The organism is Streptomyces sp. NPDC037203 (genome assembly GCF_055605065.1).
This window is the reverse complement of sequence record NZ_JBVJUC010000006.1, coordinates 120,005-231,922: the sequence shown is the minus strand read 5'-3', so window position 1 is coordinate 231,922 and position 111,918 is coordinate 120,005. Positions and strand designations below refer to the sequence as shown.

Genomic DNA, 111,918 nt, shown 5'->3' with positions numbered 1-111,918 from the left:
TACGAGCCGTCCCCGTGCCCTTCTCCGCGTCCAGCGCGTAGACGCAGCGGTCCTTGCTGCACGCGTACACCACCCCGTCCCTGACCACCGGGGAACCGGTGATCTCGCCGCCGGTGGCCAGCTTCCAGCGCAGCCGGCCGTCGTCGGCCTTGAGGGTGTAGAGCAGGTGGTCGGTGGAGCCGAAGTGGATCCGGCCCTCCGCGACCGCCGGGGCGCCCACCACGTCCCCGCCGGCCTGGAAGCGCCACTTCGGGGTGCCGGTGACCGCGTCCAGGGTGTACAGGCCCTTGCCGCTGCCGACGTGGACGTGCCCGGCGGCCACCAGGACCGGCTCGACGGAGGACCTGGCCTCGGTCGCGATGCGCCAGCGGTCGCGGCCGTCGGTGGCGTCGAGGGCGTAGACCGTGCCGAGGTAGTCGGCGAGGTAGACACCGCCGCCGGTGACGGCCGGGCCCGGCGCGAAGGCGGGCGGGCTCAGGAAGACCGCCGGGGCCTCGAAGTGCCAGCGCACCATGCCGCTGACCGCCTCGACGGCGAGCACCCGGCTGCCGGCGCAGAGGTAGATGTAGCCGTCCGGGGCCGGGGTGATCCGGACCGGGACGCCGCCGCAGGAGGCCGCGTCGCCGATGGGGTACGCCCAGCGCTCCTCGCCGGTGCGGGCGTCCAGCGCGCGCAGCCGGGCGTCCTGCCAGACGTAGACCGTGCCCTCGTGGACGAGCGGGCCCGCCTCGGGGGTCTCGAAGTCGGTCTGGCAGCCGCTGATCTCCCACAGCCGCTGTCCGTTCGACGCCTCCCACGCCTGGACGCCGCCGCCGCGGGTGCCGGTGACGACGGTGCCGCGGTCGGCCTGGAGGGAGTACACCCAGGCGTCCGTGGACAGCCGCCACAGATCGGTGCCCTCGCGGGCGTCCAGCGCGAACAGGGTGGGGCCGTCGGAGGCGTGCACCCGCCCGTCCGCGACGGCCATGGACCAGGCCACGTCCCGCGTCTTGAAGCGGCGCCGGCCGGTGCCCACGTCCAGGGCGTGCACCTCGAAGGAGGTGACGTAGACCAGGTCGCCGTCGACCGAGGGGGTGCCCCAGACGTCGTTCGACATGCGGAAACGCCAGGGGCGCCAGCCGCTCGCCGTCTCCGGGGGGCCGGGCGGCGCGGCGGCCACGCCGGGGTCGGGACCGGCCACTCCGGGGCGCGGGCGGGACCAGTTGGCGACCAGTCCGGCCTCCGGCGAAGGCGCCTTGACGGCGGCGGCGCGGGCGTCGGCGACGCGGGGTCCGGGGCCGATCGGGACGGGGGCGCCGGCGAGGCGGACGGGTCCGGTGTCGGGGGCGGCGGTGGCCGCGAAGGAGGCCGACGGGACCGGAGGGTCGTAGGCCGGGGGCGGCGGGATGGCCGGGCCCGCGGTGGGGCGGGGCCCCGGTCCGGTGGGGCGCGGGCCCGGACCGGTCGCCGCCGGGGCGGGCCTGGGGGCGGGGCGCCCGCCGCGGCGGGCCTCGATCAGGGCGACGGCCTTCTCGGGCAGCCAGGCGGAGGCGGTGCCGCTGTCGTCGGAGCCGGAGCCGAACAGGTGCGGCGCGAGCTGGGCCTGGAGATCGGCCGGGGACGGGCGGGCGGCGGCCTCCATCTGCATGCAGAGCTCGATGAGCGGGCGCAGTTCGTCCGGCAGGCCGGTGAGGTCGGGGCCCTCGCGCAGCAGCATGAAGACGGTCTCGACGGGGTTGGCGCCGTGGAAGGGCGGGTGCCCGGTGGCCGCGAAGACCAGCATGGAGCCGAGCGAGAAGACATCGCTGGCGCCGGTGACGCTGCGGGAGTCCTTGGCCTGCTCGGGGGACATGTAGGCGGGGGTGCCGACGGCGACGTTCGTCATCGTCAGACGGGTGTTCGAGACGCCGGAGGCGATGCCGAAGTCGATCACACGCGGACCGTCCTCGACCACCAGCACGTTGGACGGCTTGAGGTCGCGGTGGACCAGGCCGGCGCCGTGGATGGACTGGAGGGCCTCGGCGACGCCCGCGGCGAGCCAGCGCACGGCCTGCGCGGGCAGCGGCCCGCACTCGTTCACTATCTCCTCCAGGGAGGGCGCGGGCACGTAGGCGGTGGCCAGCCACGGCACGGCGGCCCGCGGGTCGGCGTCGACCACGGCGGCCGTGTAGAAGCCGGAGACCGCGCGGGCCGCCTCCACCTCGCGGGTGAAGCGGACGCGGAAGAGTTGGTCCTCGGCCAGTTCCGTGCGCACCGTCTTGATCGCCACGCGCCGGCCGGACGCCGAGCGCGCGAGATAGACCAGCCCCATGCCGCCGGCGCCCAGCCGGCCCAGCACCTCGAACGGCCCGATCCGCCGCGGATCGTGCTGTGTCAGCTGATCCACTTGCCTGCCACCTCCCCGTGCTGGCCGCGCCAGCCCTTGTGTACGCGACCGAAGTGCAGCGTCTCACCACCGCACCGCCATGGCGGCACGCACCCCGATTCTTCCTGGCCGGGCGGCCGGTTGCGAACCCGAGGACAAATCGGGATGTCCTACCGCTCCAGTAGGGCGAACGACGCCCCTTGATTGTCGGTGACGACGGCCACCCGTCCGTACGACGCCTCGAACGGGGTCGCCTGCACACGCCCGCCGAGCCGCTGCACGGTGCCGAGCGCCTCGTCGAGGGCGGCGACGCGGAAGTGGGCGAGGATGTGCGGGGGCATCTCGGCGGGGAAGACGTCGGTGACGTCGGCGCGGCCGAAGTCGGGGTCGGCGCCGGGGGCGAACAGGGCGTGGTGGAACAGGCCGCCGTAGAAGGTGTTCGCGCCGGTGGTGTCGCGGGTGTACAGCTCGGCCCAGGCGAAGGTGCCGGGTTCGTGCCGCCGCCCGAAACCGGGGTGCCGGCGCGCCTGCCAGAGCCCGAACACGGCGCCCTCGGGGTCGGCGGCGAGGGCGGCCCGGCCGAGTTCCGCGACCGGGTACGGCGGCAGGATCAGCTGTCCGCCGGCCGCGGTGATCCTCCGGCCGAGCGCCTGGATGTCCGGCGTCGCGAAGTACACGGTCCAGACGGTGGGCATCCGTCCGTCCGCCTTCCGTCCGAGCTGCGCCACCGGCCGCCCGTCCAGCCGGGCCCACACCGATCCCGCCTCCCCCTCCTGGAAGCTCCACCCGAAAAGCTCCCCGTAGAACCGCCTCCCCCCTTCGAGATCGGGCAGCTGCGCGTCCAGCCAGCAGGGGGTGCCTTCGGGGTAGGGAGCGGGAGCTGGCGTGGCTGTCTCTTCGCCGCCGGGCCGGGCGCCGGAGCCTTCCCGTGCCCAGGAGACATCCTCTCCGTCCGCCGCGGGGACGCCGCTGCGACCCCCGTGCGGGTCTTCGTTCGTGGATGCCCTGTTTTCGGCCATGTCGCCAAAGTAACCGCGCGGCGCGCAGCCCGCAGACCAGGCACAGCAGGCTCGATGAGCCCGCGCACCCCATTTGCAGTCGGCCGAATCGCGCTCCCACCCCCCCTCGGTAAGCTGACGGCATGACAGGACAAGTGCGTACCGTCGACGGCCGCGTGGCCGGCCGGCGTGGGCAGGCGACCCGGCAGAAGCTGCTCGACTGCCTCAGCGAGATGCTCAGCTCCTCCCCGTACCGGGACGTCAAGGTCATCGATGTCGCCCGGAAGGCGGGCACTTCGCCCGCGACCTTCTACCAGTACTTCCCGGACGTCGAGGGCGCCGTCCTGGAGATCGCCGAGCAAATGGCGGCCGAGGGCGCCGGGTTGACCGAGCTGCTCGAAGGGCGCTCCTGGGCCGGCAAGTCCGGCTGGCAGACCTCGCAGGAACTCGTCGACGGCTTCCTGGACTTCTGGAAGAAGCACGACGCGATCCTGCGCGTGGTCGATCTCGGTGCCGCCGAAGGGGACAAACGGTTCTACAAGATCCGCATGAAGATCCTGAACTCGGTGAACAGCTCCCTCGCCGACTCGATCGCGGAACTCCAGTCCAAGGGCCGGGTGGACAAGGACGTGAACCCCGCCGCTGTGGCCGGCTCCCTCGTCGCCATGCTCGCCGCGGTCGCCGCCCATCAGAAGGGCTTCTCCTCCTGGGGCGTCAAACAGGCCGAAATCAAGCCCAACCTGGCCCTGTTGATCCACCTGGGCGTCACGGGGCGCAAACCGTCGAAGTAGCGCGCACAGGGATCGCCGGGTCCCCCGAAGCAGCCAAGTCCTGTCTGGCAGGCGGTGGTTCACCGAGGTGAGCCGCCGCCTGCCGCGCTGCCGGGGGCATCAGGCCACTCACGCCGGAAGCGGCCGGTCCCGTACGACGTGCTTCATCACCAGCGTCGACGTCAGCCGCTGCACCCCCGGCAGCGTCGCGAGCCGCTCGTCGTAGAGCCGCTGGAACGCCGCGAGGTCGGCCGTGGCCACCCGCAGGAGGTAGTCCGGCTCCCCGAACAGCCGCTGCGCGTCCAGCACATGGTCCAGCTCGCCGACCGCCCGCTCGAACTCGGCCACCGTGTCCCGGTCCTCCTGCCGCATGGACACGAAGACCAGCGCCTCGAAGTTCAGCCCGAGCGCCGTCGCGTCCACCACCGCCCGGTAGCCCTGGATCGCCCCGGAGCGCTCCAGCTCGCGCAGCCGCCGGTGGCACGGCGAGACGCTGAGCCGCACCCGCGCGGCCAGCTCGGTCACGGTCAGCCGCCCGTCCTGCTGGAGCTCGGCAAGGATTTTCCGGTCCACGTCATCCATGGAGTAGATCTTTGCGCAGGACCACGGATCATGCGCAAACTTCGGGAACACCTTCGGGCTGATCGCGCCTAATGTCCCCTTCATGGACTCGGGACTGCTCTTTTCCTTCCTCGTCGTCGACCTGCTGCTGGTGTGTGTGCCGGGCGCCGACTGGGCGTACGTCATCGCGACGGCACTGCGCGGCGACCGGGTCCCGCGCGCGGTGGCGGGCCTGGTCTGCGGATACGCCCTGCACACGGCCCTGGCGACGGCCGGCCTCGCGGTGCTGGTCGCGGGCTCGCCCCGGCTGCTGACGGCGCTGACCGTGGTGGGCGCCGGCTATCTGCTCCGGCTGGGCTGGGGCGTCCTGCGCCGCCCGGCCACCCCGGCAGCCGGCGAGGTCGGTGCGGGGACCGCCGCGGCGGCCGGGGGGCGTCCCTTCCTGCGCGGAGCCACGATCAGCGGCCTGAACCCCAAGGGTCTGCTGCTCTACCTCTCCGTCCTCCCCCAGTTCCTCACCCTGCGCGGTGCCCATCTGCCCGTGCCCGCGCAGACCGCGGCCCTCGGCCTGCTCCACATGGCGTGCTGCGCGGCCGTCTACCTCACCGTGGGCGTCCTCGCCCGCGCCCTGCTCGCCGCCCGCCCGGCCGCCGCCCGCGCGGTGACCCGCACCTCGGGCGCGGCCATGCTCGGCATCGGCGCGTTCCTGCTGGTGGAGCGGCTGGCGACCCTCTAGGGGCACGCCCGCGCCCCGCCTCATTCCTCGTCCCGCAGCCGCCGCCAGATCCGGGTGCGGTGCAGGACGTAGAACGCGCCGGCGAGCACGCACACCTGGAGGCCGATCGCGAGCAGCCAGAAGACCGCGCGGCTCTCCAGCTCGTCCGTCAGGAAGGCGAAGTTCATGCCGAAGAAGCCGGTCAGGAAGGACAGCGGCAGGAAGATCACGGACACGATGGCCAGCCGGTTGATCACGTTGTTCTGCTCGCCGGCGACGAGGGAGGAGTAGCTGCCGAAGGCCCGGCGCGTGGCTTCCTGGAGGGTCTCGATGTCGGTCAGGACGGTGCGGGCCACATGCTGGTACTCGCGGGCGAGCCGCTGCCGTTCCTCCGGGAAGTCCGGGCTCATCATCCGGCGGGTGATCACCTCGTCCACCACCTGGAGGTAGGGCAGCAGCGTGTGGTGCAGCAGGGCGGAGCGGCGGCGCAGCCGGGACAGCCGGTAGACCTGCTCGGGGCGCCGCTGCTGGAACATGTCGTCCTCCAGCTCCTCCACCTCCAGCAGCGCGGCCACCGCGGCCCGGCGGAAGGTGGCCAGGGCGGAGTGGAGCACCAGGAAGAGGAGGGCCACGGCGTCGGCGGGCCGTTCCCGCCGTGCGTGCGCGGTGATCTCCGGCGCGAGGAACGCGGGGCCCCGGTGCGCGGTGACCAGGTAGCGGTCGCCGGCCACGGCGTGGGCGTGGACGATGCGCTCGCCCTGGACGACGGGGACGACCAGGCCGACCATGTCGCCGAGGAAGTCGGCGCGGGCGGGCTCGCCGGAGCGTCCGAACCAGTCCAGGTCCGCGTCACCGAGCCCGAGCAGCCGGGCCAGCGGCTCGCCCTCCTCACCCGCGCCCTCCTCCCCCACGCCCTCCTCCCCTTCACCTTCTTCCCCCGTCTCCGGCAGCTCCACGTCCACCAGGAGGTAGCGGGTGGCGGCGAGCCTGCGGCGGGCCTCCGCCAGGTCGGTGCGCACGGTGGTGCCCTGCGGCATGGCCACCACCGTGACGATCATCGCCCTCGCCCTCGCTCCCGTCAGTCCCCGCTCCGGTCAGCCCGCGCTCCCAGCCTGGGCGGATCCCGGCACCCGCGCATCCGGATGCCCTCTCGTGCGCCACCGGGCGGCCCGAACGGGTGAGAGGGGGTGGCGGGGCGGGGGCGGACCGGCCGGCGCGGGCCTGGATACTCGGCCCCATGGCACAGAACGATCTCCACGCCCTGCTCCGGACCCAGCGCGTCTGGTCTCCCGAGGTGACCCGGCTGCCGCCGTTCGACCCCGAGACGGCCCCGCCGACCCCGTTGCCGCTGTTCACGAGCTGGTTCGGGGAGGTGGTGGACGCCGGCCAGCCGGAGCCGCACACGATGACGCTGGCCACGGTGGACGAGGAGGGGCGGCCGGACGCCCGGATCGTGATGCTGCACGGCGCCGACCCCGGCGGCTGGTCCTTCGCCACCCACGCCACGAGCCGCAAGGGCCGGGCGCTCGACGCCCATCCGTACGCCGCCCTGACCTTCTACTGGCCGGTGCTGGGCCGCCAGGTGCGGGTGCGCGGGCCGGTCGCGGCGGCGCCGCCGGAGGAGAGCCAGGCGGATCTGCACGCGCGCTCCACGGGTGCCCTCGCGGCGGCGCTGACCGGGCACCAGAGCGAGGAGCTGGCCGCGCTGGACGAGCTGCGCCGGGCCTCGGAAGCCGCCTGGGCCGAGGCCCGCGAGAACCCCTCCCTGCCCGCCCCCACCTGGACCCTCTACCGGCTGCGCCCCGACACGGTCGAGTTCTTCCAGGGCGCCCCCGACCGCGCCCACGTCCGGCTGGAGTACCGCAGCACGGGGTTCGGGTGGAGCAGGGGGCTGCTGTGGCCGTGAGGCGTGCGGGGCATCAGTCCCCGAAGGCCCACACCGCGAAGTCCGCGACCTCCCGGTAACCGAGCCGCTGGTAAAGGGCGTTGCTGGTGGGGTTCGCCAGGTCCGCGAAGAGGAGCACCTCGTCCGCCCCGGCGGCCCGCGCGGCCCGGCTCACCTCGGCGGTGACCGCTCCGGCGTATCCGCGTCCCCGCCATCGCGCCGGGGTGTACACCGGCGCGATCCGCACCTGCCCCGCGATCTCCTTGGTCGACCCGGCCATGGCGAGGGGCGTGCCGTCGGCGGCTTCCCACAGGGTGACGCCGCCGTAGGAGATACGGGCGTCCGCCCACGCCTCCGCGTCCCGCACGGCGCCTTCGCCCACCGCCTGGCCGAACTCCCCGAACCAGCAAGCCAGCAGCGCCCGGTCGGCCGGTCCGGCGACCCTCGCGCGGCCGTCCGGAGCGGGCCGCGGCGGCGTCAACCGGCCGAGGCGGTAGAGGCGTTGGCGGCGGCGCACGGTCGCCTCCCGGCCGGTCCGCCGCCGCCAGGCCGCCGCGAACAGCGCCGCCGTCTCCTGCTCGGCGGCCACATCCGTCAACCCCCGTCCCCGCGCCGCCAGTTGACCGGCGAGCGCCTCGGCCCCCGGTGCCGTGACGGCCGTGAGGGAGAGGCCGAACGGCGGTGTGTGGAGCATGGCCGCGGTGACACGGCCGTCGGCCGCCGCGAGGGTGCCGAACAGGGGCACGTCGGGGCCGTAGTAGTGCAGCCCGTGCCCGCGGAGGGTGTCGGTCACCGTCAGCGGCACGGTGTGCGCCGCCGGGCGGGACCGCAGGAAGCCGCCCGCGCGGGCGAGGAAGTCGTCGAGGTCGTCGGTCAACTGCCAGGACTCGGGGCTCATGGGCTCATGGTCGGGCCCGACTCACGCTCGGCGAAACCGGTTTACCGCCCGCCACCGCCGCCCGCGCTCCCGCCGGGGGGTCACTGCCGCCCCCTCGGCTCACCATCCGCGTACACACCCGGCACATCCGTGATCAATCCGGAACCAATTCCGGTCTTGACCGAGACCCATCAAGCGGGTGGATGATTACGCTCCCGCTCATGGCCGTCTCCCGCCCCGCCCCCGCGCCCATCTCGCCGACCCCCGCCGAGCACCCGGTGTACATCATCGGCGCAGGTCCGGGCGGCCTCGCCGCCGCGTACGCGCTGCGGGCGCGCGGCATACGGGCGGTGGTGCTGGAGAAGTCCGACGCGGTCGGCGCGTCCTGGCGGCGCCACTACGACCGGCTCCGTCTGCACACCACCCGCCGGCTGTCCGCCCTGCCCGGCCTGAAGATCCCGCGCCGGTTCGGCCGCTGGGTCGCGCGCGACGACCTGGTGCGCTACCTGGAGAAGTACGCCGAACACCACGGGCTGGAGATCGTCACCGGCGTCGAGGTGCACCGCGTCGAGCCCGCCCCGGACGGCGCCGGCTGGCTGCTGCGCGCGTCCGGCGGCCGTGAGCTGACCGGCAGCGCCGTGGTCGTCGCCACCGGCTACAACCACACCCCGCGCATCCCCGACTGGCCGGGGCGGGAGTCGTACGACGGCGAGTTGCTGCACGCCGGCGCGTACCGCGACGCCGGGCCGTACGCCGGACGGGACGTGCTGGTGGTGGGGGCCGGCAACACCGGTGCCGAGATAGCCGTGGACCTGGTGGAGGGCGGGGCCGCGCGGATCCGCCTCGCGGTGCGCACCGTCCCGCACATCGTGCGCCGCTCCACCCTGGGCTGGCCCGCGCAGTACACGGGCGTGCTGGTACGGCGGCTGCCGGTGCGCCTCGTGGACCTGCTCTCCCGGCAGCAGGCCAGGCTGTTCCTGCCCGACCTGTCCGCCCAGGGGCTCCCCCGGCCCCGCACCGGCCTGTACAGCAGGGTGAGGCAGGGTGCGATCCCGGTGCAGGACGTGGGTCTGCTGGACGCGGTGCGGCGCGGGAAGGTGGAGGTCGTGGCGGCCGTGGAGTCGTTCGAGGCGGGGAAGGTGGTCCTGGCGGACGGCTCCCGGATCGAACCGGACGCGGTGATCGCGGCGACGGGATACGCGCGGGGACTCGAAGGGCTGGTCGGGCACCTGGACGTCCTCGGCGCGGACGGAAAACCCGTCGTACGGGGCGGCCGGACCCCGAAGTCGGCTCCCGGCCTCTACTTCACCGGGTACACCAACCCGATCAGCGGGATGCTGCGGGAACTGGCACGGGACGCGGGGCGGATCGCGAAGGCGGTGTCGGCCCGTGTAGGGCACCGCCGGTAGCACCGCGCGGCCCCGGCGGATCAGCCGGTGGTGAGGACCGGCTCGGGTGCGCGCACCCTGCGGATCACCAGGGACATCAGCGCCGCCGCCGCGCACAGCGTGCCCGAGGCGTACCAGACGAGGTCGTAGGAGCCGAAGACGTCGCGGGCGAGGCCGGCGAGGTAGGCGATGAGGGCGGCGCCGATCTGGTGGGAGGCGAGCACCCAGCCGAAGACGATCGCGCTGTCCTCGCCGAACTGCTCACGGCACAGGGCGAGGGTGGGCGGGACGGTGGCCACCCAGTCGAGGCCGTAGAAGACGATGAAGAACAGCATCGGCGGGTGGACCGAGGGCGCCAGCAGCATCGGCAGGAAGATCAGGGACAGGCCGCGCAGTGCGTAGTAGAGCGCCAGCAGGCGGCGGGATTCGAAGCGGTCGGTGAACCAGCCGGAGGCGATCGTGCCGACGACGTCGAACACCCCGACCACCGCGAGCAGCGAGGCCGCGGTCGTCACCGGCATGCCGTGGTCGTGCTCGGCGGGCACGAAGTGGGTCTGGACCAGGCCGTTGGTGGTGGCGCCGCAGATCGCGAAGGTGCCGGCGAGGAGCCAGAAGGTGCCGGTGCGCACGGCGGTGGCCAGGACCGCGAGGGTGCGCCGGGCGGCGCCCGTCGCCGGGGGCGGCTTCGGCAGGAACTCCGCGGACCCGTACGGGTTCTGCCCTACGTCCGCCGGGTGGTCGTGCAGGAGCAGCCAGACGAAGGGGACCACGGCCAGGGCGGCGAGGGCGACGGTCACGGCGGCGGGCCGCCAGCCGTGGTGTTCGACCATCCAGGACAGCAGCGGCAGGAAGACCAGCTGGCCGGAGGCGGACGCGGCGGTCAGGATGCCGGTGACCAGACCGCGCCGGGCGGTGAACCAGCGGTTGGTGACCGTCGCCGCGAAGGCCAGCGCCATCGCGCCGCTGCCGAGCCCGACCATCAGCCCCCAGCACAGCCACAGTTGCCACGCCGCCGTCATCCACACGGTCAGCCCGGAGCCGGCCGCGATCACGGCCAGCGCCACCGCGACCACCCGCCGGATGCCGAAGCGGTCCATCAGCGCGGCGGCGAACGGCGCGGTCACGCCGTAGAGCGCGAGGTTGAGGGAGACGGCCGCGCCGATCGTCCCGTGCGACCAGCCGAACTCCTGGTGCAGCGGGTCGATCAGCAGGCCGGGCAGGGAACGGAAGGCGGCCGCGCCGGTGATCGTGACGAAGGTGACGGCCGCGACGAACCAGGCGCGGTGCGGGCGGATACGGGGGCGCGGGCCGGGCGGGGCGGCGGTCCGGGCGGGGGCGGGGTTTGTCTGAGTCACGTCGTCCAGCGTCCGGGTTTCTTTCCCGTGCATCGAGTGGCCCGAAGGACAGCATTCGCTAGGATCGGGCCATGCGTATCGATCGTGCCGACGGGGTGGCGGACACCGCGGGGGAGTTCCGCCCGCACCGGGTCGCCGTCCTCGCCCTCGACGGGCTGCTCCCCTTCGAACTGGGCATCCCGCACCGTGTGTTCGGCCGCCCGAAGGACGCGCACGGCCGCCCCCTGTACGAGGTCCTCACCTGCTCGGTGCGGCCGCCGGGCCCGGTGGAGACGGACGCCGACTTCGCCATCCACGTACCGCACGGCCCGGAGGCGCTGGCCAGCGCCGACACGGTGATCGTCCCGGCGTCGTACGAGCTGGGCCCGGTCTTCGAGGAGGGCCGGCTGACCGGGGAACTGGCCGCCGCACTGGCCCTGGTCCGGCCCGGCACCCGGCTCGCCTCCATCTGCACCGGCGTGTACGTCCTCGCCGCCGCCGGACGCCTGGACGGCCGCCCGGCGACCACGCACTGGGCCGAGGCGGACCACTTCCAGCGGCTGTTCCCGCAGGTCGAGGTGGACGCGGACGTGCTGTTCATCGACGACGGGGACGTGCTGACCTCCGCCGGGGTGGCCGCCGGGATCGACCTGTGCCTGCACATGGTCCGCCGCGACTTCGGCACGGCGGTCGCCAACGACGTGGCCCGGCGGATGGTCGTCCCGCCGCACCGCGACGGCGGACAGGCCCAGTACATAGAGCGCCCGGTGCCCGACCCACAGCTCGCCACCACCAGCGGCGCCCGCGCGTGGGCGCTGGAGCGGCTGCACGAGCCGATCCAGCTGCGCGACCTGGCCGAGCAGGAGGCCATGTCCGTACGCACCTTCACCCGCCGCTTCCGCGAGGAGGCCGGCGTCAGCCCCGGCCAGTGGCTCACCCGCCAACGCATCGACCGTGCCCGCCAGCTGCTGGAGACCACCGACCTCTCCGTGGACCAGGTGGCCCAATCCTCCGGCTTCGGCACGGCCCAGTCGATGCGCCAGCACATGCAACAGGCACTGGGGGTGACCCCGACGGCCTACCGCCGGACATTCCGGTCCCTTTCCGCGCCCGCGTGAGCGCGCCTGCCTCCACCGAGTCGATGGTCGAGCGGTCGACCGCCATCGACCGGGCCGACTACGCCGCCGGAGACCGATCTCGCCCACGAACCCTTGGTGAAGATCGCCGTCGACGGTGAATGATTCCACCACCGCGCGCACTTGATCCGATCACCGGTTACCGCGTGTGCGGGCGGGACCGGAATCCGGGAAAGTTGTCCACAGGCTGTGGAGAGAGTGGCGGTTCTCTGGTTCAACGCATCGCGCACACAGCCCGGTTGGCGGCGCGGGCACCCCCTGCGCCGCATGCCCGCGCCGCCCTCCGGTGCGATCCGCTTCCGGTGAGGACCCTTGGCCGCCGCCCGGCCCTCGCCGTCCCCTCGCGGCGGATCGACGCACACCAGCGTGTTCAGCCGGGCACGGATCGTCAATGCCGGGGCGCTGGTTCAGGACACGCGGCCGATTCACGACGCCCGCGCACGGAGGCATCCCCCGGCGCACCGCGACACCCCGAGTCAGACCGCTTCGAAGGCGAAATCCTCGTACGTGGACGGACCACCGCCGTACGCCACCGCCGCGTTCCCCTCGCGGCGCGCGCCGCCGTCCACCTCACACCAGATGCTCTTGCCGGCGCCCTCGCGACTCCAGCCCCAGCGGTCGGCGAGGCAGTCGACCAGGGCCAGGCCCCGGCCACCGGTGGCGTCACTGCCGACGCAGCGCGGCACGGGGGCGCGGGAGCAGGTGTCGGTCACCTCCACCCGCACCGTGGGCGAGGGGGCGGCCGCGGCCCGCGTGCCCGGCAGGGAGAGCCGCAGGACCGCAGGGCGGCCGGTGTGCACCACGGCGTTGGTCACCAGTTCGGAGACGAGCAGGACCAGCGTCTCGGCCACCGGCTCGTCGGCCGCTATACCCAGCCCGTCGAGCCGCGAACGGGCCCACTTCCTCGCGCGCCCCACCTCCGCGGGGTCGGGCCGGATCTCCAGCTGCACTTGAAGCACCTGCACCGCTCACACCATCCGAACCGGCAGAACCGCGACCCCGCGCCACCGAACCGCCCCGGCGCGAGCCGTGGCGACGATCACGAGGGCCACGATCGTGGCCATTTCCTGCATGGTCTGGACAACAGCCAGAGCAAGGGTCACGGAACGTGATCTCCTTGCCTCACAGCATGGTTGACGTACAGTCACCCCAACAAGCGCTTCGGGCATATTCCCTCGCGAAGGAGTACGCGTAGGGCATACTGTGCGACGCTTGCGCCGGGGAGTCGAACAGACGGGGGCGTCAGCCCGGTCCGCCCGGCGAGCAGCGGCGCGCACCGCATGTCCCGGCGCCGCCCCAGGGGCACCGCCGGCACCGCCCGCGCTCGCAGCCACTCGCATCCCACACAAGGTACCGGAGCGCCGCCCGACTCCGAGCCGTGACGAGCCTCGCGAAGGACACAACCCGATATCGACGCTCTGTGATTCCAGGACGCCACGATCCGCGACATCTTGGGCCATGGCTTCCGACCGGCACCGGTGGCCGGCCCCGGTCACATACGGCTCAGCGACGCCGTCGCGTACAGCACGTCCCTGATCGCCTCCCGGTCGCCGAGTTGGCCCGCCGCCGCTTCCTCCGGAAGGAGGTGACCGGCGGCCAGGTGGCAGAACTCGGTTGCGTCCAGGGCGACATGGGCGACCTCCAGCTCGGTGGAGGTCGTGGCGGACGGGGAGTCGAGGGGGATCAGCCAGTTGCCGCCGGAGGGGCCCTCGATCTCCAGGCGGAGGGTGCGGCCGGGAGAACCGGCGGCGGTCAGGTGGCGGGCGGAGCGGGGCGGGGTGGACAGCCCGGACCGGCGGCGGGCGGCCAGGGCGCCCGGAAGGAGGCGGACGGCCAGCTCGATCATCTTGTCGAGGTGGCGCGAGGCCGGTGGGCGGTAGGGATAGTCGACCGCGTCCGCGATGTCCTCCGCGTGCACCCAGCAGCCGAACGCGCGGTCCAGCATCGCGTCGTGCAGCGGGAGTTCGAAGCCGCCGTAGGGGACGGCGAACCCGTCCGCGGCGCCGCCGGTGAAGGACACCGTCCGCACCAGGGCGTGCGTCTGCTCGCGCCAGGGCGCGTGGACCGCGCGGGTCGGCGGGAACGGGGTGGACCGCCAGCAGGCTTCCGTGCGGGCCGCCGGGCCGATCGCCCCGGTCGCGTTCCCGAGCGGATCGTCCAGGCCGAGCGCCGCCGCGATCAGGCCGTCCACGGCCAGCAGATGCGCGATCACCCCGGCGACGGTCGTACGGCGGCTCGTCTGGACGTCGCCCTCGAACCACCGCAGCCGCACCGGGGCGTGCCACTCCGCGTCCCCGAAGTCCTGGAGCAGCGCGTCCAGGCGGGCGGTCTCCGCGTCGTACGGCGCGGCCCAGTCCGGGACCGGGATGCGCGGCGGCCGGCGGTCCAGGCAGGCGTCGAGGACGCGGGTGCGCAGCGCCGGGTCCAGGTCGAGGGTCTCGGGCTGGTGCAGCAGGCCGACCGCCTCGCGCAGCCGGCGGGCCTCGTCGGCGCAGCCGCCGCAGCCGCCCAGGTGGTGCTCCACCGCCTCCGTCTCCGCCGCCGAACACGCGGCCAGCGCCCACGCGCCGAGCAGCGACTTCAGCACGTCGTGCGGCAGGTCGAGCGGCACGGACGTCTCCTCGCCCCGGCCGGCCGGCTCGGGCAGCGGATCTCCGCCGTCCTCCACCGGGACGCGGGGCGCCGGTATCCGCCGCTCACGGGGTTCGCCGTACTCCGCCCGGAACTCCTCCGCCCCGCTCATGCCGCGCCTCCGTAGCCCGGCGGGGTCCCGGCGTCGTGGGCGGTGGACAGCAGTTGCAGGCCGAGCCGGAGCCGGCGGCGGGCCTCGTCCTCGGTGACGCCCAGGTCGGCGGCCGTCTGGCGGTAGTCGCGGCGCTGGAAGTACGCCAGTTCGAGCGCGCGGCGCAGCGGCACCGGCATGGAGTGCACGATGTAGTCGGCGCGGGCGGCCACGGAGGCGCGGCGCACCTTGCTCTCCAGGTCCTCCTCGCCGCACAGCACACTCTCGATGCCGTCCCGGTCCCGCTCCTCCCGGTCCCGCAGGCGCTGGACGGCCACCCGGTGCGTCACCGCCGCGATCCAGGTGCGCAGCGGGCCCTGCTTCGGGTCGTACGTCTCGGGGTGCTCCCAGATGTGCGCGAAGACCTCGCGGGTGACGGCGTCGGCGGCCTTCTCCTCGCCGAGGACGCGGTGGGCCAGGCTGTGCACCAGGGAGGCGAACCGGTCGTACGCCTCGCCCAGGGCGGCCGCCTCACCGCGGGCGAGCCGCTGCTGCATCTTGCGGTCCCAGCGCGGTGGCGCGTCCTGCTTGGCCATGGGGTCCCCTCCCCTCGCCCGTCGTCCGGCCCGCCGGTGTCCGTGCGACCGTTGTCCCGAATGTAGTCGGCGGGGCCGACAGGGCACCTCTCTTTGTGTCAAAGCGCGACGCGGCAGCGCCGCAGGTGATAGTGCCCTCTTCACACTTTCCCCACAGACGCTACGTGTATATCTGATCGAAGCGGATCGATAGTGACTGAAACAAGCCCCTAAAAGATCATGTGCGGTTTGCCGCATCGAGTTTCAGGGAAACGCGGCTGGGCAGCCGCGCGGAATGAAACGTAGGAACGGCTTCCGGTTCCGGGCGGTTCCGGGAGAACCCGCGAGCGGAGGGGCTGGGCCGTGGCATTCAATGTGACCGGCGTCGAAAGAAACGACTGGGCCGTGCTCCAAGTGCGCGGCGAGCTGGACCTCATGACCTCGCCGGTCCTGCGCCAGCACGTGCACGACGTCGTGGCCGAGGGCCACCACAGCCTCGTCGTGGACCTCTCCGACGTCTTCTTCTGCGACTCCAGCGGCGTCGGCGTGCTCATCGCCGCCCGCCGGCTGATCCGCTCCTGCCAGGGGCAGCTGCGGCTGATCCTGCCCGACCGGGGCGCCGACGACGGCTCGCACGTCAACCGGGTACTGGGCGCGCTCGGCGTGCGCCGCCTCTTCGACTGCCACCCGGATCTCGACACCGCCACCACAGAGGAAGCGGGCCCCCTGTCGGCCTGAGCCGGGCACGCGCCGTACTTTGCGACAAGACGACACTCTTGTCGCGGAATTCCCCCGGTCTTGGCACAACCATCGGTTTTCCGTCACTTTGCCGTCACCCAGGCCGTACGCTCCGTGCGAGTAACGCGAGATCCGCGGCAGCCGCGAGATCGCCCCCCACGCACAGGTAAAGGCGGCCCGAACAGACATGGTCAGCACCGAGTACGAGCGCAGGATCGCCGCCCGGTTCGCCACCTTCGACCAGGACGGCAACGGATTCATCGCCCGCGAGGACTTCAACTCGGTGGCCAAGGCGCTGCTCGCCGAGTTCGCCGTGGCCGCGCGCTCCGACAAGGGACAGGCGCTGTACGCCGGCGCCGAGGCGTTCTGGCAGGGCATGGCCGGGATCGCGGACCGCGACGGCGATCAGCGCATCACCCGCGAGGAGTTCGTCGGCGGCGCGGTCAAGCGGCTGCGCGACACCCCCGACCGGTTCGCCGAGATCGCCCGCCCCTTCCTGCACGCGGCGCTGGCCGTCGCGGACGCCGACGGCGACGGCCGGGTCACCGTCGGGGACGCCACGCGGCTGCTGCGGGTGTGCCAGGTGCCCCGCGAGATCGCCGGGACCGTCGCCGCGGCCCTGGACGCCGACGGGGACGGGGAGATCGACGAGCGGGATGTCGTACCCGCGTTCGCGCGCTACTTCACCATCGCCGAGCGGTGAGACACCGGGCGGCCAGGGCAAGCGGTCAGGCGAAGACCACCGTGCGGCGCCCGTTCAGCAGGATCCGGCGCTCCGCGTGCCACTTCACCGCGCGCGCGAGCGCCTGGCACTCCACGTCCCGGCCGATCGCCACCAGCTGGTCCGGGGTCACGTCGTGCCCGACCCGCTCGACCTCCTGCTCGATGATCGGCCCCTCGTCCAGGTCGGCCGTCACGTAGTGCGCCGTGGCGCCGATCAGCTTGACGCCGCGGGCGTGCGCCTGGTGGTACGGCTTGGCGCCCTTGAAGCTCGGCAGGAAGGAGTGGTGGATGTTGATGATCCGGCCGCTGAGCTGCTTGCACAGGTCGTCCGAGAGCACCTGCATGTAGCGCGCGAGCACCACCAGCTCGACCCGCTCCTCGCGGACGAGGTCGAGCAGCTTGCCCTCGCTCTCCGCCTTGGTGTCCTTGGTGACCGGAATGTGGTGGAACGGGACGTTGTAGGAGCCGACCAGCTCAGCGAACTCCGTGTGGTTGGACACCACGCCGGCGATCTCCACCGGCAGCGCGCCGATCCGGGCCCGGAACAGCAGGTCGTTCAGGCAGTGCCCGAACTTGCTGACCATCAGCAGGACGCGCATCTTCGCGTCGGCCCGGTTGATCTGCCAGTCCATGCGGAAGGAATCGCCGATCGCGGCGAAGCTGGCGCGCAGCTTGTCCACGGTGACCGGCTCCTCCGCCGTGAAGTGGACACGCATGAAGAACAGACCCGTGTCGTGGTCGCCGAACTGCTGGCTGTCCTCGATGTTGCAGCCGGTCATGAAGAGGTAACTGGACACGGCGTGCACGATCCCCTTCTTGTCCGGGCAGGACAGGGTGAGGACGTACTGGTCGGCCGGGGCGGCGGCGGGCGTGGACTGCTCGTTCATGCAACTCAGGGTCCCATACGCGGCCCCGGTGACGGGCCGCCGTCCGCTACGCGGACCGGGTCAGGATGCGCAGCACTTCCAGGCTCCTGGGCGGCGTGTCCGGCTCCTCGCCGTCGCTGGCCGCCATCCGCACATGCGCGTCCCGCGCCGCGCGCACGGCCTCCGGCCAGCCCGGATGGTCGACGTAGGCGGAGACCGGAGCGTCCGGACCGACCTGGTGCATGATCCGCAGCACCCGCAGCACCGCGGTGTCGACGAGCGCCGCCTCCTGCGAGTCGCGGAAGATGGTGCCGACGTATTTCTCCGCGGACCAGTTGTCCAGCCAGGTGTCCTCCACCAGCCGGTACACGGCGTCGGTGACGTCGCCGTAGCCGTCGACGCCGGCCAGCCAGACGTCCCGCTGGAAGACGGGGTCGGAAAGCATGTGCAGAGCCGACCGCACCTGTGTGCGCCAGCGCCACCACGGCATGTCGTTCAGAGGCATGCCGCCCATGGTGGAGGAGCGACGGCCGCGACGGGAAGAGTTCTCCGAACCTTGCACGGTCACCGATCGTACGTTCATCGGTCCGCGCGCCGCACCGGCCCCCGCAATTCACCCATGCGTCACCTTCCGTCGGCCGTGGATCACTCGCGGGTTCGCGGTGTGAGGGAATCGTGCGGGACCATGACCGGCAGGCCCCGCACCACCAGCACGTCCCCCCTTCCCTCCGCCGCCCGCCCCGGCAGGGCGCGTGCCCTGTCCCTGGGCGCGCTGGCCGTGTGCGCCGCGCTCACCGCCGGCTGCGGGGTCCTCCCGTCCGTCACGGGCTCCGCGGACACCGTCAAGGTCATGACCTGGGCCCCGCAGGACACCGACGCCACCAACAAGCCGGGCATGCCCGCGATGGCCCTCGCCTACGCCAAGTGGATCAACTCCCGAGGCGGCATCGGCGGCCACAAGCTCCAGGTCCTGACCTGCAACGACCACAACGACAGCGTGGACGCCGCCGGCTGCGCCCGGCGCGCGGCCGACGAGGGCGTGGTCGCCGTCGTCGGTTCCTACAGCCAGTTCGGCGACTCCTTCCTCGCCCCGCTGGAGAGCGCCGGCATCCCCTACATCGGGGGCTACGGCGTCACCACCGACGAGTTCACCGGGATGATGTCCTACCCGGTCAACGGCGGCCAGCCCGCGCTGCTCGCCGGTCTCGGCAGGGCGCTCGCGGCGAGCTGCGGCCCGGTCTCGCTGGTCCGCCCCGACAGCATCGCGGGCGACGAGCTGCCCGCCGTGCTCGACTCCGGGCTGAAGGCGGGCGGGCACCCCGCGGCGCGGGACCAGCTCGTGGCGGAGGACCTCACCGAGTACGGCACGCCGTCCGGCAGGGCGCTGCGGTACGCGGCCGGCGACGCGCCGAGGAAGGGGTGCGTGGTGCCCGCGCTCGGCGACCGCACGGACACCTTCATGGACTCCTTCCGGCGCGAGCGCGCGGACTACCCGGCGGTGCGGCTCGGCACGGTGCTGGGCAGCGTCGACCAGACGATGATCAACGCGACCGGCGGCGCGTCCGGGCCGTACGAGGGGGCCTACGTCACCGGCTGGTACCCGCCCGCGAGCGACGCCCGCTGGACGCGGATGAAGCAGGTGATCAGCGAAGAGGCGTTCGGCGACAACCGCATCGACCCCGCGGACGCCGGGGTGCAGACCACCTGGATCGCCTACACCGTGCTGAAGGCCGTCCTGGAGAAGATCGGCGGCGGCACGGTGAGCGCCGACTCCGTGCGCAAGACGCTGGACGGCGGCCTCGCGGTCTCCACCGGGGGTCTCACCCCCACGCTGCGCTGGCCCTACGAGGGCAGGCTGGCCTCGGTCGGCTTCCCGCGGATGGTGAACGCCGACGTCACCCTCCAGGTGGTGCGGGACGGCGAGCTGGTCGCGCCCCGCGAGGGCATCGGCGGGATCGACGGCACCACCGACATGACCGGCACCCTGGAGAACGCGGACGTGGAGTAGGGCCCCGCGTCCGCGTCCTCACGGGCCGGGACCGTCAGAGCTGGGTGGGCTGGCGCTGGGTCAGGCCGTACTTGGCGGCGATGGCGTTCCACAGCTCCGCCGCCTTGGCCTTCTGCTGGCTCGCGGTGCCGCTCTCGCGGTTGCCGGCCTGCGCCTCCCCGGTGCCCTTGGCGTGCCCCTTGTGGCAGGTCTTCCTGCCGCCGGCCTTGATCTGGTCGGCCCACGCCGCGTAGTGGTTGTCGGCCGCGGCCGAGGCCTGCCACGCCTTGGTCAGGGCGGCCGTCAGAGCCGCGTTGTCCGGCAGCCTGCCCACGTTCAGCTTGCCGAGCCGGGTGACCAGCTGGCTGCGCTGCCCGGCCGCGCTGCGCAGATTGGTGGCGGCGCCGTCGAGGCTCGCGCACTGCTTGACGTCGGCCACCGACTTGATCACCGTGGCGCGGCTGCTGCCGCTGTCGGCGAGCAGCTTGTCCAGCTCGACCGCCTGGGCGCGCGCCGGATCGGCGGCGGGCCCGGAGCTCTGCGGGGCCGCGGAGGTGGCGGCCACCGTCTTGTTGCCGTCCGTGCTGCCCGAGGAGCCGCCGCTCTTGCTGAGCAGCGCGCCCGCGCCCACGCCGAGCACCACGATGCCGACGCCGACGGCCGCGATCATGGGCACCTTCGACGGACGGCGCCGGGGCCGCTCGTCCTCGCCGTCGTCGTGGCGGGTGTACGGGGACGGAGGGCCGTCGTACGAGGGCTGGTAGGCGCCCGGCTGCTCGACGCGCGGGAACTGCGCGGTGGAGCCGGCCGGGGCCTCGGGGCCGGCCGGACCGCCCCGGAAGAGGTTGTCGAACTCGGCGGGCGGCTGCCGGTCCCCGCCCTGCCCCTGCGCCGGGTTCTGGTTCTGGGCCTGGTACGGCGGGATGTACTGCGTGGCCTCGGTGTCGGGCGAGGCGGGCGGGGGCGGGGTCCGGCGGTCGGCCCCGAGGTAGCGGGTCTCCTCGCCGGGCGACTCGGGCGGCAGCGCCCCGGCGGTCACCGGCGGTATGTACTGGGTGGCGCCCTCGTCGGCGGGGGCGGCGGAGACCGGCGGCAGATAGTGGGTGGCGTCGTCCGCGGCCGGGGGCAGCGGGGCGGCCTGGCCGGGGGCCGGGTACTGCGGCTGCTGGGGCTGGTGACCCTGGTGCTGCTGGGGCTGGTGGCCCTGCTGCTGGTACGGGTCCCGTGCGCCGTAGCCCTGCGGCTGACCGCCGTACGACGCCTGCTGCTGTCCCCCGTACGACGGGGCCGGGGCGCCCTCCGGGGGCAGCGGGCCGGCGCCGGCCGGGGGCTGGTGGCCGCCCTGGTCGCCCCACTGCGGGGCGGGCGCCGGGGGCCAGCCCTGGTCCTGCGCTCCGTGCTGCGGCGCCTGCTGTCCGGGCCCCCAGGACCCGCCCCAGGCCTGGCCGCCGGCGGGCGTGGCGGTCATGCCCGGCAGCAGGGGCTCTCCTCCGTCGGAGGGCAGCACGATGCCTTCGTGCGCGGGCTGCGCCGAGTGCTCCTCGCCCTGTCCACTCTGCGTCACCGGGACTCCTACCAATGGGGGACCTTGTGAATCGTCGGGCCACGCTACCGGGTCCCCGGAGCCCCTTGCCACGCACCTCGGCCCGCGGCCCGCCCGCCCCCGGCGGCAGTAACACAACGGCCCCGCGCAACGCTGTACATGGCACCGATCGCCCCACCGGGTGGTGTTCGCCACATGTTCACGTGTGCGCGGGGCCGGTGTTCACGCGGCCTGCTGGAGATCCAGACGCGCCCCGAACTCCCGTACCACCGCCTCGTCCCGGAACGGTTCGAGCCGTTGCTGGAGGTCCTCCAGATACTCCGCGCCCCGGTTGGAGCGCAGCGTCTCCAGCAGTTCCACCGCCTTCATGCCGGTGGCGCAGGCTTGTTCGACCTCGCGCTGCTGCACCTGGGCGGTGGCGAGCAGCACATAGCCGATCGCGCGCCGCCGGGCGCGGGACTCGGGGTGCCCGGCGAGGGACTGCTCGGCATAGCGCGCGGACTGCTCGGGCTGGCCGAGATCGCGGTGGCAGTGCGCCAACTCGTCGGCCAGGTAGGCCCCGTCGAAGTGCCGGATCCACACCGGGTCGTCCCCGGAGTCCTCGTCGCACTGCTCCATCGCGGAGACCGCCCGCGCGGTCGCGGCGCCCGCCGCGCGCGCGTCGCCGAGCAGTGCGTGCCCGCGCGCCTCGGCCGCGTGGAACATCGCCTCCACGCGGGGGGTCGCATGGCCGCGTGCGCCCTCCTGCGCGGCGCGCGCCAACTGCGCGATCTCGCGCGGGTTCCCGAGCTGTGCGGCGAGATGGCTCATGGACGCGGCCAGGACATATCCGCCGTAGCCGCGGTCCCCGGCGGCCTGGGCGAGGCGCAGCGACTGGATGTAGTAGCGCTGGGCCAGACCGGGTTGGCCGGTGTCCACGGCCATGTATCCGGCCAGCTCCGTCAACCGGGCCACGGCGGCGAAGAGTTCCCGCCCGGTCGACTCGCGGTACGAGCCCGCGAGCAGTCCGGAGACGACGCTGTTGAGGTAGTGCACCAGGACCGGGCGCACATGGCCGCTGCCGAACTGGTGGTCCAGATCGGTGAGCGCCTGGGTCATGGACCGCACGGCCGCCACGTCGGACTGGCCCACGCGCGGGCCCGCCTGCCGGGCCACCTGGGCGTCGGGCGCGGAGATCAGCCAGTCGCGGCTGGGCTCGACCAGCGCGGACGCGGCGACCGAGGAGCCGGAGAGGAAGTCCCGGCGCCCCACGTCGCTGCGCCACAGTTCGCAGACCTGCTCGATGGCCCCCAGTACCGTCGGCGAGAACTGGAGACCGACCCCGGAGGCGAGGTTCTTGCCGTTGGCCATGCCGATCTCGTCGATCGTGACCGTGCGCCCCAGCTTGCGGCCGAGGGCCTCCGCGATGATCGCCGGGGCCCGGCCCCGCGGCTGCTGGCCGCGCAGCCAGCGGGCCACGGACGTCTTGTCGTAGCGCAGATCGAGGCCGTGTTCGGCGCCGCACATGTTGACCCGCCGGGCAAGGCCGGCGTTGGAGCACCCCGCTTCCTGGATGAGTGCCTGCAGCCTTTCGTTCGGCTGCCTCGCGACGAGCGGCCGTGCGGCCATGTACCTACCCCCTGCGAACCCCTGGAGCGTGACCTTTCGGGAAGATCAGTGCCCAGCTGACATACCGTCAATGCGTGACATGTGCGGTTTGCCGGGTACCGGCGGATGCCAACCCCCCTCCTGGTTACCCAACTCACTCCCCGCCTCCTCCCGCGCGCCCCCACCGGTGCGCCCATGCGCCCCACGCGGGCCGTCGATGCTCCTCCCCCGGCGGGGCAAGGGCCGTAACTCCCGGTGGGTGCGGGAGTTGAGTGGAGCGTGGAAGAGACGATCGCGGCCACCGAAGACAGTCAGATTGCCGGGCAGATTCCGCAGCAGCGCGGGGAATCACCGCAGGAAACCGCCGTGCGCTACGCCGAGGAGCGGCACTGGGACGTGTTTCCGGGGACCTGGCTGGAAACCGTCCGCGGCATGCCGCGCTGCTCGTGCGGCGAGGGCTCCTGCCCCGCGCCGGGTGCGCATCCCGCGCGCCCCGACTGGGCGACCCAGGCGACGGGGAGCGCGACGGTGGTACGGCGGCTGTGGCAGAAGCAGCCGACGGCGGCGGTGCTGCTGCCGACGGGGCGCACGTTCGACGCGCTGTCCGTCCCGGAGACCGCGGGGTTCCTGGCGCTGGCCCGCCTGGAGCGGATGACGCTCACGCTCGGGCCGGTCGCGCTCTCTCCCGACCGGCGCATGCAGTTCTTCGTGCTGCCGGGGGGTTCGCTCAAGGTGCCGGAGCTGGTGCGGAAACTGGGCTGGGTGCCGGCGTCGCTGGACCTGGTGGCGCTGGGCGAGGGGGCGTACGTGGCGGCGCCGCCCACGCGGTTCGGGGGGCGGGGGGCGGTGCAGTGGGCGCGGCGGCCGACGCCGGCGAACCGGTGGCTGCCGGATGTGGAGGAGTTGATCTCGGCCCTCGCGTATGCCTGCGGCAGGGATCGGTAGCGGCTCGCCTCCTCGTCCGCCGGGTCGCGGACCGGTCGCGGACGCGGGTGCGTCGTGGTTGTCCGCGCGGTTCCCCGCGCCCCTTCGGGAGCGCGTCGATGCCGCCGTAGGCTTCCTCGCATGACCAATACCGCAGTGTGTATACGGGGGCTCTGGAAGCGGTTCGGGGAGCAGGTGGCCGTCGGAGGGATCGACCTGGAGCTGCCCGCGGGGAAGTTCATCGGGCTGGTGGGGCCGAACGGGGCGGGGAAGACGACGACCCTGTCCATGGTGACCGGGCTGCTGCGGCCGGACGAGGGCACCGTGGAGGTCGTCGGGCACGACGTGTGGCGGGACCCGGTGGCCGTGAAGACGCGGATCGGGGTGCTGCCCGAGGGACTGCGGCTGTTCGAACGGCTGTCGGGGCGGGAACTCCTCGGCTACAGCGGGCGGTTGCGCGGGCTGCCGGGGGACGAGGTGGACAAGCGGGCCACCCAGCTGCTGGACGTGCTCGACCTGGCCGGCTCCCAGCACAAGCTGGTCGTCGACTACTCGACCGGCATGCGCAAGAAGATCGGGCTCGCCGCGGCCCTGCTGCACAACCCCGAAGTGCTGTTCCTGGACGAGCCGTTCGAGGGTGTGGACCCGGTGTCCGCGCAGACCATCCGGGGCGTCCTGGAGCGGTACACGGCGTCCGGGGCGACGGTCGTCTTCTCCTCCCATGTCATGGAGCTGGTCGAGTCGCTGTGCGACTGGGTCGCGGTGATGGCCGCCGGCCGCATCCGGGCCGCGGGACCGCTCGCCGAGGTGCGCGGCGGACATCCCACGCTCCAGGACGCGTTCCTGGAGCTGGTGGGGGCGAACGGCCGCGACGCCGGCTCCGATCTGGACTGGCTGGGCGGCGGGGCGGCCCGATGACGAATCTCACCGGCACCGTCGTCCGTCTGAAGCTGTCGCTGCTGCGGGGCGGGCTGCGGCAGTCGCGGGGGCGGCGGGACGCGTTCATCGTCTCCAGCGTCCTCGCGCTGCTGTTCGCGCTCGCGCAGCTGCCGGGCATGGTGCTGCTCAGCCGGCAGCCGCACGGCGAGGTGGTCTCCGTGACCGCCACGGCCCTTCTGGCGCTGGGCTGGGCCTTCCTGCCGCTGTTCTTCCCGACCGGCGACGAGACGCTTGATCCGACCCGCCTGGTGATGCTGCCGTTGCGGCCCCTGCCGCTGATGCGCGCGCTGCTGGTGTCCTCCCTGGTCGGCGTCGGGCCGCTGGTCACCCTGCTGTTGCTGCTGGGCTGCGTGCTGGTGCCGGCGCGGGGCGCGGCGGGCTGGCTCACCGCGGTCGTCGCCCTCGCGCTCGCGCTGCTGGTGTGCGTGGCGCTCGCACGGACGGTGGCCGCCGCCAACGTACGGCTGCTCACCAGCCGCAAGGGCCGCGATCTGGCCGTGCTCAGCGGACTGGTGATCGCGATCGGCACCCAGCTGTTCAACTTCGGTGTGCGGCGCCTCAGTTCGGGCGGGCTCGGGCAGCTGCGGCCGGTCGCGGACGTGCTGTCCTGGGTCCCGCCCGCGTCGGCGGTGGCGGCGGTGCACTCGGCGAGCGAGGGGGCGTACGGCAGCGCGCTCGCCCGGCTCGCCCTCACGGCGGCCGCCTTGGCGGCGCTGCTCGTCGTCTGGGCGCGGAGCATGACCAAGCTGATGACCATGCCGGACGGGTCCACGCTCCAGGCGGCCGGTACCGGACGCGCGGAGCGCCGGCGCACGGGCGGGCTCGCGCGGCTGCTGCCGGCCGGGCGCACCGGCGCGGTCATGGAGCGCACCCTGCGCTACATGTGGCGGGATCCGAAGACCAAGGCCGGCTGGGTGACCTCGCTGGCGGTCGGGCTGCTCATCCCGGTGTTCTACGCGCTCCAGCACATCGGGTCGGTGTACTTCGGGTGCTTCGCCGCCGGGCTGCTCGGCCTCCAGATGTACAACCAGTTCGGGCAGGACACCTCCGCGTTCTGGATGGTGGCCCTGACCATCTCCTCGCCGCGCGACGCATACGAGGAGCTGCGCGGCCGGGTCCTCGCGCTGCTGCTGATCACCCTCCCCTACGCCACGCTCGTCACGGTGCTGACCGTCGCCCTGATGGACGCCTGGACCAGGCTGCCGCAGGTCCTCGGGCTGTCCCTGGCGCTGCTCGGGGCGATGCTGGCGGCCGGGGCGTGGGCGTCGGCGCGGTACCCGTACTCCGTCCCGCAGGAGGCCATGAAGAACGTCAGCCCCGGACAGGCCGGCCTCGCCTGGGCCGGCCTCTTCGGCGGGATGCTCGCCGCCGCCGTCCTGTGCGCCCCCTTCATCGCGCTCACCGTCTGGGTGGGCCGGGGCGCGGGCGGCACCGGCGCCGCCTGGCTGCTGCTGCCCGTCGGGGCCGGGTACGGCGCCGGGCTCGCGCTGCTCGGGCTGCGCCTCGCGGCCCCGCGGGCGGCGGGACGGCTGCCGGAGATCCTGGCGGCGGTCAGCAAGGGGTGAGCTGCGGATGTACGCGTGAGGACGACCCCCTCACTGCGAACAGGGGTTCGAAAATACTGCCCCTGCGGACAACACCCCTCATTCGAGTGACACCGCGTCAGGAATGATCGCCGTCCCGGAGGGGATCTTTCTGGCAGGAGGCGGACCGCTCGGGGAAAAACGGTCCGAGGGGAACTGACCCTGAGAGCTCGGGGCTCCGGGTCAGCACAGGGGAGGACAGGCCCCGGCGCCGCATGGCGCCGGGGCCCTCCGCCGTCTCAGGGGCCCGCTGTCCTTCCGGGGCCCGGCGCCATCCGGCGCTCAGCGCTTGGCGACGAACACATGGGAGGCGACGTCGGCCGCCAGCTCGGCCGCCTCGCCGCCGCTGCCGACCAGCACCCCACCCGGCGACTCGGTCACGCTCACCACGGATCCGGGCTGCACACCGGCCCGGCGCAGGGTGTACATCAGCTGCGCGTCCATCTGGATGGGCTCGCCGATGCGGCGTACGACGACCGTCTTGCCGTCGCTGCCCGCGTCCAGGTCGGCGAGCGAGACCATGCCCTCGTCCAGGAACGGATCGGCGCCGTCCTTCTCGCCCAGTTCCTCCAGGCCGGGGATCGGATTGCCGTACGGCGATTCGGTCGGGTGCCGCAGCAGCTCCAGGACGCGGCGCTCGACGGCCTCGCTCATCACGTGCTCCCAGCGGCAGGCCTCCGCGTGCACCTGCTCCCACTCCAGGCCGATCACGTCGACCAGCAGGCACTCGGCGAGGCGGTGCTTGCGCATCACACGGGTGGCGAGCCTGCGACCCTCGTCGGTCAGCTCCAGATGGCGGTCACTGGCCACCGAGACCAGTCCGTCGCGCTCCATCCGCGCCACCGTCTGGCTCACCGTCGGCCCGCTCTGGTCCAGCCGCTCCGCGATCCGGGCGCGCATGGGGACGACGCCTTCCTCCTCCAGTTCGAGGATGGTGCGGAGATACATCTCCGTGGTGTCGATCAGTCCGGACATACGTGCCCCTCGATTACCTCTGCCGGCACCCGGCGCCTGCGCCGGCCTCCACTCAATTCTGCCGGATGCCACCGACAACCGGGCGTCAGCGGGGGGAACGGGGCGGGTTCCACAAGCGCGGGCGGGTCCGGGCGCCGGAACGGGCGGCGGCCGTATTGACACCGCACTGGTCCGGACCGCACCGTGATCCGCGACACAGACGCTGCGAAGGGGCACCGCATGAGCGACGGCACGCCTGCCGACCTGTTCTTCGACGCCGCCATCAACCTGCTGCGACGGCTCGGGGAGGAGGAGGCGGAGGCGATCGAGTCCGCCGGCACCCTCCTCGCCGACACCGTCGAAAGAGGCGGCCGCCTGTTCGCCTTCGGCGCCGGTCACTCCTCGCTCGCCGCCCAGGACGTCGTCTACCGGGCCGGCGGCCTCGCCCTGATGAACCTGCTCGCCGTCCCCGGCGTGGTGGGCGTGGACGTCATCCCCGCCACCCTCGGCTCCGCGCTCGAACGCGTCGACGGGCTGGCGAGCGCCGTCCTCGGCACCTCGCCGCTGCGCTCCGGCGACGCCCTGGTGATCATCTCCCTGTCGGGGCGCAACGCGCTGCCCGTGGAGATGGCCCAGCGCGCCCGCGCCCTCGGCATCACGGTGATCGGCGTGACCTCGGTGGCGTACGCGGCGCAGACCACGTCCCGGCACTCCTCCGGCACCTTCCTGAAGGACCACTGCGACCTGGTCCTCGACTCGAAGATCGCGGTCGGCGACGCGGAGCTCACCCTCGACACCATCCCGGCGCCCTTCGCCCCCGCCTCCACCGTGGTCACCACGGCGCTGATGCAGGCCGTCCTGGCCACCACCGCCGCCGCCCTCGCCGACCGCGGCATCGAGCCCCCGCTGCTGCGCTCGGGCAACGTGGACGGCGGCCACGACTGGAACACCCGCGTGATGGACGAGTACGGCGACCGGATCTTCTACCGCCGCTGAGCGTCCCCGGCCGGGGCCGCCCCGCCGAGGTCCAGCGCCGCCGCTATCCGCAGCGCCACGTCCTCGGCGTACGACGCGTCGGAGCGCTCGAAGGGGGTGCGGGCGGCGCCGCGCAGGAAGGTCACCACGCCGAGGGTGCGGCCCCGGCTGCGCAGCACCGCGCACAGGGCGTGCACCGCGTCGCCGGGCCACTGCCGGCGCAGCGCCCACTCACGGGCCAGCTCGGGCGGCACCGACCCGGCCTCCGCGCGCACGCATCCGGTGCGCTCCACGCAGCTCAGCGCCGGATGCCCCGGCTCGTAGCGCACGGGCAGCCCGGCGGCCCCGGTGAGCACGCTCGGACCCGGCGCTCCGGCGGGCGTGGCGGCGAGCCGTACCAGCCGTACCGCACCCGCCGGTCCCGCGCCCGGATCGCGCGGGGCGCTCGCGAGCCGGTCGATCAGGGCGTGGTCGGCGAAGCCGGCGAGGGCGTAGTCGAGGTGGACGGTGGCCGCCTCCAGCGGGTCCTCGCACTCGGCGGCGGCGCGTGCCGCGCGGTGCAGCTGCTTGGTGCGGAAGCGCAGCAGCGCGGCCTCCTGCTCACCCCGCTTGGCCTCGGTGACGTCCGTGAACAGCCAGCCGACCCCGAGCGGCACGGGCTCCTCGGCGAGCGGCGAGGAAAGCGGCAGGAAGGCGTTGCGCCAGCAGCGGCGCCGCTCGCCCTCGGCGGCGGTGCGCAGCGTCACCCACACCTCGGCGGGCGCGGGCGGCGCGCCCTCGGCGAGCACATGGGTCAGCGCGGCCTCCAGCTCCTCCACGCCCTGCGCGAGCAGGTCGCCGAGCGGACGCCCCAGCGCGGACGCGCGCCCGGCGCCGAGGGCCTTCGCGGCGTGCGTGTTGACGACGGCGGGGCGCAGGTCGGCGTCGACGAGGACGACGCCCCAGTCGGCGTCCTGGAACAGCGCCTCGCTCAGCGCGATGGACCGCTCCAGGTCGATCTGCGCGTGCACCTCGCTGAAGGCGCAGTAGACCCCGGCGGGCTCCCCGCCGGGCCCCCGTACGGCGGCGGACTGGGTACGCACGAGGACCCGGCCGCCGTCCTTGGTGAGCAGCGCGAACTCGTGCACCTGCCGTCCGTGGGCGCGCATCGCCGAGAGCAGCCGGGCCTGCACCTCGTCGGCGTCGGCGGTGCGCACGGCCCAGCCGGCGAACCCGCGCCGCCCGACCGCCTCCGCCGCGCTCCAGCCGAGGATCCGCTCGGCCTCGCGGTTCCAGTGGGTGACGACGCCGTCCGCGTCGAGGGCGCACAGCGCCGCGTCCATGCCGTCGAGCAGCGCGGCCAGCAGATCCGCGCCGCCGCACTCCCCCGATGCGCCGGGCTCGTCGGGCCCCAGCTCATCGGTGGTCCCACTCCGCCGGGAAGCACTCACCTGGACCCCCTGCACGCTGCGTCGGCGCACGTAAGGCGCCCGTTCCGCTCACTGCCCTCATTCAACTCGAACGTGACGCAGCCCACATCCTGTTCCGTCAAGATGGAGGGATTCAATCCCCGCGTTCCGTGACCAGAAGTCGCAGGTCGACCCATTCGTCCCGCTCTCCGTCCAGCACGTAGCGCTCGACCTCCGCGAAGCCCCGCCGCAGGGCGAACCGCAGTCCGTCCTCGTTCGCCGCCAGCACACAGGTCTCCACGACGCCCGCCCCCAGCGAGCGGGCCCGGTCCAGCGCGTTCCCGTAGATCACCGTCCCGAACCCCCGGCGCCGGAACTCGGGCAGCACCCGCGCGATCACGGTCGCCACCCCCTCCTCGCCCACCGGCGGCCGCACGGTCGAGCAGCCCACGAGGACGTCACCGGCGTACGCGTTGTCCAGCAGGTACCGCTCTCTGCGCACCCGCGCCTGCGCCGGTGACATCGCGGCGGGCGGCACCACGGCGTTGTGCACGAGCCGCCACTGCTCCAGCATGGCGTCGCTTACGACCGGGGCCGTCCGGAGTGCGGGCGCACCGGGGAGGCCGGGCAGGTCAGGAAGATCGGGAAGAGGAGTCACAGCGACCAGTCCTACCACCGATGCGGCTCGTCCATTCGGGCGAGCCGGCGGCGGTCCGGGGGCGTTCCGGGCGCTCCGGCCGAAGACGCGGAAAAAACAGTTGAGCCCGCCCCGGCCGGTTCCTACGCTGTAGGCACACGGAAGGGAGGTGGTTCGGCGAATGTATGCATACCGGACGCGTGAGGTGGCTGCGGGCTAGCGGCTCGTCACCACGCTCAGTGCGGTGCCGGACCGGCACGTGAAAGATACGTGCAGCCGGCCCAATCCCAAGCAGTCACCCGACCCGCGGGCTGCCGGTACGTCCGGCCGGCTCCTCCCCGGAGGAACCCAGCCCGCGGGTCGTCTGCGTTCTCCCGGAGGGCCTCAGGGGCTGAGGCGCTCGACCTGCCAGCCGCCGTCCGGGCGCGCGGTGTAGCGCAGTCGGTCGTGCAGGCGGTTCTCCCGGCCCTGCCAGAACTCGACGGTCTGCGGTACGACGCGGAAGCCGCCCCAGTGCGGCGGCACCGGCACCCGTTCGCCCTCGGGATAGCGGGCCGCCAACGCGGCGTACGCGGCGTCCAGTTCGGCGCGCGAGGCGATCACCGTGGACTGGGCGCTGGCCCAGGCGCCCAGCTGGGAGCCGTGCGGCCGGGTGCGGAAGTAGGCCGCGGTCTCGTCCCGCCCGGTGCGCCGGACCCCGCCCGTGACGATGACCTGCCGGGCCAGCGGATGCCAGGGGAAGAGGAGCGAGACGTGCGGGTTCACCGTCAGGTCCCGGCCCTTGCGGGAGTCGTAGTTCGTGTAGAAGACGAAGCCCTCGGTGTCGAACTGCTTCATCAGCACGGTGCGTGAGCTGGGCCGCCCCTCGGCGTCCGCCGTGGCGACGACCATGGCGTTCGGCTCGTAGAGCGTGCCGTGGAGGGCCGCTCGGGCCGCATCCTCGAACCAGCGTGCGAACTGGTCCATGGGGTGCGTGGCGAGGTCCTGTTCGGCGAGTCCGTCGGCCCGGTACTGCTTGCGCATCGCGGCGGGGTCGAGGACGGGATCCAGGAGTGGTTCGCGGTCGGTCACGCGGTCATCTTGCCGTATCTAATGGGCCTGGCCCCCTCTGTCGTCAAGTCTCTCCCCGCGCGAGATACGGGGTTATCGTGCTGGTGCCAGGCCCGTTCGAAACCCGCGCCGCCCAGCCGAGGAGCCGCCTGATGTCCGACTTCGTACCCGGACTCGAGGGAGTCGTAGCGTTCGAGACGGAGATCGCCGAACCGGACAAGGAGGGCGGTGCCCTGCGCTACCGGGGCGTCGACATCGAGGACCTGGTCGGCCATGTCTCCTTCGGCAATGTGTGGGGCCTGCTGGTCGACGGCTCCTTCAACCCCGGCCTGCCGCCCGCCGAGCCCTTCCCCATCCCGGTCCACTCCGGCGACATCCGCGTGGACGTGCAGTCCGCGCTCGCGATGCTCGCCCCCGTCTGGGGACTGAAGCCGCTGCTCGACATCGATGTGCGGCAGGCGCGCGAGGACCTGGCGCGGGCCGCCGTCATGGCCCTGTCGTACGTCGCCCAGTCCGCGCGCGGGCAGGGCCTGGCGATGGTGCCGCAGCGGGAGATCGACAAGGCCGGGTCGGTCGTGGAGCGGTTCATGATCCGCTGGCGCGGGGAGCCGGACCCCCGGCATGTCGCCGCGGTCGACGCGTACTGGACGTCGGCCGCGGAGCACGGCATGAACGCGTCCACGTTCACCGCGCGGGTCATCGCCTCCACCGGCGCGGATGTCGCCGCCGCCCTCTCCGGCGCCGTCGGCGCGATGTCCGGCCCGCTGCACGGGGGCGCGCCCTCGCGGGTGCTCGGGATGATCGAGGAGATCGAGCGCACCGGGGACGCGGAGGGATATGTGAAGCGGGCCCTGGACCGGGGCGAGCGGCTCATGGGGTTCGGGCACCGGGTGTACCGGGCCGAGGACCCGCGGGCGCGGGTGCTGCGGCGCACGGCGCGGGAGTTGGCGGCGCCGAGGTTCGAGGTGGCGGAGGCGCTGGAGAAGGCGGCGCTGGAGGAGCTGCACAACCGCAGGCCGGACCGGGTGCTGGCCACGAACGTGGAGTTCTGGGCGGCGATCATGCTGGACTTCGCGGAGGTGCCGGCGCACATGTTCACGTCCATGTTCACGTGCGCGCGTACGGCGGGCTGGTCGGCGCACATCCTCGAACAGAAGCGGACGGGGCGCTTGGTGCGGCCGAGTGCGCGGTACGTGGGGCCGGGGCCGCGGCGGCCGCAGGACATCGAGGGGTACGCGGACATCGCCCGGTAGCGGGGGCGGAGCGGCCCGGCCGCGCGGGCGGCCGCGGGACCGCCGTGCCGGGGGGGGGGGGGGGGGGGGGGGGGGGGGGGGGGGGGGGGGGGGGGAGGGGGGGGGGGGGGGGGGGGGAAAGGGGGGGGGGGGGGGGGGGAAGGACCCACACCCCCCCCCCCCCCCCCGCCCCGTGGGGGATGCCGTCTAGGCCGGGGTCAGGAGACTCCCGTGATGGCGCTCCGCCACCAGCGGGTGGGCCCGCAGCTTGCCCTTCAGCTCGTTGTAGCCGTACTCGGCGAACAGGGGGTTGGTCGGATCGGTGGTGACGCCGGGGGCCCGGGTGGCGTGCGGGAAGGGGAGCGGGGCGACCTTTCCGTCCAGGCGGGGGTTGTAGAAGAACGGGATCGAGAAGCGTTCCGTCGCTCCGGGCGGGCTGACCACGCGGTGGTTGGTGGCGAGGAGGTAGCCGTTGGTGGCGACCTCCAGGAGTTCGCCGAGGTTGACGACGAAGGCGTCCTCGAGCGGCGGCACGTCGTGGAAGCGGCCGTCCTCGCGCTGGACCTGGAGGCCGCCCACGGAGTCCTGGAGGAGCAGGGTGAGGAAGCCGTAGTCCTTGTGCGCGCCGACGCCCTGGTCCGCGCCGTCGCCCGCGCTGCCGGGGTAGCGGACCAGCTTGAGGTGCGGATGGGCCTGGTCGCCGAAGATCGGGTCGTAGAAGTCGGCGGGAGCGCCGATGGCGGTCAGCAGCTCGTGCAGCAGGCGCTGGGCGACCGCGCTGAGCCGGTCGATCCAGGCGAGGGCCGCGGTGCGCAGCTCGGGCAGGGCGGCCGGCCACTGGTTGGGGCCCTGGAGCCACCAGTACGGCGGTTCGCCGGGGCCGGGCACCCGCGCGGGGCGCTCGGCGCCGATGTCGAGCTGGTCGCGCCAGTCGCGGGCGCCGCCGGTGCGCTCGTCGCCGGTGCGTGTGTAGCCGCGGAAATGCGGGGAGTTGACGTTGTCCAGCGCCAGCCGGTCGGCCTCCGGGAGCTCGAAGAAGGCGCGCATGGCGCTGATCAGCGCGTCGGTCTCGGCCCTGGTCACGCCGTGCCCGACCAGTTGGAAGAAGCCGACGTCGTGCGCGGCGCCGTGCAACTGGGCGTGGAGCAGGGCCCGGCTGCGGGGGCCGCGGTCGGCGGCGGAGAGGTCGATGACGGGCAGCTGGTCGTACGACGCGGTCGTCGCGGTGTGCGAGGTCATGGTGTGTCCGCAGGGTGTACGGGGCACGGGCGGCCGCAGGGGTACGCGGCCCCCTGGATGCCGGAAAAGTGAGAGAACGCGGGACGCGGAGCGCGCCGGGGGCTGGATCAGGCGGCGTGGCGCCGACAGCCCATGCTCGTGACGCGCACGTAGTCCACGTGGCGGCGTCGGACGAGCATCGGAAGCATGCGCCCAGAGTACTGCGCGTACCGCGATAGGGATGTGGCGCGGCTCACTCCGCCACCGCGGCCGGGCCGCCGGCGGGTGCGCGGCCCGCGCGGCCGGGCCGGGCGGCTCAGCCGAGCGCGGTCTCCACCAGGGCCGCCCACTGGGCCACGACGCGTTCGCGGCGGGCCGTGTCGTCGGTGAGGACGTTGGCGAGGCCGAGGCCGCGGGCCATGTCGAGGAGGCCCTGGACGGTCTCGCGGACGCCGGGCCGGGACTCGTCGGCGCGCAGCAGGTCGACGGCGATGTGATGCGTCTCGCGGCCGACGCGGGCCTCCAACTCGGTGACCCGGCCGCGCAGTTGCTCCTCGTTGGAGGCGGCCACCCACAGCTGGAGGGCGGCCCGGAAGAGGGGACCGGTGTAGAGGTCGACCAGGGCGGTGACGACGGCCCGGCGATCGCCCTGCGCGCCGTGCGGGAACAGCTCGCGCAGCGCGCTGGAGCGCTCCTCGGCGACGTACTCGACGGCCGCGGTGAACAGGTCCTCGCGGGTCGGGAAGTGGTGCTGGGCGGCGCCCCGCGAGACGCCGGCGCGTTCGGCGACGACGGCCACCGTGGAGCCCGCCCAGCCGTGTTCGGCGAGACAGAAGACGGCGGCCTCCAGCAGCCGCTGCCGGGTGGCCCGGCTGCGGTCCTGCTTGGGCCGCCGGTCGCGGTCCGCCCGTGGCCCGCGGGCGCGGTCCGCCGTCGTACTCATCTGGTCACACCGTCCATGCCGGATCCCGTTTCTCCAGGAAGGCCGTCATCCCCTCCCGTGCCTGGTCGGAGGCGAACAGGCGGGCCGAGAGCGCGGTCAGGGCGGCCGCGTCCCGGTCGAATGTTTCCAGCACCCTAGCCGTGAGCAGCCGTTTCGTCTCCGCCAGGGCCTCGGGAGCGGAGCGGCGCAGCCCGTCGAGGACGGGCGCGAGGGCCTCGTCCACGTCCTCGGCGGCGGCCGTGAGCAGCCCGGTGCGCACGGCCTCGGCGGGGCCGAACCGCTCGCCGGTGAGGTAGTAGCGGGCCAGGGCGCGCGGGTCGGTGCGCGGCAGCAGCGGCAGCGAGATCACCGCGGGGGCCACCCCGATGCGCACCTCGGTGAAGGCGAAGGTGGCCGCCGCGCCGGAGAAGGCCAGGTCGCAGGCGGCGAGCAGGCCGAGGCCGCCCGCGCGGACGTGCCCGGTGACCCGGCCCAGCACCGGCTTGGGCAGCTCGACGAGTCGGCGCAGCAGGGCGACCAGCGCGTCCGGGTGCGGCGGTTCGCGCAGGTCCGCGCCGGCCGAGAAGGTGGTGCCGGTGTGGGTGAGGACGACGGCCCGTACGTCCGGGTCCGCGCCGCACTCGGCCAGCGCGTCGGCGAGGGCGGCGACCAGGCTCGCGGACAGCGCGTTGCGGGTGCCGGTGGCGTCCAGGCTGAGGGTCTCGACGCCGCGAGTGCGCGCGCGCCCGATGGTCGTGGTCATATGCGCTCCCTGGACTGGTGGCGCCGCGGGATCGTCCCGGCGGCGGGGCGTGGCCCGGCACGGCTGCGCGGACGGGCGGTCTCGACGGGCGGGACACGTGCGTACTCACTGCGGAACACGGTTGCTCCAAGCGGCGCGGCTCAGTACGACTTGGGCAGGCCCAGGCTCTGGTGGGAGACGTAGTTGAGGATCATCTCCCGGCTCACCGGGGCGATACGGGCCACGCGCGCGGCCGTGATCAGCGAGGCGAGCCCGTACTCGCGGGTGAGGCCGTTGCCGCCGAGGGTGTGCACGGCCTGGTCGACGGCCCTCACGCAGGCCTCCCCGGCCGCGTACTTGGCCATGTTGGCGGCCTCGCCCGCGCCGATGTCGTCGCCCGCGTCGTAGAGGTGGGCCGCCTTCTGCATCATCAGCCGGGCCAGCTCCAGGTCGATGTGGGCCTGTGCGAGGGGGTGGGCTATCGCCTGGTGGGCGCCGATGGGTGTCTTCCAGACCGTGCGGTCGCGGGCGTACTCGATGGCCCGGCCGAGCGCGTACCGGCCCATCCCGATGGCGAACGCGGCCGTCATGACGCGCTCCGGGTTGAGGCCCGCGAACAGTTGGAGCAGCCCGGCGTCCTCGTCGCCGACGAGTGCGTCGGCGGGCAGCCGTACGTCGTCCAGGACCAGCTCGAACTGCTTCTCGGCGGCCTTGAGTTCCATGTCGATCGGCCGCTTCTGGAAGCCGGGCGCGTCCGTCGGCACGATGAAGAGGCAGGGCTTGAGGCGGCCGGTGCGGGCGTCCTCGGTGCGGCCGACGATCAGCACCGCGTCGGCCATGTCCACGCCGGAGATGAACACCTTGCGGCCGGTGAGCAGCCAGTCGGCGCCGTCGCGGCGGGCGGTGGTGGTGATGCGGTGGCTGTTGGAGCCGGCGTCGGGTTCGGTGATGCCGAAGGCCATGAGCCTGGTGCCGTCGGCGAGGCCGGGGAGCCAGGCCCGTTTCTGCGCGTCGGTGCCGAAGCGAGCGATCACGGTGCCGCAGATGGCGGGGGACACGACGAGCATCAGGAGCGGGGAGCCGGCGGCTCCCAACTCCTCCAGGACGATGGACAGTTCGCTGATGCCGCCGCCTCCGCCGCCGTATGCCTCCGGCAGGTTGACGCCGAGATAGCCCAGCTTCCCGGCCTCCGACCAGAGTTCGGTGAGGGGTTTGCCCTCGGCGAGGGTGCGGGTGAGGTAGTCGCGGCCGTAGCGGGCTCCGAGGGCGCCGACGGCCGAGCGCAGGGCCTTGTGTTCTTCGGATTCGACGAGGGTGGTCATGCGATTCCTCCGGGTGCGGGTTGTGTGTGGTTGCTCGCGCTCACGCGGCGGTGGCCGCCGCCCTTCGATACGGCCCCCCGCCCCTCAGTCCGGCCGCACCACTGCCAGCAGCAGGCCGGGCTCCACCTGTTGTCCCGGCTTGGCGTGCAGCGCGGTCAGGGTTCCCGCGGCGGGGGCCGAGATCCGGTGCTGCATCTTCATCGCCTCCAGCCAGATCAGGGGCTGCCCGGCGGTGACCGCCGCGCCCTCTGCCAGGCCCTCGGCGACCCGTACGACCGTGCCGGGCATCGGCGCCACCAGGGAGCCCTCAGCGAGCTGGGCGGCGGGATCGGGAAAGCGGGGCAGCGCGACGAGCCGCTCGGCGTTGACATACACCTCGTCGCCGTACCGCGCCACCGCGAACGAACGCCGTACGCCGTCCACTTCGAGGACGATCGTGTCCGCGTCGGCGCGTACGACCCGCACCCCGTCGGCGTCGGGGCCCCGCCGCGTGTGCCGGTACCGCGCCTCGGCCTCCTCCCCCGCCACCGCGTACCGCTTGACCTGGTCCTGCGACGGCACGTTGCGCCAGCCGCCGAAGCGGGAGCGGCCGTGGGAGTCGGCGAGGGCGGCGGCGAGCGGGGCGAGGGGGTCGGCGGCGGGTGCCGTGAGGGCCGGGAGGTGGCGGTCGTAGAACCCGGTGTCCATGCGGGCGGAGGTGAACTCCTCGTGGCGCAGGGAGCGGACGAGCAGGTCGCGGTTGGTGGCGGGGCCGTGGATCACCGCCGATTCCAGGGCGCCCGCGAGCCGGCGGATCGCCTCCGTCCGGGTCGGGGCGTGGGCGACGAGCTTGGCGAGCATCGGGTCGTAGTGGACGCCGATGGGGTCGCCGTCGGTGTACCCGGTGTCGAGGCGGACGCCGGGCGGGACGGCGAGCCGGTGCAGGGTGCCGGTCTGCGGGGCCCAGTCGCGGGCGGGGTCCTCGGCGTACAGGCGGACCTCGACCGCGTGGCCGCGCGGGGCCGGCGGGTCCGGCTCCAGGGCGTGGCCCTCGGCGACGCGGATCTGCTCGGCGACGAGGTCGAGCCCGAACACTGCTTCCGTCACAGGGTGTTCGACCTGGAGGCGGGTGTTCATCTCCAGGAAGTGCGCGCGGCCCCCGGCGACCAGGAACTCGACGGTGCCCGCGCCGACGTAGGAGACGGCCCGCGCGGCCCGTACCGCCAGCGTCCGCAGCTCCCGTGCCAGGCGCTCGGGCAGGCCGGGCGCCGGGGCCTCCTCGATCACCTTCTGGTGGCGGCGCTGGAGGGAGCAGTCGCGGGTGCCGAGCGGCCAGACGGTGCCGTGGGTGTCGGCGAGGATCTGCACTTCGACGTGGCGGCCGTTCTCGATATACGGCTCCACGAACACCTCGCCGTCCCCGAAGGCGCTCGCGGCCTCGGCGCGCGCCCCTTCCAGGGCGTCCCGGAGCTCGTCCAGGCGGCGTACGATCCGCATCCCGCGCCCTCCGCCGCCCGCCGCCGCCTTCACCAGCACCGGCAGGTCCCCCTCGGTGACCTCCTCCAGGGGTTCCAGGCCCAGCAGCCGCTTGGCGCGCGTCTTGGAGGCCATGGCCTCGATGGCCTCGGGGGACGGCCCGATCCAGGTCAGCCCGGCGTCCACGACCGCGCGGGCGAAGTCCGGGTTCTCGGAGAGGAAGCCGTAACCGGGGTGCACGGCGTCCGCGCCGGCGGCGAGGGCGGCCCGCACGATCAGGTCGCCGCGCAGATAGGTGTCGGCGGGCGCCGCGCCCGGCAGTCGTACCGCCGCGTCCGCCCGGCGGGTGTGCAGCGCCTGCGCGTCGGCGTCCGAGTACACGGCGACCGTACGAATGCCCAGGTCGGCGCAGGTGCGGAAGATGCGGCAGGCGATCTCGCCGCGGTTGGCGACCAGCAGTGTCTGGATCATGGACCTCACATCCGGAAGACGCCGAAGCCGCCGCGCGCGCCCTCGTAGGGGGCGGTGTGGATCGCGGAGAGGCACAGGCCGAGGACGGTGCGGGTGTCGCGCGGGTCGATGACGCCGTCGTCGTACAGCCGCCCGGACAGGAACATCGGCAGCGACTCGGACTCGATCTGCTGCTCCACCATGGCGCGCAGGGCGGCGTCCGCGTCCTCGTCGTAGGGCTGTCCCTTGGCCGCCGCCGACTGCCGGGCGACGATCGACAGCACGCCCGCGAGCTGCTGCGGGCCCATGACCGCGGATTTCGCGCTGGGCCAGGCGAACAGGAAGCGCGGGTCGTAGGCGCGGCCGCACATCCCGTAGTGGCCGGCCCCGTAGGAGGCGCCCATGAGGACGGACAGGTGCGGCACGCGGGAGTTGGACACCGCATTGATCATCATCGCGCCGTGTTTGATGATCCCGCCCTGCTCGTACTCCCGGCCGACCATGTAGCCGGTGGTGTTGTGCAGGAAGACCAGCGGGATGTCGCGCTGGTTGGCGAGCTGGATGAACTGGGCGGCCTTCTGCGACTCGGCGCTGAACAGCACGCCCTGCGCGTTGGCGAGGATGCCGACGGGGTAGCCGTGCAGCGCCGCCCAGCCGGTCACCAGGCTGGTGCCGTACATCGGTTTGAACTCGTCGAAGTCGGAGCCGTCCACGATCCGGGCGACGACCTCGCGCGGATCGAAAGGGATCTTGAGGTCGCCGGGAACGATGCCGAGCAGCTCCTCCGGGTCGTGCTCGGGCGGCTTCGCCGGTCCCGGATCGGGGTGCGCCTTGCGGTGGTTGAGCCGCGCGACCACGCGCCGCGCCTGCCGCAGGGCGTCCCGCTCGTCCACGGCGAAGTAGTCGGCGAGCCCGGAGACGCGGGCGTGCATCTCGGCACCGCCCAGGGACTCGTCGTCGCTCTCCTCACCGGTGGCCATCTTCACCAGCGGCGGGCCGCCGAGGAACACCTTCGCCCGCTCCTTGACCATGATCACGTGGTCGGACATGCCGGGTATGTAGGCGCCGCCGGCCGTGGAGTTGCCGAAGACGACGGCCACGGTCGGAATGCCGGCGGCCGAAAGCCGGGTGAGATCACGGAAGATGGCGCCGCCGGGGATGAAGATCTCCTTCTGCGAGGGCAGATCGGCGCCGCCCGACTCCACCAGGCTGATGCAGGGCAGCCGGTTGGCGAGCGCGATGTCGTTGGCGCGCAGGGCCTTCTTCAGGCTCCAGGGATTGCTGGCACCGCCGCGCACGGTCGGGTCGTTGGCGGTGATCAGGCACTCCACGCCCGCGACCACGCCGATGCCGGTGACGAGCGAGGCGCCGACGGCGTACTCGCTGCCCCAGGCGGCCAGCGGGGACAGCTCCAGGAACGGGGTGTCCGGGTCGAGAAGCAGCTCGATGCGCTCGCGGGCGAGCAACTTGCCGCGCTCGCGGTGCCGTTGGACGTACTTCTCGCCACCGCCCGCGAGCGCCTTGGCGTGCTCGTCCGCCAGTTCCGCGAGTTTGCCGAGCATGGCCTCGCGGTGGGCGGTGTAGTCGGGGTGGTGGGTGTCCAGGGCCGTGTCGAGGACGGTCACAGCAGGGCCTCCGGGATGTCCAGGTGGCGGGAGCGCAGCCATTCGCCGAGGGCCTTGGCCTGCGGATCGAAGCGGTGCCGGGAGGCGACGCCGGCGCCGAGGATGCCGGTGACGACGAAGTTCAGGGCGCGCAGTGCGGGCAGGACGTGGCGGGTGACGGGCAGGTCGCGGCTCTCGGGGATCAGCTCCCGGAACCGGTCGGCGGTCAGCTCGTGCGCGAGCCACCGCCACGCCTCGTCGGTACGGGCCCACACCCCCACGTTGGCGTTCCAGCCCTTGTCCCCGCTGCGGGCTCCGGCGACCAGGCCGAGGGGGGCGCGGCGGGTGGCCCCCGGCGGGAGCGGTTCGGGCAGGTCGGAGGGTGGTGCCTTCGCCAGGGGCCGGGTCTGCGGGGGCGGGGGCACCCGTACGGGGCTCCCGTCGGGGAGTACGGCCGTGTGGGCCACGCCCTCCTGGGGCACGTACGCGTCCTCGAAGATCCCGTAGGGTTCGCCCCTGCCGGGCGGGGCGAGCACATGGAAGCCGGGGTAGCTGGCGAGCGCCAGCTCGATGGCCGCCCCGCTGAGCGCCCGCCCCACCACCCGCTGGTCCGGGTCCCGTACGACGAGACGCAGCAGGGCGCTGGCGGTCTCCTCGGTGGCGGCGTCCGGACGGTCGGTGCGGACGAGCTCCCAACCGACGTGGGCAGGGGGCGCCTTCGCCAGTTCCGGCGCCAACTGCTCCTTGACGAGTGCCGCCTTTTCCTCGACATCGAGCCCGGTGAGCACGAAGACGACCTCGTTGCGGAAGCCCCCGAGCTTGCTGAGCCCCACCTTCAGGGCCGGCGGGGGCGCCTCCCCGCGCACCCCTTCGATCCGCACCCGGTCGGGGCCGTCCTGGCTGAGCCGGGCGCTGTCGAGCCGGGCGGTGACATCGGGCCCGGCGTACCGGGCGCCCCCGGTCTCGTACAGCAGCTGCGCGGTGACGGTGCCGACGTCCACGAACCCGCCGGTGCCGGGGTGCTTGGTGATGACGCTGCTGCCGTCGGCGTGGATCTCGGCGAGCGGGAAACCGGGCCGCCGTACGTCGCCCTCCCGGAAGAACGCGTAGTTCCCGCCGGTGGCCTGCGTCCCGCACTCCAGCACGTGCCCGGCGACGACGGCCCCGGCGAGCTTGTCGAACTCCCCCTGCGTCCAGCCGAAATGGGCGGCCGCGGGCCCGGTGACGAGGGCCGCGTCGGTCACCCGCCCGGTGACGACGATGTCCGCGCCGGCCCGCAGGCACGCGGCGATGCCGAACCCGCCGAGGTAGGCGTGGGCGGCGAGGGTGCCGGGGTGGTCGGCGGTCAGGTCGTCGCCCTCGACATGGGCGACGCGCAGGGGTATGCCGAGCCGGCGGCCCAACTCGGTTATGTGCGCGGCCAGTCCGGCGGGGTCGAGTCCGCCCGCGTTGGTGACGATCCGCACCCCGCGCTCCCGGACCAGTCCGAGGCACTCCTCCAGCTGGCGCGGGAAGGTGCGGGCGTATCCGGCGCCGGGGTCCTTCAGCCGGTCGCGGGCGAGGATCAGCATGGTGAGTTCGGCGAGGTAGTCGCCGGTGAGGACGTCGAGTTCGCCGCCGGTGAGCATCTCGCGCAGGGCGTCGAAGCGGTCGCCGTAGAAGCCGGAGAAGTTGCCTATGCGCAGGGGGGTCACCGGTCGGACCCCTCCGCCGGACCGGCCATCCCCTCCGCCGGACCGGCCATCCCCTCCGCCGGGCCGGCCGCGGGCTTCGGCTTCCGGCCGCTTCCCGGTGGGCCCGCGAACGCCTGGGCGATGTCCAGCCAGCGGTCCGCGTCCGGGCCCTCGGCGGTCAGAGCGAGGTCGTCGCGGTGGGCGCGCTGGGTGACGAGGAGGCAGAAGTCCAGGGCCGGTCCGGTGACGCGTTGCGGGGCGTCTTCGGGGCCGTAGTCCCACACCGTGCCGCCGGGGGCGGTGAGCAGGACGCGGAACTGCTGGGCGGGCGGGGTCAGTCCGTGGACCGTGTAGGCGAAGTCCCGTGTGCGGAGGCCGAGTCGGGCGATGTGGGCGAGGCGGTCCGTCGGGGCGGGGGTGACGCCGAGCGCGTCGGCGACGTCCAGGCCGTGCGCCCACGTCTCCATCAGGCGGGCGGTGGCCATGGAGGCGACGGCCATGGGCGGCCCGAACCAGGGGAAACGGGCGCCGGGTCCGGCCGCGCGCAGGGCCAGGTCGAGGGCGTCGCGCCCGGACCGCCAGGCCGCGAGGAGTTCCGCGGGCGGCAGCCCGGCGCCCTCCCCGGCGCCCTCGTCCACGAAGGAGTCGCCCTGAGCGCGGGCCTTGCCGACCAGCGCGCGGAACGCGTCCGGATCGGTGGCGGCGGCCAGCGCCGCGCGGTCGGTCCAGGCGAGGTGGGCGATCTGGTGGGCGACGGTCCAGCCGGGCGCGGGGGTGGCGAGCGCCCACTGATCGGGCGTCAACCGGGCGACGAGCCGGTCCAGTTCGTCGCTCTCGGCACGCAGGTCGTCGATGACGGGCGTCGGGTCGGCCATGGGGGGAGCATGGCAGCGGGGCCGGAAACAATCAAGCGTGCTTGCATGATTTATTGCGCCGACCTTGCCCGGCCGGAGCCAGGCTCGCGGACAGGGTCGGGGGCGGGGGTGGCCGGGGTTTTCGGGGTGGGCCGAGGGTGCGCGGGTCGGGGGCGCGTCCGGGTTCACGCGTCCGGGTTCAGCCCAGGAGTGAGGCGAGCGTCCCGGTGAAGGAGTCCGCCGAGTACTCGGCGTGCGCGCGGATCCGGTCGGCCACGGCGGCCGCTCCCCCGCCCTCCACCAGCCGGACGATCCGCTCGGTCCGCCGCTCGTGCCCCTCGGGGCTGTCGGCGACGGCCGGGAGGTAGAAGTCGGCCGCGTCGTACGCCATGTGCAGCACGTGCTTCTTCACGTCGGCGAGGGTCAGGTAGTCACGGTCGGTCGTCGGCACCGGTTCGGGCCTGCCGACGCAGACCACCGGGGTGCCGGCGCCCCAGGCGTTGACGCACAGGTGGTAGGTGTCGGTGATGACGAGGCGGTAGCGGGGCAGGACGCCGAGCAGATCGCCGACGGTGGGGGCGCCGGGGCGGACCGGGAGGTGGCCGACCCGCTGCGGGACGTCCCCCTCGAACCAGGGGAGCCACTCCAGGGGCGCCCCCAGCCGCTCCGCGAGCCCCTGGCAGTAACCGGGCAGCCAGTCGGGGATCTTCGTCCGGGCGCCGAGGAACACCCCGATCGCGCCGCCCTCCGGGAGGTCCTGGGACCAGGGGGTGACCGGGAGGAAGTCGAGGTCGCCGGGGCGGTTCAGCAGGGCCGCGTCGGAACCGAAGTGGTCGGTCGTACGGTCCCCGCGCAGATGCCCGAGCTTGGCCGCCGACAGCGGATCGCGCACCCAGATCCGGCGGCTGCGCGTCATCAGCCGCGTGAACAGGGGCCCGTACTCCTTGTCGTCGTAGTCCGACTGCGTGTTGTGCAGGATCGTGCCGCCGTAGCCGAGGGTGCGGTCGAGCAGGTCGTCGGGCTGGTCGGCGAGCAGCAGGGTCCGGTTGAGCAGGGCACGGGCGGCGCCCCGGTCCTTCACGAGCCCGTAGTCGAGGAGCCGGTTGGAGGCGTCCTGGGTGAGGTAGTGCCGGGCGTGCAGGAAGTCGCCCCAGAAGACGACGGCGTCGTACTCGCGCAGGCTGTCCGCCTCGTCGATCAACGACCGGAACCGGAAGGGCAGTTCCGCCCCGCGCACGCCCTCCCGCAGACCCCGCAGCGGCACGGTCTGCGGCAGGTGCAGCGTGTACCAGCTCGCCTCGAAGCCGCCCCCCATCCGCCGCCGCATCGCCTCGAAGGCCAGGTCGACGGTCAGCATCCCGGTGTTGCGGTAGCCGATGTTGGGCGCGGTGATGACGGCGACACGTGCCATGCGTTCCTGATCCCCTGCCTGTTGCCGACGCCTCGTCCGGCGCCATGGACCCCTTCCCGTCAACGTACACAGCGCCACCGCCCGCGGCCCGGTCCACCCCCGCCCATTCGGCCAGCCCGCCACCGGGGCATCCGGGCGCCGCGCGCCCCGGGGGGCCCTACGCGTCCAGCACCGGCTTTCCGGCCCGGCCCACCTGCGAGCGCACCGCGCCGATGCTCGCCGCGATGACCAGGGCGATCGCGACGACCTCCGGGGCGGAGAGGGACTGGCCGAGGATGAACAAGCCGGCGGTGGCGGCGAGGGCCGGTTCCAGGCTCATCAGGATGGCGAAGGTGGCGGCGGGCAGCTTGCGCAGGGCCAGGAGTTCGAGGGTGTAGGGCAGCACCGAGGAGAGCACGGCCACCGCCGCGCCCAGGCCGAGCGTGGTGGGGACGAGGAGACGGTCGCCGGAGGCGGCGATGCCGAGCGGCAGCACGAGCAGCGCCGCGACCGCCATGGCCAGCGCCAGCCCGTCCGCCTGCGGGAAGCGCCGGCCGGTGCGCGCACTGAAGACGATGTACGCCGCCCACATCGCGCCCGCGCCCAGCGCGAAGCCCACCCCCGCCGGGTCCACCCCGCTGAAGCCCCCGCCGCCGAGCAGGAACACGCCGCCCAGCGCGAGCGCCGCCCACACGACGTTGACCAGACGGCGGGAGGAGACGACCGAGAGGGCGAGCGGTCCGAGCACCTCCAGGGTGACGGCGGGGCCGAGCGGGATACGGGCCACCGCCTCGTAGAACAGGCTGTTCATGGCGCCCAGGGCGAGACCGAAGGCGATCACCGTGCCCCAGTCGGCGCGCGAGTGGCCGCGCAGCCGGGGCCGGCAGAACAGCAGCAGCACCACCGCGGCCGCGACGAGCCGGAGCGTCACCACGCCCAGCGCGCCCGCCCTCGGCATCAGCGTCACCGCGAGGGCCCCGCCGAACTGCACCGACACCCCGCCGGCCAGCACCAGCCCCACCGGTCCGAGCGAGCCGGGACGGCGGCCCGCGGTGCCCGGCGGACCGGGCGTCGTCGCGGACGGCCCGGAGGTGGCGCTGACGGTGTTGACGGTACTCACGGCGGTCCCGGTGCTCGGCTCAGGTCATGTACAGCTGCCTGTACTACCCGGTCCAGGGTAATAGACCACGTCAGGAGTGTGAACCTCTTATGGCACTGTCCTGGATGCTGAGATGCACCCCTTCCGCATCGCGGGCGCCGCAGCCGCCGCCTCCCTCAGCGGCGCGCCATGTACAGGTCGAACGCCTTGTGCAGCAGGCGGTTCAGCGGGAAGTCCCACTCGCCCGCGTACTCCACCGCCCCGCCGCCCGCACCCACCTTGAAGCGCAGCAGGCCGAGGAGGTGGTCGGACTCCTCCAGGGTGTCGGTGATGCCCCGGAAGTCGTAGACATGGGCGCCCAGCTCATGGGCGTCGCACATCATCCGCCACTGCATCGCGTTGTTGGGCTGCACCTCCCGTCTGCGGCTGGTGGAGGCGCCGTACGAGTACCAGACATGGCTACCGACGATCAGCATCGTGGCCGCGGCGAGCACCTCGCCGTCGTGCTGGGCGAGGTACAGCCGCATCCGGTCCGGGTCCTCGGCGGTCAGCGCCGTCCACATCCGCTGGAAGTACGGCAGCGGGCGCGGGATGAAACGGTCCCGCTCCGCCGTCTCCGCGTACAGCTCGTAGAAGGCCGGCAGATCCTCGTAGTCCCCCCGTACGACCTTCACCCCCGCCTTCTCGGCCTTCTTGATGTTGCGCCGCCACTGCTGGTTGAGCCCGCGCTGGATGTCCTCCAACGACCGCCCGGCATACGGCACCTGGCAGACGTACCGGGGCTGCCCCGCGGCGAAGCCGTCCTCGCCGCCGGGCTCGGCCTGCCGCCAGCCCATGCGGCGCAGCCGCTCGGCGAGGGCGAGCGCCCCCGGCTCCTCGGAGGTCGGCGGCGCGTCCCGCAGCCGGTGCGCGTCCGGATCGGCGATGGCGGCCTTGACCGCCTCGGGGCTCCACCGCCGCACCACCACGGGCGGCCCCATCCTCACCGAGAAGGCACCCAGCCGCTTGAGGTGGGCCAGCATCGGGTCCAGCCAGCGCTCCAGGTCGGGCGCGCCCCAGTCGATGACCGGGCCCTCCGGCAGGTACGCCAGGTACCGCTTCACCCTGGGCAGCGGCCGCAGCAGCACCAGCCCGGCCCCGACGAGCCGCCCGTCCGCCTCGAACCACCCCAGGCTCTGCGCCCGCCAGTCCGGCTTCACATCCCCCCAGGACGGCAGCTGGAGGTGGCTGACCGAGGGACGGCCCGCCACGAAGGCGAGGTGTTCGGCCCGGCTGACCGGACGGACGGCGAGGCTCATACGCGTGGCTCCTTCACGGCTCGCTGATCACTCACCCCATGGAAGCAGCGCCCTGCGCGGTCGGCCCGTCAATGCCCTCCCTCCTGCTCGTGTCCCGGTCCGGCGCCCCTGCTCGTGTCCCTGTCCAGCGCCTCGGCCAGCACCTCCGCCAGGTGCCGTCCCCGCACTGCGCCCAGTTGCTCCAGCTGGGTGCGGCAGGAGTAGCCGTCGGCCAGGATCACGGTGTCCGGGGCCGCCTCGCGTATCGAGGGCAGCAACCGCTCCTCCGCACAGGCCCTGGACACCTCGAAGTGGCCTTTCTCGAAGCCGAAGTTGCCGGCCAGGCCGCAGCAGCCGCCGGAGAGTTCCCCGGTGAGGCCGGCCGACTCGCGCAGCCGGCGGTCCGGGGCGTCGCCGAGGACCGCGTGCTGATGGCAGTGGGTCTGACCGGCGACCGGCCGGTCCACGGCGGGCGGGGTCCACCGCGGGGCGTGCCGATCCAGGGCCTCGGCGAAGGTGAGCACGGCGGCGGCGAGCCGGGCCGCGCGCGGGTCGTCGTGCAGGAGTTCCGGCAGGTCGGTGCGGAGGGCGGCCGCGCAGCTCGGTTCCAGCACGACGACCGGGACGCCCGCGCGCAGCACCGGCTCCATCAGGTCGAGCGTGCGGCGCAGCACCGCACGGGCGCGGTCGAGCTGGCCCGTGGAGACGTAGGTCAGGCCGCAGCAGACACGGGCACGGCGAGCCGGGAGGAGGGAAAGAGCGGCCGGGACCGGGGGGTTGGGGGCCGGGGTGTTGGGGGCCGGAGCCGGGGGGTTGGCGGCCGGGGCCAGGGGGTCGGGGGCCGGGGGCCGGCGCGGCAGCCGGGTCGGCGGGAGGGTCACCCGGAGTCCGGCGGCCTCCAGGACGCGGACGGCCGCACGGCCGACCGAGGGGGACAGGTGCTCGGTGAAGGTGTCCGGCCAGAGGACGACCAGGTCCCCGGCGCCCCGCGCCCGCGCGGGCCCCCTGCGCCGCCACCAGCCGGTGAAGGTCCTCGGGGCGAGCCGGGGCAGCCGCCGCTCCGGCGCGATCCCGGCCAGGCGTTTCGCCACGGCGGCCAGGGGCGGGACGGCGGCGAGCATGTTGAGCAGCGGAGCCGTACGGGTACGGGCGGTCCAGCGCAGCCACTCGGGCAGGCGGCCCATGCTGCGGTGGGCGGCGGGGCGGCGGCGGTCCGCGTAGTGGTGGTGCAGGAACTCCGCCTTGTAGGTGGCCATGTCGACGCCGACCGGGCAGTCGGTGCGGCAGCCCTTGCAGGCGAGGCAGAGGTCGAGGGCGTCACGGACCTCGGTGGAGCGCCAGCCGTCGGTGATCAGCTCCCCCGCCAGCATCTCGTGCAGCAGCCGGGCCCGGCCGCGGGTGGAGTGCTCCTCCTCGCCGGTCGCCCGGAAGGACGGGCACATCACGGCGGGGCCGGCCGCCGAGGCCGTACGGCACTTGGCCACGCCGACGCAGCGGCGGACGGCCGCGCGGAAGTCGCCGCCGTCGGCCGGGTAGCCGAAGGCCACGTCCACCGGCCCGGCGGGCAGCACGGAGAAGCGGAGGTTGCCGTCGAGCGGGGCGGGGCGGACCAGCATGCCGGGGTTGAGCAGGTCGTCCGGGTCCCACAGGGCCTTGGCGCGCTCGAACAGCCGGACCGTCTCGGCGCCGTACATCCGGGGCAGCAGTTCCGCGCGGGCCTGCCCGTCACCGTGCTCCCCGGACAGCGAGCCGCCGTGGGCCACCACGAGGTCGGCCAGTTCCTCCGAGAAGCGCCGGAAGCGGCCGATGCCGGGCCCGGTGAGCAGGTCGAAGTCGATGCGGACGTGAATGCAGCCGTCGCCGAAGTGGCCGTACGGAGCGCCACGCAGGCCGTGGGAGGAGAGCAGGGCGCGGAAGTCGCGCAGATAGGCACCGAGCCGGGCGGGCGGCACCGCGCAGTCCTCCCAGCCGGGCCATGCCTCGGAGCCGTCCGGCATCCGTGTCGCCGTACCGCTCGCGTCCTCGCGGATGCGCCACAGGGTCCGCTGGGCGGCGGGCTCGGTCACCACGAGGGCGTCCACGACATCGGCGGCCCGGACGATCTCCTCCGCGCGCGCACGGGCCTCTGCCCGCGACCCGCCGCCCGTCTCCACGAACAGCCAGGCGCCGCCCTCGGGCAGTCCGGTCCCCGCGGGCACCAGGTCGGCGGCCATGCCCTCCACCGTCAGCGGGCCGTACGGCAGGAGGCCGGCGGCGGCCTCGGCGGCGGCGCTCTCGTCGCCGTACCCCAGCACCGCCAGCGCGCGGGCGGGTGGGGCCTCGACCAGGCGCACCACCGCCTCGGTGAGGATGCCGAGGGTGCCCTCGGAGCCGCAGAAGGAGCGGGCCACGTCGGCGCCCCGCTCCGGCAGCAGCGCGTCCAGCGCGTATCCGGAGATGCGGCGGGGCAGGTCCGGGAAGCCGGTGCGCAGCCGGGCGGTCTCGCTCTCCGCCAGTTCCCGCAGCCCCTCGGGCGCGCCGGCCCACCCCGGCCCGAGCCGCAGCCGCCGGCCGCGCGCGGTGAGCACCTCCAGCTCCGCGGTGTTGTCGGCGGTCGTCCCCCAGGCCACCGAGTGGGCGCCGCAGGAGTTGTTGCCGATCATCCCGCCCAGGGTGCAGCGGCTGTGCGTGGACGGGTCGGGGCCGAAGCGCAGGCCGTGCGGGGCGGCGGCGCGCTGGAGGGTGTCGAGGACCAGGCCGGGCTGCACGACGGCCGTGCGCGTGCCGGGGTCCAGCTCCACCAGGCGGTCCATGTGACGGGTGAAATCCAGTACGACCCCTGTCCCTGTGGCCTGCCCGGCGATCGACGTACCACCGCCGCGGGCGACCACCGGCACGCCGCGTGCCCGGCACACCTCCAGCGCCGCCGCCACGTCCTCGGCGTCCCGCGGGGCGACGACTCCCGCGGGGACGCGCCGGTAGTTGGAGGCGTCCATGGTCATGAGCGCGCGGGCGGTGGCGTCGAAGCGGACCTCACCGCGGAGGCGTGCGCGCAGGTCGGCTTCGAGAGCGGAGAGGGCCGAGGGGGACAAGGGTGCCGAGGATGCTTGAGGGGTCGGGGGGTCCGAGGGAGCCGGGGAGTCCGTGGGGGCCGAGGGGTTCGTCCCCTCCGTGTGATCCGTCATGCGTTCAGAATGCATCCGATCACCGACCGTCACCGAAAGTTATCCACAGCCCCGCCTCGATCGTCGTACAAGCCCACACCTGATCGTCGTACGACATGACAAGCCAATTCTCCTGCCATGCTTGTCTCATCCGACGGACACGGTTCCGTCCCGTTTCGCCCACCCGATACGCTCCGAGTCGTGGCCGACATCCAGATTCCCGCTGACATCAAGCCCGCCGACGGACGTTTCGGCGCGGGCCCCTCCAAGGTGCGGACCGAGGCGCTCGACGCCCTCGCCGCCACCGGAAGCTCCCTGCTCGGTACCTCCCACCGCCAGGCGCCCGTCAAGAACCTGGTCGGTAAGGTCCGCGAGGGGATCTCCGAGCTGTTCTCCCTCCCCGAGGGCTACGAGGTCGTCCTCGGCAACGGCGGCTCCACCGCCTTCTGGGACATCGCCACCCACGGGCTGATCGAGAACAAGTCCCAGCACCTCAACTTCGGCGAGTTCTCCTCCAAGTTCGCCAAGGCCGCGAAGCTCGCGCCCTGGCTGGCCGAGCCGACGGTGATCGCCACCGATCCGGGCACCCACCCCGAGGCGCGGGCCGAGGCGGGCGTCGACGTGTACGCCTTCACCCACAACGAGACGTCCACCGGTGTCGCCATGCCCATCCAGCGGGTGGCCGGCGCCGACGAGGGTTCCCTCGTCCTGGTGGACGCGACCTCCGGCGCGGGTGGCCTGCCGGTCGACATCGCCGAGACCGACGTCTACTACTTCGCCCCGCAGAAGTCCTTCGCCTCCGACGGCGGCCTGTGGATCGGCGTGTTCTCCCCCGCCGCGATCGAGCGCGCGGAGCGGATCCACGCGTCCGGCCGGCACATCCCGGAGTTCTTCTCGCTGCCCACGGCGATCGACAACTCCCGCAAGAACCAGACGTACAACACCCCGGCTCTCGCCACCCTCTTCCTGCTCGGCCAGCAGCTGGACTGGCTCAACGGCCAGGGCGGCCTGGACTTCGCGGTCCGCCGCACCGCCACCTCGGCGCGGGCGCTGTACAACTGGGCCGAGGACGTCAAGTTCGCCAGCCCCTTCGTCACCGACCCGGCTAAGCGTTCCGCGGTCATCGGCACCATCGACTTCTCCGACGACATCGACGCCGCCGCCATCGCCAAGGTGCTGCGCGCCAACGGCATCGTCGACACCGAGCCCTACCGCAAGCTCGGCCGCAACCAGCTGCGCGTCGCCATGTTCCCGGCGATCGACCCGGCGGACGTCGAGGCGCTGACCAAGTGCATCGACTACGTCATCGAGAAGCTCTGACCTCTCGACTACGACGACGAGGGGCGCCCGGCGACAGTGCCGGGCGCCCCTCGCCGTCATCCGGCCCGGCTGCTTCCTCCCCCGCCCTCGGCGAACAGCTCCTCGGCGCTGGCCACGGTCAGGGAGCGGTCGAGCCAGGTCTCCAGCAGCTCCAACTCGGCACAGGCCATGACCCGCTCCCGAACGGAATCGGAAACCTCGACACCCCGCGCGGCGAGGACCCGGAGAACGGCCTTGGCCTCGCCTTTGGCCTCGCCATCGGCGTGGACCTTGCGCCACGCCTCCTCCATCACGGTGTTGTTGCCGGGGAAGACCGGGGTGTACGTCGCCATCAGCTTCCTCCAGTAGTCACGGGCCGGGCCCTCGCCCAGTCCCACCTCGATGATTTCCGCCCAGTCCTTGTGGGGCCCCACCGCCGGCCCGACCTCGTCCAGTATCGCAAGCAGACCCGGCTCTTTGGCGTGAGCGAGCACCGAGAACGCGGTGGCGGCGACGTCCTTCGCCGCCTCCTCCGGATCGGTGATCACGGGCAGGCTCTTTGGCCCCAGCACCAGCGGGAAGACCTGCATGCTGGTGTGGAAGCCGCTGCCCACGCTGATGGGCTCCGCCGCCCAGGACGCCGTCGTCTTGTCCTGGCACACCACCAAGAGGACCGGCGGGAGACGATATTTGGCGTACATGTAGGCCAAGTAGTACGTCCAGCTGTTGTGCTTGTCCGGGTCCGGCCTGCCCTGCGACTCGACCGCGAGCAGAAAGCCGCCCGCGTCTCCGACCGTGCGCACCCGGAAGAGGCTGTCCACTCTCCGTTCCAACGGCCTGATCTCGGTGAGGTCGGTGTCCAGTGCCTCGATCGAGTCGTACTCGGGAAACGCGATGCCCGCCCGCGGCAGGAGACGGGCGAACAGATCCGGCTCCTTGCGGAAGATCTGGTGCATCGTGTCGTGCGGTGAACTGACCATGAGCCGGAAGGTAGCCATGCCGGCGCTGGCCGCACGGGCATAGGGCAGTGCGGTCAACCAGATGAGTGAATATGCCCTTGGAATACGCCGCTTACCGTTGGTGCGCCCTACATGCTCAGCCCCTGATGCTCCGGCGGACGCGGGCGATCACCTGTTGGGCCTCGGTGCCGTAGACGGCTGATTCGGCGAAGGTGTCCCAGACGCGGCGGTAGAGGGCAACCGTTTCGGCGTCGTCCAGCCAGAGTTCGGCGTGCCAGTCCTCGACCACGACGGGGCGCTCGTCCAGCATGGTGCGTCACCCTCGCCCGCATCGGCGCGGGCGCCTGGGCGCTCGGGGACAGCAAGCGGCCCGACGTGGCGCCGCTGCGGTTCACCACCGCGGAGCTGAGCGCTGCCGGGATCGACCCGGCGCGGTTCGGGCTCGCCGACTGGATCTCCTCCGCAGCTCCCTTCGGTCCTGACGGCGAATCGCGTCCGCCAGGACCGACCGAGTTCCCACGATCCAGGAGCCCCCATGCACCACCACGGCTACCTGTGGACCGGGTCCAAGGCGCGGTTCGATCAGGAGGCGTTGCGGCGGCCGCCGTATCCCGAGCCGCCGCCGCCCGGCAGCCGGCCCGAGGTGATCGCGCGGTACCGCGAGGTGTCCGCCGAGTTCCCGGTGTCGGATCTGCCCCCGCTGGAGACCGCCTATTGGCTGCTCAAGCCGGGCTCACTGGTACGCGGCACCTGGCGGACGGCGCGGGAGGCCGCGGCGTGGCTGCACGGGCAACTGGGCCTGTTCGCGGGTCGGTTCGCCGGGGGATGCCCGGACGGCGTCGCCGGTTCCGCTGCCGAGCGGCTCGCGGCAGGCGGCGACGTGGCGCTCGGGTTCTATCTCGAACGGCCCGCCTTCCTGTCCCTCTCCCTCGTCACCTGCTCGCCGAACCGCGCGCGGCCCGGACTCCCCTGTCCGCTGGGCACGTCACCGGTTGCGGCGGCGGCGCCCCAGGGCGAACAGGCCCAGCAGCACGACCACGACACCCACCGCGCCCAGCTTGGCGCCGGAGCCGCCGGTCACCGACTTGCCCGGTGAGCCGCCCTCCCGGTCCGGGGAGGACTTCGGGGCGTCGGGGGCGTCCTTGGCGACGACCGTGCTGTCGGCGCCCTCGCTGCTGTAGAGGAGTTTCGTGCCGTCGGCCGAGTAGGTGATGCCCTCGCCCTGGCCCTGGAGGGGGACGTCGAGCGTTTCGCTGCGCTTGGGGTGGCCGTCGTTCCAGGAGTAGTAGATGCCGCCCAGGTAGCCGCGCACGGCGAAGTGGGTGCCGTCGGGCGAGAAGGTGGCGTCCGTCGCCCAGAGGTCGATGGGGGCGATCGGCTTGAAGATGTTGGCGCCGGTGGTGGAGAGGGTGGCGGGGCCCTCGTAGAGGTGGCCGCCGTCCTCCTTCTTGTCGATGATGTAGACCCGGCCCGTCCTGGGGTGGACCATCATCGACTCGGCGTTGCGCGGCCCGTTGGAGTACTTCACCACGTACTGCGTCGCGGTGATCGTCTGGTCCTTCAGGACCTTCGGCTCCGGGAGGCGGTAGATCCACACGTAGGGCCAGCGGCCGTCGAAGTTGTCGCCGATGTCGCCGACGTAGATCTCGTCGTGCGGACCGATCGAGATCGCCTCGACGTCGCGCGGGGTGCCGACGCCCCGCAGGGTCACCCGCGCCACCGTCTTCCCGGTCGCGCCGTCCACGGCGTAGATGTACGGGCCGTCGCCGCTGTCGTTGTGCGTCCAGTAGATGCCGGGATGCAGAGGGGAGGCGGCCAGGCCACTGGACTCCGTGATCCGCGGGTCCGACATGGTGAACCCCTTGTCCCCGGTGCTCACGGCACTCCCGGTGCCCGCGGCGCCAGGAGTGCCCTCCGCGGCGGACGCGGGCAGCGCGCAGGCGCCGGCGAGCAGGACGGCGGCGAGGACGGCGAACGGTCGGCGCATCCCCCAAGCCTGCCATCACCGCCGGGCGTTCACCCCTGCGGCCACCACCCGGACGCCCCACGTGGCGGGCCTCACACCCCACCCGCCGTACCGATCGTCCATGATGATCGGATGCTCAGGTTCATGCCCGTGGGCGACTCCATGACGATCGGGAGCGCGGGCGAACACACATGGCGTCACCGGCTGTGGCAGCTGCTGCGCGGTACGTACGACCCCGCCGTCACGCTCGTCGGACCGCGCGAGACGCTGTACGACAAGCAGACCGGCACCGCGACGTCCCTCGCCTACGCCGACCCCGACTTCCCCCGCGCCCACCTCGCGGGCTGGGGCGAGGGCTGGCTGCACATGGCCCCGCTGATCGGCGACGCGATACGCGACTGCCGGCCGGACGTACTGCTCGTCTCCCTCGGCCTCATCGACCTCGGCTTCTACACGAACGCCGAGCAGACCGCCGGGAACGTCCGCGCCTTCATCGGCGCCGCCCGCGCCGCCGACCCGCGCATCCGCATGGTCCTGCTGCCGGTGATCCCCAACGTCCGCGCCGAGTCCGACGCCCCCTTCGCCGACCAGGTCGCCCTCTTCAACGTGCTCCTCGCCAAGGCGGTCGCCGACCTGGACGAGCCCCGGTCGCCGATCCTGCTGGCATCGCCGCCGACGTCGTACGACATCCACGCCGACACGTACGACGGCACCCATCCGAACGCGAGCGGCGAGCGGCGGATCGCGGAGGCGTTCGCGGGGGCGATGCGGGAGGCGTGGGGAATCGGGCAAGCGTACGCGGCTAGAACAGCTTGAGCGGTTTGGCCGGATTCCGGCGTCTCTTCGTCACGGTGCGTATCGTTGTACCGCGCGGTCGCCCTCGTCCGTGAGGCGGCCGGGGAGGAGCGCCACAATGACCATCCTGGAAGACAGGATCGAGATCAAGATGGCCGACGAGAACGCCGAGAGCCTGGACCAGTGGTTCGAGCGTCTTGAGCGGATGCCCGTCCCCGAGGGTTACAAGGTAGAGATCGTTGGGGGCAGTGTCTTCATGACGCCGCAGCGGGACATCCACTGGGAAACCATCCGCGAGATCCTCTGGGCGCTCGAAGACCACTTCGGCAGGCGCCGTACGCGGGTTTTCACCGGCGTCCGGATCGATTTCCCCGGATTCCAGAACGGCTTCTGCCCCGATGTGGCCAAGTTGCGCGAGGGCGCGGCGAAGGACGAGAGAGGCCGCTGGCGTCACGAGGACGTCGACTTCGTCGCCGAGGTCATCTCCAAAGGGACCGCCCACAACGACTACGGCCCCAAGAAGGCCGCCTACGCGCTCGCCGGTGTCCCCGTGTACCTCATCGCCAACCCGTATCAGGCAAGGTGCCACGTCTACACGGAACCCAAGGAGGACTCGTACGCCTGCGAATTGCGCGTGAACTACGGGACGGACGTCGACATGACCACCACCGCCCTCGGCCTTCTCATCAAGACGACCCATTTTCCCCGCGACTGACCCGCCCTTGCCTTGAGCCCACTCCAAGCCGTTGGCTGGTGACCATGAAGTACACGCAGCTTGGACGCACAGGGCTCAAGGTCAGCCGGCTGGTGCTCGGGACGATGAACTTCGGGCCGCAGACGGACGAAGCCGGCAGCCACGCGATCATGGACGCGGCGCTGGACGCGGGCATCAACTTCTTCGACACCGCCAATGTGTACGGGTGGGGCGAGAACAAGGGCCGCACCGAGCGCATCATCGGGAACTGGTTCGCCAAGGGCGGTGACCGCCGGGACAAGGTCGTCCTCGCCACCAAGGTCTACGGCAACATGGCCGCCGACGGCGACGCCTGGCCGAACCACGACAAGCTCTCCGCGCTGAACATCCGGCGCGCGGTGGACGCCAGCCTCAAGCGGCTCCAGACCGATCACATCGACCTCTACCAGTTCCACCACATCGACCGGAACACCCCCTTCGAGGAGATCTGGCAGGCGATCGACACCCTCGTCCGGCAGGGCAAGATCCTCTACGCCGGCTCCTCCAACTTCCCCGGCTACAAGATCGCCCAGGCCAACGAGACCGCCGCCCGCCGCGGCGGCACCATCGGCCTCGTCAGCGAGCAGTGCCTGTACAACCTCGCGGAGCGCCGCGCCGAGATGGAGGTCATCCCGGCCGCGCAGGAGTACGGCCTCGGGGTCATCCCCTGGTCCCCGCTGCACGGCGGGCTGCTCGGCGGTGTGCTCAAGAAGGAGGCGAAGGGCGGACGCCGTGCCTCCGGGCGCGCCGCCGACACCCTCGCCGACCCGGCCGCCCGCGCGCGCATCCAGTCGTACGAGGACCTGCTCGACAAGCACGGCCTGGAACCCGGTGAGACCGCCCTGGCCTGGCTGCTCACCCGCCCCGGCGTCACCGGTCCGATCGTCGGCCCGCGTACGGCGGAGCAGCTCCAGTCGGCGCTGCGGGCGGTGGAGCTGGAGCTGAGCGAGGAACTGCTGGCCGGCCTGGACGAGATCTTCCCCGGTCCGGGCCCCTCCCCGGAGGCCTTCGCCTGGTAGCCGCCCCGAGGGGCCAGACACCCCTGGGTCCAGGTGCTCCTGAGGGGCGCGGGCGGCGTCCGGCAGGCGGCTCCGCCGCGCGGGCGCGAGCAGCCCACGACGGCTCGCAGCCGCCGCCGAACCCGCGTCCCGCGCCCCTCAGGCGCACCGGCCAACTGCTACCTGACAGCCGCCGCCACCGCGACGACCACCAACATGAGAACAAGCGCACCGGCCATGATCCGGTTCCGGGTTTTCGGGTCCACGCATCGAGCCTAACCGGACGCCCCGCACACCCATCGCCCGACCGCCTCGTACCGCGGCTGCTCCCCCGGCACCCCCGACCTCGGCAGGTCGCTGCGCACCAGCGCCAGCTCGGCCACCCGCCAGCTGCGGCCCGTGAACTCGCGCAGCAGTTCCACGTGCGGCCGTACGTCCACCGCGCCCCGGCCGCGGGCCAGCGTGAGGTGAGGCTGGTAGCGGCGGTGCTCCTCCAGCCGCAGCCCCGCCTTGCGGCCCGCAGCCTCCGCCCGGCCGGCCAGCAGGCGCAGGGCGTCCACGTCGCCCGCGGCCCCGGTCCACAGCGCCCGGCCGTGGCCGAACCGGCCGCCGCCGCGCAGGGCCAGCTCGAAGGGGGCGGTGTGCCGGGCCGCGCGGGCCAGGCGGGCGGACAGGTCGGGTACGAGGTCCTCGGCGACCTCGCCGTAGAAGGCGAGGGTGAGGTGCCAGCCGGGGCGGCCGGTCCAACGCAGCCCGTCGGCGCCCGGCAGCTGCTTCAACCGGTCGACTACCAGGGCGAGTTCGGCGGTGACGTCCTCCGGCGGCAGCACAGCGGCGAAGAGTCTCATGCCTTCACGATCCCAGAGGCGCGCGGGCATGATGGCCGCCATGACGATCACCATCCGCGCGGGCGGCCCCGACGACGTGCCGCTGATCCTGGCCATGCTGGACAGTTCGGTGCGGTGGCTGGCGGCGCAGGGGCGCACCCGGCAGTGGGGCACCGAGCCCTGGTCGGCCAATCCCGGGGCGGTGGAGACGGTCCGGCGGTACGCCGCCGCGGGCACGCCGTACTTCGCCGAGGTGGACGGCGTACCGGCCGCCACCCTCACCCTCAGCGACGCGCCCGGCGCCTATCTGGAGCCCGCCGGCGAGCCCGAGCGGTACATCCATCTGCTCGCCTCGGACCGCCGGTTCAAGGGGCGGGGCGCCGGTGCCGCGCTGCTCGCCCACGCGGCCGAGGTGACCCGGCGGGCCGGGGTCTCGCTGCTGCGGGTGGACTGCTACGCGGGCGACGACGGCAAGCTGGTCGCCTTCTACGAGAAGAACGGCTTCGTCCGGACCGAGGCGTTCCGCCACGGTCCGGACGAGTGGCCGGGGCAGGTCCTGGCCCAGCGGGTGCGATAGTCACACCGGCACCGCGCGACACCACCCGGCACCGGCACCGCGCGACACCACCCCGCACCGGCACGGCGCGGCACCACCACGTAGCCGCACCGGAGGGCCGGCACCACCAGGCACCGGCGCCCTCCGGACGGCCGCGGAGGCGGTCACGCCGCCGCGGCGAGTTCCTCCTGCCGCCGCGGCACGAACCGCAGCCGCGGTGTGCCCCGCTCCCAGCCCACCGACAGGCGCAGGCCGCCGACGCGGGCGAGGACCAGGCCGATGACACCGGCCGCGAGCGCGGAGACGACGCCGCCGAGGGCGAAGCCGACGCGGGCGCCGTAGGTGTCGGTGATCCAGCCGATGACCGGGGCGCCGAGCGGGGTGCCGCCCATGAAGACCATCATGAACAGGGACATCACCCGGCCGCGCATGGCCGGGTCGGTGGCCATCTGCACGGTGGTGTTCGCGGTCACGTTGACCGTGAGGCCGCAGATCCCGATCGGCACCATGAGCACCGCGAACAGCCAGTACGAGGGTGCCAGCGAGGCCACGATCTCCAGCGCCCCGAAGGTGAGCGCGGCGAGGATCAGCAGCCGCATCCGGGCCGAGCCGCGGCGGGCGGCCAGCAGGGCGCCGCCGAGGGAGCCCGCGGCCATCAGGGTGTTGAGGAGGCTGTAGCCGCCGGCTCCGACGTGGAAGACGTTGTCGGCGAAGGCGGACAGCCACACCGGGAAGTTGAAGCCGAAGGTTCCGATGAAGCCGACGAGGACGACGGACCAGATCAGCTCCGGGCGCCCGGCGACGTACTGGAGGCCCTCCCGCAGCTGGCCCTTGCCGCGCGGGGTCCGCTTGACCGGGTACAGCTCGCGGGCGCGCATCAGGAGCAGGCTGGTGATCGGCGCGGCGAAGGACAGGCCGTTGGCGAGGAACGCCCAGCCGGTGCCCACCGAGGTGATCATGAGGCCGGCGACGGCGGGGCCGACGAGGCGCGCGGACTGGAAGTTCGCGGAGTTCAGGCTGACCGCGTTGTGCAGCTGGTCGGGGCCGACCATCTCGGAGACGAAGGACTGCCGGGCGGGGTTGTCGACCACCGTGGCGAGTCCGACGAAGAACGCGGCGAGATAGACGTGCCAGACCTGGACCTGGCCGGTGAGGGTCAGCGCGGCGAGCGCGAGACCGCTGAGCGCCATCGCGGACTGGGTGACCAGGAGCGCGGGGCGCTTGGGCAGCCGGTCGACGAGGACACCGCCGTAGAGGCCGAACAGGAGCATCGGCAGGAACTGGAGGGCCGTCGTGATGCCGACGGCCGCGGAGGATCCGGTGAGGCTCAGGACGAGCCAGTCCTGGGCGATGCGCTGCATCCAGGTGCCCGTGTTGGAGACGACCTGGCCGGTGAAGAAGAGGCGGTAGTTCCTGACCTTCAGCGAGCTGAACATCGAGGACTTGCGGGCGGGGGTAGTAGGGGCGGTCGGTGCGGGGGCGGAAGGTGTTCCGGATCCCGTACTCAAACGGATTCGCCTCCTCAGGCTGCTGCTTTACAGGTGTGCGAGTTTTTCCAGCACGGGGGCGGCGGCGCGCAGCTTGGCCCACTCGTCCTCGTCGAGGCCGTCGGCGAGATTCGCCAGGAACGCGTTGCGCTTGCGGCGGCTCTCCTCGAGCATCGTCTCGGCCTGCTCGGTCTGGGTGACGACCTTCTGGCGCCGGTCCTCCGGGTGCGGTTCGAGACGGACCAGTCCCTTGGCTTCGAGCAGCGCGACGATGCGGGTCATCGAGGGCGGCTGGACATGCTCCTTGCGGGCCAGCTCGCCCGGCGTGGCCGAGCCGCAGCGGGACAGGGTGCCGAGCACCGACATCTCGGTGGGGCTCAGCGACTCGTCCACCCGCTGGTGCTTGAGCCGACGGGACAGCCGCATCACGGCGGAGCGAAGGGAGTTCACGGCGGCAGCATCGTCGCCATGGTTGAGGTCCGGCATGTCCTTAGCGTAACTCATTACTCTAGCTAAAGACCACCGTGGCGCGCCGGTGTGCCCGTGATGCCCGCCACTGAAGCCCTCCGGGGCTTTCCATCACCCATATGGGTGAGTCACCGCCGGAAAGAGACGCATCCGCGGGGCGGCAGTGGCGACCCTCGTAGCCATGGGGACCACTGTGCTCAGCCTGCGGATAGACGGGGAGCTGCTCGACCGGCTCCGGCAGCACGCGGCGAAAAGAGGAATGAGCGTGCAGGACTATGTGGTCCGCACGCTCATCCGGGACGACTTCGACCAGCGGTTCCGGACCGCGGTCGAGGAGACGGAGAGGTTCTACGGCGTCACCTGAGGAGGCGCGACACCTGAGGAGGCGCGTCACCCGAGGAGGCGCGACACCCGAGGAGTCGGGGCCCCCGAGGGCGCGCGCCGCCCGAGGACGCCGTGGAACGGATCGGCTCAGGTCAGGCCCAGGGCCGGCATCAGGTAGTAGAAGGCGAAGACCGCCGAGACGATGTACATCGCCACCGGGATCTCGCGGAACCGGCCCGCGGCCAGGCGCAGCACGGTGAAGGTGATGAAGCCCATGCCGATGCCGTTGGTGATCGAGTAGGTGAACGGCATCATCAGCATGGTCACGAACGCCGGGATCGCGATCGTGTAGTCGGCCCAGTCGATCTCCTTGACGGAGTTCGACAGGATCAGGAAGCCGACCGCGATCAGCGCCGGGGTGGCCGCCTGGGACGGCACCATGGTGGCGATCGGGGTGAGGAGCAGCGACACCGCGAACAGGCCGCCCGTGACCACGTTCGCCAGGCCCGTGCGGGCGCCCTCGCCGACGCCGGCCGTGGACTCCACGAAGGCGGTGGTGGCCGAGGCGGAGCTGGCACCGCCGGCCGCGACCGAGAGGCCGTCCACGAACAGCACCCGGTTGATGCCCGGCATGTAGCCCTGGGCGTCGGTCAGCTTGGCCTCGTCGCTGATGCCCATGATCGTGCCCATCGCGTCGAAGAAGCACGACAGCAGGACCGTGAAGACGAAGAGGATGCCGGTCAGCACGCCGACCTTGGAGAAGCCGCCGAACAGGCTGACCTGGCCGACCAGGCCGAAGTCCGGGGTGGAGACCGGGTTGCCGGGCCACTTCGGGACCGTCAGGCCCCAGGAGGGGATCTTGGCGACCGCGTTGATGATCATCGCGAGGACGGTCATGCCCACGATGGAGATCAGGATGGCGCCCGGCACCTTGCGCACGATCAGGGCGAAGGTGAGCAGCACGCCCAGGATGAAGATCAGCACCGGCCAGCCGGTGAGGTGACCGCCGGTGCCCAGCTGGAGCGGGACGGTGGTCTGCGCGACGTCCGGGATGCGGCTGACGAAGCCGGAGTCCACCAGGCCGATCAGCATGATGAACAGGCCGATACCGATCGCGATCGCCTTGCGCAGCCCGAACGGCACCGCGTTCATCACGCGCTCCCGCAGCCCCGTGGCGACCAGCAGCATGACCACGAAACCGGCGAGGACGACCATGCCCATCGCGTCCGGCCAGGTCATCCGGGGCGCGAGCTGGAGGGCGACGACCGAGTTCACGCCGAGGCCGGCGGCCAGGGCGATCGGCACATTGCCGATGACGCCCATCAGCAGCGTGCTGAAGGCGGCCGACAGCGCGGTCGCCGTCACCAGCTGGGCGTTGTCCAGGTGGTGCCCGTACATGTCCTTCGCGCTGCCCAGGATGATCGGGTTCAGCACGATGATGTACGCCATCGCGAAGAAGGTGGCGAAACCGCCCCGGATCTCCCGCGCGATGCTGCTGCCGCGCTCGGAGATCTTGAAGTAGCGGTCGAGGGGGCCGCCGGCGGACGCGCCGCCGGGCTTCTCGGGGGTGGGGACCTTGGCAGGAGCCGAGGTGGACATGCGGGACCTCATCACCAGAGGGTTCCCCCGAGCCCTCTTGGAGTTTCCTACGACTAGAAGCGGTCAAAGACAAACGGTTTCAGTATGAAGGTATGACCACTAGATCGCTATCTCCGCGCGTAGACCCTGCGCGGAACCGGCCGGGTTCCGATCGCCTCGTAAGCTGTCCGGCATGGCCAAGTGGATCCCCCAGCACGAGGCGCCCGAGCCCCTTGAGGGGCCCGTGGTCGCCACCATCACCGGCGGCACGATCGTCTGGTTCGTCCTGTTCCTCGTGCAGCTCCCCTTCTACGGCTGGTTCCACGACCACGGCCATCTGTGGTGGCTGTGGACCTGCCTGGCCGGGGGCGGGCTCGGGCTGATCGGCGTCTGGTACGTCCGCAGGCGGGACGCGGCGATCAAGCGGGCGGCGCGGGAGCGGCCGGAATCCACCCCCGTGGAGTAGCCTCCGGGCCCTCCCCGGAAGGCCGGGTGGGCGGCCGGGCAAAGGCCACGTACCGTCGGATACATGAGCCATATAGACGCCGGCGCCGAACTCGATCCGGTGCACCCGGTGTCCCTGCCCGCGGTCCGGGCGACGGGGCTGACCGGCGCGGAGGTCGCGGAGCGCCGGGCGCGTGGCCAGGTCAACGACGTACCCGTGCGCAGCAGCCGCTCGCTCGGGGAGATCGTCCGGGCGAACGTGTTCACCCGGTTCAACGCGATCATCGGCGTGCTCTGGGTGATCACCCTGTGCGTCGCGCCGATCCAGGACGGCCTGTTCGGGTTCGTGATCCTCGCCAACACCGGCATCGGCATCGTCCAGGAGTGGCGGGCCAAGCAGACCCTGGACTCGCTCGCGGTGATCGGGGAGGCCCGGCCGACGGTGCGCCGGGACGGCGAGGCCGTGGAGATCGGCACCGACGAGATCGTGCTGGACGACCTGATCGAGATCGGTCCCGGTGACAAGGTCGTCGTGGACGGGGTGTGCGCGGAGGCCGACGGGCTGGAGATCGACGAGTCGCTGCTCACCGGCGAGGCCGATCCGGTGGTGAAGCGGCCGGGCGATCCGGTGATGTCGGGCAGCTTCGTGGTCGCGGGCGGCGGCGCCTTCGCCGCGACCAAGGTGGGCCGGGAGGCCTATGCCGTGCGGCTCGCCGAGGAGGCGTCGCGCTTCACCCTCGTCCACTCCGAACTGCGCACCGGCATCTCCACGATCCTCAAGTACGTCACCTGGATGATGGTCCCGGCCGCGATCGGCCTGGTCGTCACCCAGCTCGTGGTGAAGAACGACGACCTCAAGGGCGCGGTCGCCCGCACTGTCGGCGGCATCGTGCCGATGGTCCCGGAGGGCCTGGTGCTGCTCACCTCCGTGGCCTTCGCGATCGGCGTGATCCGGCTCGGCCGCAAGCAGTGCCTGGTGCAGGAGCTGCCCGCCATCGAGGGGCTCGCCCGCGTGGACACCGTCTGCCTGGACAAGACCGGCACGCTCACCGAGGGCGGCATGGACGTCACCGAGCTGCGCACCCTGAACGGCGCGGAGGAGTCGTACGTGCGCAAGGTCCTCGGCGCGCTCGGCGAGTCCGATCCCCGGCCCAACGCCTCGCTCCAGGCGATCATCGACGCCTACCCGGACAGCGAGGAGTGGCGCTGCGTGGAGTCGCTTCCCTTCTCCTCGGCGCGCAAGTACAGCGGGGCCGCGTTCAGCGAGGGCGACGGGGAGACCAGCACCTGGCTGCTGGGCGCGCCGGACGTGCTGCTCGGCGCCGGCGACCCGGCGCTCGCGGAGACCGAGCGGCTCAACGAGCAGGGGCTGCGGGTGCTGCTGCTGGCGCGGACACGGCGGGACCTGGACGATCCGGCGCCGGCCGAGGGCGCCCGCCCCACCGCCCTGGTCGTCCTCGAACAGAGGCTGCGCCCGGACGCGGCCGACACCCTGCGCTACTTCGCGGAGCAGCGGGTGGCGGCCAAGGTCATCTCCGGTGACAACGCGGTCTCGGTCGGCGCGGTCGCGGCCAAGCTGGGCCTCGACGGGACGGCGACGGACGCGCGGCGGCTGCCCGAGGACAAGACGGAGATGGGGCGGATGCTGGAGGGGGGCGCCGTCTTCGGGCGGGTCACCCCGCAGCAGAAGCGGGACATGGTGGGCGCACTCCAGTCGCGCGGGCACACGGTGGCGATGACCGGCGACGGCGTGAACGACGTGCTCGCCCTGAAGGACGCCGACATCGGCGTGGCCATGGGCTCGGGCTCGGAGGCGACCCGTGCGGTGGCGCAGATCGTGCTGCTGGACAACAGCTTCGCGAGCCTGCCGTCGGTGGTCGGCGAGGGCCGCCGGGTGATCGGCAACATCACGCGGGTGGCGACGCTGTTCCTGGTGAAGACGGTCTACTCGGTGCTGCTGGCGGTGCTGGTGGTGTGCTGGCAGGTGGAGTACCCGTTCCTGCCCCGCCATCTGACCCTGCTGTCCACGCTCACCATCGGCGTGCCGGCCTTCTTCCTGGCACTGGCGCCCAACAACGAGCGGGCCCGACCGCACTTCGTGCGCCAGGTGATGCGGTACTCGATACCGGGCGGCGTGGTGGCCGGGGTGGCGACCTTCGTGACGTATCTGATCGCGCGGCACTCCTACACGGGGCCCGGCCGGCTGGCGGCGGAGACCAGTGCGGCCACGCTGACGCTGTTCCTGGTCTCCATGTGGGTGCTGGCGATCATCGCCCGCCCCTACACGTGGTGGCGGGTGGCGCTGGTGGCCTCGATGGCGGTGGCGTTCCTGGTGGTGCTCGCGGTGCCCGCGCTCTCGGACTTCTTCGCGGTCCGGCTGGTGGGACTCGCCATGCCGTGGACTGCGGTGGCAGTGGCGGTGGTGGCGGCGGCCGCCCTGGAGTTCCTGTGGAAATGGGTCGACCGCCGCTTCCCCGGCTAGCGGGGCTCACTCACCCGACTGCCTACTTCACGTCGACGTAGTCACCCGCGGCGGTGGTGGCCGGGGTGGTCGTGGTGCCCGCGAAGGCGTAGCGGAAGTAGCCGTCGACCGTGGCGGTGGTCGTGGTCTTCAGGGTGCCGGTGGAGCTCGTCTTGACGGTCTTCAGCGTGGTGTAGGTGCTGGAGCCGCTCTTGCGGAACTGGAGCTTGACCGGCTGGTTGGCGTAGCCGTGGTACTTGCCGTCCTCCCAGTCGGCGCGGGCCAGCTTGCCGGTGACGGTGAGGGTCTTGCCCTTCTTCACCGGCTCCGGGGCGGCGTCGGTGTTCAGCGTCGCCCAGCGCTGGAGGTTGAAGGAGTTGGTCGGGTCCTTGACGGCCACGCCCACCTTGGACATGTCGGCCGGCTTGGTGGGGTTCTGGCCGTTGAAGGCGACGGCGTAGGCGGCGGCCTTCCAGGCGCCGGCGTCCTCGCTGAGCAGCTCGCTCGGGTCGACGGCCACGGTGGTCTTGCAGGAGGCCACCGTCTTGGAGGTGTCCGTGCAGGTGGAGACCGCGCTGTCGAAGTAGTAGATCGAGTCGTCGAAGGAGGTGCCGCGGTACAGCTCGACGGCCGCGACGAAGTCCTTGGCGTGGATGTTGACCTCGGTGCCGTGGGTCAGCGTGAAGGAGACGGGCACCTTGACGACGTTGGTGGTGCCGGCCGCGATGTTCTTGCCGTTGTTCACCTTCACGGCGGAGAAGCCGGCGTTCAGCTTGTAGGGCGTGCCCGAGGCGGCGACGGCGAAGGCCGAGCGGCCCTGCGGGTGCTGGGCGGCGTGCGCGACCTTGCTCGCGGAGTTCTCCGCGGGCACCCGCTCCTGCCCGGCGGCGTGGGCCGCGGGCAGGGCGAGGGCGGAGAGGGCCAGGGCGCCGGAGACGGCGGCCACGGTGGCACGAAGACGCATGTGCGGTTCCCCTGCGTACGAAGTAGATGGGGAGTCGGACGACTCCGGAAGATCAGACAGCGCACACGGGGGAACGGTTGTACGGAACTTGTGGGTTTCGTAAGAAACCTCTGGAGGTCAGTCGAACCAGCGGTCCCGCGCCAGTTCCTCCGTCCGGGACGGGTCCTCCAGCAGGGCGGCGACCTCGAAGCGGCGCGGCCACTGCCGTGCCGCCCAGGCGAGTCCGGCGGCGACACCCTCCAGGGTGGCCGCGTGCAGCACCCCGTCGTCGGTGAGCCGCCAGTCGATCTCCACGCCGTCGACGACCAGTTCGTCGTGCTCGACATACGTCTCGGGCGTGCGCGGGCCGAGGAGGACGCGCACCGGTTCCGGTACGTCGTGCTCGGTGCCCTCGGAGTGCACCTCGCCGGTGACGGACTCGCTGAGCCGCCGCACCTGGAACAGCTCGGCCAGTTCGGCGGCGCGGGAGGGGCGTACGGGCAGCAGGGGCACGCCCGAGGTGAAGGGCAGCAGGTCCGGGGAGTCGACGACCACGGCGTCGGCGGCGTCCACCACCCGCACCCGTCCGTCGACCACCGCCCGCAACTCGTCCGGCAGGGTGACCTGTTCCGGATCGATCTCCGCCAACGCGCCGTACAAGCCGTGCAGTTGGGCGGCGGTGACCGGGCGGTCCGGGTCGGCGAGCCGGTCCAGGAGTTCGGCGGCGCCGCCGGGCTCGTCCAGCAGGGCGGCGACCGAGGTGCGTACGCCCAGGGCGCGCAGCACCTGGCCGTCCTCGAAACCGGTGGCGTCGGCCTCGTCGTACAGGCCGCGCAGCAGCGGGTCGCCGCCGGCGGCGAGCAGGCCCGCGGGGCGCCGGCCGTCCAGCACCGGGTGCCCGCGCAGCCACCAGGCGGTGTACGGCCGCACCACCTCATGGGTGCCGTCGGGCAGCAGGACGCGCACCGGCTGGGTGAGGGCGTCGCGCAGCGGCGGGCGGGCGAGCAGGGTGAGGGCCTCGGGCCAGTGGTCGTCGTCCACCAGGTCGAGGTCGCGGACGGCGACGAGTTCGGTGGCGACCGGCGGGACGGGGCTGTCCGGGAAGCGGTCGAGGATGTCCTCGCACCACACGTCCACGGCGTCCAGCAGCCCGGCGTCGTCCGGTTCCGCGAAGTCGCCGTCGCAGGGCTCCAGTTCGTCCGGGTCGAGGACGACGTCGGTGGCGCGCACCAGCGCGAAGGTGGCGAGCACCCCGCAGGCAGTGAGCGGCTGTTCGCCCCACTTGTCCGCCAACTCCTGGTCCACGGAAGCCAGTTCGCCCTCACGGATCACGCGGGCGAACGGGCTGCCGGGGAGCACCAGCTCGCCCGCGGGGGCGAGTTCGCCGTCCTCGTCGGGCAGCGCGAGGGCGCCCAGCCAGGGCTCCTCACCGGGCTCCAGGCCCGCGTCCCGCACCAATCCGAGGACGGTGTCGGCGAGTTCCTCCGCGTCGGGGGCGTCCTCCTCCCAGCCGAGGGCGCCCTCGTCGTCCAGGGAGGCGGCGACGGCGGCCCGCACCTGGGGGGTGGTGAGCACCGCGCGCGCGGTGGCGGGCAGCGCGCCCAGCTTCTCCAGCAGCGGGTGGGCGGCGTCCTCGTGGGCGACCTTCAGACCGAGCCGGGCGAGCACGTCCGCGTCGATGCGGGCGCCGCCGGGGGTGGGCAGCAGCACCTGGCGCGGCCCGATGGCCGTGCGGGGTCCCCCGGAGCCGGAAGCGCCCCCGGCGAGCGGCACCGGCAGCCCCGACAGCCGCTCCACGTCCACGCCCGCGAGGCTGTCGTAGAGCCGCCACCACCAGTCCGGGTCCTTCTCCAGGCCCGCGAGCCGGTCGACGGCGTCGGCGAGCGGGAGCCGGGCGACGCCGAGGGTGCGCAGCTCGGCGCGGCGCTCCAGCCCCGCGGGCAGCAGGGTGGGCAGCACCTCGGCGAGCACCCGCACGGTCTCGGCGCCGGCACCCTCCACAAGCTCCGCGTCCCGCGGCCGCAGGGCCTGCGGCAGTTCGTCCTCGCCGCCCTCGCCGGGCAGCGCGGGCGGCAGGAACGCGGTGCGCGGCAGCCGCTCCAACAGGGCCTGGCGCAGCGCGCCGTCCAGCTCGCCCTTGCCCAGCGGGCCGGGCACGAGGTCGACGGCGGCCTCCGTCACCGGGCGCCATCCGGCGAGCAGTTCGGTGTACACGTCGGCCGCGCGCTGCACCAGGAAGTCGGTGAGCGGGCCGGGCGCGGTGTGCCGGCGGGTGGTGTCGAGGGGGAAGGAGGCGATGAGCAGGGCGGGGACGCCGAGGGGTTCGTCGCTGGGGGTGGGGGCGTGCACGACGGGGGACGTGCGGGGGCGCGCCGGGCGGCCCTGGTCGTCGGTGGGCACCGCCCAGGTCACCGACCAGTGGGGCCGCAGCCGCTCCTCCACCGGGCGGTCGGCGAGCAGGTGCGCGTCGAGCGGGCCGTGCGCGGAGGCGGTACGCCAGCGGGTCGTGCCCTCCCGTGAGTCCGCGACGACGGTGACGGCGCCCTCGGTGTGCCGGCGCAGGGTGCGCGGCGCGTCGTCGCCGACCTCGATGACGACCTCCGCCAGGCCCGGCAGGGTGAGCAGGAGCGCGTCGTCCACGGCGTCGAGCAGCCGCTCGGCGAGGTCGGCGGCGGCAGCGTCCCGCAGCGGCAGGATGACCGCGGTGTCGTACGGGTCGGGGGCGGTGCCCTCGGCGGCGAAGGGCAGCCGGAGCAGCGGGACATGGCCGGCGCGGCGGCGGACCTCGTCACCGAGTCCGGGGCTGTGCCGGGCGGCGTCGGCGGCCAGTTCGCGCGCCTCGGCGAGGGACCAGCGGACGCCGCCGTGCCGGCCGACGAGGGCGGGTTCGTCGGTGACCGAGAGGACGGCGGCGAATCCGACGCCGAAGCGGCCGACGGCGGCGTGCGGGGAGTCGGCGTCGCGCTTGGCGGAGGCGCGCAGGGTGGACAGCGACTCGACGCCGGTGGCGTCCAGAGGGGCGCCGGTGTTGGCCGCGATCAGGACGCCGTCGCGGAGGGTGAGGCGGAGGCGGCCGGGCACATGGGCGCGGGCGGCGGCGTCGGCGGCGTTCTGCGCCAGCTCGATCACCAGGCGGTCCCGGTAGCCGCCCAGTACGAGGTCTTCCTCGGCGTTGGCGTCCTCGCGGAAGCGGGCGGGGCTGGTGGCCCAGGCGTCGATGACACCGCGACGCAGCCGGGCCGTCCCGAAGGGATCGGCACCCTCGGCCGCGGGCCGCACGTACTTGCTGCTCACGTTCACACTCCTCGTCGACGTGAGGAAGAAGGTACAGCGCGGGGCTTGCCTCCCGGCTCCTCGCCCACCCACCCGACCCGGCCGGCCGAAGGACCGGGGCGGACGGCGGCTGTCAGACCAGCGCTTTGCGGTAGACCTGGCGGGAGCCGCCCTCCGGACCGTCGGGGGCCGGTTCGGCCGGGGTGAAGGCGAGGGACTCGTAGAAGGCGCGGGCACCGCTCAGGACCGCGCCGGGGTGGTCCGGGCCGAAGGTGACCACCTCGACCGTCGCGGGAGGCCGGACGAAGCGGTCGATCGCGTCGGCGAGCAGCGCGCGGCCCACGCCCCCGCACCGGGCCCGTTCCGTGACGACCAGCCAGTGCACCTTGTGGGCGGGGGGCTTGCCGCCGAAGAGGAGGGCGCCCAGCAGATCCCCGGACTCGGCCCGAGCGACCAGCGCCGTGCCGCGGCCGATGCCCCGCCGCACCGCCTCGGTGAAACCGGGGTCGCCCGTCATCGGGCCGAACCAGTGCTCCACCTCGGCCGCCAGGGAGAGGAAACCGCTCAGGTCCGTCTCGCGGGCGGGGCGGACCAGGGTCACGAGTGGCCCAGCTCCGCCGTCTCCTCGTCCGTCGTCGCCGGGACCGAGCCCGAGTCGCGGGCGGGATGCAGCGGGAAGGGCTCGACGCGGGTCTCGTCGACGACCGGCGCGGCCGGCTGCGGCGGCTTGGGCATGACCGCCGCCTCGGAGTGGCCGCCGCAGCCGTACGCGAGGGAGACCACCCGGCCGTCCGCCGGGGCGAACTCGTTGGCGCACACACCGAACGCCTGGCCCAGCGAGCCGCCGATGGGCACGAGGAACCCGCAGCTCAGACACGTGGCCGGCGCCGCCTGGGCCATCGGCGTGTTCGGTCCGAACGCCTCCTCCCACCGGTCGGCCGCGCGGTGCAGGCCGTAACGGGACAGAACGCGCGCTCTGCGCATGCCCAGTTCCTCGGCCACCGCGGCGATGGTGCCCCGCGAGGGCACCGTCGGCTGGACGGCCGGCGCGCCCGGCGCGACGTCCGCGTCCTCGGCCTCCGCCAGTTCCGCCATCTCCTCCGACACCGCGGAGTCGACCGGCGGCTGGTCGTCGCCGATGTAGCCCGGCTCCAGGCGCGGGTCGTCCTGGTCGGTGGGGAGCAGATCGCCGGGGCCGAGGTCGCCGGGGCGCAGCCGCTCGCTCCACGGCACCCATTCGGGGGCGAGGAGGGCGTCGGGACCGGGGAGCAGGACCACCTCGTCCAGCGTGACGATCTTGGCGCGGGAGGCGCGGGCCACGGTGGCGGCCCAGCGCCAGCCCCGGTAGCCCGGTTCCTTGCATTCGAAGAAGTGCGTGACAACACGGTCGCCCTCGGAGACCAGCCCGGAGTGCTCGCCGACCACGCCGGGTGCGGCCGCCTCCTCCGCGGCGGCACGGGCGAGGTCGACCGCCTCGGCGCACAGGCGGTCGGGGGTGCGGCTTCGCGTTGTCGCTGCGCTCACAGGTATCGCTTCTCTCCTACGCCGTCTCGTCAAGGCGGCTGCCTTAGGCGGGTTGGCCGACGGAGCGGACCTCAGGACCGCATCGACGTCTGCATCATCCGCGCGCTCGGGCGCACCTCTGCCATCCATTCTGCGTTATGGCTGAGATACGCACGCTACACCGAACAGGATTCATTGCCGCTCGGCGGCATTCTCCCCCACCTCGGGGGCGCGGTTCGCCGCCATACGTGCCGTATCGGCACTATCCCGCGGCATCTCGGGGCACTATGAACCTCGTGGCAACCGCGGACAGGCGTGGGGTTCGGGGTGGCGGTGCGCGCCGGGTGGGCGGTGCCGCCCGGTCCGTCGGGCGTGCCCTGCACTCCCCGGTCACCGGCGCCGCGCGCGGCATCCGCCGGGCGACCCACGCGCACGGCGCGGGTGAGTCGGGGCTCGGCAAGCTGATCGAGCTGCACGCGGTGAACGGCGCCGGGGACGTCATGATCACCGTGGCGCTGGCTTCCACCGTGTTCTTCTCCGTGCCGACCGACGAGGCGCGCGGGCGGGTCGCGCTGTACCTGGCGATCACGATGGCGCCGTTCACCGTCCTCGCCCCCGTGATCGGCCCGCTGCTCGACCGGCTGCCGCACGGGCGGCGGGCCGCGATGGCTGCGGCCATGCTGGCGCGGGCGCTGCTCGCCCTGCTGATCTCGGGCGCGGTGGCGACCGGGAGCCTGGAGCTGTATCCCGCGGCGCTGGGCGTGCTGGTGGCGTCCAAGGCGTACGGCGTGGTGCGCAGCGCCGTCGTACCGCGGCTGCTGCCGCCCCTGTTCTCGCTGGTGAAGGCCAACTCCAGAGTCACCCTGGCCGGGCTGCTGGCCACCGGGGTGGCCGCGCCGATCGCGGCCGCGCTGCACCGGCTCGGCGATCCCTGGCCGCTCTACGGCGCCTCCGTGATCTTCGTGGGGGGCACGGCGCTGTCCTTCTCGCTGCCGCCCAAGGTGGACTCGGCCCGCGGCGAGGTGGTGGCGCTGCTCGCCGCCGACGAGAAGCGGCTGCCGCGGACCAGGGTGAAGCGGCCCGGACTGCGCACGGTCGGGCCCGCCGTGACCCACGCCCTCGGCGCCAACGCGGCCCTGCGCTGCCTGTCCGGCTTCCTGATCTTCTTCCTCGCCTTCCTGCTGCGCGAGCACCCGCTCGGCGGCCAGAGCGCGGTGGTCTCCCTGGGCCTGGTGGGCGCCGCGGCCGGCACGGGCAACGCGCTGGGCACGGCGGTGGGGGCGTGGCTGAGATCACGGGCGCCGGAGATCATCATCGTGACCGTGGTCGCGGCGGCGCTGGGCATGGCGCTCGTGGCCGCGGTGTTCTTCGGGACCGTCCTGGTGACCTGTCTCGCGGCGGTCGCCGGGTGCGCGCAGGCGCTGGCCAAGCTGGCGCTGGACGCGCTGATCCAGCGGGACGTGCCGGAGCTGGTGCGCAGCTCGGCCTTCGCCCGCTCCGAGACGCTGCTCCAGATGGCGTGGGTGTTCGGCGGCGCCGTCGGCATCGTGATGCCGCTCAACGGCACGCTCGGACTGCTGGCCGGCGCCGCGTTCGTGGCCGTGGGCTGGCTGGGCACCCTGCGCGGTCTGATCGCCTCCGCCCGGTACGGCGGCCGGCCCCGCGCACGGATGGCGTGACCGGGGGCCGGGAGTGAGCGGGCGGTGCCGCAAAGGGGCAGGCCGGGTGACGAACCGGGCGCGCCCGGGTTGTCGCGGACACGACTGGCGTAACGAACCGGGCACGCCGCACCCCGCGTGGGCGGGCGGCTCCGGGCGCCCGATAATCTTTCGGCCATGACCACGCTGCCCCGCGGCGAAGCCGCTGAAGTACACCGCGTTGTGCGGCGCCGCCGCGCCGTCGCCGCCGCCGGCGCCGTTGCCGCCGGACTGCTCGTCCTGTCGGCCTGCGACAAGCCGACGCCCAACGCGACGATCACCGTCGGCCGGGACTCGGTGCACTCCGAGGCGGTCTGCTACAACGACGGCAAGGCCATCGACGCCAAGGCCCTGACCGACTGCGCCAAGAAGTCCGCCGACGCGAAGAGCATCTCGGTCGGCGAGGACTCGACGGTCCGCATCGGCGTCGACCCGAAGATCGCGGACGCCGGCTGGGCCGTGCTGGTCAACGGCCGCCCCTTCACCAGCCTCAGCAAGGAGACGTACCGCACCCTGCCCAGCAACGCGTTCTTCAACGAGCAGTACGGCACGGGCGGCGACACCAACACGCTGGTGATCCAGATGGGGTCCAGCCCGACCAAGGGCGTGTGGTCCTTCAAGCTGAAGAAGGCCTGATCACGACGTCCGCACGCATCCTCGTGGCCACCGCGGTCCCGGCCGAACGGGACGCGGTGGCACGTGCGTTCCCCGAGTCCGGGGACGAGGTACGGCTGCCGGGCGCGATGGTGGTCCGTACGACGGCCGGCGCCGGTCCGGCTCGTACGGCCGCCGGTGGGGCCGTGACCGATCTGCTCGCCGCCGGGGTCGGGCCCGCGCGGGCCGCCGCCGCCACCGCCGCCGCGCTCACCGCGGCCGCGCTCGCCGGCGCCCCCTACGACCTGGTCGTCTCGGCCGGGATCGGCGGCGGCTTCGCGCCCGGTGCCCCGCTCGGCTCGCTCGTCGTGGCCGACGCGATCACCGTCGCCGATCTGGGCGCCGAGACCCCGGACGGCTTTCTCCCGGTCACCGAGCTGGGCTTCGGGACCGTCACCCACCGCCCGCCGGAATCACTCGTACGGGCCGTGGCGGAGGCCACCGGCGCCCGCACCGGCACCGTCCTGACCGTGTCCACCGTGACCGGCACCGCCGCCCGCGCCGCCGCGCTGCGCGCCCGGCACCCCCGCGCGCTCGCCGAGGGCATGGAGGGCTTCGGGGTCGCCGAGGCCGCCGACGCCCAGGGCGTGCCGGCGCTGGAGATCCGCGCGATCTCCAACCCGGTCGGCCCGCGCGACCGCGCCGCCTGGCGCATCGGCGACGCCCTCGCCGCCCTCACCGCGGCCTTCGGGAAGTTCGCGCCCGCATTGGAGAGTTGGAACCCGTATGACCAGTGAGCCCTTGCAGATCGCGTACTCGCCCTGCCCCAACGACACCTTCGTCTTCGACGCCCTCGCCCACGGCCGCGTCCCCGGCGCCCCCGCGCTGGACGTGACCTTCGCCGACATCGACATCACCAACGGCATGGCCGAGCGCGGCGAGTACGACGTGCTGAAGGTGTCGTACGCCGTGCTGCCGTACGTCCTCGACGAGTACGCGCTGCTGCCCTGCGGCGGCGCGCTCGGCCGGGGCTGCGGGCCGCTGGTGCTCACGCGGGAGGACGGGGTCGACCTGACGGGCCGTACGGTCGCCGTGCCCAGCGAGAAGTCGACCGCGTATCTGCTGTTCCGGCTGTGGGCGGCGGACACCGTGCCCGGCGGGGTCGGCGAGATCGTGGTCATGCCGTTCCACGAGATCATGCCGGCCGTACGGGACGGCAGGGTGGACGCGGGCCTGGTGATCCACGAGGCCCGCTTCACGTACCGCACCTACGGGCTGCACAAGCTCGCCGACATGGGCGAGCACTGGGAGCGCACGACCGGGCTGCCGATCCCGCTGGGCGCGATCGTGGCCAAGCGGTCGCTGGGCGCCGAGGTGCTGAAGGGACTCGCCGAGGCGGTGCGCGCGTCCGTGCGGGCCGCGTGGGACGCGCCCGAGGTCTCCCGGCCCTACGTCATGGCGCACGCCCAGGAGATGGACCCGGCGGTGGCCGACCAGCACATCGGGCTGTACGTCAACGAGTTCACCGCCGACCTCGGCGAGGACGGCTACGCGGCGATCCGCGGGCTGCTCACCCGCGCCGCGGCCGAGGGACTGGTGCCGCCCCTCGGCCCGGACGCGCTCGCGTTTCCCTGACGGGGACCTGCCCGTCAGGGGTCTGCCGGAGGGCGGGCGCGGTCAGACGTCCAGCTGGTCGGCGACCGCGCGGAGCAGCCCGGCGATCTTCTTGCCGGAGGCCTTCTCGGGGTAGCGGCCCTTCTCCAGCATCGGGGTGATGTTCTCGAGGACGGTCGTCAGGTCCTGCACGATCGAGGCCAGCTCGTCGGGCTTCTTGCGCTGGGCGGCGGCCACGGAGGGCGTCGGGTCGAGCACGATCACCGAAAGCGCCTGGTCGCCGCGCTGGCCGGCGACCACGCCGAATTCCACGCGCTGTCCCGGCTTGAGCACATCGACTCCGGCGGGGAGAACCGAGGAATGGACGAAGACGTCACCGCCGTCGTCGCGGGAGAGAAAGCCGAAGCCCTTCTCGCTGTTGAACCACTTGACCTTGCCGGTAGGCACGTCTGTCCTCGTCCTCGTACTCGTCGGGAAAACTTCTTCGGAAACGGCTCTTGATAGCACTAGAGCGGGTCGACCGTGACCCGCCGTCATCAAGGCTAATGGTCTTGGACCCGGTGACAAGACGTCGCCCGGTCGTTCTCTCGCGCAGGAACTACCCTGGTCCGGTGCGTGACAAAACCCAAGCGAATTCCGCCGGGCCCGGCGACGGACTGATCCGTGCCGGCGCCATCGTGTTCTTCGTCGGGGCCCTGGCCACCCTGGTCACGATGGTCCCGTTGTTCCTCGGAACCAAGCCGTTTCCCACCTACATGTACGGACTGTGCATGCTCATGGGTGTCGGCTTCCTCGTCGCCGGCGCGGGGGTGCTGCGGTCGATCGCGGCCGGCCGGCGGCAGGCGAGGAGCGCCGCGGCGTCCCGGTAGCGAGCGGGCCGCGGCAGCGCCGGGGGGCCGTCGGAGCCGGAGCCGTCAGGGGCGGTAATCGGCCAGCCACGCGGGGAAGGCGGACAGGTCGTCCAGGACGACGTCCGCCCCGGCGGCGCGCAGCTCGTCCGCGGGGCAGGGCCCGGTCGCCACGGCGACCGACAGCGCGCCCGCCGTACGCGCCCCGCGCACATCGCCGGTGTGGTCGCCGACGTACACCCCCGCGCCGTACTCGCGCAGCGCCTGCGCCTTCTGCTCGGCCCACAGGTCGCCCACGACCACGTCCGGCTCGATGCCCAGGTGGGAGAGGTGCAGCTTCGCGTTCGGCTCGTACTTGGCGGTGACCACCATGGTCCGGCCGCCGGCCGCGCGCACGGCCGCCAGGGCCTCGCGGGCGCCCGCCATGGCCGGGGTCGCGGCGATGGCTATGGACGGGTACATCTCCCGGTACAGGCCGGCCACCGCGGGCAGCCGCTCGGCCGGGAACCAGTTCGCCAGCTCGTCCGCCAGCGGCGGGCCGAGCCGGGTGACCGCCAGATCGGCGTCGATGTACGTCCCCGTACGCTCCGCCAGCGCCACGTAGCACGCGCGGATGCCGGGCCGGGAGTCGATGAGGGTCATGTCGAGGTCGAAGCCGACGGTGAGGGAGGCCATGGGGGACATGGTGCCAGGTGGGCAGGGCGGTCCACCGCCCGCCGCCCGGCCTCCCCGACCGCGGGCACCGGCCGCCGTCCGGCGGGCATCGGTGTGCGCGCCGCGGACATCGGTGTGCACGCCGGGGCGTCGGCCCTTGTCCCGGCGGTCCGCCGGTTCCCGCGCCGCCGGTGTCAGCCTCTGCGCTGCGAGCGCCACACCACGTACAGCGCCGAGGCGACGGCCGCGCCCCGCACCACCCAGGGCCAGGTCTGGGCGACGGCGTCGCCCATCTGCCCCTGCGCGATCGGGTCGCCCCAGCGGCCGCTCTGCCGTCCCCACAGCCACACCAGGCCCGCCGCGACCGCGCTGCCGGGCAGCACGAGCACGGCCCACTTGCTCTCGGACGGGCTCAGCCGCCGGGAGGCGTAGACGATCGCCCAGCCCGCGAGCAGCGCGAACCAGTTGCCGAGCACCGCCCCGGCGACCAGCGCGGCGGCGGCCAGCAGCAGGATCGGGTTGGACCAGCCGGCCGCGGGACCGGGCAGGAGGCGGCGGGCGGGGGCGGCCCCGGCGTCCGGCGCCAGGTCGGAGGTGATGCCGGGCGCCGTGTCCGGCACCTTGTCCGGGGCCGGGGCGGCGGCCGTGGCCCGGCGCGGGAACAGCCCGAAGCGCCGGGTGGGGACCGGAGGGGGAGCCTGCGCCGCCTTCTCCCGCTCCTCCCGTTCCTCCCGCTCCAGCCGCTCCTTCTCCAGCTCGTGCGGCGGGCGGCGCAGCAGGTCCGGGATCTCCACCCCGCCGACGAAGCCCGGCACCGGGTCGGTGTCCAGGAAGGGGCTGTGCCCGGCGCCGCCGAAGGCACCGCCGGAGGCACTGCCGGACGTGCGCCACCAGTCGCGCACCGGCTCGGCCTGCCACAGCTCGTGCGCGGCGGCGGCCGACGCGTCCTCGGGCACGGACGGCTCGGGCCGGGACCCGGCGGGACGCGGCCGGGGCACGACCCGGCGCAGACCCCGCGGACGCTCCCCGGCCGGCGCCGCACGCTCCGGCTCGCGCTCGCGCTCCCGCGGCGCGGGCTGCGCCGGTACGGCCGCGGGCGGACGGCCCGCGCCCCCGGCGGGCCCGGTGCCGGCCGCGGCCTCGACCACCTCGTCGGGGGTGCCCAGGCGGTCCAGGATGCGGCGGACCGCGGCGGGACTGTCCACCGTCGCCCTGGCCCGGTCGCGGTCGATCTCGTTGCGCAGCTCCGAGACCAGCCGCATGCGCGCGGAGGACGGCAGCTGCCGCTGCTGAGCGATGTCCCCGACGCGGCTCAGGTACTCGTAGACGACCTTGTCGCTTTCGATGCCCACGGAATCCCTCCGGGGAGACGCCGACTGAAACCCCGTGAGGACGGTAGCGCAGAGCGGGGCGCCGCCCGCCACGGCTGAAGGGCCGGGGGTGACCCGCTACCGTTGGCCGGATGAGCCAAGAGGCCAACCCAGCCCCTCGGTCCCTCGCGGAGGCGCTCCGCGCCAGGGACGACGCCTCCCTGGCCGCGCTGCTGCGCAGCCGCCCGGACCTCATCACGCCCGTCCCCACCGATCTGACCCAGCTGGCCACCCGCGCCGGCACCCGGTCCTCGGTCCTGCGGGCCCTGGAACGGCTGGACCGCTTCGCGCTGCAGACCGCCGAGGCGCTGGCCGTGGCCCCGGACCCGGCGTCGTACCGGGCGCTGCTCGGGCTGATGGCCGGGGACGCCGGGGACGAGACGGTGGCCGCCGCGCTCCCCCGCGCCCTCGCCACCCTGCGCGAACAGGCGCTGGTGTGGGGCGACGACGAGCGGCTGCGGCTGGTGCGCACCGCCCGCGAGCTGCTCGCCCCGTCCCCGCAGCATCCCTCGCCGACCGGGCTCGGACCCACCGTGCACGAGGCCGCCTCGGGCATGTCCTTGGGGCGGATCCAGGAGATCGTGACCACGGCGGGGCTGGCCTCGACCCATGACTCGGTGTCGGCGCTGAGCGCGCTGACCGCCCTGTTCACCAACCGGAAGAAGATGGCCCGGCTGCTCTCCAAGGCGCCGGAGGGCTCCCTTGAGGTGCTGTCGCGGCTGGTGTGGGGGCCGCCGTACGGCCAGGTCACCCCGGAACCGGCCGCCCATCTGCGCTGGCTGCTGGACCGGGGCCTGCTGCTGCCGACGGCGCCCGGCACCGTCGTACTCCCCCGCGAGGTGGCCCTGCATCTGCGCGCGGGCCGCGCCCACCGGGAGCCCGAGCCGCTGCCGCCCGCGGTGGAGCCGGCCGCGACCCACCGTCCACAGGTTGTGGACGCGACGGCGGCCGGCCAGGCGCACACCGCGCTCGCCACCGTCGAGGAGCTGCTGAAGGACTGGGACGAGGGCGGCCCCGCGGTGCTGCGGGCCGGCGGGCTGAGCGTGCGCGATCTCAAGCGGACCGCCGTCGCCCTGGACGCGCCCGAGCCGCTCGCCGCGTTCTGGGTCGAACTGGCTTACGCGGCGGGCCTGTTGGCCTCCGACGGCGAGGCCGACGAACGGTACGCCGCCACCCCCTTCTACGACGAGTGGCTGGAGCGTCCCCCGGCCGAGCGCTGGGCGCTGCTCGCCGGGACCTGGCTGACGGCGACCCGCGCGCCGGGCCTGGTCGGCGGCCGGGACGCCAAGGACCGCACCCTCTCCGCGCTCGGCCCCGGTCTGGACCGCTCGGCCGCGCCCGAGGTACGGCACCGGGTACTGACCCTGCTGGCCGGTCTCCCGGCGGGCACCGCTCCGGTCCCGGAGTCGATCCTGTCCCGCCTGCACTGGGAACGCCCCCTGCGCGGCACCGCGGCCACCCCCCGCCCCGGCAAGGACACCCCCGCGGCCCCCGCCGAGGACCTGCGCACCCGTCTGGCCCGCTGGACCCTGACGGAGGCGGAACTCCTGGGCGTGACGGGGCGCGGCGCGCTGTCCACCCACGGCAGGGCACTGCTGGGGGCACCGGCGGCCCGCTCGGGCGGGGCGGACGAGGGGGGCGACTCGGCCGGCGCGCCTGGCCCGACTGGCGTGTCCGGCACGGCTGGTCCGGCCGGCGCGTCCGGCACGGCTGGTCCGAGCGGCGCGTCCGGGGTGGCCGGCACCAAAGCCCCAGCCGGCGCGGTCGGCGCGACCGGTGCGGACGGCCCGGCCGGCAGGGGTGAACCCGGTGGCCCCGGCGACAAGCTCCCCGTCCATCACCACCGCACACCCGCCCCGGCCACAGCCCCGCCCGCCACCGCCCCGGCCACCCTCCTGCCCCCGGCCCCTCTCTCCCCCGCCGAACAAGCCGCCGCCACCGCCACCGCCGCCCGGCTGCTCGCCCCGCTCCTGCCCGAGCCCCTCGATCACGTCCTCCTCCAGGCCGATCTGACGGCGGTCGCGCCGGGACCGCTTAAGCGGCCGCTCGCGGAGATGCTCGGGGTGCTCGCGGACGTGGAGTCGAAGGGCGGCGCGACGGTGTACCGGTTCACTCCGGGATCGGTGCGCCGGGCCCTGGACGCCGGGCGGACCGCCGCCGATCTGCACGACTTCCTCGCCCGGCACTCGCGCACCCCGGTCCCGCAGCCGCTCGCCTACCTGATCGACGACGTGGCCCGCAGACACGGGCATCTGCGGATCGGCGCCGCCTCCGCCTACGTCCGCTGCGACGACGACGCCCTGCTGAACGAGATCCTCGCCGACAAGCGCGCCACCGCCCTGCGCCTGCGCCGCCTCGCCCCGACCGTGCTGGCCGCCCAGACCGATCCGGCCGCCCTGTTGGAGGGCCTGCGCGCGATGGGCTTCGCGCCCGCCGCCGAGTCCGCCGAAGGCGATGTGCTGATCACCCGCGCCCACGCCCACCGCACCCCGCCCCGGACCGCGCCCGAGCCGGTGCCGGACGGTCCGCCGCCGCCCGACGCCACGCTCCTGTCCGCCGCGATCCGCGCCATCCGGGCCGGTGACCTGGCCGCCACCGCGCCCCGCAAGCCCACCGGCACCGATCCGGCGGCCGGTGAGCTGCCCCGCACCTCCGCCGCCGAGACCCTGGCCACCATGCAGGCAGCCGTGCTCACCGGCGACTCCCTGTGGATCGGCTACGTCAACGCCGAGGGCGCCGCCAGCCAGCGCGTCATCGCCCCGGTCCGGGTGGAGGGCGGCTTCGTGACGGCGTACGACCACACGGCGGACGAGGTCCGGACCTACCCGCTGCACCGCATCACCGGGGTGGCCGAGCTGGCCGGGGAGTGAGCGGAGACGGCCGCGGCGGCCCGCGGCCCGCCGTGATCGCCACCGGATGGGGCACACTGGAGGTTTGGTCCCGGTGAAGGCCGTCGTCCCCGTGAAGGCCGTGGTGGAAAGGGTGTGCCGCGCGTGAATGGTCCACTGATCGTCCAGTCCGACAAGACCCTGCTCCTGGAGGTCGACCACGAGCGGGCCGACGACTGCCGGCGCGCCATCGCGCCGTTCGCCGAGCTGGAGCGGGCGCCCGAGCACATCCACACCTACCGGGTGACGCCGCTCGGGCTGTGGAACGCGCGGGCCGCGGGGCACGACGCGGAGCAGGTCGTGGACGCGCTGGTGGAGTACAGCAGGTACCCCGTGCCGCACGCGCTGCTCGTGGACATCGCCGAGACGATGGACCGCTACGGCCGCCTCACCCTCTCCAAGCATCCCGCGCACGGACTGGTCCTGACCACCACCGACCGGCCGGTCCTGGAGGAGGTCCTGAAGTCCAAGCGGATCACCCCGCTGGTCGGCGCGCGGATCGACCCGGACACCGTGGTGGTGCACCCCTCCGAGCGCGGGCAGATCAAGCAGACGCTGCTCAAGCTCGGCTGGCCGGCCGAGGACCTCGCGGGCTACGTGGACGGCGAGGCGCACCCCATCGACCTGCGCGAGGACGGCTGGGCCCTGCGGCCGTACCAGAAGCAGGCCGTGGAGAACTTCTGGCACGGCGGCAGCGGTGTCGTCGTGCTGCCCTGCGGTGCGGGCAAGACGCTGGTGGGCGCGGCCTCCATGGCGGAGGCGAAGTCGACCACGCTGATCCTCGTGACCAACACCGTCTCCGCCCGGCAGTGGAAGCACGAGCTGGTGAAGCGGACCTCGCTGACCGAGGACGAGATCGGCGAGTACAGCGGGACCCGCAAGGAGATCCGCCCGGTCACCATCGCCACCTACCAGGTGCTGACGACCAAGCGGAAGGGCGTCTATCCGCACCTGGAACTGTTCGACTCCCGTGACTGGGGACTGATCGTCTACGACGAGGTGCATCTGCTGCCGGCTCCCGTCTTCAAGTTCACCGCCGATCTCCAGGCACGGCGGCGGCTGGGGCTGACCGCCACGCTGGTGCGCGAGGACGGCCGTGAGTCGGATGTGTTCTCCCTGATCGGGCCCAAGCGGTTCGACGCGCCCTGGAAGGAGATCGAGGCGCAGGGGTACATCGCACCCGCCGACTGCGTCGAGGTCCGGGTGAACCTGACGGAGTCCGAGCGGCTGGCGTACGCGACGGCCGAGACGGAGGAGAAGTACCGCTTCTGTGCCACCACGGACACCAAGCGGAAGGTCACGGAGGCGATCGTCCGCCGGTTCGCGGGCCAGCAGATCCTCGTGATCGGTCAGTACATCGACCAACTCGACGAGCTGGGCGAGCACTTGAACGCCCCGGTGATCAAGGGCGAGACCTCCAACGCCCAGCGCGAGAAGCTTTTCGACGCCTTCCGTGAGGGCGAGATCAACGTGCTGGTGGTGTCCAAGGTGGCGAACTTCTCCATCGACCTGCCCGAGGCCACGGTCGCCATCCAGGTGTCCGGCACCTTCGGCTCCCGCCAGGAGGAGGCCCAGCGGCTCGGCCGGGTGCTGCGGCCCAAGGCCGACGGCCACCAGGCCCACTTCTACTCGGTCGTGGCCCGCGACACCATCGACCAGGACTTCGCCGCCCACCGCCAGCGCTTCCTGGCCGAGCAGGGCTACGCCTACCGGATCATGGACGCGGACGAGATCCTCTCGGAGGCGGAGGGCCGGGGGTGACGGGTGCCGCCGTCACGCCCGGCGTATGCCGGCTTCCTCGCCGTACTCACCGAGGATGACGACGCCGAACGCCGCCTGTGCGAACACCTTCAGCGCGCGCAGGGCGCTGCCCAGGAGGTGGCGCGGGGCGCCGTCCACCGCCGTGGCTCCGGTCGGGGGGCGGGGAGTGGAGGGGGAAACGGTTGCTGCGCTCATGACTCCATGGTGGAACTCCGGACCGCTTCGCGGTATCGGTCCACGGGTCCAATTCCGGATGCCCCCGCCTGCACCCGCGGGTGGACCCGACCCCCACCCGCCCCCTAGGGGCCGCGCCGAGCACCGGGGCCCTTCGCATGACCTTGCCGCCATGGTGAATATCCATTGGCGCTTCATCGGCCCCCCTCACTAAAATCCCCTCTCTTGCCCGCCTCCCCTCCGGGAGTGCCGCCGCCCGGCCGGAAACCGGACGGCCACGCCGTCGCGCACGGCACCGTCACCGTCGTACCGCCCGCAGCAGGCCCACCGGAGGCACCCCCTTGTCCACGTCCGCTCACGCACAGGCCATCGATCCCACCGGGGACCCGCTCTCCCGCGAGCGCGCGCACCTCGCCGACTCGCGGGCCGCGCTGCGTGCCATGCGCGAGGACGTGGAGGCGCTGGACATCCGCGACGTCACCGCGAACTGGGTCAACGCCGCGGTGCTCGGCCGCCAGATCGACGACCGCATCAAGGCGCTGGCCGACCTCAGCGACACCCCGCTGTTCTTCGGCCGCCTCGACTACCTGCACGCTCCGGGCGAGGACCAGGCGGAGGGCGCGTCGGGCGAGCAGTTCTACATCGGGCGCCGGCATGTGCACGACGCCGACGGCGACCCCATGGTCATCGACTGGCGCGCGCCGGTCTCCCAGCCGTTCTACCGGGCGTCCAAGAAGGACCCGATGGACATCGGGCTGCGCCGCCGCTTCGGCTACACCGGCGGCGAGCTGACCGCGTACGAGGACGAGCGGCTGTCCGACCCCGCGGAGGCGGCCACCACCAGCAGGCTGCTCCAGCAGGAGATCGAGCGGCCGCGCGTCGGTCCGATGCGGGACATCGTCGCCACCATCCAGCCGGAGCAGGACGAGATCGTCCGCAGCGGCCTCGGCGGCACCGTCTGCGTCCAGGGCGGCCCCGGCACCGGGAAGACCGCCGTCGGCCTGCACCGGGTGGCGTACCTGCTGTACGCGCACCGCGAGCGCCTCGCCCGCACCGGCACGCTGGTCATCGGCCCGAACAAGTCCTTCCTGCACTACATCGAGCAGGTGCTGCCCGCGCTGGGCGAGCTGTCCGTGCAGCAGGCCACCGTGGACGACCTGGTGGCGCGGGTGGAGGTGCGCGGCACGGACGACGCGCCCGCCGCGGTGATCAAGGGCGACGCCCGGATGGCCGAGGTGCTGCGCCGGGCCCTGTACTCCCACGTGACGCTGCCGGCGGAAGCCGTGGTGGTCGTGCGCGGCTCCCGGCGCTGGCGGGTTCCGGCGTCCGAACTGGAGGAGCTGGTACGGCAGTTGCTGGACCGGGAGATCCGGTACGGCGCCGCGCGCGAGGCCCTGCCGCAGCGGATCGCGCACGCGGTGCTGGTGCGGATGGAGCAGGCCGGGGAGGCGCCGGACGACCGGGTGCAGGACGCGGTGGCGCGCAACAGCGCGGTGAAGGCGGCGGTCAAGGCGATCTGGCCCGTGGTCGATCCAGCGAAACTGGTGCTGCGGCTGCTCACCGAGCCGGAGTTCCTCGCCGAGCACGCGGCCGGGCTGCTGGACGAGGACGAGCAGAAGACGATCCTGTGGGCCAAGCCGGTCCGCAGCGTGAAGTCGGCCAAGTGGTCCGCCGCGGACGCGGTGTTGATCGACGAGGCGGCCGATCTGATCCAGCGCACGCACTCGCTCGGCCATGTGGTCCTGGACGAGGCGCAGGATCTCTCCCCCATGCAGTACCGGGCGGTGGGCCGCCGCTGCACCACGGGCAGCGCGACCGTCCTGGGCGACCTGGCGCAGGGTACGACGCCCTGGGCGACCCGGAGTTGGCAGGAGGCGCTGGCCCACCTCGGCAAACAGGACGGTGTGATCGAGGAGTTGACGGCGGGCTTCCGGGTGCCGACCGACGTCATCGCCTACGCCTCCCGGCTGCTCCCGCACATCGCGCCGGGCCTGACCCCGGTCGCCTCCGTCCGGGAGAATCCGGGCTTCTTCGAGGTCCGCGCGATCGACGGCACGGACGAAGTCGTCGCCGCCTGCGAGGAGTTGCTCGGCAACGAGGGCTCGACCGGCCTGATCGCCGCCGACGCCCGGATCCCCGCGCTGGCCGAGGCGCTGACGGCGGCCGGGATCGGATACCTCGCGCCGGGCGAGGAGACGACCCGCGAGAAGCGGCTGACCCTGGTACCGGCCTCGCTCGCCAAGGGCCTGGAGTACGACTACGTGGTCCTGGACGAGCCGCGGGCGGTGGTCGACGGCGAACCGGACGAGCGCACCGGCCTGCGGCGGCTGTACGTGGCCCTCACCCGAGCGGTCTCCGGCCTCGTGGTGACCCACACGGCGCCCCTGCCTCAGCAGCTGGCGGAGTCCGTGCACGTGCTGTGACCTCCTGCCCGTTGGTGCGCGGGCCGAGGGGGACTATCGTCGGAATACTGGGGCCAGCACGAGGAGGACGGCCGGTGATGACGCAGGACGACGCCGTGATCGGCTGCACGGGGAAGGTCCTCATCGGAACGCGTGGATCCGCGGGACCCGGCGAGGTGCTGGTGCGGGTCCGGGGCGGCTCCGAGACGTTTCTCGCCTGGTCGGAGGATCCCCTGCCACCGGGAGCGACGGTCCTCGTGATCGAATCGCGGGGATGCCGCGAGGTCGGTGTCATCGAATGGGCCGACCCATTGGACGCGCTCGGCGGCGACGCCGTCGGCGCCTGCTGAGGAGTACGAGAAAATGTTCGGATACCGCGTACCCGCGCCGGACGAGGCGATGTTGATCTCGGGCGGACGACGGGGACTGGGGGGCGCGCCGTTCCGAGTGGTGACGGGCCACGGAAAGTTCGTGGTCCCGTTCTTCCGCAAGACCCGCTTCCTCTCGCTGGCGATGTGCGAGTCGGAGGTCACCGAGACCTGTGTGACCAAGCAGGGCATCGCACTGCACGTGCGTGCCGTCATCGCCTTCAAGGTCGGCAACGACCACGAAAGCATCATCAACGCCGGTCAGCGCTTCCTCTCCGACCAGGACCAGATGTCGGTGCTCACCGGCCGGATCTTCGCCGGCCATCTGCGCGCCATCATCGGCTCGATGACCGTCGAGGAGATCGTCACCGAGCGGCAGAAGCTGGCCGCCGAGGTGCTGGACACCTCCAAGACGGAGATGGCCAAGATCGGTCTGATCGTGGACTCGCTCCAGATCCAGTCGATCGACGACGGCGACACCGGTTACATCGACGCGATGTCCGCCCCGCACAAGGCGGCCATCCAGCGCCAGGCGCAGATCGCCCAGGCGCAGGCCACGCAGGCCGCGGTGGAGGCGGAGCAGGAGGCGGCGCGCCGGCAGGCGGAGTACGCCCGGAAGACCGCCGTCGTCAAGGCCGAGTACTCGGCCGAGGTGGACCGGGCGCAGGCCCAGGCGGCGCAGGCCGGTCCGCTGGCGCAGGCCCACGCGCAGCAGGAAGTGCTGGACGCGCAGACGGAGTTGGCCGAGCGCCAGGCCCTGCTGCGGCAGAAGCAGCTGGTGTCCGAGGTCGTCAAGCCCGCGGAGGCGGAGGCCGAGCGGGTCAGGATCCTCGCGGCGGCCGAGGCCCAGCGGATGAAGATCCAGGCCGAGGCGGCGGCGTCGTACGACCGGGTCGCGCTGGACCGGATGCTGATCGACCAGCTGCCGCAGATCGTGAAGGAGGCGGCCGGCGGTCTGGCGGGCGCCAACGTCAACGTCCTGAACGGCGCGGACGGCCTCGGCGAGATCGCGGCCGGCCTGGTCTCCCAGGGTCTGACCATCCTGGACTCGGTCCGCCAGAACCTCGGCGGCCAGGAGTCCGACGGCAACCGCTCCGAACAGCCGCGGGACAACGGCCTGCTCCAGCTCAGCGCCCGCCGCGAGAAGAAGTCGGACGACGGCCCGGTGGACGTCGACTAGGGCCTTTCTTCCGGATCAGGTCGGCTCGGGTTGGCGGTACCTTACGGCCGAGCCGAGCGGGGGCTGGTGCGTGCAGATGCAAGGCGGAGGAGGGAGTCGACGCGGAGCGTCGACGACCGACGACAACGCCGCAGATGTGCGTGCCAGCCCCCGCGACCCCGGCGAGATCCGGAAGAAAGGCCCTAGCGGTCACCCGGCACCTCTCCGCGACCGCCCCGTCCCGGCCGATCTCTCGGCGGGGGCGGGGCGGTTCGCGTCTGCGGCGAAGCGCGCGACGACGCGTACGGCGGCTCAGGCGCCGTCCTCCGAGGAGGCTCCCGCGCGCACTCTGCGCCGGGCGAGGACGGCGAGGAGGTTGTCGACCAGCCGTTCGGCGTCGGCGTCGGTGTGCAGCGGGACGCCCAGCAGGGCGTGCGTGTAGGCGGGGGCGAGGACCAGCTCCAGCACGTCCTGGACGTCCAGCTCGCCGATGCCGGCGGCGGTGAGCATCGCCTCGATCTGCCGGGTGCGGGGTTCGACGAACCGGTTCAGCGCGTCGGCCCCGAACACCCCCGAGCGGGTGGCCGCGGCGACGGTCCTGGCCAGCGTCAGGTTCCGGTCCGCGCGCAGGTCCGCCAGCAACTGGCGGGTGTAGACCAGCGCGTCGGCGCGCAGGTCCCCGGTGACGGGGAGCGGTGAGCGCCGGCTCAGCTCCTCGAAGAGGGTGTCGAGGACGAGCCCTTCGGGGGTGCGCCAGCGCCGGTAGATGGTCGCGGGGTGCACCCCGGAGCGCTCGGCCACCTCGGCGACCGTGACCGTGCCGTCCGGGGAGGCGTCGAGCAGTTCCCGGACCGCCGCGTGCACCGCTTCCCGCGTCCTGGCGGATCTGCCTCCCGGACGGACCGTCCCTGCTGCCTGCGTCATCCCTCCATGCTACCGCGACACACTCGCGTTAGTGGCTGGATCCGGCCCCTCTAACGCGACCCACTCGCGTTAGAGGCCCTTTCGGCGTACGCTCAAACGCGACGGATTCGCGTTAGAAAGGTGGGGGCTCATGCCTCGGGTTCTTGTGGTGGGTGCGGGGATCGCGGGGGACACCGTCGCGCTCATGCTCGGTCGGGCCGGCTGGGAGGTCACCGTCGCGGAGATCGCCCCGGCGCTGCGCGGCGGCGGCCAGTCCGTCGATCTGCGCGGCGACTGCCGCGAGGTGCTCGCCCGCCTCGGGCTGCTCGACGAGGTCCTCGCCCGGCTGGTGGACCAGCGCGGCGCGGCCTGGGTGGACGGCGAGGGGCGCCGGCTGGCCGTGATGCCCGTCGAGGCGTTCGGCGGCAACGGCTACGTCTCCAAGGAGGAGTTGCTCCGCTCGGACCTCGCCCGCGTCCTGCACGACGCGGCCGGCGCTCGGGTCACGCATCTCTTCGGGGAGACCGTGGAGGCGCTGGAGGACGCCCCGAACGGCGTGTCCGTACGGTTCCGCAACGCGCCGCCCGCCGAGTTCGACCTGGTGATCGGCGCGGACGGGGCGCACTCGCGGGTACGGCGGCTGCGCTTCGGGCCCGAGGAGGTCTTCCGCCGCCGGCTGGGCCTCGCGCACGCCTGGTTCACCATGGACGAGACGCCCCGGACCCCTTCGGTCGACGGCTGGTTCATCACCCACAACGCGCCGGGCAGCCGCTCCGTCGAGGCACGGCCGGGGCATCCGGGCCAGCAGGAGATCGGGTTCACCTTCGCCGCGTCGACGCTGCCGCCGCGGCACGACCGGGAGGCCCAGTTCGCCCTGCTGGACCGGGTGTTCGCGGACGTGGGCTGGCGCACGCGGGAACTGCTCGCCGCCGCGCGGCTCGCGCCCGACTTCGCCCTCGACACGTTCGACCAGATCGACGTGCCGAAGTGGTCCGACGGCCGGGTGGTCCTGCTCGGGGACAGCGCCTGGTGCGCGAGCCCCCTCAGCGGTCTCGGCACCGCACTGGCGCTGCGCGGCGCGGCGGCGCTGGCCGACGCCGTCGAGGCGGCCGACGCCCTGCGGCTGCCGCACCGCCTCTCGGACGCGCTCACCGCGTACGAGACCGCGATGCGTCCGCGGGTCCAGGACGCGCAGCGGCTGTTTCCGGGGCGGGTGCGGCAGGCGGCGCCCCGCACCGAGTTCGGCATCCGTACCGTCGCGTGGCTGATCCGCCAGATCCAGAAGCCTCCGCTGGCGAAGACCTTCACCCGGCTGGCGGCGGAGCGCGGCCACGAGCAGCCGGCCTGACGGCATCACCCGGAAACCGGGGAAAGCCCCCCGCCCGGCCCTGGGCCGACCACGCGGCCTCACCCCGGCCGACCGCGCCACCTCAGTCCCGGCAGGCCGCGCCGCTTCAGTCCCGGCCGGTAGCGCTGTCCCGCCCTGACCGGCCGCGCCACCCCGACCCGACCGGCCACGCCACCCCGGTCCCGGCCGGGCACGCCGCCCCGGACCTGGGCCGCCACCCCAGCTCGGCCGGGCACGCCGCCCCCGACCCGACCGGCCAGGCGACCTCGCCCCGCCCGGCCACGCGGCCTCACCCCCGCCCGGCCGCGCCGTCCCGCCCTCGGCAGGCCACACCACCCCCAGCCCCGGCGTGCCACGCCACCTCAACCCCGACCGGCCACGCGGCCTCACCCCCGCCCGGCCGCGCCGCCTCAGTCCCGATCGGCCGCGCCATCCCGCCTCGGCAGGCCACACCACCCCAGCCCCGGTGCGCCAGGCCACCTCACCTCGGCCGGCCGCGCCACCCTGACCCGACCGGGCACGCCGCCCCCGACCCGACCGGGCCACGCGACCTCGCCCCGCCCGGCCACGCGACCTCACACCGCCCGGCCGCGCCACCTCAGTCCCGGCCGACCGCACCGTCCAATACCCTGCGCCACTCCTTGACCGCGCCTTCCGAGACCGGGCCGTGCCAGCCCTGGGGGCGGGCCGCGCCGCCGATGTGGAAGGCGTCGAGGCCCGCGGCGAGCAGCGGCGGGACGTGGTCCAGGCGCAGGCCCCCGCCGACGAGGAGGGTCTGGCCGTAGCCCGGCTCGCCGCGGCGACCGTACTCGGCCAGCAGGGTCGGCAGGCCGTCGTCCACACCGGTGGCGGCGCCCGCGGTGAGGTAGGTGTCGAGGCCGGGCAAGTCGGCGAGCTGCTTGCGCAGGGCCTCGCGGTCGGCGGCGCGGTCGATCGCCCGGTGGAAGGTCCACCGGCAGCCCGCCAGCGCCCCGGCCACCCGCTCCACGGCGGCCAGGTCCACTCCCCCGTCCGCGTCGAGGAACCCCAGCACGAACTGGTCCGCGCCGGCCGCCCGCATCTCCTCCACCACGCCCAGCAGCCGCGCCACGTCACCGGCCGCGAACCCGTCCGCCAGGCGGAGCATCACGCGCAGGTCGATGTCGACGGCGGCACGGATACCGGCGACGGTGGCGGCGGACGGGGTGAGCCCGTCGGCGGCCATCTCGGTGACCAGCTCCAGCCGGTCCGCGCCTCCGGCCTGGGCGGCGACCGCGTCCTCGATGTCGAGGGCGATCACCTCCAGGACTGCACGCTTGCTCATGGCACCCCATTCGTCGCGGCCAAAGATCCAATAGAGGTCTAGTCCAATTTAAGGGTACGCGGCCGGGCGCGCGCCAGTACGCCACCACGCCCCGCGCCACCGCACCACCATTCCGCCCGCCCGCAGCACCGCCCGCCGCCCCCACCCCGCCGCGCCCCGCCGCCCCGCCGCCCAGCCGCCCAGCCGCCGCTCCGTCCGCGCGCCGCCACGCGAGAATGAGCCCATGGCCGACCTCGACGCCCTCCGCCTCCGTTTCGCCCGTGCCCTGGACGCCGTCCGCGCGCCCGAGGGCGGTCCCGATCCCGGCCCCTACGCGGACAACCTGCTCGCCCGCTGGCAGGAGCCCCAGCGCCGCTACCACACCCTGGCCCACCTCACCGCCGTCCTCGACCGCGTCGACGTACTGGAGCCGTACGCGGCCGACCCCGGCGTCGTACGCCTGGCCGCCTGGTTCCACGACGCCGTGTACCTGCCGGAGCGGTCCGAGAACGAGGAGCGTTCGGCGCGGCTGGCGGAGCGCGCGCTGCCCGAGGCCGGGGTGCCGGAGGCGAAGGCCGCGGAGGTGGCCCGGCTGGTCCGGCTGACCGTCACCCACGACCCGGCCGCGGACGACCGCGACGGCCAGGTGCTGTGCGACGCCGACCTCGCGATCCTGGCCGCGCCCCCGTCCGCGTACGCCGCCTACACCGCCGAGGTCCGCGAGGAGTACCACTTCGTCCCCAACGACGCCTTCCGGCAAGGGCGTTCCGCGGTATTGCGCCAACTCCTCGCGCTGCCGAGTCTGTTCCGTACCGCCTACGGCCAGGAGCACTGGGAGGCCAGCGCCCGCCACAACCTCGCCGCCGAGCTGGAAATGCTGTCGCCGTGACGGCGGCCCCCGCCTAGGGTGCGCCCATGCGAGCGATGAGCGGGGAACATGTGACCGATGCCGTGGCCGGCTGCCTGGCCGTCCTGCGCACGGCGGTGGACCGGGACTGGCGGGACGTGCGCGCCGGGCGGGTCGAGTGGGACTGCCACACCACGGCCGTGCACGTGGCGGACGACCTGGTGGCGTACGCCGCCAATCTGGCCGGGCGCGCGCGGGACGCCTACGTGCCCTTCGAACTGAGGCTGGACGAGGGCACCGGCAACGCGGGGCTGCTCCAGGTCGTGGAGACCACCGGCGCGCTGCTCGCCGCCGCCGTGACCACCGCGCCGCCGGACGTCCGCGCCTTCCACCCCTACCCGTTCCGCAGCGCCGACCGGGTGGGCTTCGCCGCGATGGGCGTCGCCGAAGTCCTGCTGCACACCCACGACATGGCCGAGGGCCTCGGCCTGTCCTACGAGCCCTCCGCCGGGCTCGCCGAGTCCGTCCTGGCCACGATCTTCCCGCACGTCCAGCCCGGCCCGGAGCCCTGGCCGACCCTGCTGTGGGCGACCGGACGCGGCGAGCTGCCCGGCCGGGCCCCGGTCACCGGGTGGCGCTGGCACAACAACCTCGTCCTGGCCACCGAGCGCCTCACCCTCACCGGCGTCCGCCCGGCCGCCGCCCGCGATCTCGCCCTCGGTGGCGACGGCGGCTTCGACTGGGCCGGCGGCGAACCGGAGGAGGGCACGCGGGAAGCCGCCCGGATGCTGGTGAAGGCGTACGAGGCGGGCGTCCACCGGCCCGAGTTCACCGTCTTCACCCTCGTCCGCGCCGAGGACGGGCGCGCGGTCGGCGCCCTGGGCTTCCACGGCGCCCCGGACGAGGAGGGGCGGGCGGAGATCGGCTACAACCTGGTCGAGAGCGCCCGCGGCCGGGGGTACGCCACGGAGGCGCTGCACGCGCTGTCCCGGTGGGCGCTGGCCCGTGACGACGTACGGACGCTGTACGCGAGGGCGCAGCGGACCAACACCGCCTCCCAGGCGGTCCTCACCCGCACCGGGTTCCGGCCGGCCGGCGCGCTCGACGACCGGCTCCTGGCCTACGAGCTGCGCGCGTGAGCGCGGTCGGGTGGTCGCGCGGGGCGGCTACGAAAGCCCGCGGCGCACCAGCCCCTTGGGCCGCCGCAGCCCCGATTCCCGCAGCAGCCGCACCAGTTCCCGGCTGCCGACCTCCACCGCGCCGGCCGCCACCGCGTCGGCGTACCGGCGCGCCGGGAGGTCGTAGTGATCGCGGTCGAAGGCCCGCCGGGGCACCCCCAGCCCGTCCGCGAACAGCCGCAGTTCGTCGTACGACACATCGCTCACCAGATGCGACCACAGGCGCCCGTGGCCCGGCCAGGTGGGCGGGTCGATGTACACCGTCACGGGCGCCTCACGAGGCCGGCGTCCCGCCGAGGGCCGAACCCAGCCGGCCGACCGCCGCGACCTTCACGCCCGCCTGGTGGCACACCCAGTGCGGGTCGGGGCCCAGCTCCGGCTCCACCTCCAGCGCGTGCGGGTCGCCCGTGCCGCAGACCGGGCACAGCGGCCAGCGGCCGTACCGCTCCAGCAGCGCGTCCTGCACGTCCTGGGCCACCAGACCGGCCACGTAGTGCATGCCGTCCGGCCACTGCTCGACCCACCAGCGCCGCTGCGCCACGGAGTCCTCGACCAGCGAGACCACGTCCGCCTCCGCGACCCGGCCCGCCACGAGATCGGCGAGGACCAGGGCGCGGGCCGCGTGCAGGGTCTGTTCAAGGGGACTGATGGGCTCCATACCAGCCATTGTGCGCACTCTTGACCCGGACACCGAACCGAAAATATCTTTCAGAGGTGACCCAGGACGTGAAGGAAAGTTTCGGCAGTCCGGTGGGCTCGCTCGCCGCCAAGGTGCGCACCCTCGCGCCGTCGATGACCCGGTCCATGCAGCGCGTCGCCGAGGCCGTCGCGGGCGACCCGGCCGGCTGCGCCGCCCTCACGGTCACCGGCCTCGCCGAACTGACCGGCACCAGCGAGGCCACCGTCGTCCGCACCGCGCGGCTGCTCGGCTACCCCGGCTACCGGGACCTGCGGCTCGCCCTCGCGGGGCTGGCCGCCCAGCAGCAGTCCGGGCGGGCGCCCGCCATCACCACCGACATCGCCGTGGACGACCCGATCGCCGACGTCGTCGCCAAACTGGCCTACGAGGAGCAGCAGACCCTCGCCGACACCGCCGCCGGGCTCGACACCGGCCAGCTCGGCGCGGCCGTCACCGCGCTCGCCGGCGCCCGCCGCACCGATGTGTACGGCATCGGGGCGTCCGGGCTCGTGGCCCAGGACCTCACCCAGAAGCTGCTGCGCATAGGGCTCATAGCGCACGCGCACAGCGATCCGCATCTCGCCGTGACCAACGCCGTCCAGCTCCGCTCGGGCGACGTGGCGATCGCGATCACCCACTCCGGCTCGACGGGGGACGTCATCGAGCCGCTGCGGGCCGCCTTCGAGCGCGGGGCGACCACCGTGGCCATCACCGGCCGCCCCGACTCACCGGTCACCCAGTACGCCGACCACGTGCTGACCACGTCCACCTCACGGGAGACCGAGCTGCGCCCGGCCGCGATGTCCTCGCGGACGAGCCAACTGCTCGTGGTGGACTGCCTGTTCGTGGGAGTGGCCCAGCGCACGTACGAGACGGCGGCACCCTCGCTCGCCGCATCGTACGAGGCGCTGGCGCACCGGCACCGCAGCAGCACCCGGTGAGCGCCCGCACCGACCGCGGGTGAGCACCGGCACCGGGGGAACACCGACCGGCATCCGAGACCGAGAGAGCCGCTTGCATGACCGCCCATGACCTGCGCAGCCAGCTGGCCTCGCTGACCACCGAGGCCTTCCGACCCGAACTCGCCGACATCGACCGACTGCCCACCCTCGACATCGCCCGGCTGATGAACGGCGAGGACGCGGGCGTGCCCGCCGCCGTCGCCGGCCAGCTCCCCCGCATCTGTGCCGCCATCGACGCGGTGGCCGCGCGGATGAGCCGGGGCGGGCGCCTGATCTACGCCGGTGCCGGGACCGCGGGGCGCCTCGGCGTCCTGGACGCCTCCGAGTGCCCGCCCACCTTCAACACCGATCCCGCCCAGGTCGTCGGCCTGATCGCGGGCGGTCCGCAGGCGATGGTCTCCTCCGTGGAGGGCGCGGAGGACTCGGACGAGCTGGCCCGCACCGACCTCGACGCGCTCAAGCTCACCCCCGAGGACAGCGTGGTCGGCGTCTCCGCCTCCGGCCGCACCCCGTACGCCGTCGGCGCGGTCGAGCACGCCCGCGCCCAGGGCGCCCTGACCATCGGGCTCGCCTGCAACGAGCGCAGCGCGCTGGCGGCCGCCGCCGAGCACGGCATCGAGATCGTGGTCGGGCCCGAGCTGATCACCGGCTCGACCCGGCTCAAGGCGGGCACCGCCCAGAAACTCGTCCTCAACATGCTGTCGACCATCACGATGATCCGGCTCGGCAAGACGTACGGGAACCTGATGGTGGACGTGCGCGCCTCCAACGCCAAGCTGCGGGCGCGCTCGCGCCGGATCGTCGCGCTGGCCACGGGGGCGCAGGACGCGGAGATCGAGCGGGCGCTGACCGAGTCCGGCGGCGAGGTGAAGACCGCGATCCTCGTCCTGCTCGCCGGTGTCGACGGCCCGGCGGCCGACCGCCTTCTGGAGGACTCCGGCGGCCATCTGCGCGCCGCGCTGGCCCGAGCGAGCGGCTGACCCGCACGCTCAGGGGGTGCACACGGACCCCGCCTCCACCGCGACCGCCGTCCTGACCCACGTCGGCGGCCCCGCCAACGTCACCGCCGTGACCCACTGCATGACCCGGCTCCGGCTCACCCTCGCGGACGCGGACGCGGCGGACGGGCCGGGGCTGCGGGCGGTGCCGGGGGTGCTGGGGGTGGTGGAGGACGGGGCCGCGTGGCAGATCGTGCTGGGGCCGGGAGTGGTGGAGGCGGTGACGGACCAGGTGCGGGCGCGACTGCCGCTGAGCCCGGAGCCGCGCCCTGGTGACGAACGCCGGCGGGGCGGAGAGCGCCCGCACCCCGGCACGGCCTCCCCCGGAACCGCTCCGCCCGGTCCGGTCCCCCGCCGGGCGGCCGCGGCCGGCCCCGCCCCCGGCGCAGCGGTCACGCCCGTCCCGGCCCCCTTCGTGACCGCCCTGCAACGGGGTCCGCGGCGCCACGCCCCCACTCCCGTCAAGGCCGCCCTGCGCCGCGTCGCGGCCGTCTTCGTGCCGCTCATCCCCGCCCTGATCGGCTGCGGCATCCTCGCCGGCGTCAACGGGGTGCTCCAGAACGCCGGCTGGCTGCCCGGCCTCACCCCCGCGCTCACCGCGGTGGCCTCGGCGTTCATGGCGCTGCTCGCGGTGTTCGTCGGCTACTACACGGCCCGGGAGTTCGGCGGCACACCGGTACTGGGGGCCGCCGTGGCGGCGGTGGTCGTGTATCCGGGCGTGGCGAAGGTGACCGTGTTCGGCACACAGCTCGCCCCCGGCCAGGGCGGGGTCCTCGGCGCGCTGGCCGCGGCCTTCCTGGCCACACGGGTGGAACGGTTCTGCCGGGGCCGCGTCCCCGAGACCCTGGACGTCCTGCTCACCCCGACGGTGACGGTCCTCGTCCCCGGACTGATCACGCTGTACGGCCTGATGTACGCGGCCGGTACGGTCGCCACCGCGATCGGCACGGCGGCCAACTGGCTGCTGACCACGACGGGCGCGCTGGCCGGCCTCCTGCTGGGCGGCCTCTTCCTCCCGCTGGTCATGCTGGGCCTGCACCAGGCCCTGATCCCCATCCACGCCACGCTGATCCAGCAGCAGGGCTACACCGTGCTGCTCCCGCTGCTGTCCATGGCGGGCGCGGGCCAGGTGGGCGCGGCCCTCGCGGTGTACGTCCGGCTGCGCCACGACACCGGCCTGCGTACGACGATCCGCTCGGCCCTGCCCGCCGGGCTGCTCGGCGTCGGCGAGCCGCTGATCTACGGCGTCTCCCTCCCCCTCGGCCGCCCCTTCCTGACCGCCTGCGCGGGCGGCGCGGCGGGCGGCGCCTTCATCGGTGCCTTCGCGATGCTCGGCACGAAGGTCGGCGCGACGGCGATCGGCCCCTCGGGCTGGGCCCTGTTCCCGCTGCTGTCCGGCAACCGGGGCCTCGCGGCCACCGCGGCGGTCTACGCGGGCGGCCTCCTCACCGGCTACACCGTCGGCTTCCTGGCCACCTGGCTCGCCCTCTCACGGCGCGCGCCACACCAGGCTGCACCGCCCGAGGAATCCCCGGCGCGGCCGGACACCGGTCAGCAACCGACGGGCCTGCCCGGCAACCTCTGAGAACCCCACCTCCGGCCGCCGCGGCCCGCCTCCGGTGCTTCACCCAGCCGACCGGCACGTTGCGCGGCACGGAGAGTTCTCCGGCGCCGCGGTGGGCGTCGTCGAAGCGGCGGAGCCGCTCGGTCGGCCGGTCCGGTGAAGTCGCCGTGGCCCCACCCCGCCACAGCCTGCCCGGTCGCCCGGCGGCATCCTGGACACTGGGGGGCGAGAACGCGCCAGGAACTCGTCTACGGACCGGAATCCACCATGAATCACGCCCAGCTGACCGCCCTAGGCCGAGCACTCCGGCTGCTCGGGGAGCACGGGGAGGCGTTGACCGCCGACACCCCGGACGGGCGGCTCCAGGAGGTCAGGACGGATCTGCGCAGGGCGCTGGACCTGCTGGAGGAGAGCGTCGGGACGAACGCGCCCGCCACCCGGTGCGCCGAGCATCCGCACGGCCCGGTGGACGAGAGCGCCCCCGATCTGTGCCTGCTGTGCGAGACGCGGCGCCGGGCCGCCCGCCGCTCGGAGTACGGGGGCCGGCCGAGCCCGGCCGGGCCGGCGGCCACCGCGCCCTCGCGCTACGGCGTCCGGGGCGACCGCCCGCAGCCCCAGCAGCGCTGGCTGCCGGAGCTGTGGAACGGCCAGGAGTGGCAGTTGTGCGGGACCCCCCGCCGGGACCGCCGGGAGGCCGAGGCGTACCTCGCCGCCCAGCGGCGCGGGGCGCGGCCCGCGATGGCGTACCGGCTGGTGCACGAGTTCACCGACTACGAGGTGCTCCGCGTGTGGGGCACCCCGGTACGCGTCGACATCGAGCCGCTGAACGGCAACATCGGCGGGATCTGAATCCTCAGCTGAGGGTCTTCAGCGACGCCGCGTCGTACGGCGCCAGCTCCGACACCCGGCCGGCCAGCACCTTCGCCGCCCACTCGGGGTCCTGGAGCAGCGCGCGCCCGACCGCGACCATGTCGAACTCCTCGGCCTCCAGCCGGTCGAGCAGGCCGTCGATGCCCTGCACCGGGGAGCCCTGGCCGGCGAACGCGCCGGTGAAGTCGCCGTCGAGGCCGACCGAGCCGACGGTGATGGTCTGCTTGCCGGTGAGCTTCTTCGTCCAGCCCGCGAGGTTGAGGTCGGAGCCGTCGAACTCGGGCTGCCAGTAGCGGCGGGTGGAGGCGTGGAAGACGTCGACGCCGGCCGCGGCGAGCGGGGCGAGGATCGCCTCCAGCTCCTGCGGGGTCTCGGCGAGCCGGGCGGTGTAGTCCTGCTGCTTCCACTGCGAGTAGCGGAAGAGGATCGGGAAGCCGGCCGAGACCCGCTCGCGGACCGCGGCGACGATCTCCGCGGCGAACTTGGTGCGGGCCACCGGGTCGCCGCCGTACGCGTCGGTGCGGCGGTTGGTGCCCTCCCACAGGAACTGGTCGAGGAGGTAGCCGTGGGCGCCGTGCAGTTCCACGCCGTCGAAGCCGATGCGCTCGGCGTCCGCGGCGGCCTGGGCGAACGCGGCGATGACGTCGTCCAGGTCCTGCTGGGTCATGGCCTTGCCGGTGGGCTCGGCGCCCGCGGTGACCAGACCGGAGGGGCCCATCGCGGGGGCGGCCGGGAAGGGGGCGTCGCCGTCCTTGCGGACCATGCCGATGTGCCACAGCTGCGGGACGATGGTGCCGCCCGCCGCGTGCACGTCCTCGGCGACCTTCGCCCAGCCCGCCAGCTGCTCCTCGCCGTGGAACCGCGGCACCCGGTCGCTCTGGCCGGCCGACTCGTGGCCGACGTAGGTGCCCTCGGTGACGATCAGGCCGACGCCCGCGGCGGCGCGCCGGGAGTAGTACGAGCGCACGTCCTCGCCGGGGATGCCGCCCGGCGAGAACATCCGGGTCATCGGGGCCATCACGATCCGGTTGGGGACGGTGAGGCCGCCCAGGGTGATGGGGCGGGAGAGTACCTGGGCCGCGCGGGAGGCGGGCTGCGTGTCGACGGTCACGTGAGGGCTCCTCGGAAGGCTGCTAACCGGGCGGTATGTGAATGCGCATTGTTGCAGACACTTAAGTAACCCGTTCGGCGCCGGCCGGCATTCCCGCCCCCGGAAACCGTCGTATGTGACCCCGGACACGCCCGAGGGCGGCACCCCCCGTCCCTGACAGGAAGTGCCGCCCTCGGTAAGGACGTTGATCAACCGGAGGTCGATCAGAAGTCCATGTCACCGCCCGGCATGCCGCCCGGAGCGGCCGCGGCGGCCTTCTCCGGCTTGTCGGCGATGACGGCCTCGGTGGTGAGGAACAGCGCGGCGATGGAGGCGGCGTTCTGCAGCGCGGAACGGGTCACCTTCGCCGGGTCGATGATGCCTTCGCCGACCAGGTCGACGTACTCGCCGGTGGCGGCGTTCAGGCCGTGGCCCGGAGTCAGGTTGCGCACCTTCTCCACCACGACACCGCCCTCCAGGCCGGCGTTGACGGCGATCTGCTTCAGCGGGGCCTCAAGGGCGATGCGCACGGCGTTGGCACCGGTCGCCTCGTCACCCTCCAGCTCCAGCTTCTCGAAGACCTGGGAGGCCTGGAGCAGGGCCACGCCACCACCGGCGACGATGCCCTCCTCGACGGCCGCCTTGGCGTTGCGCACGGCGTCCTCGATGCGGTGCTTGCGCTCCTTGAGCTCCACCTCGGTGGCGGCACCGGCCTTGATGACCGCGACGCCGCCCGCGAGCTTGGCCAGGCGCTCCTGGAGCTTCTCGCGGTCGTAGTCCGAGTCGCTGTTCTCGATCTCGGCGCGGATCTGGTTCACCCGGCCGTTGACCTGCTCCGAGGAGCCGGCACCGTCGACGATGGTGGTCTCGTCCTTGGTGATGACGACCTTGCGGGCGCGGCCCAGGAGGTCCAGGGTCGCGTTCTCCAGCTTGAGGCCGACCTCCTCGGAGATGACCTCGCCGCCCGTGAGGATGGCGATGTCGCCGAGCATGGCCTTGCGACGGTCGCCGAAGCCCGGAGCCTTGACGGCGACGGACTTGAAGGTGCCGCGGATCTTGTTGACGACCAGGGTCGACAGGGCCTCGCCCTCGACGTCCTCGGCGATGATCAGCAGCGGCTTGCCCGACTGCATGACCTTCTCCAGGAGCGGGAGCAGGTCCTTGACGGAGCTGATCTTGGAGTTCGCGATGAGGATGTACGGGTCCTCGAGCGACGCCTCCATGCGCTCCATGTCGGTGGCGAAGTAGGCGGAGATGTAGCCCTTGTCGAAGCGCATGCCCTCGGTGAGCTCGAGCTCCAGACCGAAGGTGTTGCTCTCCTCGACGGTGATGACGCCTTCCTTGCCGACCTTGTCCATCGCCTCGGCGATCAGCTCGCCGATCTGGGTGTCGGCGGCGGAGATGGACGCGGTGGAGGCGATCTGCTCCTTGGTCTCGACGTCCTTCGCCTGCTCGAGCAGGGCGGCGGAGACGGCCTCGACGGCCTTCTCGATACCGCGCTTCAGAGCCATCGGGTTGGCACCGGCGGCGACGTTGCGCAGGCCTTCCTTGACCAGGGCCTGGGCGAGCACGGTCGCGGTGGTCGTACCGTCACCGGCGACGTCGTCCGTCTTCTTGGCGACTTCCTTGACCAGCTCGGCGCCGATCTTCTCGTACGGGTCCTCGAGCTCGATCTCCTTGGCGATGGAGACACCATCGTTGGTGATCGTGGGGGCGCCCCACTTCTTCTCGAGGACGACGTTGCGACCCTTGGGGCCGAGCGTCACCTTGACGGCGTCCGCGAGCTGGTTCATGCCGCGCTCGAGGCCGCGCCGCGCCTCCTCGTCGAACGCGATGATCTTGGCCATGTGAAGTGGTCCCTCCAGGACTGGGGGTGATTCCTTCGGACCGCGCCCGCGCCCGCGACGGACGGCTCGCCGGCCTGTGGTTCCTTGCCCCACGTGGCCCGCGGACCTCACCGACCCGGTCCTTCGTTGTCACTCTCACCTTCAGAGTGCTAACGCCAATGATTAGCACTCGGCATGCCCGAGTGCAAGCGCCTCGGGCGCGACGGCGGGTGGGTCAGCCGGGGGCGAACACCGCCCGGAGCCGGGCACGCCGAAGGGCCCGCACCCTGTGCGAGGTGCGGGCCCTTCGGTGGAGAAACGTTCAGACGGCGACGCGAACCATGTCGGCCTGCGGACCCTTCTGGCCCTGCGAGATCTCGAACTCGACTCGCTGGCCCTCCTCCAGGGTGCGGTAGCCGTCCATCTGAATGGCGCTGTAATGGACGAAGACGTCCGCACCACCGTCGACCGCGATGAAGCCGTACCCCTTCTCCGCGTTGAACCACTTGACGGTGCCCTGAGCCATGCCTAACTCCCCTATTACTGGCCCTTGCGCAGATCCGCACTTCGCGGATCCGGGTCAGACCTCGCCCCCCAATGCGTCGGGGGCGTGCGCCGGAACGCGTCGACCGCGGCTGAATGTATCTGTCCAACTGCCCTCTGCAACAGGTCAATTGGACGAGAAATCTGGACGAGAACGATCCGGAATGTAGGGAGAATTCATCAGAATTCAGGGCAAGTCGGGCCCCGTAAAAGACACAAAAGCCGCGGAAAGCCCGTGCATTTTGGCTGCTTCTTATCGGGCCCGCGGAGGAGAATCGAGGGCTAACCCTCGATCAACTCAGGGCGCCTTCCCCAACTGTACCGCGCTCAATCACGCAGAATTGCCCCCTCCGCTTCTCTCACGGAGAGGGCAATCCGATGCACCTTGGGTGACCGTCATTACCGAAGGTAACGTCCGGTCCGTCGGGTCAGCAGCCGCCGGCCACCGCCGGGATGATGGAGACGCCCGCGCCGTCCGGGGTGGAGGTCTGCAGGCCCTGCTCGAAACGCACGTCGTCGTCGTTGACGTACACGTTCACGAACCGGCGCAGCCTGCCCTGGTCGTCCAGGACGCGGGCGGCGATGCCGGTGTGGTTCTTCTCCAGGTCCTCGATGACCTCGGCGAGGGTCGCGCCCTCGGCGGCCACCTCGGACCGCCCGCCGGTGTAGGTGCGCAGGATGGTGGGGATGCGAACGGTCACGCTCATGCGAGGCCAGCCTCTCGGAAGGAGTCCAGGGTCGGGCGGATGGTGGCGGTCAGGCCGGTGCCGGCCACCGCGTCGAGGGTCTTCAGACCGTCGCCGGTGTTGAGGACGACGGTGGTCTTCGCCGGGTCGAGCACCCCGCTCTCGATCAACTTCTTCGTGACGCCGACGGTCACGCCGCCCGCCGTCTCGGCGAAGATGCCCTCGGTGCGGGCCAGCAGCTTGATCGACGCCACGATCTGCTCGTCCGTCACGTCCTCCACCGCGCCGCCGGTGCGCCGGGCGATGTCCAGGACATAGGGGCCGTCGGCCGGGTTGCCGATCGCGAGGGACTTGGCGATGGTGTCCGGCTTCTGGGGCCGGACCACGTCGTGGCCCGCCTTGAAGGCCGTGGACACCGGCGAGCAGCCCTCCGCCTGGGCGCCGAAGATCTTGTACGGCCGGTCCTCGACCAGCCCGAGCTCGATCAGCTCCCGCAGCCCCTTGTCGATCTTGGTGAGCTGGGAGCCGGAGGCGATCGGGACCACGATCTGGTCGGGCAGCCGCCAGCCGAGCTGCTCGCAGATCTCGTACGCCAGGGTCTTGGAGCCCTCGGCGTAGTACGGCCGCAGATTCACGTTGACGAAGCCCCAGCCCTCGCCGGCCGGGTCGCCGATCAGCTCGGAGCAGAAGCGGTTCACGTCGTCGTAGTTGCCCTCGATGCCGACGAGTTCACCGCCGTAGACCGCGGCCATGACGACTTTGCCCTGCTCCAGGTCGTGCGGGATGAACACGCAGGAGCGCAGGCCCGCGCGGGCGGCGGCGGCGCCGACGGCGCCCGCGAGGTTGCCGGTGGAGGAGCAGGACAGGGTGGTGAAGCCGAAGGCGCGGGCGGCCTCCAGGGCCTGGGCGACCACCCGGTCCTTGAAGGAGTGGGTCGGGTTGCCGGAGTCGTCCTTGACGTACAGACCGCCGGTGACGCCGAGTTCGCGGGCCAGGTTGTCGGCCTTGACCAGCTTGGTCCAGCCGGGGTTGATGTTCGGCTTGCCGGCCACGTCGGCCGGGACCGGCAGCAGCGGGGCGTAGCGCCAGATGCTGGTGGGGCCGTCCTCGATCCGCTTGCGGAGTTCCTCGGTGTCGTACCCGGAGAAGTCGTAGGCGATCTCCAGCGGGCCGAAGCATTCCTCGCAGGCGAAGACCGGGCCGAGCGGGACGCGGTGGCCGCATTCGCGGCAGCTGAGGGCGGCGGCGGGACCGAGGTCGACGGTGGAGGTACCGGAGGTGGCAACTGTCTGCACAGCCATGGGAGGCGAGGCCCTTTCTCCTCATCTTCCTCACGACGCACTTCGCCGTGAGACGGATTTGGCACCTTCCCTAGCCGGGAGCCTCGCTGCTATGGGAACGAGAACCGGCTGGAGGGTTGCCGGGGCTTCATCGGGCCGTGTCCCTCTGCCCCTCTGGATGAGCGGTATTCGATTGTGTCCGCACTGCTGCGGCATGTCCGCGCGCGACCCCCGACATGCGATGGTCATCGGCGTTGCTCAAGACTGTAACCGAAGGCCTGGAGAGTTGAGATAGTCGTCCGTACCGCGAGACGAGACCGCGAGGCGAGCGTGAGGAGCCGGGGACCGTGCTGGAAGAAGTCGAGCGCTGGATGGGCAACCGCTCCTGGTCCGTGCGCGACCGTCCCCCGCACCAGGTCCTCGCGGCGAAGCAGCGCACCGGCCAGACCATCAGCGTGGTGCTGCCCGCCCTCGACGAGGAGGAGACGGTCGGCGAGATCGTCGCGGTGATCCGGCGCGATCTGATGGAGCGGGTGCCGCTCGTCGACGAGGTCCTCGTGATCGACTCGGGCTCCGCCGACCGCACCTCCGAGGTCGCCGCCGCGGCGGGCGCGCGGGTGGTGCACCGGGACGCGATCCTGCCCCGGATGCCGGCCGTGCCGGGCAAGGGCGAGGTGCTGTGGCGCTCGCTGCTCGTCGCCACCGGGGACATCATCTGCTTCGTCGACGCGGACCTGCGGGAGTTCTCCTCCGACTTCGTCCTCGGCATCGTCGGCCCGCTGCTCACCGAGCCGGACGTCCAGCTGGTCAAGGCGATGTACGACCGTCCGCTCGCCGGTACGTCGGGACAGGGCGGCCGGGTCACCGAGCTGATGGCGCGCCCGCTGCTGAACATGCACTGGCCGCAGCTCGCGGGCTTCGTGCAGCCGCTGGGCGGGGAGTACGCGGCCCGGCGCTCCCTGCTCGAACGGCTGCCGTTCCCGGTCGGCTACGGGGTCGAGCTGGGCATGCTGGTGGACGCCCTGCACCTGGTGGGGCTCGACGCGCTGGCCCAGGTGGACGTAGGGGTGCGCAAGCACCGGCACCAGGACGGGCAGGCGCTCGGCCGGATGGCGGCGGCCATCTACCGCACGGCCCAGCTGCGGCTGGCCCGCGGCCACCTCGTGCGCCCCGCGCTCACCCAGTTCGAGCGGGGTGTCTCCGGTTTCGAGCCGCGCACGTACGCGGTGGACACCGAGGAGCGGCCGCCGATGACGGAGATCGCGGAGTACGCCCGGCGCCGGGTGGCGTGACGGCGCGCGGGCGGCCGTATACGACCTGGTTCGGGCGGGGTCCGCGGGTTTGAGTGTTCCCGGGTCGGGCTAGGTTGTGGACCATGGCTTCCACGCACGGTGCTGAGGTGCTGGTCGCGTCCAATCGCGGCCCGGTTTCGTACGAGGCGGGCGAGGACGGCTCGCTGCGCGCCAAGCGGGGCGGCGGCGGGCTGGTCTCGGGCCTGTCGGCGATCGGTCCGGAGACCGACGCGGTCTGGGTGTGCGCCGCGCTGGGCGACGGCGACCGCGAGGCGGTGCGCCGCGCCGGGGGCGGTCTGCTGCCGGAGGGTGACACCGGCGGGCAGCGGGTGCGGATGCTCGGCATCGACCCGGACGTCTTCGCCGACGCGTACAACGGGATCGCCAACTCGGTGCTCTGGTTCGTGCACCACATGCTGTACCAGACACCGCTGGAGCCCGTCTTCGGCGCGGACTTCCGGCGGCAGTGGGCGGCGTACCAGGCGTACAACCAGGCGTTCGCCGAGGCGCTGGCCGAGGAGGCGGGCGAGGGCGCGGCGGTGCTGATCCAGGACTACCACCTGGCGCTCGCCCCGCGGATGCTCCGCAGGCTGCGGCCCGATCTGCGCATCGGCCACTTCTCGCACACGCCCTGGGCTCCGGCGGAGTACTTCCGGCTGCTGCCCGACGACATCGCGGCGGAGCTGCTGACCGGGATCCTCGGCGCGGACCGGGCGGCGTTCCTCACCCGGCGCTGGGCGGACGCGTTCACCGGGTGCTGCCACGCGGTACTGGGGCCCGGCATCCCCGCGGGCACCCGGATCGGGGTGCACGGCCTGGGCGCGGACGCCGACTTCCTGCGCGAGCGCTCCCACCGGCCGGACGTGGACGAGCGGATGGCGGCGCTGCGCGCGGAGATCGGGGAGGGCCGGCGGACGATCGTCCGGGTGGACCGCACCGAGCTGTCCAAGAACATCGTGCGCGGGCTGCTGGCGTACCGGCAGCTGCTGGACGACCACCCCGAGTGGCGGGAGAAGGTCGTGCACGTCGCGTTCGCGTACCCCTCCCGGCAGGACCTCGCCGTCTACCGGGACTACACGGCCGAGGTGCAGCGGGTCGCGGAGGAGATCAACTCCGTGTACGGGACGCCCGGTTGGACCCCGGTGGTGCTGCATGTGAAGGACGACTTCGCGCGCTCCCTGGCCGCGTACCGGCTCGCCGACGTGGCGCTGGTCAACCCGATCCGGGACGGCATGAACCTGGTCGCCAAGGAGGTGCCGGTCGTCTCCGACGAGGGCTGCGTGCTGGTGCTCTCGCGGGAGGCGGGGGCGCACGAGGAAATGGGCGAGGACGCGCTCACGGTCAACCCGTACGACGTCACGGGTACGGCCGAGACCCTGCACACGGCGCTGACCATGCCGGCGGCGGAGCGAGCCGAGCGCACGAAGCGGCTGGCCGCGGCGGGCACGGCGCTGCCGCCGGCCCGGTGGTTCCTGGACCAGCTGCACGCCCTGGACGATCAGTCCAGCTGAGCCGCCAGCGCGGTGAGGAGCCGCACGACGCCCTCGGGACCGTCGACCACCAGGTCGGCCCGCTCGGCCAGTTCGGCGACCTCCGTGCTGCCGCTGCACACGAGCAGCCCCGGTGTGCCCTCGGCGCGGAGCTTGTCGACGGCGGCGTAGGCGGGGAGGTCGCCGAGGTCGTCGCCGGCGTAGAGGACGGAGCCGGCGCCGGTCTCGCGGAGGTACTCGCCGAGGGCGACGCCCTTGTCCATGCCGGGCGGGCGCAGTTCGAGGACCATGCGGCCGGGCTCGACGATCAGGCCGTGCCGGGTGGCGAGGTCGGCGAGCGGGGCGCGCAGGGCCTCGTACGCGGCCTGCGGGTCCTGCGCGCGGCGCGTGTGCACGGCGACGGCACGGCCCTTCTCCTCGATCCAGGTGCCCCGCCAGGCGCCGACCCGGTCCAGCAGGCCGGGCAGCTCGGCGCGGACGGCGGCGACGCCGGGGTGCGGGGCGGGGGCGGTGACGGTGCCGGTGGCGGCGTCCCAGCGTTCGGCGCCGTAGTGGCCGAGGACGGTGAGGTGGTCGAGGCCGGGGACGCCCGCGAAGCCGCCGTAGCGGACCGCGACGCCGGCGGGGCGGCCGGTGATCACGGCGATGTGGGCGACCTTGGGGGCGAGGGCGGCCAGGGCGGCGACGGCGGCGGGGTGGGCGCGGGCCTGTTCGGGGTCGGCGACGATCGGGGCGAGGGTGCCGTCGAAGTCCAGGCCGATCACCGCGGTGGCGGGGTTCGCGAGCAGCGCGGCGAGTCCGTCCCGGCCGGCCGGGGTGGCGGGGGTCGGCAGAGGGTCCATGTACCGACACTATCCAGTGGAGCCGGTTGTCACGCCTGGACGCCCGGACACGTGCCCCGGGGGCTCCGCCCCGGCCCCCGTCGGGGACTCAGCGCTCCGCACGCCGTGTCTCGCGGACCCGGCGCAGGCGGTTCACCGTGAGGGGGTCGTGGGCGAGGGCGCGCTCGTCGTCGAGGAGGGCGTTGAGGAGCTGGTAGTAGCGGACCGGGGAGAGGTGCAGGTCCTCGCGGATGGCGCGTTCCTTCGCGCCGGGGCCGGAGAAGCCCCGGCCTTCCAGCGCGAGGATGGCCTTCTCGCGGTCGCCCAGTTCCGTGTCGCCCGGTTCCATGGGGAAACCGTAGCGCTCAGCCGGCGCTGGCCGCGCTGTCCGCCGCCGTGGCCGTGGCCTGGAGGCGGGTGAGGACGGCCGCGGGGTCGCCGCCGGGCGCGACGGCCTGGCCGATGTTCTGCTTCACGGCCGCGCTCACCGACGCCCAGGACGTCTTGCCCACCGGGTACAGCTCGCTCGTGGGGAGCTGGTCGAGGAAGGGGTGCAGCGCCTTGTCGGGGGCCGCGTCCGACTCGCTCATGGCGTTGGAGGCGGAGGTGGTGACCGGCAGGAGCCCGTAGTTGCGGGAGAAGTCGAGGACGTTCTTCTCGCTGTAGACGTAGTTCAGGAAGTCGCCGATCTGGTCGGCGTGGCCGTTCTGCTTGAACGCCATCATCCAGTCGGTCACCCCCATCGACGCCCGCGCCCGCCCGGTCCGGCTCGGCGTCGGCACCATGCCGAAGTGCACGCCCTTCGCCTCGGCCTGCTGGATCAGCGTGGGGTGCCCGTCGACCATGCCGACCTGCCCGTCGGCGAACGCCGCGAACGCCTGCGCCCGGTTCAGCTTCCCCGGCGGCACCGGCCCGGTCAGCCCCTTGGCGACCAGGTCGTCCTTGAGCCAGGCGAAGGTCCGCACGTTCTGCTCGGAGTCGATGGTGTAGGTGCCGATGTCGTCGGTGTAGCCCGTGCCCCCGGTGCCGCCGTCGCCGCCGCTGAGCAGCCACTGCATCGTCTCGGCCTGCGCCTCCTCGGGCCCGAGCGGCAGCGCGAAGGGGTACTTCACGCCCTTCGCCTTGAGCGCCTTGGCGTCCGCGGCCAGCTCGTCCCAGCTGGTCGGCGGGGTGATCCCGGCGCTCGTGAAGAGGGTCTTGTTGTAGAACAGCACGCGCGTGGACGCGGCGAAGGGTATGCCGTACTGCGTGTGGCTCCACTGCCCGGCGTCGGCCAGCTGGGAGAGGAAGTCCGCCTGGGTGCGGATGGAGAGCAGGTCGGAGGCGGCGTAGAGCTTCCCGGCGGCCGCGTAGTCGGCGTAGGCGCCGATCTGCGCCATGTCCGGCGCGTGGCCCGCGTCGACCATCTCCTTGACCTTGCGGTCGACGTCGTTCCAGGAGTAGACGCTGACCTGGACCTTCACGCCCGGATGCGTCGTCTCGTACTCCTTGACCAGCGAGTCCCAGTACTTCTGCGAACTGTTCGCCGCCGAGTCGCCGTAGTCCGCGGCCACGAGTCTGAGGGTCACATCGGAGGAGCCCGTGCTCCCGCAGCCGCCGAGGAGCGCGGTCATGCCCATCGCGGACACCATCGCGATCATTCCTGCTGTACGCCGACGCACCGTCAAAATCCCAACCCTGCTGTTCGAACGATTCATGAGATGAACGACTAAGGTCTACACCACGTGAATGGACTAGACCTCTCGCGGGTCAGCGGGCCACACTGTCCCCGTGAGACATGTCATCGCCCTGGACGTGGGCGGTACCGGGATGAAGGCCGCCCTCGTCGGGGACGACGGCGCGCTGCTGCACCGTGCCCGCCGCGCCACCGGCCGCGAGCGCGGCCCCGACGCGGTGATCGCGGGCATCCTCGACTTCGCCGCCGACCTGTTCGCGTACGGCACCGAGCACCACGGCCCGCCGGCCGCCGCCGGCATCGCGGTCCCCGGCATCGTCGACGAGGCGCAGGGCACAGCCGTCTACGCCGCCAACCTCGGCTGGAAGGACGTACCGCTGCGCGAGCTGCTCACCGAGCGGCTCGGGGTGCCCGTCGCGCTCGGCCACGACGTGCGCACCGGCGGCCTCGCCGAGGGCCGGATCGGCGCCGGCCGGGGCGCCGACCGCTTCCTGTTCGTGCCGCTCGGCACCGGCATCGCGGGCGCGATCGGGATCGACGGCCGGGTGGAGTCCGGGGCGCACGGCTTCGCGGGCGAGATCGGCCATGTCGTCGTACGGCCCGGCGGCACGCTCTGCCCGTGCGGGCAGCGCGGCTGCCTGGAGCGGTACGCCTCCGCGTCCGCCGTCAGCGAGGCGTGGGCGGCGGCCGGCGGGGGCCCGGACGCGGACGCCGCCGACTGCGCGCGGGCGGTCGCGGCGGGCGACCCGGACGCCCGGCGGGTCTGGCAGGAGGCGGTGGACGCGCTCGCCGACGGCCTGGTCACCGCGCTCACCCTGCTGGACCCGCGCACGCTGATCATCGGTGGCGGTCTCGCGGAGGCGGGGGAAGTGTTGTTCCAGCCCCTGCGGGACGCCGTCCGGCGCCGGGTCACCTTCCAGAGACTGCCGTCCATCGTCCCCGCCGCCCTCGGCGACACCGCCGGCTGCCTGGGCGCGGGGCTGCTCGCGCGGGATCTGCTGACGACCACTTCTACTCCGGAGGTAGACACCTGATGGCCAGCCCCACAGGAGCCGCGACGCACCCGCAGGTGCTCACCGGCGCGAACGTGGTACTTCCCACGGGCACGGTGAAGAACGGCACCGTGGCCATCGACGGCCGGCGCATCACCGGCGAGACCCCGGCCGGCGCCCGGACCGTCGACGTCACCGGCCACTGGCTCGTCCCCGGCTTCGTCGACCTCCACAACCACGGCGGCGGCGGGGCCTCCTTCGCCGGCACCGCCGAGCAGATCCTCACCGCCGTCCGCACCCACCGCGAGCACGGCACCACCACCCTCGTCGCCTCCACCGTCACCGACGAGATGGACCTGCTGGTCCACCGCGCCGGGCTGCTCAGCGAGCTGGCCGAGCAGGGCGACATCGCGGGCATCCACTTCGAGGGGCCGTTCATCTCGCCGTGCCGCAAGGGCGCCCACTCCGAGGCGCTGCTGCGCCACCCGGAGCCGGCCGAGGTGCGCAAGCTGATCGACGCGGCGCGCGGGCAGGCCCGGATGCTCACCCTCGCCGCCGAGCTGCCGGGCGGCATCGACTCGGTGCGGCTGCTCGCCGAGCACGGGGTGATCGCGGCGATCGGGCACACGGACGCGACGTACGAGCAGACGGTGGACGCCATCGAGGCGGGTGCCACGGTCGCCACGCACCTCTTCAACGCGATGCCCGCCCTCGGCCACCGGACGCCGGGCCCGGTCGCCGCCCTGCTGGAGGACGAGCGGGTGACGGTCGAGCTGATCAACGACGGCACGCATCTGCACCCGGCCGCCCTGGAGCTGGCCTTCCATCACGCGGGCGCCGACCGGGTGGCGTTCATCACGGACGCGATGGACGCGGCCGGCGCCGGTGACGGCCGCTACCTGCTGGGCCCGCTGGAGGTCGAGGTCAGCGAGGGGGTGGCGCGGCTGGTGGAGGGCGGTTCGATCGCGGGCTCCACACTGACCCTGGACCGGGCGTTCAAGCGGGCGGTGACCGTGGACCGGCTGCCGGTGGAGGACGCGGTGAAGGCGCTGTCCGCCAACCCGGCCCGGCTGCTGGGCCTCGCGGACCGCGTCGGCTCCCTGGAGCCCGGCAAGGACGCCGACCTGGTGCTGCTGGACGCGGACTTCGAGGTGCGGGGCGTGATGCGGCGCGGCGAGTGGGTGGTCGCTCCCCGACTGGGCTGATACGCCCGGCTTCTCCTGCGGCGGCGGCCGCCCCACGACTGGGCCGGCCGCCGTCTCTTTGGCATGATCGGGGCCCGGAACGACGGCTTCGAGGGAGACAGACCGGGTGATCCTCACGGTCACGCTGAACACCGCTCTCGACATCACCTATCGGGTGCGGTCACTGCGTCCGCACGCCTCGCACCGGGTCTCGGAGGTCATCGAGCGTCCGGGCGGCAAGGGCGTGAACGTGGGCCGGGTGCTCGCCGCGCTCGGGCACGAGGTGACGGTCACCGGATTCGCGGGCGGCGGCACCGGCCGGGCGGTACGGGACCGGCTCGCCGGGACCGGGGGCCTGACGGACGCGCTGGTGCCGGTGGCGCAGGCGAGTCGCCGCACGATCGCGGTGGTGGACGAAGTCTCCGGCGACACGACCCAGTTGAACGAACCGGGCCCGCAGATCACGCCCGCCGAGTGGGCCGCCTTCCTGGACCGCTACGCGCGGCTCCTGCCCGGCGCCTCGGCGGTGGCCCTGTGCGGCAGCCTGCCGCCGGGGGTGCCGGTGGGGGCGTACGCGGGCCTGATACGCACGGCGCGCTCCCTGGGCGTACCGGTGCTGCTGGACACCAGCGGCGAGCCGCTGCGCCGCGGGGTGGCGGCCCGCCCCGACATCATCAAGCCCAACGCCGACGAGCTGGCCGAACTCACCGGCTCCCACGACCCGTTGCGCGCCACCGAGGACGCCCGCCGCCGGGGCGCCCACACGGTCGTCGCCTCCCTGGGCCCGAACGGCCTCCTCGCCGCCACCCCCGAGGGCCGCTGGCGCGCCACCCCACCGGGCCGGGTGCACGGCAATCCGACCGGTGCGGGCGACTCGGCGGTCGCCGCGCTGCTGTCCGGCCTGGTGACCCGCCTGCCCTGGCCGGCCCGACTCACCCACGCCGTCGCCCTCGCGGCGGCCACCGTCCGGGCGCCCGCCGCAGGCGAGTTCGACCGGGCGACGTACGAGGAGCTGCTGGGGCGGGTCACGGCGCTCGAAGCGCCGGGACGGAGCCGGTGAACCGCGGACGGCTCAGCTGGTGACCCGGCCCGCCTTCAGCCACAGCTGGTCCAGCAGGACGTTGCACTTGTCGCCGGGCTGGCAGGAGATGGAGATGGTGTTGTTGCCCTTCTTGAGGGTGGGCCACACGTAGGAGCGGGTCCAGCCCTGGGCGAAGTCGTTGTCCGCGGCGTGCCGCCAGTTGCGCAGCCCGAGCTTGCTGCCGAACTCCTTGCCGTTGACGGTGACGGTCATCGACTGGTCCTCGCCGGTGGCGCTGTACCCGGTGAACAGGGTGTAGTCGCCGTCCGAGGGGACGTCCACGCTCCAGGTGACGGAGGCGCCGACCTGGTTCAGGCCGCCCACGTACTTGCCGCCCGCGGCGCGCGAGCCCTTGACGTCGGCGGCCGGCGTGGCACCGCCCGACCGCTGCACCGAGTCGGCCGCGGCATCGGTCTTCGGCAGGCCCGAACCGGCCGAGCTGCTGCTCGTCGGGGTCGGGTCCGTGGACTGGGTCTGGGCCGGGGTCGTGCCCGCCTGGTTGCCGGAGTTGTCGTCCGAGTTGCCGTGGATCATGGCGACGCCGATGCCGACGACCACCGCGGCGACCACCGCGACCGCGCCGATCAGCAGGCCCTTGGTGTTGGGCCCGCGGCGGCCGGGGCCGGGCTGGGGGGCGGGGGCGCGGCCCGCGGGCGGTGCTCCGCCGGGGAGGGTCTCCGGGGCCTGGTAGTGCGCGTTCGGCTGGCCGTAGGCGCCCTGCTGCGGGACGTAAGGCTGCTGCTGGCCGTACTGACGCTCGCCGACCGTGCGCACTCTGCTGACCGAGTTCGGGTAGCCGTAACCACCGGAGGGCGGCTGGGCTCCCCTGGCCTGGCCGTCTGCGTACAGATAGCCGAACGGGTCGTCTTCCTCGGGCGTGCTCGCGCCGTTGTCGCCGGGCGTCATCCCTTGGTACTCCTCAACAGGTGCGAACGGATACGGTCATGGCTGGAAAGGCGAGCCTACCCGCTCCACCTGAGCCAAACGGGTGACGCAGACCGCATCAACTCGCTGACCTGGGGCTCATCCCGCGCGGCGGTGTTGTTTGGGACGAGATCGTTTCTCTACGTACATCCGCTCGTCGGCGGACTTCAACACCTCGTCGGCCGTCATGCCGCAGTGTGCCCATCCGATGCCGAAGCTCGCCCCCACCCGGACCGCCCGGCCCTCGGCCCGGATCGGCTGGATGATCTCGTTGCGCAGCCGTACCGCCAGGTCCTCGGCGTCGGCGCGGCCGAGCCCGTCGGCGAGGATCACGAACTCGTCGCCACCGAGCCGGGCCACCGTGTCGCCGTCGCGCACCCCCTGGGACAGCCGCCGGGCGACCTCGATCAGGACGGCGTCGCCCGCGTTGTGCCCGAACCGGTCGTTGATCGACTTGAAGCCGTCCAGGTCGCAGAAAAGCACCGCGAGGCCCTTGGTGCCGTCGTCCTGCTCGCCCTCGGGGGCGACGGTGTGCACATGGTGGTCGTAGCCGTCGTACGACTCCGTGTCCGGCGCGAAGTCGAAGCCGTGCCCGGTGGGGCCGTCGAAGCCGGGGTGGCCGTAGGCCGCGTCCAGGGACTCCAGGGCGTGCGGCGGGCGGCGGCACAGCCGGGCGGCGA

The 111,918-nt window shown here is 73.2% G+C and carries 102 protein-coding genes, 2 pseudogenes and 1 riboswitch (2 of these 105 only partly in view); of the genes and pseudogenes, 45 read left to right on the top strand and 59 right to left on the bottom strand.

The window, feature by feature from the left end; genetic code table 11:
• Together afsK and kbpA are read right to left on the bottom strand one after the other, a co-directional pair.
• Positions 1-2,365, bottom strand: partial view of a protein serine/threonine kinase AfsK gene (gene afsK, locus ACZ7EC_RS19365; RefSeq protein ID WP_471064020.1) — the 5' portion only. Its footprint begins 8 nt before the window's first position; 2,365 of the gene's 2,373 nt are visible here — the first part of the coding sequence; it begins with the start codon at positions 2,363-2,365; the stop codon falls past the left edge of the window.
• 149 nt (positions 2,366-2,514) lie between these two features.
• Positions 2,515-3,189 carry an AfsK-binding protein KbpA gene (gene kbpA, locus ACZ7EC_RS19360; RefSeq protein WP_471064264.1) on the bottom strand — a complete coding sequence of 225 codons (675 nt, stop codon included), beginning with the start codon at positions 3,187-3,189 and terminating at the stop codon, positions 2,515-2,517.
• 308 nt (positions 3,190-3,497) lie between these two features.
• Here kbpA and ACZ7EC_RS19355 point away from each other — a divergent pair, with 308 nt between their 5' ends.
• The gene (locus ACZ7EC_RS19355) at positions 3,498-4,133 is read left to right on the top strand and encodes a TetR family transcriptional regulator (RefSeq protein ID WP_397987262.1); all 636 of its coding nucleotides are present in this window, start codon (positions 3,498-3,500) and stop codon (positions 4,131-4,133) included.
• 108 nt (positions 4,134-4,241) lie between these two features.
• Here ACZ7EC_RS19355 and ACZ7EC_RS19350 read toward each other — a convergent pair whose 3' ends face one another.
• Positions 4,242-4,694, bottom strand: coding sequence for an Lrp/AsnC family transcriptional regulator (locus tag ACZ7EC_RS19350; protein ID WP_037657809.1), 453 nt, complete (start codon positions 4,692-4,694; stop codon positions 4,242-4,244).
• A gap of 82 nt (positions 4,695-4,776) precedes the next feature.
• Here ACZ7EC_RS19350 and ACZ7EC_RS19345 point away from each other — a divergent pair, with 82 nt between their 5' ends.
• The gene (locus ACZ7EC_RS19345; RefSeq protein ID WP_471064018.1) at positions 4,777-5,409 is read left to right on the top strand and encodes a LysE family translocator; all 633 of its coding nucleotides are present in this window, start codon (positions 4,777-4,779) and stop codon (positions 5,407-5,409) included.
• Positions 5,410-5,429: 20 nt separating this feature from the next.
• Here ACZ7EC_RS19345 and ACZ7EC_RS19340 read toward each other — a convergent pair whose 3' ends face one another.
• The gene (locus tag ACZ7EC_RS19340) at positions 5,430-6,446 is read right to left on the bottom strand and encodes a CorA family divalent cation transporter (protein ID WP_471064016.1); all 1,017 of its coding nucleotides are present in this window, start codon (positions 6,444-6,446) and stop codon (positions 5,430-5,432) included.
• A gap of 179 nt (positions 6,447-6,625) precedes the next feature.
• Between ACZ7EC_RS19340 and ACZ7EC_RS19335 the strand changes: the two genes are divergently transcribed.
• Positions 6,626-7,294 (top strand): pyridoxine/pyridoxamine 5'-phosphate oxidase, encoded by a 669-nt coding sequence (locus ACZ7EC_RS19335; protein WP_471064014.1) that lies wholly within the window; start codon positions 6,626-6,628, stop codon positions 7,292-7,294.
• A gap of 13 nt (positions 7,295-7,307) precedes the next feature.
• Here ACZ7EC_RS19335 and ACZ7EC_RS19330 read toward each other — a convergent pair whose 3' ends face one another.
• Positions 7,308-8,171: a GNAT family N-acetyltransferase gene (locus tag ACZ7EC_RS19330; RefSeq protein WP_471064012.1), complete on the bottom strand. Its 864-nt coding sequence runs from the start codon at positions 8,169-8,171 to the stop codon at positions 7,308-7,310.
• A gap of 200 nt (positions 8,172-8,371) precedes the next feature.
• Here ACZ7EC_RS19330 and ACZ7EC_RS19325 point away from each other — a divergent pair, with 200 nt between their 5' ends.
• Positions 8,372-9,559: a flavin-containing monooxygenase gene (locus tag ACZ7EC_RS19325; protein WP_471064010.1), complete on the top strand. Its 1,188-nt coding sequence runs from the start codon at positions 8,372-8,374 to the stop codon at positions 9,557-9,559.
• A 20-nt stretch (positions 9,560-9,579) separates the two neighbouring features.
• Here the strand turns inward: ACZ7EC_RS19325 and ACZ7EC_RS19320 are convergent, their stop codons facing one another.
• Positions 9,580-10,893, bottom strand: a complete 1,314-nt coding sequence (locus tag ACZ7EC_RS19320) for an MFS transporter (RefSeq protein ID WP_471064008.1) — start codon at positions 10,891-10,893, stop codon at positions 9,580-9,582.
• A gap of 71 nt (positions 10,894-10,964) precedes the next feature.
• Between ACZ7EC_RS19320 and ACZ7EC_RS19315 the strand changes: the two genes are divergently transcribed.
• Positions 10,965-11,990 carry a GlxA family transcriptional regulator gene (locus tag ACZ7EC_RS19315; RefSeq protein ID WP_471064007.1) on the top strand — a complete coding sequence of 342 codons (1,026 nt, stop codon included), beginning with the start codon at positions 10,965-10,967 and terminating at the stop codon, positions 11,988-11,990.
• A gap of 494 nt (positions 11,991-12,484) precedes the next feature.
• On the opposite strand, the gene ACZ7EC_RS19310 is transcribed toward ACZ7EC_RS19315, so the two are convergent.
• The 4 genes from ACZ7EC_RS19310 to ACZ7EC_RS19295 form a co-directional block, all read right to left on the bottom strand.
• A complete protein-coding gene (locus ACZ7EC_RS19310; protein WP_471064006.1) occupies positions 12,485-12,973 on the bottom strand; it encodes an ATP-binding protein in 489 nt (162 codons plus the stop codon).
• A 3-nt stretch (positions 12,974-12,976) separates the two neighbouring features.
• Positions 12,977-13,111, bottom strand: a complete 135-nt coding sequence (locus tag ACZ7EC_RS19305; protein WP_471064004.1) for a hypothetical protein — start codon at positions 13,109-13,111, stop codon at positions 12,977-12,979.
• Between the two features lie 389 nt (positions 13,112-13,500).
• Positions 13,501-14,751: a zf-HC2 domain-containing protein gene (locus ACZ7EC_RS19300; protein ID WP_471064002.1), complete on the bottom strand. Its 1,251-nt coding sequence runs from the start codon at positions 14,749-14,751 to the stop codon at positions 13,501-13,503.
• A complete protein-coding gene (locus ACZ7EC_RS19295; RefSeq protein WP_471064000.1) occupies positions 14,748-15,326 on the bottom strand; it encodes an RNA polymerase sigma factor in 579 nt (192 codons plus the stop codon). The genes ACZ7EC_RS19300 and ACZ7EC_RS19295 overlap by 4 nt, the downstream gene beginning before the upstream one ends.
• A 342-nt stretch (positions 15,327-15,668) precedes the next feature.
• Between ACZ7EC_RS19295 and ACZ7EC_RS19290 the strand changes: the two genes are divergently transcribed.
• Both ACZ7EC_RS19290 and ACZ7EC_RS19285 read left to right on the top strand, forming a co-directional pair.
• Positions 15,669-16,043 carry an STAS domain-containing protein gene (locus ACZ7EC_RS19290; protein ID WP_397985411.1) on the top strand — a complete coding sequence of 125 codons (375 nt, stop codon included), beginning with the start codon at positions 15,669-15,671 and terminating at the stop codon, positions 16,041-16,043.
• Between the two features lie 187 nt (positions 16,044-16,230).
• Positions 16,231-16,746, top strand: coding sequence for an EF-hand domain-containing protein (locus tag ACZ7EC_RS19285; protein WP_471063998.1), 516 nt, complete (start codon positions 16,231-16,233; stop codon positions 16,744-16,746).
• A gap of 25 nt (positions 16,747-16,771) precedes the next feature.
• On the opposite strand, the gene purU is transcribed toward ACZ7EC_RS19285, so the two are convergent.
• Positions 16,772-17,653, bottom strand: coding sequence for a formyltetrahydrofolate deformylase (gene purU / locus ACZ7EC_RS19280; RefSeq protein ID WP_471063996.1), 882 nt, complete (start codon positions 17,651-17,653; stop codon positions 16,772-16,774).
• Positions 17,654-17,699: 46 nt separating this feature from the next.
• The gene (locus tag ACZ7EC_RS19275) at positions 17,700-18,200 is read right to left on the bottom strand and encodes an SCO4402 family protein (protein WP_397985408.1); all 501 of its coding nucleotides are present in this window, start codon (positions 18,198-18,200) and stop codon (positions 17,700-17,702) included.
• A gap of 117 nt (positions 18,201-18,317) precedes the next feature.
• Between ACZ7EC_RS19275 and ACZ7EC_RS19270 the strand changes: the two genes are divergently transcribed.
• Positions 18,318-19,640 carry an ABC transporter substrate-binding protein gene (locus tag ACZ7EC_RS19270; protein ID WP_471063994.1) on the top strand — a complete coding sequence of 441 codons (1,323 nt, stop codon included), beginning with the start codon at positions 18,318-18,320 and terminating at the stop codon, positions 19,638-19,640.
• Positions 19,641-19,674: 34 nt separating this feature from the next.
• Here ACZ7EC_RS19270 and ACZ7EC_RS19265 read toward each other — a convergent pair whose 3' ends face one another.
• Both ACZ7EC_RS19265 and ACZ7EC_RS19260 read right to left on the bottom strand, forming a co-directional pair.
• Positions 19,675-21,183 carry a hypothetical protein gene (locus ACZ7EC_RS19265; RefSeq protein ID WP_471063992.1) on the bottom strand — a complete coding sequence of 503 codons (1,509 nt, stop codon included), beginning with the start codon at positions 21,181-21,183 and terminating at the stop codon, positions 19,675-19,677.
• Positions 21,184-21,384: 201 nt separating this feature from the next.
• Positions 21,385-22,770, bottom strand: a complete 1,386-nt coding sequence (locus tag ACZ7EC_RS19260; protein WP_471063990.1) for a transcriptional regulator — start codon at positions 22,768-22,770, stop codon at positions 21,385-21,387.
• 258 nt (positions 22,771-23,028) lie between these two features.
• Here ACZ7EC_RS19260 and ACZ7EC_RS19255 point away from each other — a divergent pair, with 258 nt between their 5' ends.
• From ACZ7EC_RS19255 to ACZ7EC_RS19245, 3 genes are all read left to right on the top strand, one after another.
• Positions 23,029-23,694 (top strand): bifunctional DNA primase/polymerase, encoded by a 666-nt coding sequence (locus ACZ7EC_RS19255; protein WP_471063988.1) that lies wholly within the window; start codon positions 23,029-23,031, stop codon positions 23,692-23,694.
• A 120-nt stretch (positions 23,695-23,814) separates the two neighbouring features.
• The gene (locus ACZ7EC_RS19250) at positions 23,815-24,591 is read left to right on the top strand and encodes an ABC transporter ATP-binding protein (RefSeq protein WP_471063986.1); all 777 of its coding nucleotides are present in this window, start codon (positions 23,815-23,817) and stop codon (positions 24,589-24,591) included.
• Positions 24,588-26,177 carry a transporter gene (locus ACZ7EC_RS19245; protein WP_471063984.1) on the top strand — a complete coding sequence of 530 codons (1,590 nt, stop codon included), beginning with the start codon at positions 24,588-24,590 and terminating at the stop codon, positions 26,175-26,177. Before ACZ7EC_RS19250 ends, ACZ7EC_RS19245 begins: the two co-directional genes overlap by 4 nt.
• A 300-nt stretch (positions 26,178-26,477) precedes the next feature.
• Here the strand turns inward: ACZ7EC_RS19245 and ACZ7EC_RS19240 are convergent, their stop codons facing one another.
• Positions 26,478-27,170, bottom strand: a complete 693-nt coding sequence (locus ACZ7EC_RS19240; RefSeq protein WP_471063983.1) for a metal-dependent transcriptional regulator — start codon at positions 27,168-27,170, stop codon at positions 26,478-26,480.
• A gap of 219 nt (positions 27,171-27,389) precedes the next feature.
• On the opposite strand from ACZ7EC_RS19240, the gene ACZ7EC_RS19235 reads away from it, so the two are divergent.
• Positions 27,390-28,145, top strand: a complete 756-nt coding sequence (locus ACZ7EC_RS19235) for an SIS domain-containing protein (protein WP_471063981.1) — start codon at positions 27,390-27,392, stop codon at positions 28,143-28,145.
• Here the strand turns inward: ACZ7EC_RS19235 and ACZ7EC_RS19230 are convergent.
• From ACZ7EC_RS19230 to pdxH, 3 genes are all read right to left on the bottom strand, one after another.
• Positions 28,133-29,554, bottom strand: coding sequence for a PAS domain-containing protein (locus tag ACZ7EC_RS19230; RefSeq protein WP_471063979.1), 1,422 nt, complete (start codon positions 29,552-29,554; stop codon positions 28,133-28,135). The genes ACZ7EC_RS19235 and ACZ7EC_RS19230 overlap by 13 nt on opposite strands.
• Before the next feature lie 112 nt (positions 29,555-29,666).
• Positions 29,667-30,086: a GNAT family N-acetyltransferase gene (locus ACZ7EC_RS19225; protein WP_471063978.1), complete on the bottom strand. Its 420-nt coding sequence runs from the start codon at positions 30,084-30,086 to the stop codon at positions 29,667-29,669.
• 447 nt (positions 30,087-30,533) lie between these two features.
• Positions 30,534-31,220 carry a pyridoxamine 5'-phosphate oxidase gene (gene pdxH / locus ACZ7EC_RS19220; RefSeq protein WP_471063976.1) on the bottom strand — a complete coding sequence of 229 codons (687 nt, stop codon included), beginning with the start codon at positions 31,218-31,220 and terminating at the stop codon, positions 30,534-30,536.
• A 131-nt stretch (positions 31,221-31,351) separates the two neighbouring features.
• Between pdxH and ACZ7EC_RS19215 the strand changes: the two genes are divergently transcribed.
• Positions 31,352-32,452, top strand: a complete 1,101-nt coding sequence (locus ACZ7EC_RS19215; RefSeq protein ID WP_471063974.1) for a citrate synthase 2 — start codon at positions 31,352-31,354, stop codon at positions 32,450-32,452.
• A 186-nt stretch (positions 32,453-32,638) separates the two neighbouring features.
• Here the strand turns inward: ACZ7EC_RS19215 and ACZ7EC_RS19210 are convergent, their stop codons facing one another.
• From ACZ7EC_RS19210 to ACZ7EC_RS19155, 12 genes are all read right to left on the bottom strand, one after another.
• Positions 32,639-33,670 carry an isopenicillin N synthase family dioxygenase gene (locus ACZ7EC_RS19210; RefSeq protein WP_471063972.1) on the bottom strand — a complete coding sequence of 344 codons (1,032 nt, stop codon included), beginning with the start codon at positions 33,668-33,670 and terminating at the stop codon, positions 32,639-32,641.
• Between the two features lie 295 nt (positions 33,671-33,965).
• Positions 33,966-34,592: a TetR/AcrR family transcriptional regulator gene (locus ACZ7EC_RS19205; RefSeq protein ID WP_471063970.1), complete on the bottom strand. Its 627-nt coding sequence runs from the start codon at positions 34,590-34,592 to the stop codon at positions 33,966-33,968.
• Positions 34,593-34,596: 4 nt separating this feature from the next.
• Positions 34,597-35,334, bottom strand: a complete 738-nt coding sequence (locus ACZ7EC_RS19200; protein WP_471063969.1) for an enoyl-CoA hydratase family protein — start codon at positions 35,332-35,334, stop codon at positions 34,597-34,599.
• A gap of 140 nt (positions 35,335-35,474) precedes the next feature.
• Positions 35,475-36,635: an acyl-CoA dehydrogenase family protein gene (locus tag ACZ7EC_RS19195; protein WP_471063967.1), complete on the bottom strand. Its 1,161-nt coding sequence runs from the start codon at positions 36,633-36,635 to the stop codon at positions 35,475-35,477.
• 84 nt (positions 36,636-36,719) lie between these two features.
• Positions 36,720-38,561, bottom strand: a complete 1,842-nt coding sequence (locus ACZ7EC_RS19190) for an acetyl/propionyl/methylcrotonyl-CoA carboxylase subunit alpha (RefSeq protein ID WP_471063965.1) — start codon at positions 38,559-38,561, stop codon at positions 36,720-36,722.
• 5 nt (positions 38,562-38,566) lie between these two features.
• Positions 38,567-40,165, bottom strand: a complete 1,599-nt coding sequence (locus ACZ7EC_RS19185; RefSeq protein WP_471063963.1) for an acyl-CoA carboxylase subunit beta — start codon at positions 40,163-40,165, stop codon at positions 38,567-38,569.
• Complete coding sequence (locus ACZ7EC_RS19180) at positions 40,162-41,838, bottom strand: acyclic terpene utilization AtuA family protein (protein WP_471063962.1); 1,677 nt, start codon at positions 41,836-41,838, stop codon at positions 40,162-40,164. The genes ACZ7EC_RS19185 and ACZ7EC_RS19180 overlap by 4 nt, the downstream gene beginning before the upstream one ends.
• The gene (locus ACZ7EC_RS19175) at positions 41,835-42,692 is read right to left on the bottom strand and encodes a TIGR03084 family metal-binding protein (RefSeq protein ID WP_471063960.1); all 858 of its coding nucleotides are present in this window, start codon (positions 42,690-42,692) and stop codon (positions 41,835-41,837) included. Before ACZ7EC_RS19175 ends, ACZ7EC_RS19180 begins: the two co-directional genes overlap by 4 nt.
• A gap of 178 nt (positions 42,693-42,870) precedes the next feature.
• Complete coding sequence (locus ACZ7EC_RS19170) at positions 42,871-44,082, bottom strand: hypothetical protein (RefSeq protein WP_471063958.1); 1,212 nt, start codon at positions 44,080-44,082, stop codon at positions 42,871-42,873.
• A gap of 157 nt (positions 44,083-44,239) precedes the next feature.
• Positions 44,240-45,181, bottom strand: a complete 942-nt coding sequence (locus ACZ7EC_RS19165; protein ID WP_471063957.1) for an EamA family transporter — start codon at positions 45,179-45,181, stop codon at positions 44,240-44,242.
• Between the two features lie 155 nt (positions 45,182-45,336).
• The gene (locus ACZ7EC_RS19160) at positions 45,337-46,458 is read right to left on the bottom strand and encodes a lipid II:glycine glycyltransferase FemX (protein WP_471063955.1); all 1,122 of its coding nucleotides are present in this window, start codon (positions 46,456-46,458) and stop codon (positions 45,337-45,339) included.
• Between the two features lie 68 nt (positions 46,459-46,526).
• Positions 46,527-49,508, bottom strand: a complete 2,982-nt coding sequence (locus ACZ7EC_RS19155; protein WP_471063953.1) for an FAD-binding and (Fe-S)-binding domain-containing protein — start codon at positions 49,506-49,508, stop codon at positions 46,527-46,529.
• A gap of 273 nt (positions 49,509-49,781) precedes the next feature.
• Here ACZ7EC_RS19155 and serC point away from each other — a divergent pair, with 273 nt between their 5' ends.
• Positions 49,782-50,900: a phosphoserine transaminase gene (gene serC, locus ACZ7EC_RS19150; protein WP_471063951.1), complete on the top strand. Its 1,119-nt coding sequence runs from the start codon at positions 49,782-49,784 to the stop codon at positions 50,898-50,900.
• Positions 50,901-50,956: 56 nt separating this feature from the next.
• Here serC and ACZ7EC_RS19145 read toward each other — a convergent pair whose 3' ends face one another.
• Together ACZ7EC_RS19145 and ACZ7EC_RS19140 are read right to left on the bottom strand one after the other, a co-directional pair.
• A complete protein-coding gene (locus tag ACZ7EC_RS19145) occupies positions 50,957-51,859 on the bottom strand; it encodes an RpnC/YadD family protein (protein WP_471063949.1) in 903 nt (300 codons plus the stop codon).
• Between the two features lie 115 nt (positions 51,860-51,974).
• Complete coding sequence (locus ACZ7EC_RS19140) at positions 51,975-52,148, bottom strand: hypothetical protein (RefSeq protein ID WP_471063947.1); 174 nt, start codon at positions 52,146-52,148, stop codon at positions 51,975-51,977.
• A gap of 2 nt (positions 52,149-52,150) precedes the next feature.
• Here ACZ7EC_RS19140 and ACZ7EC_RS19135 point away from each other — a divergent pair.
• Positions 52,151-52,282 (top strand): annotated as a pseudogene (locus tag ACZ7EC_RS19135) (DUF397 domain-containing protein); the annotation flags it as partial.
• A 91-nt stretch (positions 52,283-52,373) separates the two neighbouring features.
• Positions 52,374-52,820: pseudogene (locus ACZ7EC_RS19130) on the top strand (hypothetical protein); the annotation flags it as partial.
• Between the two features lie 3 nt (positions 52,821-52,823).
• Here ACZ7EC_RS19130 and ACZ7EC_RS19125 read toward each other — a convergent pair.
• Positions 52,824-53,825 carry a WD40 repeat domain-containing protein gene (locus tag ACZ7EC_RS19125; protein WP_471063946.1) on the bottom strand — a complete coding sequence of 334 codons (1,002 nt, stop codon included), beginning with the start codon at positions 53,823-53,825 and terminating at the stop codon, positions 52,824-52,826.
• Between the two features lie 111 nt (positions 53,826-53,936).
• On the opposite strand from ACZ7EC_RS19125, the gene ACZ7EC_RS19120 reads away from it, so the two are divergent.
• From ACZ7EC_RS19120 to ACZ7EC_RS19110, 3 genes are all read left to right on the top strand, one after another.
• The gene (locus ACZ7EC_RS19120; RefSeq protein ID WP_471063944.1) at positions 53,937-54,620 is read left to right on the top strand and encodes an SGNH/GDSL hydrolase family protein; all 684 of its coding nucleotides are present in this window, start codon (positions 53,937-53,939) and stop codon (positions 54,618-54,620) included.
• Between the two features lie 97 nt (positions 54,621-54,717).
• On the top strand, positions 54,718-55,314 hold the full coding sequence (locus tag ACZ7EC_RS19115) for a Uma2 family endonuclease (protein ID WP_471063943.1): 597 nt from the start codon (positions 54,718-54,720) through the stop codon (positions 55,312-55,314).
• A 44-nt stretch (positions 55,315-55,358) separates the two neighbouring features.
• Positions 55,359-56,351: an aldo/keto reductase gene (locus tag ACZ7EC_RS19110; RefSeq protein ID WP_471063941.1), complete on the top strand. Its 993-nt coding sequence runs from the start codon at positions 55,359-55,361 to the stop codon at positions 56,349-56,351.
• Between the two features lie 254 nt (positions 56,352-56,605).
• Here ACZ7EC_RS19110 and thpR read toward each other — a convergent pair whose 3' ends face one another.
• Complete coding sequence (thpR, locus tag ACZ7EC_RS19105) at positions 56,606-57,178, bottom strand: RNA 2',3'-cyclic phosphodiesterase (protein WP_471063939.1); 573 nt, start codon at positions 57,176-57,178, stop codon at positions 56,606-56,608.
• 40 nt (positions 57,179-57,218) lie between these two features.
• Between thpR and ACZ7EC_RS19100 the strand changes: the two genes are divergently transcribed.
• Positions 57,219-57,734: a GNAT family N-acetyltransferase gene (locus ACZ7EC_RS19100; protein ID WP_471063937.1), complete on the top strand. Its 516-nt coding sequence runs from the start codon at positions 57,219-57,221 to the stop codon at positions 57,732-57,734.
• Positions 57,735-57,877: 143 nt separating this feature from the next.
• On the opposite strand, the gene ACZ7EC_RS19095 is transcribed toward ACZ7EC_RS19100, so the two are convergent.
• Positions 57,878-59,221: an MFS transporter gene (locus tag ACZ7EC_RS19095; RefSeq protein WP_471063935.1), complete on the bottom strand. Its 1,344-nt coding sequence runs from the start codon at positions 59,219-59,221 to the stop codon at positions 57,878-57,880.
• Between the two features lie 27 nt (positions 59,222-59,248).
• On the bottom strand, positions 59,249-59,686 hold the full coding sequence (locus ACZ7EC_RS19090; protein WP_397985370.1) for a MarR family winged helix-turn-helix transcriptional regulator: 438 nt from the start codon (positions 59,684-59,686) through the stop codon (positions 59,249-59,251).
• Positions 59,687-59,849: 163 nt separating this feature from the next.
• On the opposite strand from ACZ7EC_RS19090, the gene ACZ7EC_RS19085 reads away from it, so the two are divergent.
• A complete protein-coding gene (locus ACZ7EC_RS19085) occupies positions 59,850-60,032 on the top strand; it encodes a ribbon-helix-helix protein, CopG family (RefSeq protein WP_471063933.1) in 183 nt (60 codons plus the stop codon).
• A gap of 107 nt (positions 60,033-60,139) precedes the next feature.
• Here the strand turns inward: ACZ7EC_RS19085 and ACZ7EC_RS19080 are convergent, their stop codons facing one another.
• The gene (locus tag ACZ7EC_RS19080) at positions 60,140-61,591 is read right to left on the bottom strand and encodes an NCS2 family permease (RefSeq protein WP_471063931.1); all 1,452 of its coding nucleotides are present in this window, start codon (positions 61,589-61,591) and stop codon (positions 60,140-60,142) included.
• A 172-nt stretch (positions 61,592-61,763) separates the two neighbouring features.
• Here ACZ7EC_RS19080 and ACZ7EC_RS19075 point away from each other — a divergent pair, with 172 nt between their 5' ends.
• Together ACZ7EC_RS19075 and ACZ7EC_RS19070 are read left to right on the top strand one after the other, a co-directional pair.
• Positions 61,764-62,036 (top strand): DUF2530 domain-containing protein, encoded by a 273-nt coding sequence (locus tag ACZ7EC_RS19075; protein WP_471063929.1) that lies wholly within the window; start codon positions 61,764-61,766, stop codon positions 62,034-62,036.
• 63 nt (positions 62,037-62,099) lie between these two features.
• Entirely contained in the window at positions 62,100-64,496 is a 2,397-nt protein-coding gene (locus tag ACZ7EC_RS19070) for an HAD-IC family P-type ATPase (RefSeq protein WP_471063927.1), read from the top strand.
• A 22-nt stretch (positions 64,497-64,518) separates the two neighbouring features.
• On the opposite strand, the gene ACZ7EC_RS19065 is transcribed toward ACZ7EC_RS19070, so the two are convergent.
• The 4 genes from ACZ7EC_RS19065 to ACZ7EC_RS19050 form a co-directional block, all read right to left on the bottom strand.
• Entirely contained in the window at positions 64,519-65,439 is a 921-nt protein-coding gene (locus tag ACZ7EC_RS19065; RefSeq protein WP_471063924.1) for a hypothetical protein, read from the bottom strand.
• Between the two features lie 117 nt (positions 65,440-65,556).
• On the bottom strand, positions 65,557-68,712 hold the full coding sequence (locus tag ACZ7EC_RS19060; protein WP_471063922.1) for a sacsin N-terminal ATP-binding-like domain-containing protein: 3,156 nt from the start codon (positions 68,710-68,712) through the stop codon (positions 65,557-65,559).
• Between the two features lie 112 nt (positions 68,713-68,824).
• The gene (locus ACZ7EC_RS19055; protein ID WP_471063920.1) at positions 68,825-69,292 is read right to left on the bottom strand and encodes a GNAT family N-acetyltransferase; all 468 of its coding nucleotides are present in this window, start codon (positions 69,290-69,292) and stop codon (positions 68,825-68,827) included.
• Positions 69,289-70,215, bottom strand: coding sequence for a DUF3027 domain-containing protein (locus tag ACZ7EC_RS19050; protein WP_471063918.1), 927 nt, complete (start codon positions 70,213-70,215; stop codon positions 69,289-69,291). The genes ACZ7EC_RS19055 and ACZ7EC_RS19050 overlap by 4 nt, the downstream gene beginning before the upstream one ends.
• A 266-nt stretch (positions 70,216-70,481) precedes the next feature.
• Here ACZ7EC_RS19050 and ACZ7EC_RS19045 point away from each other — a divergent pair, with 266 nt between their 5' ends.
• The 4 genes from ACZ7EC_RS19045 (at position 70,482) to ACZ7EC_RS19030 (ending at position 74,120) form a co-directional block, all read left to right on the top strand.
• Positions 70,482-71,873 (top strand): MFS transporter, encoded by a 1,392-nt coding sequence (locus tag ACZ7EC_RS19045; RefSeq protein ID WP_471063916.1) that lies wholly within the window; start codon positions 70,482-70,484, stop codon positions 71,871-71,873.
• Between the two features lie 156 nt (positions 71,874-72,029).
• Positions 72,030-72,527 (top strand): DUF2771 domain-containing protein, encoded by a 498-nt coding sequence (locus tag ACZ7EC_RS19040; protein ID WP_471063914.1) that lies wholly within the window; start codon positions 72,030-72,032, stop codon positions 72,525-72,527.
• Positions 72,500-73,282 (top strand): futalosine hydrolase, encoded by a 783-nt coding sequence (locus tag ACZ7EC_RS19035; protein WP_471063912.1) that lies wholly within the window; start codon positions 72,500-72,502, stop codon positions 73,280-73,282. The genes ACZ7EC_RS19040 and ACZ7EC_RS19035 overlap by 28 nt, the downstream gene beginning before the upstream one ends.
• Positions 73,272-74,120 carry a 1,4-dihydroxy-6-naphthoate synthase gene (locus ACZ7EC_RS19030; RefSeq protein ID WP_471063910.1) on the top strand — a complete coding sequence of 283 codons (849 nt, stop codon included), beginning with the start codon at positions 73,272-73,274 and terminating at the stop codon, positions 74,118-74,120. Before ACZ7EC_RS19035 ends, ACZ7EC_RS19030 begins: the two co-directional genes overlap by 11 nt.
• A 42-nt stretch (positions 74,121-74,162) precedes the next feature.
• On the opposite strand, the gene ACZ7EC_RS19025 is transcribed toward ACZ7EC_RS19030, so the two are convergent.
• Complete coding sequence (locus ACZ7EC_RS19025; protein ID WP_471063908.1) at positions 74,163-74,546, bottom strand: cold-shock protein; 384 nt, start codon at positions 74,544-74,546, stop codon at positions 74,163-74,165.
• A gap of 164 nt (positions 74,547-74,710) precedes the next feature.
• Here ACZ7EC_RS19025 and ACZ7EC_RS19020 point away from each other — a divergent pair, with 164 nt between their 5' ends.
• Positions 74,711-74,968, top strand: a complete 258-nt coding sequence (locus tag ACZ7EC_RS19020) for a hypothetical protein (protein WP_037653331.1) — start codon at positions 74,711-74,713, stop codon at positions 74,966-74,968.
• Between the two features lie 45 nt (positions 74,969-75,013).
• Here ACZ7EC_RS19020 and ACZ7EC_RS19015 read toward each other — a convergent pair whose 3' ends face one another.
• Both ACZ7EC_RS19015 and ACZ7EC_RS19010 read right to left on the bottom strand, forming a co-directional pair.
• Positions 75,014-75,631, bottom strand: a complete 618-nt coding sequence (locus tag ACZ7EC_RS19015) for an HAD family hydrolase (protein WP_471063906.1) — start codon at positions 75,629-75,631, stop codon at positions 75,014-75,016.
• Positions 75,632-75,795: 164 nt separating this feature from the next.
• On the bottom strand, positions 75,796-76,953 hold the full coding sequence (locus ACZ7EC_RS19010) for a hypothetical protein (protein WP_471063904.1): 1,158 nt from the start codon (positions 76,951-76,953) through the stop codon (positions 75,796-75,798).
• A gap of 110 nt (positions 76,954-77,063) precedes the next feature.
• Between ACZ7EC_RS19010 and ACZ7EC_RS19005 the strand changes: the two genes are divergently transcribed.
• A complete protein-coding gene (locus ACZ7EC_RS19005; RefSeq protein ID WP_471063901.1) occupies positions 77,064-79,841 on the top strand; it encodes a helicase-associated domain-containing protein in 2,778 nt (925 codons plus the stop codon).
• Between the two features lie 123 nt (positions 79,842-79,964).
• Entirely contained in the window at positions 79,965-81,620 is a 1,656-nt protein-coding gene (locus tag ACZ7EC_RS19000) for a DNA repair helicase XPB (protein ID WP_471063899.1), read from the top strand.
• Positions 81,621-81,632: 12 nt separating this feature from the next.
• Here ACZ7EC_RS19000 and ACZ7EC_RS18995 read toward each other — a convergent pair whose 3' ends face one another.
• Positions 81,633-81,815: a hypothetical protein gene (locus ACZ7EC_RS18995; RefSeq protein WP_471063897.1), complete on the bottom strand. Its 183-nt coding sequence runs from the start codon at positions 81,813-81,815 to the stop codon at positions 81,633-81,635.
• 419 nt (positions 81,816-82,234) lie between these two features.
• Here ACZ7EC_RS18995 and ACZ7EC_RS18990 point away from each other — a divergent pair, with 419 nt between their 5' ends.
• The 3 genes from ACZ7EC_RS18990 (at position 82,235) to ACZ7EC_RS18980 (ending at position 85,744) form a co-directional block, all read left to right on the top strand.
• Positions 82,235-84,217, top strand: a complete 1,983-nt coding sequence (locus ACZ7EC_RS18990) for a HelD family protein (protein ID WP_471064262.1) — start codon at positions 82,235-82,237, stop codon at positions 84,215-84,217.
• 77 nt (positions 84,218-84,294) lie between these two features.
• Complete coding sequence (locus ACZ7EC_RS18985; protein ID WP_471063895.1) at positions 84,295-84,546, top strand: hypothetical protein; 252 nt, start codon at positions 84,295-84,297, stop codon at positions 84,544-84,546.
• A 13-nt stretch (positions 84,547-84,559) separates the two neighbouring features.
• Positions 84,560-85,744 carry an SPFH domain-containing protein gene (locus ACZ7EC_RS18980; RefSeq protein ID WP_471063893.1) on the top strand — a complete coding sequence of 395 codons (1,185 nt, stop codon included), beginning with the start codon at positions 84,560-84,562 and terminating at the stop codon, positions 85,742-85,744.
• 291 nt (positions 85,745-86,035) lie between these two features.
• Here ACZ7EC_RS18980 and ACZ7EC_RS18975 read toward each other — a convergent pair whose 3' ends face one another.
• Positions 86,036-86,647, bottom strand: coding sequence for a TetR/AcrR family transcriptional regulator (locus ACZ7EC_RS18975; protein WP_471063891.1), 612 nt, complete (start codon positions 86,645-86,647; stop codon positions 86,036-86,038).
• 130 nt (positions 86,648-86,777) lie between these two features.
• Between ACZ7EC_RS18975 and ACZ7EC_RS18970 the strand changes: the two genes are divergently transcribed.
• A complete protein-coding gene (locus ACZ7EC_RS18970) occupies positions 86,778-87,974 on the top strand; it encodes an FAD-dependent monooxygenase (protein ID WP_471063889.1) in 1,197 nt (398 codons plus the stop codon).
• A gap of 598 nt (positions 87,975-88,572) precedes the next feature.
• Here the strand turns inward: ACZ7EC_RS18970 and ACZ7EC_RS18965 are convergent.
• On the bottom strand, positions 88,573-89,277 hold the full coding sequence (locus tag ACZ7EC_RS18965; RefSeq protein ID WP_471063887.1) for a copper homeostasis protein CutC: 705 nt from the start codon (positions 89,275-89,277) through the stop codon (positions 88,573-88,575).
• A 223-nt stretch (positions 89,278-89,500) separates the two neighbouring features.
• Between ACZ7EC_RS18965 and ACZ7EC_RS18960 the strand changes: the two genes are divergently transcribed.
• Complete coding sequence (locus ACZ7EC_RS18960) at positions 89,501-90,145, top strand: HD domain-containing protein (RefSeq protein WP_471063885.1); 645 nt, start codon at positions 89,501-89,503, stop codon at positions 90,143-90,145.
• A 26-nt stretch (positions 90,146-90,171) separates the two neighbouring features.
• Positions 90,172-91,242, top strand: a complete 1,071-nt coding sequence (locus ACZ7EC_RS18955) for a GNAT family N-acetyltransferase (protein WP_471063883.1) — start codon at positions 90,172-90,174, stop codon at positions 91,240-91,242.
• A 27-nt stretch (positions 91,243-91,269) separates the two neighbouring features.
• Here the strand turns inward: ACZ7EC_RS18955 and ACZ7EC_RS18950 are convergent, their stop codons facing one another.
• Both ACZ7EC_RS18950 and ACZ7EC_RS18945 read right to left on the bottom strand, forming a co-directional pair.
• Complete coding sequence (locus ACZ7EC_RS18950; RefSeq protein ID WP_397985344.1) at positions 91,270-91,548, bottom strand: DUF4031 domain-containing protein; 279 nt, start codon at positions 91,546-91,548, stop codon at positions 91,270-91,272.
• A 7-nt stretch (positions 91,549-91,555) separates the two neighbouring features.
• Positions 91,556-91,939: a hypothetical protein gene (locus tag ACZ7EC_RS18945; RefSeq protein WP_471063881.1), complete on the bottom strand. Its 384-nt coding sequence runs from the start codon at positions 91,937-91,939 to the stop codon at positions 91,556-91,558.
• Between the two features lie 56 nt (positions 91,940-91,995).
• Between ACZ7EC_RS18945 and ACZ7EC_RS18940 the strand changes: the two genes are divergently transcribed.
• From ACZ7EC_RS18940 to ACZ7EC_RS18925, 4 genes are all read left to right on the top strand, one after another.
• Positions 91,996-92,901, top strand: a complete 906-nt coding sequence (locus tag ACZ7EC_RS18940; RefSeq protein WP_471063879.1) for a MurR/RpiR family transcriptional regulator — start codon at positions 91,996-91,998, stop codon at positions 92,899-92,901.
• Between the two features lie 77 nt (positions 92,902-92,978).
• A complete protein-coding gene (gene murQ, locus ACZ7EC_RS18935; RefSeq protein ID WP_471063877.1) occupies positions 92,979-93,902 on the top strand; it encodes an N-acetylmuramic acid 6-phosphate etherase in 924 nt (307 codons plus the stop codon).
• Between the two features lie 16 nt (positions 93,903-93,918).
• Positions 93,919-95,505 carry a PTS transporter subunit EIIC gene (locus ACZ7EC_RS18930; RefSeq protein ID WP_471063875.1) on the top strand — a complete coding sequence of 529 codons (1,587 nt, stop codon included), beginning with the start codon at positions 93,919-93,921 and terminating at the stop codon, positions 95,503-95,505.
• A 246-nt stretch (positions 95,506-95,751) separates the two neighbouring features.
• On the top strand, positions 95,752-96,333 hold the full coding sequence (locus tag ACZ7EC_RS18925; RefSeq protein WP_471063873.1) for a hypothetical protein: 582 nt from the start codon (positions 95,752-95,754) through the stop codon (positions 96,331-96,333).
• A gap of 4 nt (positions 96,334-96,337) precedes the next feature.
• Here the strand turns inward: ACZ7EC_RS18925 and ACZ7EC_RS18920 are convergent, their stop codons facing one another.
• The 5 genes from ACZ7EC_RS18920 to thrC all read right to left on the bottom strand — a co-directional run bounded on the left by ACZ7EC_RS18920 (position 96,338) and on the right by thrC (position 101,800).
• Positions 96,338-97,465: an NADH:flavin oxidoreductase gene (locus ACZ7EC_RS18920; RefSeq protein ID WP_471063872.1), complete on the bottom strand. Its 1,128-nt coding sequence runs from the start codon at positions 97,463-97,465 to the stop codon at positions 96,338-96,340.
• Positions 97,466-97,668: 203 nt separating this feature from the next.
• Positions 97,669-99,291: a chaperonin GroEL gene (groL, locus tag ACZ7EC_RS18915; protein ID WP_471063871.1), complete on the bottom strand. Its 1,623-nt coding sequence runs from the start codon at positions 99,289-99,291 to the stop codon at positions 97,669-97,671.
• Positions 99,292-99,592: 301 nt separating this feature from the next.
• Positions 99,593-99,796, bottom strand: a complete 204-nt coding sequence (locus tag ACZ7EC_RS18910; RefSeq protein WP_037653356.1) for a cold-shock protein — start codon at positions 99,794-99,796, stop codon at positions 99,593-99,595.
• A 445-nt stretch (positions 99,797-100,241) separates the two neighbouring features.
• Positions 100,242-100,520 (bottom strand): MoaD/ThiS family protein, encoded by a 279-nt coding sequence (locus ACZ7EC_RS18905; protein WP_397985335.1) that lies wholly within the window; start codon positions 100,518-100,520, stop codon positions 100,242-100,244.
• A complete protein-coding gene (thrC, locus tag ACZ7EC_RS18900) occupies positions 100,517-101,800 on the bottom strand; it encodes a threonine synthase (protein ID WP_471063870.1) in 1,284 nt (427 codons plus the stop codon). The genes ACZ7EC_RS18905 and thrC overlap by 4 nt, the downstream gene beginning before the upstream one ends.
• A gap of 18 nt (positions 101,801-101,818) precedes the next feature.
• Positions 101,819-101,964: riboswitch (SAM riboswitch) on the bottom strand.
• A gap of 162 nt (positions 101,965-102,126) precedes the next feature.
• Between thrC and ACZ7EC_RS18895 the strand changes: the two genes are divergently transcribed.
• Together ACZ7EC_RS18895 and ACZ7EC_RS18890 are read left to right on the top strand one after the other, a co-directional pair.
• On the top strand, positions 102,127-103,071 hold the full coding sequence (locus ACZ7EC_RS18895) for a glucosyl-3-phosphoglycerate synthase (protein WP_471063869.1): 945 nt from the start codon (positions 102,127-102,129) through the stop codon (positions 103,069-103,071).
• An 83-nt stretch (positions 103,072-103,154) separates the two neighbouring features.
• On the top strand, positions 103,155-104,582 hold the full coding sequence (locus tag ACZ7EC_RS18890) for an alpha,alpha-trehalose-phosphate synthase (UDP-forming) (RefSeq protein WP_471063868.1): 1,428 nt from the start codon (positions 103,155-103,157) through the stop codon (positions 104,580-104,582).
• Here ACZ7EC_RS18890 and otsB read toward each other — a convergent pair.
• From otsB to ACZ7EC_RS18875, 3 genes are all read right to left on the bottom strand, one after another.
• Positions 104,570-105,403: a trehalose-phosphatase gene (otsB, locus tag ACZ7EC_RS18885; protein WP_471063866.1), complete on the bottom strand. Its 834-nt coding sequence runs from the start codon at positions 105,401-105,403 to the stop codon at positions 104,570-104,572. The two genes, ACZ7EC_RS18890 and otsB, sit on opposite strands and share 13 nt — an antisense overlap.
• A gap of 88 nt (positions 105,404-105,491) precedes the next feature.
• Positions 105,492-105,731, bottom strand: a complete 240-nt coding sequence (locus ACZ7EC_RS18880; protein ID WP_471063864.1) for a DUF3263 domain-containing protein — start codon at positions 105,729-105,731, stop codon at positions 105,492-105,494.
• Positions 105,732-105,747: 16 nt separating this feature from the next.
• Positions 105,748-107,013, bottom strand: a complete 1,266-nt coding sequence (locus ACZ7EC_RS18875) for an extracellular solute-binding protein (protein WP_471063862.1) — start codon at positions 107,011-107,013, stop codon at positions 105,748-105,750.
• Between the two features lie 139 nt (positions 107,014-107,152).
• Here ACZ7EC_RS18875 and ACZ7EC_RS18870 point away from each other — a divergent pair, with 139 nt between their 5' ends.
• The 3 genes from ACZ7EC_RS18870 (at position 107,153) to ACZ7EC_RS18860 (ending at position 110,293) form a co-directional block, all read left to right on the top strand.
• Entirely contained in the window at positions 107,153-108,091 is a 939-nt protein-coding gene (locus tag ACZ7EC_RS18870; RefSeq protein WP_471063861.1) for an ROK family protein, read from the top strand.
• Positions 108,091-109,254: an N-acetylglucosamine-6-phosphate deacetylase gene (gene nagA, locus ACZ7EC_RS18865; protein ID WP_471063859.1), complete on the top strand. Its 1,164-nt coding sequence runs from the start codon at positions 108,091-108,093 to the stop codon at positions 109,252-109,254. Before ACZ7EC_RS18870 ends, nagA begins: the two co-directional genes overlap by 1 nt.
• A 106-nt stretch (positions 109,255-109,360) precedes the next feature.
• Positions 109,361-110,293, top strand: a complete 933-nt coding sequence (locus ACZ7EC_RS18860; protein WP_471063857.1) for a 1-phosphofructokinase family hexose kinase — start codon at positions 109,361-109,363, stop codon at positions 110,291-110,293.
• Positions 110,294-110,305: 12 nt separating this feature from the next.
• Here ACZ7EC_RS18860 and ACZ7EC_RS18855 read toward each other — a convergent pair whose 3' ends face one another.
• Positions 110,306-111,220 (bottom strand): carbohydrate-binding protein, encoded by a 915-nt coding sequence (locus ACZ7EC_RS18855; protein ID WP_471063855.1) that lies wholly within the window; start codon positions 111,218-111,220, stop codon positions 110,306-110,308.
• Positions 111,221-111,337: 117 nt separating this feature from the next.
• Positions 111,338-111,918, bottom strand: partial view of a diguanylate cyclase CdgB gene (cdgB, locus tag ACZ7EC_RS18850; RefSeq protein WP_471063853.1) — the end only. The gene runs 1,069 nt beyond the window's last position; the window shows 581 of its 1,650 coding nt (coding positions 1,070-1,650); its start codon lies beyond the right edge, outside the window — the gene reads right to left on this strand; its stop codon occupies positions 111,338-111,340.

Excerpts from the sequence above, each read along its gene's own strand:
- ACZ7EC_RS18890 (WP_471063868.1), top strand. The coding sequence starts at position 103,155 with ATGGCTTCCACGCACGGTGCTGAGGTGCTGGTCGCGTCCAATCGCGGC.
- thrC (WP_471063870.1), bottom strand. The coding sequence starts at position 101,800 with ATGGCTGTGCAGACAGTTGCCACCTCCGGTACCTCCACCGTCGACCTC.
- ACZ7EC_RS19110 (WP_471063941.1), top strand. The coding sequence starts at position 55,359 with ATGAAGTACACGCAGCTTGGACGCACAGGGCTCAAGGTCAGCCGGCTG.
- ACZ7EC_RS19250 (WP_471063986.1), top strand. The coding sequence starts at position 23,815 with ATGACCAATACCGCAGTGTGTATACGGGGGCTCTGGAAGCGGTTCGGG.
- ACZ7EC_RS19235 (WP_471063981.1), top strand. The coding sequence starts at position 27,390 with ATGAGCGACGGCACGCCTGCCGACCTGTTCTTCGACGCCGCCATCAAC.
- thpR (WP_471063939.1), bottom strand. The coding sequence starts at position 57,178 with ATGAGACTCTTCGCCGCTGTGCTGCCGCCGGAGGACGTCACCGCCGAA.
- ACZ7EC_RS19070 (WP_471063927.1), top strand. The coding sequence starts at position 62,100 with ATGAGCCATATAGACGCCGGCGCCGAACTCGATCCGGTGCACCCGGTG.
- nagA (WP_471063859.1), top strand. The coding sequence starts at position 108,091 with ATGGCCAGCCCCACAGGAGCCGCGACGCACCCGCAGGTGCTCACCGGC.
- ACZ7EC_RS19145 (WP_471063949.1), bottom strand. The coding sequence starts at position 51,859 with ATGGTCAGTTCACCGCACGACACGATGCACCAGATCTTCCGCAAGGAG.
- ACZ7EC_RS19015 (WP_471063906.1), bottom strand. The coding sequence starts at position 75,631 with ATGTCCCCCATGGCCTCCCTCACCGTCGGCTTCGACCTCGACATGACC.
- ACZ7EC_RS19350 (WP_037657809.1), bottom strand. The coding sequence starts at position 4,694 with ATGGATGACGTGGACCGGAAAATCCTTGCCGAGCTCCAGCAGGACGGG.
- ACZ7EC_RS19195 (WP_471063967.1), bottom strand. The coding sequence starts at position 36,635 with ATGACCACCCTCGTCGAATCCGAAGAACACAAGGCCCTGCGCTCGGCC.
- ACZ7EC_RS18990 (WP_471064262.1), top strand. The coding sequence starts at position 82,235 with ATGCGCGAGGACGTGGAGGCGCTGGACATCCGCGACGTCACCGCGAAC.
- otsB (WP_471063866.1), bottom strand. The coding sequence starts at position 105,403 with ATGGACCCTCTGCCGACCCCCGCCACCCCGGCCGGCCGGGACGGACTC.
- ACZ7EC_RS19100 (WP_471063937.1), top strand. The coding sequence starts at position 57,219 with ATGACGATCACCATCCGCGCGGGCGGCCCCGACGACGTGCCGCTGATC.
- ACZ7EC_RS19215 (WP_471063974.1), top strand. The coding sequence starts at position 31,352 with ATGTCCGACTTCGTACCCGGACTCGAGGGAGTCGTAGCGTTCGAGACG.
- ACZ7EC_RS19300 (WP_471064002.1), bottom strand. The coding sequence starts at position 14,751 with ATGAGCGGGGCGGAGGAGTTCCGGGCGGAGTACGGCGAACCCCGTGAG.
- groL (WP_471063871.1), bottom strand. The coding sequence starts at position 99,291 with ATGGCCAAGATCATCGCGTTCGACGAGGAGGCGCGGCGCGGCCTCGAG.
- ACZ7EC_RS19190 (WP_471063965.1), bottom strand. The coding sequence starts at position 38,561 with ATGATCCAGACACTGCTGGTCGCCAACCGCGGCGAGATCGCCTGCCGC.
- ACZ7EC_RS19325 (WP_471064010.1), top strand. The coding sequence starts at position 8,372 with ATGGCCGTCTCCCGCCCCGCCCCCGCGCCCATCTCGCCGACCCCCGCC.
- ACZ7EC_RS18945 (WP_471063881.1), bottom strand. The coding sequence starts at position 91,939 with ATGGAGCCCATCAGTCCCCTTGAACAGACCCTGCACGCGGCCCGCGCC.
- ACZ7EC_RS19175 (WP_471063960.1), bottom strand. The coding sequence starts at position 42,692 with ATGGCCGACCCGACGCCCGTCATCGACGACCTGCGTGCCGAGAGCGAC.
- ACZ7EC_RS19065 (WP_471063924.1), bottom strand. The coding sequence starts at position 65,439 with ATGCGTCTTCGTGCCACCGTGGCCGCCGTCTCCGGCGCCCTGGCCCTC.
- ACZ7EC_RS18955 (WP_471063883.1), top strand. The coding sequence starts at position 90,172 with ATGCGAGCGATGAGCGGGGAACATGTGACCGATGCCGTGGCCGGCTGC.
- ACZ7EC_RS19270 (WP_471063994.1), top strand. The coding sequence starts at position 18,318 with ATGACCGGCAGGCCCCGCACCACCAGCACGTCCCCCCTTCCCTCCGCC.
- ACZ7EC_RS19240 (WP_471063983.1), bottom strand. The coding sequence starts at position 27,170 with ATGTCCGGACTGATCGACACCACGGAGATGTATCTCCGCACCATCCTC.
- ACZ7EC_RS18985 (WP_471063895.1), top strand. The coding sequence starts at position 84,295 with ATGACGCAGGACGACGCCGTGATCGGCTGCACGGGGAAGGTCCTCATC.
- ACZ7EC_RS19245 (WP_471063984.1), top strand. The coding sequence starts at position 24,588 with ATGACGAATCTCACCGGCACCGTCGTCCGTCTGAAGCTGTCGCTGCTG.
- ACZ7EC_RS19200 (WP_471063969.1), bottom strand. The coding sequence starts at position 35,334 with ATGACCACGACCATCGGGCGCGCGCGCACTCGCGGCGTCGAGACCCTC.
- ACZ7EC_RS19340 (WP_471064016.1), bottom strand. The coding sequence starts at position 6,446 with ATGATCGTCACGGTGGTGGCCATGCCGCAGGGCACCACCGTGCGCACC.
- ACZ7EC_RS19075 (WP_471063929.1), top strand. The coding sequence starts at position 61,764 with ATGGCCAAGTGGATCCCCCAGCACGAGGCGCCCGAGCCCCTTGAGGGG.
- ACZ7EC_RS19115 (WP_471063943.1), top strand. The coding sequence starts at position 54,718 with ATGACCATCCTGGAAGACAGGATCGAGATCAAGATGGCCGACGAGAAC.
- ACZ7EC_RS19160 (WP_471063955.1), bottom strand. The coding sequence starts at position 46,458 with ATGAGCCTCGCCGTCCGTCCGGTCAGCCGGGCCGAACACCTCGCCTTC.
- ACZ7EC_RS18965 (WP_471063887.1), bottom strand. The coding sequence starts at position 89,277 with ATGAGCAAGCGTGCAGTCCTGGAGGTGATCGCCCTCGACATCGAGGAC.
- ACZ7EC_RS19170 (WP_471063958.1), bottom strand. The coding sequence starts at position 44,082 with ATGGCACGTGTCGCCGTCATCACCGCGCCCAACATCGGCTACCGCAAC.
- ACZ7EC_RS19330 (WP_471064012.1), bottom strand. The coding sequence starts at position 8,171 with ATGAGCCCCGAGTCCTGGCAGTTGACCGACGACCTCGACGACTTCCTC.
- ACZ7EC_RS18980 (WP_471063893.1), top strand. The coding sequence starts at position 84,560 with ATGTTCGGATACCGCGTACCCGCGCCGGACGAGGCGATGTTGATCTCG.
- ACZ7EC_RS19085 (WP_471063933.1), top strand. The coding sequence starts at position 59,850 with ATGGGGACCACTGTGCTCAGCCTGCGGATAGACGGGGAGCTGCTCGAC.
- ACZ7EC_RS19045 (WP_471063916.1), top strand. The coding sequence starts at position 70,482 with ATGAACCTCGTGGCAACCGCGGACAGGCGTGGGGTTCGGGGTGGCGGT.
- ACZ7EC_RS19205 (WP_471063970.1), bottom strand. The coding sequence starts at position 34,592 with ATGAGTACGACGGCGGACCGCGCCCGCGGGCCACGGGCGGACCGCGAC.
- ACZ7EC_RS18960 (WP_471063885.1), top strand. The coding sequence starts at position 89,501 with ATGGCCGACCTCGACGCCCTCCGCCTCCGTTTCGCCCGTGCCCTGGAC.
- ACZ7EC_RS19210 (WP_471063972.1), bottom strand. The coding sequence starts at position 33,670 with ATGACCTCGCACACCGCGACGACCGCGTCGTACGACCAGCTGCCCGTC.
- ACZ7EC_RS19090 (WP_397985370.1), bottom strand. The coding sequence starts at position 59,686 with ATGCCGGACCTCAACCATGGCGACGATGCTGCCGCCGTGAACTCCCTT.
- ACZ7EC_RS19080 (WP_471063931.1), bottom strand. The coding sequence starts at position 61,591 with ATGTCCACCTCGGCTCCTGCCAAGGTCCCCACCCCCGAGAAGCCCGGC.
- ACZ7EC_RS19260 (WP_471063990.1), bottom strand. The coding sequence starts at position 22,770 with ATGGCCGCACGGCCGCTCGTCGCGAGGCAGCCGAACGAAAGGCTGCAG.
- ACZ7EC_RS18925 (WP_471063873.1), top strand. The coding sequence starts at position 95,752 with ATGAATCACGCCCAGCTGACCGCCCTAGGCCGAGCACTCCGGCTGCTC.
- ACZ7EC_RS18905 (WP_397985335.1), bottom strand. The coding sequence starts at position 100,520 with ATGAGCGTGACCGTTCGCATCCCCACCATCCTGCGCACCTACACCGGC.
- ACZ7EC_RS18975 (WP_471063891.1), bottom strand. The coding sequence starts at position 86,647 with ATGACGCAGGCAGCAGGGACGGTCCGTCCGGGAGGCAGATCCGCCAGG.
- ACZ7EC_RS19285 (WP_471063998.1), top strand. The coding sequence starts at position 16,231 with ATGGTCAGCACCGAGTACGAGCGCAGGATCGCCGCCCGGTTCGCCACC.
- ACZ7EC_RS18855 (WP_471063855.1), bottom strand. The coding sequence starts at position 111,220 with ATGACGCCCGGCGACAACGGCGCGAGCACGCCCGAGGAAGACGACCCG.
- ACZ7EC_RS18880 (WP_471063864.1), bottom strand. The coding sequence starts at position 105,731 with ATGGAACCGGGCGACACGGAACTGGGCGACCGCGAGAAGGCCATCCTC.
- ACZ7EC_RS19295 (WP_471064000.1), bottom strand. The coding sequence starts at position 15,326 with ATGGCCAAGCAGGACGCGCCACCGCGCTGGGACCGCAAGATGCAGCAG.
- ACZ7EC_RS19125 (WP_471063946.1), bottom strand. The coding sequence starts at position 53,825 with ATGCGCCGACCGTTCGCCGTCCTCGCCGCCGTCCTGCTCGCCGGCGCC.
- ACZ7EC_RS19005 (WP_471063901.1), top strand. The coding sequence starts at position 77,064 with ATGAGCCAAGAGGCCAACCCAGCCCCTCGGTCCCTCGCGGAGGCGCTC.
- ACZ7EC_RS19140 (WP_471063947.1), bottom strand. The coding sequence starts at position 52,148 with ATGCTGGACGAGCGCCCCGTCGTGGTCGAGGACTGGCACGCCGAACTC.
- ACZ7EC_RS19120 (WP_471063944.1), top strand. The coding sequence starts at position 53,937 with ATGCTCAGGTTCATGCCCGTGGGCGACTCCATGACGATCGGGAGCGCG.
- ACZ7EC_RS19345 (WP_471064018.1), top strand. The coding sequence starts at position 4,777 with ATGGACTCGGGACTGCTCTTTTCCTTCCTCGTCGTCGACCTGCTGCTG.
- ACZ7EC_RS18910 (WP_037653356.1), bottom strand. The coding sequence starts at position 99,796 with ATGGCTCAGGGCACCGTCAAGTGGTTCAACGCGGAGAAGGGGTACGGC.
- ACZ7EC_RS19225 (WP_471063978.1), bottom strand. The coding sequence starts at position 30,086 with ATGCTGGAGCAGTGGCGGCTCGTGCACAACGCCGTGGTGCCGCCCGCC.
- ACZ7EC_RS19315 (WP_471064007.1), top strand. The coding sequence starts at position 10,965 with ATGCGTATCGATCGTGCCGACGGGGTGGCGGACACCGCGGGGGAGTTC.
- ACZ7EC_RS18995 (WP_471063897.1), bottom strand. The coding sequence starts at position 81,815 with ATGAGCGCAGCAACCGTTTCCCCCTCCACTCCCCGCCCCCCGACCGGA.
- ACZ7EC_RS19040 (WP_471063914.1), top strand. The coding sequence starts at position 72,030 with ATGACCACGCTGCCCCGCGGCGAAGCCGCTGAAGTACACCGCGTTGTG.
- ACZ7EC_RS19335 (WP_471064014.1), top strand. The coding sequence starts at position 6,626 with ATGGCACAGAACGATCTCCACGCCCTGCTCCGGACCCAGCGCGTCTGG.
- ACZ7EC_RS19030 (WP_471063910.1), top strand. The coding sequence starts at position 73,272 with ATGACCAGTGAGCCCTTGCAGATCGCGTACTCGCCCTGCCCCAACGAC.
- murQ (WP_471063877.1), top strand. The coding sequence starts at position 92,979 with ATGACCGCCCATGACCTGCGCAGCCAGCTGGCCTCGCTGACCACCGAG.
- purU (WP_471063996.1), bottom strand. The coding sequence starts at position 17,653 with ATGAACGAGCAGTCCACGCCCGCCGCCGCCCCGGCCGACCAGTACGTC.
- ACZ7EC_RS18970 (WP_471063889.1), top strand. The coding sequence starts at position 86,778 with ATGCCTCGGGTTCTTGTGGTGGGTGCGGGGATCGCGGGGGACACCGTC.
- ACZ7EC_RS18875 (WP_471063862.1), bottom strand. The coding sequence starts at position 107,013 with ATGGTGTCCGCGATGGGCATGACCGCGCTCCTCGGCGGCTGCGGGAGC.